Raw genomic sequence first — 112,632 nt, forward strand, 5'->3', positions numbered from 1 at the left:
TTCGATATGTCAGCACCACCGACACCGGCCCGAATATCTCAGTGCGGGCAAGATGGGCCTTGTTGTCCAACCCGCCCACGAGGGCAGGATTCAGGAACCAGCCTTTTTCCATGTTCGGCCGCCCTCCGCCGGCAATGATCTCCGCCCCCTGCTCGACGGCCTTTGCCAAACCTGCTTCGATGCGGTCACGCTGGGCCGACGTGATCACGGGACCGACGATGGTTTCAGGATCACGCGGGTCTCCGACCTTGATCTGCGGATAGGCCTTGCGGCTGATCTCGACGAATTCCTCGTAACGCGATTCTTCGACAAGGATGCGCGTGGGTGAACCGCAGCCTTGGCCAGCATTGCGCGCATAACGTGCATGCAAGGAAAAGACGTACTTGTTGAAGTCCACCCCGGGAAGCATGATCGCAGCCGACTTTCCGCCGAGCTCCAGCACTACGCTGCGCAATCCGGTCGCTGCCTGTTGCATCACTTGGCGCCCGACATTGACCGAGCCCGTGAAGCTCACCTTGTCGACGCCGGGGTGCTCGGTCAGAGCGCGGCCCACGTCGGCGCCACCGGCAAGGATATTGACTGCCCCAGGAGGGAAGCCTGCGCGACGCACCAGGTCCCCCAGCAGCAACACCGTAAGAGGTGCCAGCGGCGAGGACAGAAGAACCGTCGTGCAACCGACCGCGAGGGCTGCACCGATCTTGTTGGCAGCGATCAGAATCGGATAGTTGAATGCGGTAATCGCGGCAACAACACCCACGGGCCGGTAGGCCACCGTGCTCACGGCGGTCATGGTCGAGTTGAAACCTAGTTGTCGGGTGTGGTCACGGGTGCCGACCTCGGCGAACCAGCGCAGGACTGTGGCTGCTGTATCGATTTGGTTGGTCTTGAGGTTGACCGGCGTGCCGACCTCGGCAATCAGGGTGTTCATCAGCCGGTCACGGCTTTCCTCGATGAGATCCGCCAGCTTGAGTAGTGCTGTCTTGCGAATTGCTGCGCTTTTCCAGGCGCCGCTATCGAATGCGGCCCTCGCGCTGGCCACGGCCTCGTCCACCTGCTGCACGGAAGCACCGGCAAATTCAGCCACAAGTTCTTCAGTGGTGGGGCAGACGACCTTGAGAAGATCGCCGTGGCCGGCTTGATCAACGTTATTGATGAGTAATCCGGTATGAATGTGACTTGGGAGGTGGTATTGCTTCTCAGACATGTTTGCTTTTCTCCATAGGACTAAACTTGGTCTCAACGAATTGGATGAACGGGCTGAAAGGTCAGCTTGTGAGGTTGACTGTTTGCTGCGCGTTCGCCGGTCGAAAAATCGAACCACCGGGAATCGCGTTCGCCTTCTGTACGAGGAGCTCTCCTGCTTTGTGAGTGGGCTGAGCTACCAATCCGACATGAAGGTTGTATCCTCACGGTTGACAGGCAGTTTGGGACTCACGCCTGCTGCACGTCAATTGCTGTTTTAAGAACTCGGCGTGCTTGTTTTCAGAACGATTCAGCAGCGATACGCAAGGCTGCGCAAACACGAATGCCCGCCATGAAACATGGCGGGCCTCACTTCACTTGGGATCGGATCGGCGCGAAATCAGTCGCGCCGGTGGACCAATGTCACGTGGCTTGCAATGTTGGTCATTTAGAGCGCTCCTTCGACGGTCGTGTTGCCGTCGCCGACGACCGCGAGCCGCGTTCCCCGAAAGCCTTAGCCGTCGCGCGAGAGCGCCGTCGCCTGACCCATGAGGCGCTGAGGTACTTCCGTGACCGCCAGCGTTTGCAGCGAAGTCATGACTAGCGAGATCACTAGCCCGCCCGCCACCAGCGCGGCGAACAGCAACGGGCGGGGGTTTCGCCGCGTTGAAGTAGGCGTAGGCGAAGTAGCACAGACTCGTGCCCTCGGTCGCCCCGAGCACCAGAAGCCGGATACCCGCCTATCAACGACGCGGTTTCAGCCCATGGCGCGGCTGGCGGCCTATGCCCCCCGCCGGCGTGGGGCGGAAATACATGGGCATCGGCCCGGCGCCGGCGACCCGGCACGTGCTGGAGAAGGCGGGGTTGCGGCCGCAGGACCTGGACGTGGTGGAGCCCAACGATGCCTTTGCCGCGCAGGCGTGCGCCGTAACGCGCGAACTTGGCCTGGATCCGGCCAAGGTTAATCCCAACGGCTCCGGCATTTCCCTCGGCCACCCGATCGGCGCGACCGGCGCGCTGATCACGGTCAAGGCGCTGCACGAGCTGCAGCCAGTCCGCGGCCGTTACGTCCTGGTCACCATGTGTATCGGCGGCGGCCAGGGCATCGCCGTCATCTTCGAGCGCACGGGGACCTGAGCCCCCGGCCGTCAGGCCACCACCTTGCGGGAGCGCAGGCCCGCAATCTCGGCGTTGTCGAGGCCCGCTTCGCGCAGCACCGCATCGGTGTCCTGGCCTATGGCAGGCGCCGTGTTGCGGAGTGTCGGGGCGGTGCGGCTGAACTTGACAGGGAACGCCACCACCCGGCGTGGCTTGCCGCTGCCGTCCGGCGCTGCCTGCCAAAACATCTGCCGGTGGCGGATCTGCGGGTCTTCGAACGTCTCCATCGGGCCATGCACCGGCGCCGCCGGCACGTCCGCGGCGGCGAACAGCGCCAGCCATTCGGCGGCCGTGCGCTTCGCTATCGCCGCCTCCACTTCGGGCAGCAGTTCGGCGGCTTGAATGCGGCGGCCGTCGAGGGTGCGCAGGCGTTCGTCAGCCAGCCAGTCCGGCCGTTCCAGCACCTTGCAGAAAGAGGCCCAGAAATGGTCCTCAGCGACGGCGAGGCTGATGCGCTTGCCATCGGCCGTTTCGAAAATGCGGCTGACGGCGTTGAGGCGGCTCGGCGGCGCCTCGCCGTTCCACAGCACGTTGCCCAGGCGCACGCCGGCCCAAGCGGCCACGCAGTCAGTGATGGCCACGTCCAGGTATTGGCCCTTGCCGCTTTGCTGGCGCTCGAACAACGCGCCCAGGATGGAGTAGGCGGCGAACATGCCCGAGGACAGGTCGCCCACCGGCAGGGTGCCCTTGACCGCCGGGTGCTTAAGGTCGCCCGGCATCGAGAAACCGCCACCCACACCCATGTAGGCGACGTCGTGGCCGGGCCAGTCCCGGTAAGGGCCGTCCTGGCCGTAGCCTGAAATGGAGCAGTAAACCAGGCGCGGAAAGCGTTGCAGCAAGGCCTCGTGGCCCAACCCCAGCCTGGCCATCACGCCCGGTCGGAAGCCCTCGATCACCACGTCGGCCTGCTCCACCAGCCGCAGCGCCAGCTCACTGCCTTCCGCCTGCTTCAGATCCAGCGAGATGCCGCGCTTGTTGCGGTTGGCCATCTCGAATTGGTCGGGCAAGATCTCGCGCGCGTAGTCGCCGCGCCCGGGTTGTTCGACCTTGTTGATGTCGGCGCCCATGTCGGCCAACAGCATGGTGGCGTAGGGGCCGGGCAGAAGCCAGCTAAAATCGACGATCCGGATGTCCTTCAACGCATTCATCTCTTCTCCTCTTGGGTGGTCGGGCGATGGAATTGGGGCCAGCGGCCCATACCCTCGCTACTTAGTCGACCCCGGTCGGCTATCGCAGCACGGCTTGGCGCGCAGTTTTGAAAGAAAAACCTTTTTTATTCGTAGGACATTGACGGGTCAATACATATCAGTGTGCTGTTGTCGATCACGAACCGGAAGCGAACGTCGCCCGCCGCCAAGCGGCGGTAGTCCTCATTGATGCGGTCGGCGTCGATCACTTCCACCTCCGCGCGGATGCCGTGTTGGGCGCAGAAGTCGAGCATCGCCTGGGTCTCGCGCAGGCCACCGCCTCGCGTGCCGGCGATCGAGCGCCGGTTGTGCAGGAGCGCCGCGGCGGAGATGTTCAGCGGCTTCTCCGGAATCGCCAGGCTCACGAGGGTGCCATCCAGCGCCAGCAGCCCCAGATACGCGTCGAGGTCCACATTCACCGGCACCGTGGAGATAATGACATGGAAGGAGTTGGCGAGCTCCCTGAAGGTGTCGGGGTCGGTGGCAACGCGATAGTCGTCCGAGCCCAGGTGCAGTGCGTCGTCGCGCTTGGCGGGCGACAGGTCGAGCACGGTCGTGTGCGCGCCGAATGCCCGGGACATCTGGACGCCGACGTGCCCGAGAGCACCGAAGCCGATGATGGCCACCCGCTTGCCCGGCCCCACGTTCCAGTGGCGCAGCGGTGAATACAAGGTGATGCCTGCGCAAAGCAGGTGTGCGGCGCTATCGAGCCAGATGGCGTCCGGGATGCGAACCACGAAAGCCTCGTCGGCCACGATCTTCTCGCTGTAACCGCCGTAAGTCGGCTCGCCGTCGTAGCCGGTCGAGTTGTAGGTCAGCACGCGCCGGCCGTCGCAGTACTGCTCCAGGCCGGCGCGGCAGTTGTTGAACACGCGGCAGGCATCGACCATGGTGCCGACGCCGACGCGGTCGCCCACAGCGAACCGGGTGACGTCAGCGCCGACCGAAGAGATCACCCCGGCGATCTCGTGCCCCGGCACCAGCGGGTGGATGGTCTTGCTGCCGCGCGTGCTATACGCGTGATCGAGGTCCGAATGGCAGATGCCGGCGTACGCGATGTCGATCAGTACATCGCGCGGAGCGGGGTCGCGCCGCTGGATCTTCGTTGCCTGGAACGGCCCGTGGGGGCCGCAGGTGCAGCGCGCGTGGACGGTGATCACGCGACGTGCCAGCCCTTGGCCCGGAGGGCGTCGAGCAATTGGCTGACTTCCTCCAGATCCTGCATGGTTCGGAAGACGATTCTCACGGATTGCTTCACGCGCGTCTCACTCAGGTTGGACATTGGCTTCCTTGGCAAGCCGTAGGTACTTGGCGACCTCGGCATCCATATAGGCCTTGAGTTCGTCCGGCCCCATGGTCAACGTTAGCACTCCCTGGTTGTTGAGCTGCTGAGCGACCTTGGGCTGCTTCTGTACCTGCGCGATGGCCGCGCTGATGCGGTTCACCAGCTCGCGCGGCATGCCCGCGGGCCCGACGAAGGCGATCCAGGACGAGAAGTCGAACCCGGGCAGCGTCTCGGAGATGGCGGGCCAGTCCGGGGTGGCCGGGTTGCGCTTAAGCGACGAAACGGCCAGTGCGCGCAACTGCCCGCCTTTAACCTGCGCCATTGCGTTGCCCTGATCGATCAGCGTCGCATCCAGCACGCCGCCGATCACATCCGTAATCGTGGCCGGCGTTCCCTTGTACGGCACAGTCAACAGCTGGATGCCGGCCAGCTTGTTCATGGAGGCGATCTGCAGCTGCACGATGGAGGTCGATGAGCCGACGCCGACGTTGCCGGGGCGCTGCTTCGCGTAGGCGATGAACTCCGCGAAGCTATGGATGGGCGAACTGGCTTTCACCATCAGGACGTGGTTGGTCACGGTCGCGGCGGCGATAGGCGTGAGGTCGCGCCGCGGGTCGTACGGCATGTTCTTCACAAAGGCCACGTTCGCGGCGAGCGGCGAGAGCGAGGCGCACATGAGCGTGAGACCGTCCGGAGCCGCGCGCACTACTTCCTTGGTGGCGATGGCGCCGTTCGCGCCGGCCTTGTTGTCGATCACGACGGACTGGCCGAGCACTTGGCTCATGGCAGGCGAGATCACGCGGGTGATGAAGTCATTCGACGAGCCGGCGGATACCGGAACCAGCATTCGGATGGACCTTCCCGATGCGCCCTGCGCGAGGACGCAGGTGGTTGGGAACACCAAAGCGGTGCCGAGCGCCTTCAGAAAGTTTCGGGTCTTCATGGATGTCGTCTCCTGCTTGTAAATAGAGGGTTGAGGTCGGTCAGCCGATCACTGACTTGTATTCGAGAAACGCTTCGACGCCAATGCGGCCCCACTCGCGGCCGACACCGGACAGTTTGAAGCCGCCGTGCGTGCCCCGCTTGTTGAGCGGCGCGCCATTGATGCGGACGCGGCCCACGCGCAGCTTCGCCGCGATGGCGCGCGCCCGGTTAGCGTCGCCGCACCAGATTCCGGCCGCGAGGCCATACACCGAATCGTTGGCGATGCGGATGGCGTCCGCCTCCTTGTCGAAGGGGATGATCACCACGACCGGGCCGAAGATTTCCTCGCGCGCGATGCGGCTGGAGTTGTCGCCGGAGAAGATCGTCGGCAGCACGTAGTAACCGCAGGCGAGCCTTTCAGGTGCTTCGCCCCCCGGCGAGCATGCGAACGCTTTCCTCAAGCCCGGAGCGCACCGAGCCGGTCAGCGACACCATATCCACCATTGGGTGCGACGCGATCGCCTCGCCCACTTCCGGCCCGGTACCGCAGACCAGGTTGAAGACGCCAGCCGGCAGCTCGGCGTCGGCGCACATCTCCGCGAACATGAAGGCTGTGAGCGGTGCGACCTCGGAGGGCTTCAGCACGACCGTGCATCCGGCTGCGATCGCCGCTCCGGCCTTGGAAATGACGGACCGCAGCGGGGCATTCCACGCGGTGATGGCGCCGACAACACCCGAGGGCTCGCGGCGCACCTTCGTGTTGCCGAACTGCTCGAACCAGCGGAGCACACCCAGGTCGCGCAGCTGGCTGGGCACGCCAAGTGCAGCGAAGATTGTCCTCACCGTTTGAATGGTCATCAGCACCTGCGACTCGCTGTCCGAGCGCGGCAAGCGCCACGGCAACCTTGGCGAAACCCGCCCGCCCCGCTTCGGCGTTGAAGCGCCGCACGTCCGGCAGCACGATGGCGTTGACCATGTCCTTCTCCTTCTCGTAGCATGCGCCGATCGCGTGCCTTCATCAGGACTTTATTTCCCCGGCGCGAGTCGGCAGCGCGATGACGGCGGTGCCGGGCATCACGTTCTGCTCGCGCTGGTTGTGCGCCCAGGTGGTCAGGCGCACCACGTGCTGGCCGTCGGCATCGATTTCCTTGGCCTCCACGCGCCCCCCTAGCCGGACCACGTCGGACAGGTACACGTGCGCGCGGTACTGGCCGGTGAGCGACTTCAGGGAGCCGGCGTCGCCCATCCAGTTGGTGAGCGAATGAATCTGCCAGCAGGTGCGCTGGATGCCCACGTCGTAGGCGATCTGCGCACCCTGAAGCTTGGCCGCGTAATCGTTGTAGTGCACCGAGTACACGGGCTCCAGCGCATGGGTTTTGGGGTCGCGGAACGCCCATTTCGGATGCTTGTGGTAGCGCTTGAGCGCCACCGAGTGCGCGGAGATGCGCGGGATCGGCGCCGCCCCGGCCGCAATGAAGGCGATGAAGTCCGACAACCCGATCGGACCCTTGGTGATAACGTCGATCTCGTCGCCCACCTGGACATCTTCCCAGTAGCGGGGCGTCGCGCCGCGCGGCTTCTCGGCCAGGATCTGTTCCTCGATGGCGGCGAGCTCCTCGTCCTTCCACGGATGGGGCAGTTCGATGGTGCGGGTGGCGGCGCGCTTCTGCATTTCGGTGCGCTCGAAGCGCATGCGCGAGCAGATGAAGGTGGCCACCAGCTCGCTGTCCTGGTTGCGGTACTCCTGGCGCAGGTAGTCCTTGATGCGCCGGCCGCCGAAGTTGCTGTCGGCGATGGGGCCGTCGAAGCCGTCGAAGACCACCTTGGCGTCAATCTTGTCGCCCACGCGGATGGGCTGGTTGAAGCTCATCTTGGTCTCGCAGTGGAAACCACCCAGTCCGGGCCAGCCCACCTGCACCGAGCCCAGGCAGGCAAAGATGAAGCTGGGCGGCGCAATCTGCGTGCCGAACGCCGACTTCGCGCCGTAGGCCCCATCCATCCACAGTGGGTTGTCATCGCCGATGCCTTCGCAGAAGCGCAGGATCGCCAGGCGCGTGGCGTATTCGTTGTTGAGGCAGGATTCCGTGCGCAGCTCGGTGCCGATGAGATCGCGCATGTTCGCGAGCATCTCGTCGGTGAACTTGCCCAGTGCGAGCTCCTTGGTGATCCCTGAGGAATCGGTGGTCGTTTCGCTCATAACTGAGAACTCGTGGTCATTTATGCGATAAATAAACTGTAAGTCGATGGACTCCCAATGTCCATGCGTGTTTCTCGCAGCCCGTCTGCGGGAATCTAGGTGTTAAGTTGCAATAGGTTGTTGCCGCCGAGACGGGAAGCTGGAGGCTTGTAGCCCAAGGCAGAGTGGGGCCTGCGGGCGTTGTAGTAGGCCGGGAACGCAGGCAACCAGTCGGTGCGCTCGGCGCTGGGCCCCGAGAGAAATCTCGTCTGCAAAGCGGGTGAAAGTCGCCGCGAAATCTTCGTTCGTTGAAGTAACCGGTGTGCGAGTAACTGCGAGGCAGTGTAGGAAGCACCTCCGCAACCCGCCCATGACTATTTTCGGGAGCCGTGTCCATGTTTTTCGAACGCCCGTAGCGTCAGATGGTAGCGTCAGATGGTAGCATCAGGGTTCGAGAGCCTCAGAACGGCCAAAACGGCAGGAGACAACTATGCCAATCGATCTAGTTCCGTTGCGAACCTTTGTTGCAGTGGCGGAAGAGCAGCACCTCACACGCGCGGCCGATCGGCTCCACATGAGCCTGTCGGCGGCAAGCGGCCATGTACGCGCAGTCGAAGAGACTCTCGACGTCCAGCTATTCGTGCGTGCCAACCGCAGCCTTCAACTGACCCGCGCCGGTGAGCTACTGTTACGCGAGGCAGAGACACTGCTCAACCAAGCGGCGCTATTCACGTCATTCGCCCGCGAGCTTCGCGGGAAGATGGAGGGCAACCTCGTTTTGGGCTGTAACACCGAGCCAGGCACCCGCATTGGCGAGGTGATCAAAGCGCTTCGCGACAAGCACCCCCTCGTCAGCGTGGACTTGCACGCCCGGCCTTCATCAGGAACGCGCCAAGGCCTCAAGAGCGGTGAGCTCGATATTGGCGTCTTGTTGGGTCGCCCCATTGATGCGGGGTTCACCTACTATGAACTGATGACAGTGCCGTTCCGGGTGGCGGGACCTGCGGCCTGGAAGGCACAGATCGAAAGCGCGGACTGGGCCGCACTGGCAAGCCTGCCCTGGATAACGCCGATGGGAAACTCGGCTTATGCGGCTATGTTGGCGGGTCTGTTCGAGGAGAAAGGCCTTAAGCTCAACACAGTTGTTCGGTTCGATAATGCAGCGCATGCGCGCGCCATGCTGCAAACGGGCATCGGGATGATGCTTATGCGGGACGATCAAGCGGTTCACGGGGAGCGAGACGGCTACCTCGCGCTGTCCCCGATCACGCGAGCCGAATTCTCCCTGTCGATCGCGCATTTGTCCCGCCGGAAGGATGACCCTTTGATCTGCGCGTTTATCGAGGCGGCGAGAGTTGCGTGGCCTGAGATGAAACTGAGCGCGAGTCACGTGCACCCTTAACGGCCCGCGTCCAGCCCGACAGAACTGGCGCAATCATCGACCTTGGTGGAAAAGACCACTGGACATCAGACGAACCGTCGTCGACGAAGCGCTGAAAGGCCCCGCCGGATATCACTTCGGCGCCGCAAGGTGGTCATGGAATACCCATAATTTGATACATCTTGAGCTTCATGGCATCTGACGAATTCTGTTCATCTGCTTTTGAGCGCAGTTCCTAAAAATTTTCCGTCGGCAAATTGTGAACCACTGACAGAGCCCCTGCACGCCCCCCAAATGGCGCCAAAAGTGCACACTCGGACGGTGCGGGGAATTCCGAACCCTTCCGCGTCGGCGATGAACTGCTCGCAGAGCGGATGGTTCCAGCCTATATCGCTGATACCTACCGGACCATCGAAACCGCGATAACGCGTGTCACCAGGAACGAGTCGCCTCTAGTTGCGTTGGAAGTACGGAAGCACCTCTTCATAGCTCCATCGCGGGTTGCCAGCTTCGACCCAGCCGTCGTAGTCCTCGCACTGGTCGCGGGTATAGGCGAGTCCGTTAATCGAGGACGAGCCGCCCAATACTCGCCCCGGTGGTAACGGAATGCGCGGCCCGTTGGTTCATGACATGGGCTCAGTGGAAAACTGCCATGCGTACTTCGCATTGAAGATCACCCGGATGAAACCCGCCGGTATGTGCAAGTAGGGATGCAGATCAGGTGGGCCCGCCTCCAGAAGGCAGGCCGTGACCTGAGTGTCTTCGCTCAGCCGATTAGCTAAGATCACGCCGGCCGCGCCGCCACCCGCCAAGTCGGGCCACGCGGCTGTGGCTTGACGGCGCGCTATGGAATCGTCCGTGGGATTGAGGTTCTCACCCGCGACTCGATCGCATCTTGGACAATTTCTTCGGCATCGTCCTTCAGTACGAATCCGTCCTTCACGTTTCTCGCCGTCACCTCACGCACTGCGCGAACTTAGTCATCGTGAGTGACATACAGTGAAGCAATCTTGGCATCGCCGAAGGCCTCATGCGACCCGTAGAGACTGCAGAACGACTCCCCATAGTTCGCGCCAGTGTTGGTGGCGATTGGCGCGTCGACAGCCGCTAGACGCACGTCGCCAAACGCGTGTCCGTTCACATCTCGCGGGATCGTCGCCGTATTCCCTGTGACGGTCATCTCGATCGACTGTACGATCGACGGATGCTTGTCGCTACTGATCCAATTGACAAGATAGTCGAATCCAGCATTCAGAACGTACTTGTTGTCTACGTGACTTAGCGCAGGCCGGTTGCACGCGAAGGCGAGGGGCCGCAAGCCGTTCCGAGACGCCAGCTGCTGCCTGGACATGGTGAACCAGTAGTCCACGTGCGAAGCGCCAGCAATCTCCCATGCGCGGAAAACGGCCTAATCTGGCTGGTGTGGGACCAGGTTCAGAAACACCTCGTGCTCCTTATTGATGCGTAGCACCTTGGTTCGCAAGTCAGTGCGAAGCGTACCGTCGCGGCCCACGACTAGCATGAAGCCGTCGTAGACCTTGTGCAGAGGATGGATCGAGCTGTAGTACGAGGCGAGCAGTCTCGCCGACTGTGAGTAGCCGACGCCCAGCGCGTCCAGCCTGCGAAAAGATGTCATTTGCCAGTGAGTCGTCGGTGATCGTGCCGCCGGCGGTCACGTGCAGCGCCCCATATCGCTTGGGACGCCATGCGGTAAGGCCATAAGGTTCTTGATTCATGCCCATTCGCTGCACCGACACACCAACCCAAGCGTAGCCCTCGTGAATCAAGTGCCCGCGCGAAACTTCTCAGATTGCGTCAAGGTTGTAGCCAGCGGTCACATTGAGCCATTCCACGACAACGACGCTGTTGAACTTGGCGGCATCGAGGGGTCGTCTAACGATTATCCGTGTCTTGTAGGAATGTCCGGCAGACAAGACAACTGCGTCTGAAGACAGCGAAGGAGCCTGGTACCGCGAAGGACGGAAATAAGCTTCATGCATGTCTCCTATTTACTTGTTAGTTCGTTTGGGGGGGGACGGCAGCGTCCGCGCCGTCAACTCAGGATGCTCAGGAGCTCGGAAACGTCCGGCACCGATTCCAACTTTCGCACGGTGGCGGTGAGGCGGTCTGCTGCATCGATACGCAACGGCTTGACGGCGAACGTCGCGCAATCGGCGGCTTTGGCTGCGACCTCCGCGTCGGTCATCATGTTCTTCGGGTGGCCTTTTGGGTGGTCCACCCTCGCCTCGACGGTCTGGCCGTCGCGGAACCGCACGGTCACCGCGGCTGGCGTCACGGAGCGACTCCAGTCGCGTTCGATCTCCGCGTGCACATAAGGCTGCACCCGTGAGGCAAGATCGAGGATCTCCGTGCGCGTCAGGCCTTCGTCGGAGAAGTGGCCCATGCCCGGCGCACCGTCGATCCATGCGGCGGCCACGGTGTAGGGGATGCTGAACTGCGCCTCGACGATCGTGCGCGGTGTCTTGCGCACGGCCTCGGGAATGCAGACCGCCTGGTACGCGGGTGCGGTGACACCGACGCTGATCGACTCGATGTCGCTTGCGGGACGTTGCGTCTTGGCGCGTAACTCCAGCACCGCTTCGATCGCGGCGTGCGTCATGCGGCAGCACGGGTAGGGCTTGTAGCTCAGGTTCAGGAGTTCGAAGCGCTGGCCGAGATCCTTGCGCACGACGTTGGCGTCGGCTCGGCCCTGCATGTACACGCGGAAGAAGCCGTCGACACCTTCGAACACATTCTGCGCGCCGCGAATTCCGCGCTTGGCCAACTGTACCGCGACCACCGCCGCCTGCGCGGCAAGTCCGGGCTGCAGCCGCTTCATCAGCGAAGCGTCGCGCGTGACCTGGTGATTGCCCGCGACCGAACTGTAGACGATGCCGAACGCATTGAGCATCTCCTCTTCGTTCAGCCCGAGGGCGCGTCCAGCGGCCGCCGTCGCACCAAAGTAGCCGAGCAGCGAGGAGTAGATGAAGCCGCTTTCGATGATGTCGACCTTGATGGCCACGCCCAGGCGGCAGGTCACTTCCAGGCCGGCTGCCACGGCAGCGATCAGATCGGCGCCCGACAGCTTGCCGCGCAATTGTCCTGCCGCAATCGCGGCGGGAACCGCCGAAACGCCTGCATGAAGGATGGCGCCGTCATGCGTATCGTCGAAGTCGCGCGCATGGGACATGCCGCCATTAACCCACGCCGCGTGATGGGCAGGGAATTTTCCGCCGAACACGAACATGTCCGCCTGGGGCGCGCCGCCCCATTCCCTGACGAGACCCGAGACTTCGGCGATCGCCTTGGCGGACGATCCCGCCAGCGCGCAAGACAACGTATCGAGGATGTTGACCTTGACGGCCTTGACGACTGCGTCGTCCAGCCGAGAAACGTCGATGTTCGCCGCAAAACGCGCCAGATCGACCACGAGATCCGGCATCGCTGCCGGTTGTACGTTACTTTGGGACACTGACATCATGTTTTCTCCTGTAGATGGTTCATTGTATAAAAACGATTGCTCACTGAAGGCGTCACCACGCCTCATCCATAACCTGTTTCAGCTCGGACATGTCGCGCACGGGGCGCGGATTGCCGCGAAGAAACCAATCACCCATTGCGTTGGCGGCGATCTCGGGTAGTGTGTCGCGCGCTACGCCGACATCGCGCAGCCGTCCATGAACACCGAGCTGGGCGAACAACGACTCCACCGCATCGATCACCGTCGCGACGAGCGCATCGCCCTCGCATCGAGGCAAGCCCAACGATGTTGCCACCTTCTGCAAGCCGGGCGCATTTGCGCCTGCATTGAAGCGCAGCACATGCGGCAGCACGATGGCATTCAAGATTCCGTTGTCGAGGTGGTGGCGCGCGCCGATGGCGTGCCCCAGCACTGTCGTGATCCCGGCGCCGGTGTAGTCCGAGCCCTGGCCGCACAACACTGCGGCGAGCATCAGCTCGGCGCGCAGGCCCGGATCGTCGCCAAGCGCCGGATTGGGCAGATGCTGCACGAGCAGTCGCAACGCATGCATCAGCAGGGCATCCGAGAGCGGATCTCCCGAGCGCGACGTCAACCCTTCGATGCACATCGCGAACGTGTTCAGGCTCGAACTGACGATCAGATCGCGAGGCGACGACTGGATGAGCACCGGATGGATGAAGATTGCATGAGCCCGCGTCTTCGGATCGAAAAGCGCGAGGCGCTCCCCGGTAGTGGGATCGAAGACCGCGGCACCGGCCTTGACCATGGCCGTCGTCGGCGTCGTCGGCACGATCAATTGCGGAAGCTTCGGCGCCATCAGCTTTGGACTGTGAAGCTTGCCGCTTGCGTCGCGCGACGTGCATAGGCTCCGAGCATCGCCGTTCTCGGCGGCCAGGATGCTCGCCGCACGGGCGGTCACGATGGACGAACCACCGCCCAAGGCCACCACGGCGTCGCCTTGAAGGCGCTTCAGCTCTTGCGCGCCGGCCTCCACGGAAGCCAGCGGACTGTGCGCGACAACCCCCGTGAACACGCCGGCACACCGGTCGCCCATCCCTGACCATACCGCCTCGAGCAGCGGGCCCTCAGCCCATCGGCCGCAGAAGACCACCGCGCGGCGGCTGTTCAGTCGGTCGAGTTCACGGCCGAGAAACTCCAGGCTGTCGGAACCGCTGAAGAGACGCAACGGCGGCGTGATGTGTTGGAACGAAGCCATGTCCATGCTTCCTGCGCCGCTCATGCTCCGCTCCTGGCACGTTCCAGCAGGCACTCCGCACGTGCTTGCGCACTCAGGGTGGCTTTGTCGACCTTGCCGGTTTGGTTGGTCGGCAGCGGCTCCTTCTGGATTCGCCAACGGCTGGGCACCGCGAAGGATGCCACCTTCGCGCGCAACTGCTCTTCCAATTGCTGCTCAGTGAGTTCGCCCTCGGCGACGACGATCGCCATCACCTCTTCGCCGAGATCGGGGTGCGGAATACCGAACACCACCGCTTCTGCAACGCCAGGAATCGCCACCAGCGCGCGTTCGATCGCAACCGGCGCAATGTTCTCGCCGCCGCGGATGATCATGTCTTTGCAGCGTCCGGTGATCCAGAGGTTGCCCTTGTCGTCGAGCCGCCCCAGGTCGCCGGTGTGGAGCCACCCTTCCTTGTCGATCAGCGATTCCTCCATCCCGAAGTAACCCGACATCTGCGTGGGAGCGCGCAGCAGGACCTCGCCGTCGGGCAAGCCGGGATGGGTCTGGAACCGCACTTCGACGCAAGGCATCGGTTTGCCCGTCGAGCCCAGTTTCTCAATGTCCTCCGAACCGCCCGACGCGGTCGCCTGGCCTCCGTTTTCCGTGAGCCCATAGCCCGTCGGAATCCTCGGGCTGACGCTGGGCAATTCCGTGCGCATGCGCTGCATCAGTTCCACGTGCACCGGTGCTCCGCCGATGCTGATGGACTTCAAGCTGCTCAAGTCCCTGCGCGACACGTCCGGATGATCGAGCAGCCGCGACACCATGGTCGGTACCGCATTCCATCGCTTGACCTTGTTACGCTCGATCGACTCGAGCACCTCGGCGGGGTCGTACCTGCCGCGCGACAGGACCAGCGTGTCGCCGACGACGACGGCCCGCAGCAAGGTCTGCATCCCCCCCACGTGGAACAGGGGACCCGTGATCAGGGTGACGTCATGAGCCGCTTCGTCGACCTGGTGCGGAAGCTTGCGCGTGACGTGCAGCGTCATGTGCAGGCGAGCCAGCACGGCCCGATGCGACAGCACGACCGCTTTCGGTTGGCCCGACGTGCCCGAGGTGAAGATGATGAGGGCGGTCTCTCCCTCGTCTCGTGATCCTTCCGTCCCGGCAGAGGCATCGCTGTCCTGCCGGCGCACGGTGTCGATGCCCCAGGGACCGACGCGCCACTCCGCAGGCACTTTGGCGGCCGTACGCTCGTCGGCGAGAGTGAGGGCCGGTTTCAACGCTGCCAGGCCGTTCGCGACTTCAACTTCGCTCCACCAGGCGTTGGCGAGCACGGGTACGGCGCCGGCGCGCAGGCAGGCCCAGAAATTCACCGCCCATTCCGGGCTGTTCCAGCCCAAAAGGAAGACGCGCTCGCCCCGCTGCACGCCCAGGTCAGCGAGTTCGCGGGCCTTGTTGGCCACGGCCCGATGCAGGTCCTCGAAGGTGACCACGCGCTCGCCCTGCACGATGTGCGGCCGTGTTCCCCAACGGGCGGCGAACGCGAGCACTTCTTCGACCCGGCGCGGCCGCTCCGTATACATCCGGAACGGCACGCCGCCAATTTCTTCCACTGCGATCTCATCGCCCCATATTGCCGTTGCCGTTGCTGATGACATGCATGCTCCTATCGGTTAGTAGTGGAATGCCGGCGTTCCGGCTCCTTCCACATCGAGGCGTTGGCTAAACTCGAACATCGAGCGAGCCAACAGCCATTTAGGTTCTCAAGAGAACGAACCACTACTTTAGACGATCCCTTCCTTCTTCATGGCCGCGAGGTCGGCGGAGGTGATCCCCTGGGAGGCGTAGAACGCCTCGTTGTCACAGCCCATCGCGCGGCCTGGGTGGCGGATCTTGTGATCACGGCCGGGGAATCTCGGCACGATCCCCTGCATCGTGACCTCGCCAAGCTCGGCGTCGGGCAGCGTCACGAGTTGGTCGCGCGCCTTGTAGTGCGGGTCGTTCATGATCTCGGCCGCACTATATACCGGAGCGTGGACTGCATCGGCGGCTGTCAGAGCCGTCGTCACCTGCTCGTAGTCGTGTGCGGCGCCCCAGATGGCCATGTGCTCGTTGCAGCGCATCAGGAACTTCGAGATCGACCCCATGTCCTCGCCGTGCAGAAGGCCTGTATCCAGGATATCGACCAACTCTTGCGCGCCGGCACCGACCAGGATATTGCGGATCGTGGGGCCGACGGCGCTGACGACGAACCATTTGTCGTCGCGCGTTCGGTAGACGTTGCGCAGCGCGCCGTGGTCACCCAGATAGTTACCAGGCCGCGTCTGTACGACGCCGGTCTGCTGATAAGTAGGGATCTGCGTCGGGACGATGCGGAAGAGCCCTTCCATAAGCGCGACGTCCACCACTTCCACGCCCTTGACGGCGCAGTTGTTGCCGTAGAGGCTCGCCAGGGTGCCAATCACGGCCCACAGCGAAGCCACCCCGTCGGCCAGGGTGGACGAGGGAAACGTCGGCGGTCCGTCAGGGTAGCCGTTCATGTACGCAAAGCCGCTCATCGCTTCGGCCACCGTGCCGTAACCGGGCCGAGGGCTGTAGGGGCCCGTCTGCCCGAAACCGCTGATGCGCACCATGGTCAGGTCGAGCCCTGCCTTCTCCAGGTCCGCCGGGCCCAGTCCCCACTTCTCCAGCGTGCCTGGGCGGAAGTTCTCGACCAGCACGTCATAGTCCTTGGCGATCTGCAGCAGGATCTCGCGACCACGGGGCGTGGAAAGGTTCAGCGTAATGTGCTTCTTGCCACGTTCCACCACCTTCCACCACATTGAGTGCGCGCCCTTCTTCGGCAGCATGGTGCGGATCGGGCTGCCTTTTGGGTGCTCGACCTGCAGCACGTCGGCGCCAAGGTCGGCCAGGATCGCGCAGCAGTTGGCGGCGGCGTACTGGTGCGATATGTCCAGCACGCGCAGGCCGGAAAGGATGGGCTTGCGTGATTTCTCATTGCTCATGTCGATTTACTCCTTTGATGTACCGTTTTACTTGCCGTTCATTGACTGTTTTTACTGTTCAACTACGCTGGCCGCTTCCAGACGCCCGTGTACCCGAGGGATGATGAGCGGCTACGCCAGAGCCGTCTCTATTCCATGTGGATGTTCGCTGCCTTCACGATGGGGGCGAGAGTGGCTGTCTCCTTTCTGAGCATCTCGGCGAACTGCTCGGGCGTGGAAATCAGCGGAATGAGGCCGCGCGTCTCGAAGGATTCCTTCGTGCCCGGCGCGCGCAGAATCTTTATCATTTCGGTATTGAGCTTGTCGATGATGGACCTGGGGGTACCGGCTGGGGCGAACAGGCCGAGCCAGCCCCGTTCCTGGTATTGGGGCAAGCCCGATTCGGCGAAGGTCGGCACATCCGGCAGCGAGTGCCAACGCTGCTCCGAAGTGATCGCGAGCGCCTTCAAATTGCCTGCCTTGACCTGGCCTTCGGAGGAATTCACCGAGTTAAAGTTAGCCTGGATCCGGCCGCCCAACAGCTCGGTCATGGCCGGCCCGCCGCCCTTATACGGGATGTGCAGCATGTTCAACCCGGTCATCGCCCTGAACACCTCTCCAGCGATGTGGGAGCCTGCGCCCACACCGGACGAGCCGAAATTCAGTTGGCCGGGCCGGGCCTTGACGTACGCGATGAACTCTTGTAACGAGTTCACCGGCAGGGACGGATTGACGAGCAACACGTACGGCGTATAAGCGAAGCTGCCTACCGGAATGAAGTCCTTGGTCGTGTCGTATGGCAGCTTGGTGGCGATCAAGGGCAAGACAACGTGTGCGTTCGATGCAAATAGCAAGGTATAACCGTCGGGCGGCGCCTTGGCGACGACCGCCGTGCCAATAACCGTGTTGGCCCCGCCGCGGTTATCGACCGTCACCGGCTGGCCCCACGCTTTCCTCAGCTTCTCGGCGAGGATGCGCGCGCCATTGTCAATGGCTCCGCCCGGAGCGACCGGAACGACGATCCGGATCGGCCTGCTCGGATACTGCTGTGCACCAGCCAACCCCGCGATACACGCGAGCACGCCAGCGGCCAATGTCCGAAGTACGATGCGACGTTGATGCATGATATCTCCTATAACGTTTAACGAAACGAGCACGTCTTTAAACCGGCCCCAGAACAGTTGGCCCTCGCGATGTCACCGCGGGGCTGCGACTTAACAATGCGAGATGACTCGGCAGCCTCAGACGCCGATGCAGCGAACTTCTACAGTTCATTGCCCGAAGGAAGCGGTGGCGGGTGCTTTGGATGAACGCTCTTGGTGAGCGCGCTCCAAGCACACATCGGCATACAACGCGAACGCGCGGGCCGTCATTGAACTGAGTTTCCAGCACCAGGTTCGTCAAGGGCGCCGAAGCGTTGTGCGCGATCCGGCCGCCAACGCGTTCTCCCTGAAGCGCAAATTGCGCCCTCGCGCCATGCACCGCATTGCAGATCCCGAACTTATGCATCAGGCGATGTAGGCGACCGCGGACGGAAATGCTGCGGCCATATCATCCTGACCACCTCGCTGCTCCGTCCGTAGGCGTAGCAGGTGTCCAGCTTGCGCGGCACGCCGTTCGCATCAACGGCTCCTAGTAGCTTGACATTCACGCCGCGGATCCCCTGCAATGCCGTGGTTGCCAACGGAATCAGCATTTCCATCAGATGCGTACAGCTGGCGGAGCCGCGCAGGCGCTCCTTCACCTTGACCGACCAGCCGGAAGCGATACGCTCGCCCACCATCACGGACAATGTCGATTCGGCCTCCTTGCAGACGCTGTATGGCGTCTCGTCCGACGCCGCCTCGACGCTGCGCACCACGAACTGGTCGTCGACCGTCAGCCGAACCCACATGTCGTGTCGCGGATATCCCGCCGGCACCGGTTCGGGCAAACCAAAACAGGGGGAGGCAAAAGGCTTCCGGTCTACCAAGTGTGCTTCGACGTCGTACAGGCCGTCGTCTCGCGCGAACGCCTTCATGTCGATGACGCGGTGGTGGATCTCGCGGCGGCTGCCGGCAGTGGATAGGGGCATTCGGGTCTCCAAAAAAATTGAACAGAATCCAGGCTACGCTGGCCGCTTCCAGCCTTCGTTGACCTTGGTCGGGTGACGATAAATATGCGCACGCGGGGCCAACGGGTAATCGACGTCCGGTATCTGGGCGCGCACGGCTTGCCACTGCTTGATCAGCGCGTCTTCACGCGCGTAGTCGAACGGGTCGCCCAACTGCTCCTCCAGCTCGCCGGAGGACTCCGCGCGATTGGCGAGCAGCCATTCGACTGATTGCTGCAGTGCGCTGTGGGGATCCACAACGTCGGCGTAACCGAGCTCGCGCCGAATCTTGCCGGTGTCGCGGAACTGGCTGCCGCGCACGCGCCGCCACAGTACCTGGGAGGGCACCGCCAGCTCCCACGGCATGTCGACGAACTCGAATTCGTGGCCCATGATGCCGGCGATCGCCTCGATGCGCTGGCGCATGGTGTAGAGCGGATCGTCGGCTACGAGGTACTTTTGTCCCGCCGAGTTGTCCGGCTGGTCGATCGCGAGCAGCACGGCGTGGGCGGCGTTTTCGGCGAAGGCCCGCGCCTCGAGCTTGATGCCGCCGTCGGCGATGATGAAGTGCCGCCGCTTGTCCAGCACGCGGCGCACGATGCTCCAGTCGTGAGCGCCGGGCTGGCGTGGGCCGTACAGGATGGGATAGCCGATCTGGGTCGCGTTGAAGTGTCCCTCGCGATGCGCGCGGAACAACGCTTCCTCCGCCTGTGCCATCTGATAACCCAGCTTGTTGCGTTCCGGGGTTTCTTCCTGCAGGCCCCTGACCTCGTCCAGGTTGGCGGCCGGCCCGAGCGGGCCCCAGCGCGGATCGTCGCGTGCAGCCAGCGGGCCGCCGCCCATCGCCACCACCCGGCCCGTGCGCCCTTTCAACACCTCCACGGCCAGCTTCAGCCGTCCGTAGCTGGCCACCACCAGGTCCCAGCGGCGATCGCCCAGCGCCGCCTCGAAGGTTTCGCGGAAATGCACGTCGGCGTGGATGTGCTCGATTTCCGTCTTGAACTCGACCTCGTGCAAGCCGCTGTGCAGGATGGTGACAGCGTAGCCGCGATCGATCAGACCGTTCACGACGTAAGGACCGGTCGGGCCCGTTCCTCCGATGACCAATGCAGTTTTCATATGTGTCGCCTCAGATCTTGGCCGGACGTTCGGCCGCGCCGCGAGTCGGCAGCGCGATGACGGCGGTGCCGGGCATCACGTTCTGCTCGCGCTGGTTGTGCGCCCAGGTGGTCAGGCGCACCACGTGCTGGCCGTCGGCATCGATTTCCTTGGCCTCCACGCGCCCCCCTAGCCGGACCACGTCGGACAGGTACACGTGCGCGCGGTACTGGCCGGTGAGCGACTTCAGGGAGCCGGCGTCGCCCATCCAGTTGGTGAGCGAATGAATCTGCCAGCAGGTGCGCTGGATGCCCACGTCGTAGGCGATCTGCGCACCCTGAAGCTTGGCCGCGTAATCGTTGTAGTGCACCGAGTACACGGGCTCCAGCGCATGGGTTTTGGGGTCGCGGAACGCCCATTTCGGATGCTTGTGGTAGCGCTTGAGCGCCACCGAGTGCGCGGAGATGCGCGGGATCGGCGCCGCCCCGGCCGCAATGAAGGCGATGAAGTCCGACAACCCGATCGGACCCTTGGTGATAACGTCGATCTCGTCGCCCACCTGGACATCTTCCCAGTAGCGGGGCGTCGCGCCGCGCGGCTTCTCGGCCAGGATCTGTTCCTCGATGGCGGCGAGCTCCTCGTCCTTCCACGGATGGGGCAGTTCGATGGTGCGGGTGGCGGCGCGCTTCTGCATTTCGGTGCGCTCGAAGCGCATGCGCGAGCAGATGAAGGTGGCCACCAGCTCGCTGTCCTGGTTGCGGTACTCCTGGCGCAGGTAGTCCTTGATGCGCCGGCCGCCGAAGTTGCTGTCGGCGATGGGGCCGTCGAAGCCGTCGAAGACCACCTTGGCGTCAATCTTGTCGCCCACGCGGATGGGCTGGTTGAAGCTCATCTTGGTCTCGCAGTGGAAACCACCCAGTCCGGGCCAGCCCACCTGCACCGAGCCCAGGCAGGCAAAGATGAAGCTGGGCGGCGCAATCTGCGTGCCGAACGCCGACTTCGCGCCGTAGGCCCCATCCATCCACAGTGGGTTGTCATCGCCGATGCCTTCGCAGAAGCGCAGGATCGCCAGGCGCGTGGCGTATTCGTTGTTGAGGCAGGATTCCGTGCGCAGCTCGGTGCCGATGAGATCGCGCATGTTCGCGAGCATCTCGTCGGTGAACTTGCCCAGTGCGAGCTCCTTGGTGATCCCTGAGGTTGCGGCAATTTCAGTCATGATTGGTTTCCCTGAGTGAATGGAAAAGCGAGCGTCGTGTGATCGTAGATGCGATGGCGAGGCACTCACGCCTTGCGCTCGCATCTCGCACACCTTGGAGAAGGAAGTCCATTGTTGTCTCCGTTCAATGATGAGTTAACGTTCGTATATACGTACAATAGGTCTTATATGGGAACAACTTGATTTTAGGCGGGGAAATGGCGTATGTCAATGGGTTTGGATGTAATAAGTCAATACGCACATGGAGTTTCACGCGATGAACGACCATCTCAGCAAAATGAAGTGCGGCTAGTTGGCCGACAAGGCCCGCGACATGATCCGCGCCGCTATCTTCGAAGGCTATATCAAGCCGGAAGAGCGGCTAACCATCGAACACATCGCCGCCAAAATGGGAATCAGCCGCACCCTGTGTGCGAGGCGCTCAAGCCTCTGGAATCCGACCGCATCGTCAAGCTGCTACCCAACCGCGGTGCCATCGTGCAGAGCTTCACCCGTCCCGAACTAGCAGACCGCTGCACCGTCCGCGCGACCCTCGAAGGCCTGGCTGGCGAAATAGCCTGCCGCAACGCGGGCAAGCGGCTCGACGCGGTGCTGGCCGCCGATCATTGGCGCGGCACCATCCGTCAGCGAGTCGAAGCCGAGTTCCACGCCCAGATCAATCGAGGCCATCCAGCAGGAAGACGCAGCCGAAGTCCGGCGCCGGCTCGAGGTGCACATCCTCGAATCGCGTGATTTTTTGATTCTGAATTCGACTACTTAGTTGACGTCCATCTCTGTGTTTGCCGACTTCACCACCGGCGCAAGGGTCGCTGTCTCCCTCCTGAGCTGCTCCCGGCGAACTGCTCGGACGTGGAAGCCAATGGCATCCGTCCCTGTGCCTCGAAGGATTTCGGGATGTCCGCCGAGAGCAGAACCTTAGCGACATTTCCCCCTCTGGCACGCGCGCAGATCGTGCAACTGGCTTGCCTGGAACCGATCGCTAAGGGACTGCATATCACCGAACAGGCGAGCCAAGCGGTGGCTGATGGCATCGTACCGCGCCTTTCCGCCCGCACTGTGCGACGCATTTGACATTCTCTGGCGGTGGTCGGGTGGTCGGAGGGTGCTGAAGGTCAGCCCCTCGCGGTTGTGCTTATGTCAATCACGAACGGTCAGTGCACTGCGTTCACTCCATCTGGATATTGGCATCCTTTATGAGCTGACGCCAGCGCACGACCTCGGAACGAATAAGGTTGCGAAAGTCCTCCGGCGTGCCGGGTCGCGGAGTGGCGCCCTCCCGAGCGAGGAGCTCCCTCACATCCGGCAACGCGAGTACCGCTTTCAATTCCTCATTAAGCCGGTTGACCACTGTGACCGGGAGCCGCGCGGGGCCGAGCAATCCCCACCAAACCTCGAGTTGGAACCCGGGCAGGCCCGCTTCGGCCACCGTCGGCAGCTCCGGCGCAAGCGGCGAACGCTGCGCGCCGGTAATAGCCAGAGCGCGCATTTTGCCGCCGTGGATATGCGGGGTCACCGAAGCCAAGCTGGGCATCAGCATCTGCACGTTTCCGCCCATCAGGTCCGTGAACGCAGGGCCCATGCCTTTATACGGTACGTGCAAGAGCTGCACTTTGGCGACCGAGGCAAAAAGTTCGACGCCGATGTGATTCAAGCCACCGACGCCGGCGGAGCCGTAGCTGATGCCCAGCGGCTTCGCACGCGCAAGATCAATGAGCTCGCGCAGCGTCGTCACCTTGAGGCCGTTGGACACGACGACCACGAACGGCCCCGCACCGATCTCACCGATGGGCTGCAGGTCCTTCAAGAGATCGTACGGAAGCTTCTTGCCGCTCGCCGCGTTGGTGGTGATCGAAGATGATCCCAATAGGAGCGTGTAGCCGTCAGGCTGCGACTTGGCCACGGCGTCGGTGCCGATGGTGCCGCCCGCGCCAGGCTTGTTATCAACGATGACTGGCTGGCCGAGCCTCGAGGCGAGCTTGCTCGCCAGCACGCGCGCAATGTTGTCGTTGCTCCCGCCGGGGGCGATTGGCACGATCAACTTGATCGGGCGCTCGGGCCACGCGGCATGCGCGCTGCCTTGCACAGCCAGCAGCACGGCGGCACCGGTGGTGAGAAGGACTCGGCGTGTCACGCCGCTGATGAAGTTCGAGATCGACATGGTGTCTCCGTTGACCGGCCGGAGCCGGCAAGTTAAAAAGCAAAAAGGCTCAACCCTCCGTTGCGAGGTCAGGTCACTATGCGCAGGAGCTCGGAAATATCGGGAAGCGACTCGAGCTTGCCGACCGTGGATATGAGGCGGGGAACCGTGTCCGCGGGCATTGGTTTGGCTGCGTAGGTCGCGCAATCGGCCATCTTCGCCGCGAATTCCGCCTCCGTCATCATGTTTTTCGGATGGCCTTTCGGATAGTCTACTCGCGTCTCAACCGTCTGGCCGTCACGGAACCGGACCATCACCTTGGCTGGCGTCACAAAACGACTCCACTCGCGATCGATCTCCTCATCGACGTAAGGCTTTACTCGCGAGGCCAGAGCGAGAATGTCGGAACGCTGCAGAGCTTCGTCGGTAAAGTGGCTCATGCCCGGCGCGCCGTCGATCCAGGTTACGGCCAGCGCGTAATGAATGCTGAACTGCGCCTCGACGATCGTTTTCGGCGCAACGCGGACGTGCTCGGGGACGCAAATCATCTGGTACCCTGGCCCGGTGATGCCGACGCTGATCGACTCGATGTCGCTTGCGGGGCGTTGCGTCTTGGCGCGTAACTCCAGTAGCGCGTCAATTGAGGAGTGTGCATCACGGTTGCATGGATAGGGCTTGTAGCTCAGGTTCAGGAGTTCGAAGCGCTGGCCGAGATCCTTGCGCACGACGTTGGCGTCGGCTCGGCCCTGCATGTACACGCGGAAGAAGCCGTCGACACCTTCGAACACATTCTGCGCGCCGCGAATTCCGCGCTTGGCCAACTGTACCGCGACCACCGCCGCCTGCGCGGCAAGTCCGGGCTGCAGCCGCTTCATCAGCGAAGCGTCGCGCGTGACCTGGTGATTGCCCGCGACCGAACTGTAGACGATGCCGAACGCATTGAGCATCTCCTCTTCGTTCAGCCCGAGGGCGCGTCCAGCGGCCGCCGTCGCACCAAAGTAGCCGAGCAGCGAGGAGTAGATGAAGCCGCTTTCGATGATGTCGACCTTGATGGCCACGCCCAGGCGGCAGGTCACTTCCAGGCCGGCTGCCACGGCAGCGATCAGATCGGCGCCCGACAGCTTGCCGCGCAATTGTCCTGCCGCAATCGCGGCGGGAACCGCCGAAACGCCTGCATGAAGGATGGCGCCGTCATGCGTATCGTCGAAGTCGCGCGCATGGGATATGCCGCTATTAACCCACGCCGCGTGATGGGCAGGGAATTTTCCACCGAACACGAACATGTCCGCCTGGGGCGCCCCGCCCCATTCCCTGACGAGACCCGAGACTTCGGCGATCGCCTTGGCGGACGATCCCGCCAGTGCACAAGTCAGAATATCGAGGATGTTGACCTTGACGGCCTTGACGACTGCGTCGTCCAGCCGAGAAACGTCGATGTTCGCCGCAAAACGCGCCAGATCGACCACGAGATCCGGCATCGCTGCCGGTTGTACGTTACTTTGGGACACTGACATCATGTTTTCTCCTGTAGATGGTTCATTGTATAAAAACGATTGCTCACTGAAGGCGTCACCACGCCTCATCCATAACCTGTTTCAGCTCGGACATGTCGCGCACGGGGCGCGGATTGCCGCGAAGAAACCAATCACCCATTGCGTTGGCGGCGATCTCGGGTAGTGTGTCGCGCGCTACGCCGACATCGCGCAGCCGTCCATGAACACCGAGCTGGGCGAACAACGACTCCACCGCATCGATCACCGTCGCGACGAGCGCATCGCCCTCGCATCGAGGCAAGCCCAACGATGTTGCCACCTTCTGCAAGCCGGGCGCATTTGCGCCTGCATTGAAGCGCAGCACATGCGGCAGCACGATGGCATTCAAGATTCCGTTGTCGAGGTGGTGGCGCGCGCCGATGGCGTGCCCCAGCACTGTCGTGATCCCGGCGCCGGTGTAGTCCGAGCCCTGGCCGCACAACACTGCGGCGAGCATCAGCTCGGCGCGCAGGCCCGGATCGTCGCCAAGCGCCGGATTGGGCAGATGCTGCACGAGCAGTCGCAACGCATGCATCAGCAGGGCATCCGAGAGCGGATCTCCCGAGCGCGACGTCAACCCTTCGATGCACATCGCGAACGTGTTCAGGCTCGAACTGACGATCAGATCGCGAGGCGACGACTGGATGAGCACCGGATGGATGAAGATTGCATGAGCCCGCGTCTTCGGATCGAAAAGCGCGAGGCGCTCCCCGGTAGTGGGATCGAAGACCGCGGCACCGGCCTTGACCATGGCCGTCGTCGGCGTCGTCGGCACGATCAATTGCGGAAGCTTCGGCGCCATCAGCTTTGGACTGTGAAGCTTGCCGCTTGCGTCGCGCGACGTGCATAGGCTCCGAGCATCGCCGTTCTCGGCGGCCAGGATGCTCGCCGCACGGGCGGTCACGATGGACGAACCACCGCCCAAGGCCACCACGGCGTCGCCTTGAAGGCGCTTCAGCTCTTGCGCGCCGGCCTCCACGGAAGCCAGCGGACTGTGCGCGACAACCCCCGTGAACACGCCGGCACACCGGTCGCCCATCCCTGACCATACCGCCTCGAGCAGCGGGCCCTCAGCCCATCGGCCGCAGAAGACCACCGCGCGGCGGCTGTTCAGTCGGTCGAGTTCACGGCCGAGAAACTCCAGGCTGTCGGAACCGCTGAAGAGACGCAACGGCGGCGTGATGTGTTGGAACGAAGCCATGTCCATGCTTCCTGCGCCGCTCATGCTCCGCTCCTGGCACGTTCCAGCAGGCACTCCGCACGTGCTTGCGCACTCAGGGTGGCTTTGTCGACCTTGCCGGTTTGGTTGGTCGGCAGCGGCTCCTTCTGGATTCGCCAACGGCTGGGCACCGCGAAGGATGCCACCTTCGCGCGCAACTGCTCTTCCAATTGCTGCTCAGTGAGTTCGCCCTCGGCGACGACGATCGCCATCACCTCTTCGCCGAGATCGGGGTGCGGAATACCGAACACCACCGCTTCTGCAACGCCAGGAATCGCCACCAGCGCGCGTTCGATCGCAACCGGCGCAATGTTCTCGCCGCCGCGGATGATCATGTCTTTGCAGCGTCCGGTGATCCAGAGGTTGCCCTTGTCGTCGAGCCGCCCCAGGTCGCCGGTGTGGAGCCACCCTTCCTTGTCGATCAGCGATTCCTCCATCCCGAAGTAACCCGACATCTGCGTGGGAGCGCGCAGCAGGACCTCGCCGTCGGGCAAGCCGGGATGGGTCTGGAACCGCACTTCGACGCAAGGCATCGGTTTGCCCGTCGAGCCCAGTTTCTCAATGTCCTCCGAACCGCCCGACGCGGTCGCCTGGCCTCCGTTTTCCGTGAGCCCATAGCCCGTCGGAATCCTCGGGCTGACGCTGGGCAATTCCGTGCGCATGCGCTGCATCAGTTCCACGTGCACCGGTGCTCCGCCGATGCTGATGGACTTCAAGCTGCTCAAGTCCCTGCGCGACACGTCCGGATGATCGAGCAGCCGCGACACCATGGTCGGTACCGCATTCCATCGCTTGACCTTGTTACGCTCGATCGACTCGAGCACCTCGGCGGGGTCGTACCTGCCGCGCGACAGGACCAGCGTGTCGCCGACGACGACGGCCCGCAGCAAGGTCTGCATCCCCCCCACGTGGAACAGGGGACCCGTGATCAGGGTGACGTCATGAGCCGCTTCGTCGACCTGGTGCGGAAGCTTGCGCGTGACGTGCAGCGTCATGTGCAGGCGAGCCAGCACGGCCCGATGCGACAGCACGACCGCTTTCGGTTGGCCCGACGTGCCCGAGGTGAAGATGATGAGGGCGGTCTCTCCCTCGTCTCGTGATCCTTCCGTCCCGGCAGAGGCATCGCTGTCCTGCCGGCGCACGGTGTCGATGCCCCAGGGACCGACGCGCCACTCCGCAGGCACTTTGGCGGCCGTACGCTCGTCGGCGAGAGTGAGGGCCGGTTTCAACGCTGCCAGGCCGTTCGCGACTTCAACTTCGCTCCACCAGGCGTTGGCGAGCACGGGTACGGCGCCGGCGCGCAGGCAGGCCCAGAAATTCACCGCCCATTCCGGGCTGTTCCAGCCCAAAAGGAAGACGCGCTCGCCCCGCTGCACGCCCAGGTCAGCGAGTTCGCGGGCCTTGTTGGCCACGGCCCGATGCAGGTCCTCGAAGGTGACCACGCGCTCGCCCTGCACGATGTGCGGCCGTGTTCCCCAACGGGCGGCGAACGCGAGCACTTCTTCGACCCGGCGCGGCCGCTCCGTATACATCCGGAACGGCACGCCGCCAATTTCTTCCACTGCGATCTCATCGCCCCATATTGCCGTTGCCGTTGCTGATGACATGCATGCTCCTATCGGTTAGTAGTGGAATGCCGGCGTTCCGGCTCCTTCCACATCGAGGCGTTGGCTAAACTCGAACATCGAGCGAGCCAACAGCCATTTAGGTTCTCAAGAGAACGAACCACTACTTTAGACGATCCCTTCCTTCTTCATGGCCGCGAGGTCGGCGGAGGTGATCCCCTGGGAGGCGTAGAACGCCTCGTTGTCACAGCCCATCGCGCGGCCTGGGTGGCGGATCTTGTGATCACGGCCGGGGAATCTCGGCACGATCCCCTGCATCGTGACCTCGCCAAGCTCGGCGTCGGGCAGCGTCACGAGTTGGTCGCGCGCCTTGTAGTGCGGGTCGTTCATGATCTCGGCCGCACTATATACCGGAGCGTGGACTGCATCGGCGGCTGTCAGAGCCGTCGTCACCTGCTCGTAGTCGTGTGCGGCGCCCCAGATGGCCATGTGCTCGTTGCAGCGCATCAGGAACTTCGAGATCGACCCCATGTCCTCGCCGTGCAGAAGGCCTGTATCCAGGATATCGACCAACTCTTGCGCGCCGGCACCGACCAGGATATTGCGGATCGTGGGGCCGACGGCGCTGACGACGAACCATTTGTCGTCGCGCGTTCGGTAGACGTTGCGCAGCGCGCCGTGGTCACCCAGATAGTTACCAGGCCGCGTCTGTACGACGCCGGTCTGCTGATAAGTAGGGATCTGCGTCGGGACGATGCGGAAGAGCCCTTCCATAAGCGCGACGTCCACCACTTCCACGCCCTTGACGGCGCAGTTGTTGCCGTAGAGGCTCGCCAGGGTGCCAATCACGGCCCACAGCGAAGCCACCCCGTCGGCCAGGGTGGACGAGGGAAACGTCGGCGGTCCGTCAGGGTAGCCGTTCATGTACGCAAAGCCGCTCATCGCTTCGGCCACCGTGCCGTAACCGGGCCGAGGGCTGTAGGGGCCCGTCTGCCCGAAACCGCTGATGCGCACCATGGTCAGGTCGAGCCCTGCCTTCTCCAGGTCCGCCGGGCCCAGTCCCCACTTCTCCAGCGTGCCTGGGCGGAAGTTCTCGACCAGCACGTCATAGTCCTTGGCGATCTGCAGCAGGATCTCGCGACCACGGGGCGTGGAAAGGTTCAGCGTAATGTGCTTCTTGCCACGTTCCACCACCTTCCACCACATTGAGTGCGCGCCCTTCTTCGGCAGCATGGTGCGGATCGGGCTGCCTTTTGGGTGCTCGACCTGCAGCACGTCGGCGCCAAGGTCGGCCAGGATCGCGCAGCAGTTGGCGGCGGCGTACTGGTGCGATATGTCCAGCACGCGCAGGCCGGAAAGGATGGGCTTGCGTGATTTCTCATTGCTCATGTCGATTTACTCCTTTGATGTACCGTTTTACTTGCCGTTCATTGACTGTTTTTACTGTTCAACTACGCTGGCCGCTTCCAGCCTTCGTTGACCTTGGTCGGGTGGCGATAAATATGCGCACGCGGGGCCAACGGGTAATCGACGTCCGGTATCTGGGCGCGCACGGCTTGCCACTGCTTGATCAGCGCGTCTTCACGCGCGTAGTCGAACGGGTCGCCCAACTGCTCCTCCAGCTCGCCGGAGGACTCCGCGCGGTTGGCGAGCAGCCATTCGACAGATTGCTGCAGTGCGCTGTAGGGATCCACAACGTCGGCGTAACCGAGCTCGCGCCGAATCTTGCCGGTGTCGCGGAACTGGCTGCCGCGCACGCGCCGCCACAGTACCTGGGAGGGCACCGCCAGCTCCCACGGCATGTCGACGAACTCGAATTCGTGGCCCATGATGCCGGCGATCGCCTCGATGCGCTGGCGCATGGTGTAGAGCGGATCGTCGGCTACGAGGTACTTTTGTCCCGCCGAGTTGTCCGGCTGGTCGATCGCGAGCAGCACGGCGTGGGCGGCGTTTTCGGCGAAGGCCCGCGCCTCGAGCTTGATGCCGCCGTCGGCGATGATGAAGTGCCGCCGCTTGTCCAGCACGCGGCGCACGATGCTCCAGTCGTGAGCGCCGGGCTGGCGTGGGCCGTACAGGATGGGATAGCCGATCTGGGTCGCGTTGAAGTGTCCCTCGCGATGCGCGCGGAACAACGCTTCCTCCGCCTGTGCCATCTGATAACCCAGCTTGTTGCGTTCCGGGGTTTCTTCCTGCAGGCCCCTGACCTCGTCCAGGTTGGCGGCCGGCCCGAGCGGGCCCCAGCGCGGATCGTCGCGTGCAGCCAGCGGGCCGCCGCCCATCGCCACCACCCGGCCCGTGCGCCCTTTCAACACCTCCACGGCCAGCTTCAGCCGTCCGTAGCTGGCCACCACCAGGTCCCAGCGGCGATCGCCCAGCGCCGCCTCGAAGGTTTCGCGGAAATGCACGTCGGCGTGGATGTGCTCGATTTCCGTCTTGAACTCGACCTCGTGCAAGCCGCTGTGCAGGATGGTGACAGCGTAGCCGCGATCGATCAGACCGTTCACGACGTAAGGACCGGTCGGGCCCGTTCCTCCGATGACCAATGCAGTTTTCATATGTGTCGCCTCAGATCTTGGCCGGACGTTCGGCCGCGCCGCGAGTCGGCAGCGCGATGACGGCGGTGCCGGGCATCACGTTCTGCTCGCGCTGGTTGTGCGCCCAGGTGGTCAGGCGCACCACGTGCTGGCCGTCGGCATCGATTTCCTTGGCCTCCACGCGCCCCCCTAGCCGGACCACGTCGGACAGGTACACGTGCGCGCGGTACTGGCCGGTGAGCGACTTCAGGGAGCCGGCGTCGCCCATCCAGTTGGTGAGCGAATGAATCTGCCAGCAGGTGCGCTGGATGCCCACGTCGTAGGCGATCTGCGCACCCTGAAGCTTGGCCGCGTAATCGTTGTAGTGCACCGAGTACACGGGCTCCAGCGCATGGGTTTTGGGGTCGCGGAACGCCCATTTCGGATGCTTGTGGTAGCGCTTGAGCGCCACCGAGTGCGCGGAGATGCGCGGGATCGGCGCCGCCCCGGCCGCAATGAAGGCGATGAAGTCCGACAACCCGATCGGACCCTTGGTGATAACGTCGATCTCGTCGCCCACCTGGACATCTTCCCAGTAGCGGGGCGTCGCGCCGCGCGGCTTCTCGGCCAGGATCTGTTCCTCGATGGCGGCGAGCTCCTCGTCCTTCCACGGATGGGGCAGTTCGATGGTGCGGGTGGCGGCGCGCTTCTGCATTTCGGTGCGCTCGAAGCGCATGCGCGAGCAGATGAAGGTGGCCACCAGCTCGCTGTCCTGGTTGCGGTACTCCTGGCGCAGGTAGTCCTTGATGCGCCGGCCGCCGAAGTTGCTGTCGGCGATGGGGCCGTCGAAGCCGTCGAAGACCACCTTGGCGTCAATCTTGTCGCCCACGCGGATGGGCTGGTTGAAGCTCATCTTGGTCTCGCAGTGGAAACCACCCAGTCCGGGCCAGCCCACCTGCACCGAGCCCAGGCAGGCAAAGATGAAGCTGGGCGGCGCAATCTGCGTGCCGAACGCCGACTTCGCGCCGTAGGCCCCATCCATCCACAGTGGGTTGTCATCGCCGATGCCTTCGCAGAAGCGCAGGATCGCCAGGCGCGTGGCGTATTCGTTGTTGAGGCAGGATTCCGTGCGCAGCTCGGTGCCGATGAGATCGCGCATGTTCGCGAGCATCTCGTCGGTGAACTTGCCCAGTGCGAGCTCCTTGGTGATCCCTGAGGTTGCGGCAATTTCAGTCATGATTGGTCTCCCTGAGTGAATGGAAAAGCGAGCGTCGTGTGATCGTAGATGCGATGGCGAGGCACTCACGCCTTGCGCTCGCATCTCGCACACCTTGGAGAAGGAAGTCCATTGTTGTCTCCGTTCAATGATGAGTTAACGTTCGTATATACGTACAATAGGTCTTATATGGGAACAACTTGATTTTAGGCGGGGAAATGGCGTATGTCAATGGGTTTATACGTGCCCCTTCCTGTCTACCCTTGCGTGGCTACTGGCCTATTCGTCGGAGGACTTGCTGGACAGCCACGGGGTCGCGACAACGACCACCAATGTGTGCGGTTATTCTTCAGCTTCTGTCCAATCTATTGGGGTGTCGGGCATAGAACCTCCGTTGTGCAAAGAAGTGACTAAAGGTTCGAGGACTCTTCCGATTTGTCCGCCTTGTAACCGTCGAATATCACGTCCACTTTGCGCCGAGTTCGGCGACTATTTCCGCCCAAGTCGCGCCGGCGTCGATGACGCGAGCGGCTGCGCGCTTTCCTTGTAAAGGTCGTATACAACGAGATCGCGGCCCGCCGCCTTGCGCATGTTGAGCGCCATTCCGGTGCCCATGGTGCCGAGACCGATGAAGCTTACTTTCATGTTAGTTCCCTTAGTTACGTGCTGGTTGATGTATGCATTGGCCTCGTCGGCTTGGGTATCAGGCACATCACGGTCTGGCTCAAACCTGCCGTCGACGAGGATGTCTTGTCCGTCGAGCGCACCCGTAGGAGCGGGCATGTGGCCGCAGATGGAAGCGGCGTTGGCGATGCACCGAGCTTTGCGACTACCTTGTAGGACTCGCACAAGATGGGTGTTCTTCGTGGGCGTCAAGAGATCTGGCGGCGCACAAAGTGGCTGCCGCCGCGCTTCAGGTCGTACACGATTGGCACGCCATTCGGGACCTCGACCGCGGCGATTTCATCTTCGCTGATGCACTCCAGTGCCATCAACAGCGCCCGGATCGAGCTTCCATTCCGACATGCGTGGGTTGTCGGGGCTCTCGTTGATAAAAGGCTCCGCGCCTGCGGACGGGCTCACGTTGATTCCTGTCGTTCCGCTCATGTTGATGGCTCGGTGAAAAAGTCCTTTCGCACCGGACATCCCCATCAGAACGGTGAATTTCGTGCCGCCACCGGCTTGGGCAAAGAGCGTCACATTGCCAAGATCACCGCCAAATGCCGAGATGTTCTTCTTCGCCCAGGTCAATGCGGCGATAAGATCGAGCCGGCGTGAAGACATTCAGAACGCAGCAACTCTCGCTGAACGGCTCGGTCTGCCCACCATGCCAGCACCGGCGCGTCAGCGATGGTTTCCCAGTATCCGGGCCTCTGCCGCGCCGCCGAGTGTTGTGACGTACCGTACCGCAAGCTCGCCCGCCAAGCTGCGGCTGCCGATCTCGTCGAAGATCACCTGCTTGGCACGTTCCTTCACCTCACCAGGAATTCTGTCGATCGAGGGGACGTTGCAAAATGGTCGGTGTGGTGTTCAAGCGCTTCGATCGCAGGACCGCGAGAGGTGGGCTCCGCACACCCGCACGAAGACGGACCGGGTACAGGAGTGCGTGCCTTTGAGATTTTCCTGCGCCGCCCACAGAAGAAAAATTCCGTCTGAAGGCGGCTGCCCAAGGTTTCGTGCTTCCTGGCGAACCCCTCGACTCAGGTCAGATATCAGAAGTTGTAGCGGATGCCAAGGTCGAAGCCGTTCGAAGACTGGTTGGCTCCGGTAGTCGCGCCGCCGAGCGCCTGCCTGGAACCGCCGCTGTTATTCACGCGAGCAAACGTCGTGTACACCGCGGTGCTCTTCGACAGATTGTGGACATAACCGACAGCGAGCTTTTTCGCCTCCGGATCGCCGGTAGCGTTGCTGCGGGTCATGGAATAGGAAGCCTTGATTTCGCCGGCACCGACCGGCACCCGCGCGCCTACGAGCAAGCCTTTCTGTGCAAGAGTTCCTTCGGAATCGTTGTTGTAGACGACGGAGGCCTTGACCGGCCCGAAGTCGTAGACAACAGCTGCGGCCCGGTACACCGCGTCTCCCGCGGCGAAGTGCGTACGTCCCCAGTGAACAATGGCGCCGACCGGTCCGCTATCGTAGTTCAAGCGGATGCCATTGCCCGTGCCGTCGCGAGAGGTAGCCTTTCCACTCGGGTTTTCGCCGAGCCATTGCTGGATGTTCGCGGAGAGACCGCCGAAAAACTTGGGTGTGATGTAGGCGACGTCGTTGGACAGGCGGACCGCGCCGTCTTTGGAAGTGATGCCGGCTGAGTAGTTGATGCCGATACCCACGCCGACTGCGAAGGGGTCGAACTTCGCAGTGTAGGCATCGTACATAGGTGACCACTCGCGGCCCATATGGACCTCGCCCCATGCACCCGCAAGCCCCACTATCGAACGTCGGTTGAACGTCAAGCCCCCAGCAGGAGTGAGGCCAGTAGGCTGGTTGTTCGTGTTTGTGGCCTGACCGCTGCCGGTGTCGGCCAAGAAACCGGACTCGAGCCAAAACATCGCGGACATGCCGCCACCCAGATCCTCGGTCCCTCGAAAGATGAGCTTGCTGGTGCTGTTGCCGCCGCTCCCCAACTGCGAGAGGCTGGTCAAGGAGCCTGTTCCGCGGGTCAGCGTGGAATCAACGGTGCCGGCCAGCGTCACCGATGACTGTGCGTGGGCGGCTGTGGACAAGGCGAGAACCGAAAGGCAAATTAGTAATTTTTTCATAGGAATAGACCTAGTCTCCGTAAATTTTATGATTGGGCTGAAAGGTCAGCTTTTCGGGTTGCATGTCTGCTGCGCATGCACCCGTCGAAAAATGCCAGCGTCCGTGATCGCGTTCGCCTTCTGTACAAAGAGCTCGCCTACTTTGTGAATGAGTGAACTCCTGAATCAGCATGAAGGTAGTGTCCTCATACTGCGGTGTAATTTAGGTATCAACTCTCAGGCGGTGTACCCACCTGGGCCCGAACCGAGGATTATTAGTCGGCTGTGTTTTGTCTCGCTCATGGATTAGGCCGGTCAAGGGCGGCTGTCAAGCGGGGTTTTGCGTACGTTTCTTGCGCGCCTCGCGACCACCGCGCGCGTTTCGCGCAGTCAGTTCGAGGTGCTGTCGATCGCGATGCGATCGCGCGCTGCGCCATCCTCCGCCGAAGCTCGGGATGAACATCGACCATGGCGCCGCAGCGCACGCGCAGACGCCAAGCAGCGCCTTGGTCACCGCGCATCTCGTGAATTGAATCATTCGTGGTCTCCTTGTCTGTGCTCTTGTGACGCGCGATCGCAGGCCTCCTGGCACCTCGATTTTGATCACGTCTGCGTCCAGCATCACGAGGTGATATGAACCGAGCGGACCCGCAACGACGTTCGTGAGATCGAGCACGCGTACTTTGTCTAACAATAAGGCCATAGAAGTTCTAAGCGATCAGCGAGGCAATTTGCGTTGAAATGGACCATAGTCTTGCTAGACTTTGGCGGTCGAGGCATTGATGAGCCTCTCGATGCGTTCCAGGCACGCATCATTTCGTCGAGTGTAGCTAGATCAGCGGCTGACAAAAATGCCCCGCCAGGACAAATAGTCGAGACAGAATGTCTCGAATCGAAGGAGCTGAGATGGAGAAGTTTGGAGGGATTGCCGAGTTCGTCGCGACTGTTGAAGCGGCAAGTTTTGCGCAGGCAGCACAACGGCTTGGCATGACGCCATCCGGGGTCGGCAAGGCCGTCAGCCGTCTGGAAAGTCGATTAGGGCTACGCCTGCTGAGACGCAGCACGCGCCGCCTGATAGTTGCCGAAGAGGGGGGCAGAGTGCTACGAGAAGTTTCGGCAGTTCCTGTTCGACCTGGAGGAGATGGAGACGATAGGTGAGCCGAACAAACCCTTGCAGGGCAGATTACGGCTACATCTGCCTCCGGCGCTCGCGCGCGTGCTCATCATGCCTGCTCTGCCATCCTTCTATAAAAGTCATCCCGGCATGACTTTACACATCACCTTGCGAAACGACTTAATTGATCTGATGGAAGAAGGCGTAGACCTCACGGTGCGGGTTGGAAGTGTCAACGGTGCCAACATCATCTCGCGTCACGTAGGTGTCACGCGTTTCATTACGGGCTGCTCACCCGATTATGCACATTCCTCGGGTACTCCTATGCAGCCTGAGGAATTACTGCAGCATAATTGTCTGTGCTTCTTTTCGCGCCAGACAGGTCGGACTCGCAAATGGGTATTTACGCAGGACGGAGGCCCGCTCGAATTGGCGGTGACAGGAAACTTGACTCTCAATAATACAGATGCGTTGATCGAGGCCGCGATTGGCGGTATCGGTATTGTGCAGGTGCCTTACTATGCTGCAGAATCGGCGCTGCGCAATGGCAAGCTCATTAGCATTCTTGAGCCCTTCACGGTTGCGGAGCAAGAAGTGAGTGCAATTTATTCCGTAGCCCAGCGCTCCTCGCTCAAAATTAAGGCTTTCGTCGATTTTCTTCGTGACGTTTTAAAGCCAAATCAGCGTTCGCGCACTGAGTGACTCTGATGCGTTGGTGGCGATGGCTCCGAATCCCAACGCCGAGCTGCGCGCTGGGAAGGTGCGGTCGCGCCTGCGCATGGCCGGGACTCCAGTAACCATCCCCCGGCAAAGCCGAGGGTTTTCAAAATTGTGAGCCGCTCAAAGCGGCTGTGAAGCCCAAGGCATTTCGCGCCGAGCTGTTTTGTAACCACTTTTCTTGCACACACCATCATGTTGAATCACGCACGTTCGAACTCACACTCATCGTAAGATCGACCGCCCAGCGCTGGATCGTTCTCACATGAAACACGCCTTCGGCAAAAACCAAACCGCGGTAACCGTCAAACTCATACTGCCTCCCCGGCAAATCCGGGGGCTCCCAACTGAGGTGCGGGGCGCAGCCCGCGAGCCCGATCGCGGAAGGCCGGCACGCGATAGTCCCAGAAAACAACAGCGCTTATACCGCCGCCAATCGTGGTTGGCAGGCCTAACGGACCTTCTTGTTGGAACCAGAACTAAAATTTGAAGAAAGCGGGGCCGGCGTCCAAGTCCGCGCCCAGCGGACCGCGTGAGCGGACCTGAGGGCAACTTGATCAATATCTTTGCGATCGAGGACCTGTTCGGCGCGTTGCGGTTCGGCGGCAATGAAAGCAACGTCCCAAGCGCGCCCCTGCGCGCCTTCCGCGGTCTCGCCGGCGCCGGCAACAGTGATCAGTTCGACCTGCAGGCCCAGACGGCGGACGAGTTCCTAGGCTAGGTCCGGCACGATGCCTCGCAAAGCACTACCCGCTGAATCCTTGTTCGCGAGGAGGAAGTTGCCGAGGTTGCCGGCAATGCGTAAATTCCCGGTAGCTGCGAGTTGTGCTTTGATGATCGGGTCCATTTTTCACACTGCCTCGACCAGCTCCGGCACAGCGGTGAACAGATCCGCCACCAACCCGTAGTCGGCCACCGAGAAGATCGGCGCTTCCTCGTCCTTGTTGATCGCCACGATCACCTTGGAGTCCTTCATGCCGGCCAGGTGCTGGATGGCGCCGGAGATGCCGGCGGCGATGTACAGCTGGGGCGCGACGATCTTGCCGGTCTGGCCGACCTGCCAGTCGTTGGGCGCATACCCGGCATCGACCGCGGCGCGGCTAGCGCCCAGCGCTGCGCCCAGCTTGTCGGCCAGGGGCGTCAGCACTTCGTTGAACTTCTCGGAGCTGCCCAGAGCCCGGCCGCCAGACACGATGATCTTGGCAGCGGTGAGCTCGGGCCGGTCGCTCTTGGCGATCTCGCTGCCCATAAAGATGGACTTGCCGCTGTCAGCCACGCCGCCCGCGGTTTCCACCGCGGCCGAGCCACCGGTGGCCGCTGCAGGGTCGAAGCCCGTGGTGCGGACCGTGATGACCTTAGTCGCGTCCTGACTCTGGACCGTGGCAATGGCGTTGCCGGCGTAGATGGCGCGCTCGAAGGTGTCGGGGCTGTCGACCTTGCTGATGTCGCTGATCTGGGCTACGTCCAGCTTGGCCGCCACGCGCGGAGCGATGTTCTTGCCGCTGGCCGTGGCCGGGAACAGGATGTGGCTGTAGTTCGCTGCGATAGCCAGCACCTGGGCCGCCATGTTCTCGGCCAGGCCGTGGGCGAAGTGCTCGCCTTCCACGTGGATGATCTTGGCCACGCCGGCGATCTGCGCGGCGGCCTTGGCCGCTTCGGCGGCGTTGTGGCCGGCCACCAGCACATGCACGTCGCCGCCGCACTGGGCGGCCGCGGTCACAGTGTTGAGAGTTGCGCCCCTGATGGACGCGTTGTCGTGTTCGGCAATTACCAGGGATGTCATCAGATTACCTTCGCTTCATTCTTGAGTTTGGCCACCAGGGTTGCGACGTCGGGCACCTTGATGCCGGCGCTGCGCTTGGACGGCTCCATCACTTTCAGCGTCTTGATGCGCGGCTTGACGTCAACGCCCAGGTCCTCGGGCTTGAAGGTGTCCAGCTGCTTTTTCTTGGCCTTCATGATATTGGGCAGGGTCACGTAGCGCGGCTCATTCAGGCGCAGGTCGGTGGTGATGATGGCGGGCAGACTGATGGAGAGGGTCTCCTGGCCGCTGTCCACTTCGCGGGTGACGCTGGCTTTGCCCCCGACGCCTGCGTCGGATCCAGCTTGCACTTCCACCTTGGAGGCGAAGGTGGCTTGCGGCAGATCAGCGAGCGCGGCCAGCATCTGGCCGGTCTGGTTGCAGTCGTCGTCGATGGCCTGCTTGCCCAGGATCACGAGGCCGGGTTGCTCCTTGTCCATCAGGGCTTTGAGCAGCTTGGCCACGGCCAGGGGCTGCAGCTCTTCGCTGGTTTCCACCAGGATGGCGCGGTCCGCGCCGATGGCCATGGCGGTGCGCAGGGCCTCGGTGCACTGCGCGGGGCCGCAGGAGACGGCGATGATTTCGGTGGCGACGCCTTTTTCCTTGAGGCGCACGGCTTCTTCCACCGCGATCTCGTCAAAGGGGTTCATGGACATCTTCACGTTGGCAACGTCAACGCCGGTGTTGTCCGACTTGACCCGGACCTTCACGTTGTAATCGACTACGCGTTTGACCGCGACAAGTATTTTCATGACCATGCCTTTCCTGTGCTGCTGAAAAAAGTCTTCGATCTGGTAAGGATGCGGATCGCCTACCAGGCCGCCTCAAGGACTTCCATCAGCGATTCTTCACCCGCGATGGGCCGCGGATTGGTCTGCACAAACCAGTCGCCGAGTGCGGCCTGGGCCAGGCCCCGCAGAGCCTCGTGGGGAACGCCAACATCACGCAACCGGCTGGGCACAGGAACGGATGCAACGAGATCCCTGACGGCCTGGATGGCCGCCTCGACACGGTCACCGGCACCATGACTGCCAAGCGCATCCGCCACATTGTCCAGACGCTCGTGCGTGACAGACGCATTGAATCGCATCGTGTGCGGCAACAGGATGCCGTTGGCCATTCCGTTCTCGATGTGATGCCTTGCTCCAATAGCATGTCCGAGGACGGAGCAGATGCCCCCCGACGCGTGGTCGGTCCCCTGCCCGCAAACGATGGCAGCCAGCATCAGGTTGCAACGAACATCGCCGTTCGACTCCTGCTCCATCAGCGCCGGCAGATTGCGGGCCAACAAGCGGAGCGAATACATCAGGATTCCATCGGCCAGTGGGTTGCTGGATGTTTCGATACCCTCGACCGCCATCCCCAGGGTGTTCAGGCTGGCGGTCAGTGAGAGCTGACGGGGCGCCGAAAGAGCGAAATGCGGATGAATAAAGATGGCTTGGGCGCGAGTCTTCGGATCAAACATTGTCAGGCGCCCTTGCACCGCATCGAGGATCCCGCTGCCTGACTTGATCATTGCGGTCGTGGGGGTCGTCGGAATGACCAACTGAGGCAGCTTCGGCGCCATCAGCTTCGGGCTGATGAACTTGCCGTCATCTCCGCGGTACGCGCACAGTTTGCGAACGTCGCCTCCTTCGGCACGAAGAATGCTCGCTGCTCGCGCAGTGACAATGGCCGAACCCCCACCGATGGCAATCACTGCATCGGCCCTGGATTCGTGCAGCACGTTGGCCCCATCCTGGACGGACTCGACGGGGCTGTGGGGCCGCACCTTGTCGAACACTGCGACGCAACGGTCTCCCAGGACCTCACGCACGGCGCCAAGCAACTCGGGGCTCCTGGCAACGGTGGAGCCGCAAAAGACGACGGCTCTCTGGCTTTTCAGCCTGTCCAGCTCTTGTGGGAGCGAATTAAGGCTGTCGCTTCCACAGAAGAGACGGAGCCCGGCAGCGATGTGTTTGAAGTCCTTCATGGAATTCCCTGGTTGTAAACGTGTGAAAGGCCAAGCGGCAAGGAAGCGAAAAGATTCGCCCTAGCCGCGGTTCTCGTGCGTGGCGCGCAGCAGCGACTCGCGGTGGTCTGGATGGGCGATCTCGATCAGGCGCCGGGCCCGTTCGCGCAAGGGGCAGCCGCGGAGATGGGCCGCGCCGTACTCGGTGACGATGACATCCATATCACTGCGCGGGGTCGTCACCGGACGTCCGTCGAGCGAAGCGACGATGCGCGAGTGTTTGCCGTCCGGCGTTGTGGACGCGATGGCCATGATGGACCGGCCGCCCGGCGATGCCATGCCGGCGCGCACGTAGTCGACCTGGCCGGTGACTGCGCCGAGGTAGCGACCTCCTGCTACCTCGGCGTTGACCTGCCCGGACAAGTCGATCTCGATCGCCGAATTGATCGTATGGAATTGCGAGATGGTGGCCGTCACCGCCAGGCTGTGCGTGTAGTCAGCACTGCGCATGTCGATCAGGCCGGACGCAGCCGCGAAGTCCCGCAGGCGCCGCGTGCCGTACAAACATCCCGTTACCGTGCGCCCGGCGTCGCGCCCCTTGTGGGCGTTGGTGACAACGCCGCGCTCCACAAGTTCGACCAGTGAGTCGGAGATGGCGCCGGAATGCACTCCAAGCTCGCGATGTTCACCGAGCGCCTGGGCAACAGCCGCCGGCAGCGAGCCCAGGCCAAACTGCACCGTGGCGCGATTGGGGATGAGCGCCGTCACGTGCCGCGCCACCTCGCGCTCCACTGCCGAGGGGTCCAGCTCCGGACTCTCGATGATGCGGTCGTCGCCCTCCACCAGGAGGTCGATATCGGCGCTTTCCACCCGGGCATCGCCGCCAAGGGCCGGGAGTGAAGGATTGAGAACGCCGATGACGAAGCGGGCTTGGCTGATCATGGCCCCGGTGAAATCGGAGATCACACCCAGCGTGAACCCGCCGTCCGGCAGGGGCTTGACCTGAACCAGCACGACATCGACGCGAATTGTCCCGCTGCGCAGCAGGCCCGGAATCGAACTCATGTGGCAGGGAATAATGTCCGCCAGCGCGGAGACACGCCTGCTGGTGCCCGCGCCGTTGATGGCGCGAAACGAGAAATGGTCCGCGATCTCGGCACGAAGCGTTTCCGACTGCGACTGGCCGAAAAACAATCCCGGAGCGTCAAGTTCCGCGCGCTGGGCCACCAGCAACTCGGTCAGGGCCAGTGGCTCACCCGGACCTTGGGGCCAGCCGATCACCTCGCGGGGACGCAGGTAGTCCGCGAAGCGCAGTTGGGAAAGTGGAATGGTCTTTGGCATCGAAGCTCGCAATGTCAACGCCCCGGCCAGACAGGCGCGCGACGTTCGTTGAAAGCAGCCCTGCCCTCCTTGACATCCTCAGTCAGCGATATCGCAAGGATCTGGCCTTCAGCAAAGGAGAATGCCTCGTCCAGCGACATCGATGCCGTGGCCTTCAAGGCACTTTTTCCGCGCCGGATCGCAACCGGTGAGGCGTAAGTGATGCTCTTGACCAAGGCGTCGACACGGGCGTCGAGCTGATCGGCGGGCACCACATGCGTCAGCAGGCCGTACTCGCGGGCGGTATGAGCATCCACCGGCTCGCCCGTCAGGCACATTTCCACCAACGCCCGGCGCGGCATCACTTGCTGCAAGAGCGGGAGAATCTGCATCGGGAAGAGGCCGAGCTTGACCTCCGACAAAGCGAACTTCGCCGTGTCGACGCCGATCGCGATATCGCACACTGCCAGCAGGCCGACCCCCCCCGCCATGCAATGCCCGTTGATGCGTCCGATGATGGGCAGGCGGCAGCTGACAGCCGCCCTGCTCATGTTGACCGGTACCGTCGTCGGTTCCGCCGGGTTGAACGTGAAAACGCCGGTTTCCGGCTTGAGGTCGCCTCCAGCGCAGAAGGCCTTGTCTCCCGCCCCTGTCAGGACGATGACCCGGATGTCCTGGTCCGCCTCGGCGGAGGCGAACGCCTGGATCAGGCCGTTGAAGACGTTGGCATTCAGGGCATTGCGGCGCTCCGGCCGGTTGATCGTGATCCATAGCGCGGAACCCTTGCGTTCCGTCACGAGGTCCGTGGAAGTCTGTTGCTGCATGTTCAATCCGATGTGAAGAAGGTTAAAAATCCCGGCATACCGGGTCAATCCGCCGAAGTACGGGCTACGCCTTTTTCCAGAAGCGCCTTGATCTGGTCGGCGCCGTATTCAAGTTCCTCAAGGACTTCCAACGTATGCTCCCCCCGCATCGGCGCATGCCGCCGCACGGTCGCACGCTCACCGTTGACACGTATGGGCAAAGCGATTGCGTTCAGCTGGCCGAATGTGGGATGTTCATAGTCAAACAGCATGCCGGACTCCCTGGTATGCGGGTGCGCGGAGAGTTCACCCAGCTTGTGCAGCGGTGAGCAGGGAATTCCCGCCGCTTCGAGGTGCTCTATCCAGTAATCACGCTTTTGCCTGAGGAGCGCGGCCTGCACGATGGAGACGCACTCGTGCCGGTTGCTGACACGCTTGCCGCTGGTCACGAACCTGGGGTCATCGGCGTATTCCTCTAGCCCCGCCATCCCGCAGAAGCTGCGCCACATCTTGTCGTTCGCCACGCCCAGGATGATGGGCCGGTCCGCGGTCTGGAAGGCTTCGTAGGGGCAGAGGGACTCATGGCCTACCCCTTGTCGTTCAGTTTCCGTGCCCCGCTCCCAGTAGTTCTGGAGCATGGTCGCGAGAAATGCCGTGCCCGTGTCGAACAGGGAAACCTCGATGGACGCGCCCTTGCCGGTCTTGTGCCGGGCGTGCAATGCAGCCAGGATACCGGACAGCGCATGCATGCCGGTGCCCTGGTCGATCGGCGAGAAGGGGGTACGCACGGGGCCCCCGCCTTCCTCGCCGGTCACACTCATCATCCCGCAGAACGCCTGCAGGATCATGTCGTAACCCTTGCCCTTGCGCATCGGTCCGACCGTGCCATAACCCGAGATGCTGCAGTGGATGACGCGCGGGTCGATCGCCTGCACACTCTTCGCATCGAGGCCAAGCCGGGCGGCGGCGCCCGGACCGAAACTGGTGATCACGACGTCGGCGCGGCGGATCAGCTGGGTCACGATTTCCTTGGATGCCGGCGATTTCAGGTCGAGTGCGATGTCCCGCTTGTTGCGGTTCCAGGCCAGGTAGGAAGTGGCCGTGGAGCGCTCGCCATCGGGAGTCTGCATGAACGGCGGCCAGCCGCGCATGTCATCGCCGTGGTCGACGGATTCGACTTTCAACACATCCGCGCCCAGATCCGCTAGGTATTGGGTGCACAGCGGACCCGCCAGTACCCGCGAAAAATCGAGGACACGCAAGCCTTCCAGTAGTGGTTCATTCATGGTTTGTCGCCTATTATTTCTTCTCGATCTTGGCTTCGCTCACGATTTCGGCCCACCTCTTGGCCTCCGCTTCAACGAAGCTCTTGAGTTGCCCGGGGTTCATGGGCATGGGGGCTGAACGGATCGAAGTCAGATAACCGACGGTCGCGGGATCCTCGGAGAATTCATGAACCAGCGTGCTGAGCTTATTGACGACGTCCGGCGGCGTGTTCTTGCGCACGACCACACCGACCCAGGCGCCGAATTCAAAACCAGGAAGGCTTTCTCCAACAGTGGGCAGGGTTGGCATGCTTGGGAGGCGCCTGGCGCTTGTGACCGCGAGCCCCTTCAGTCGCCCGTCCCTGATGAACGGGCCCACGGTGTTGGCATCAATGAACGCGAAGTCGAATTGCCCGGCGATGAGGTCTACGACGACCTGCGGGGAGCCTTTATAAGGCACGTGGTCCGCGGGGATGCCGAAGCGGGCCTTGAACAGCTCCGACGCACCGCGCATCGAGTTATTGCCGGTAGCGAAGAACATGCGCTTCGGGCGCCTCTTGGCCTCAGCCACAAACTCCGGCACGTTACTCGCGGGGAAATCGGGCCTCACCGTCAAGACCATGGGAATGATCATGACGCCGCCGATCATTTCAAAGTCGTTGATCGGGTCGAAGGGCAACTCCTTGTAGAGGTTTGCATTGGCACCGTGCACCGAGTTTCCGGTGATGAGTACCGAGTACCCATCCGCAGGAGCGCGCAGGAACTGTTGCGTTCCAAGGTTCCCGTCAGCCCCGGCTTTGTTCTCGACGACCACGCTGGCGTTCATTTTAACCCGCATGAACTCTGCAAGCTTCCGCGCAACGTTGTCCGTCGTCGTTCCGGCCGGGAATGGAACGAGAAGCGTGATTGGACGTGCGGGATACGTTTGTCCGTTGACTTGTGCAGTGGCTGCGAGGACAAGGCTGAAGATGGCAACGAGTAATGCTTTTTTCACGGAAGATCTCATTGTTCAGAAGATGATTCGGATGGCTTTCTTGCCTAGTCGCTTTCATGCGACATGATCGGTGCGGAATTGCATTGCCGCGATTCATGACACCGACGAGAGCAGTGTAGGCATCGGCACCTCAGACTGTCCATGGTTGTTTTTGGGACTCGGAGTACGCGTTTTGCGAACGCAGCCCACTCAAAAGGCTCTTCGCAGCGTCGCAAGCCTCGCGCTGATCAGAAGTCCGACCATGTACCAGGCTCGCGGTGCAATTCGGAATCGGATTTTGCGAACCTCGTACGCCAAATATCCACATGGACCTGCCAGGAATTCCCGCTTAAAGTTGCCGTGATCATCGTAATAAGGACACAACATGACTATGAGCACCCCAGGAGTCGCCAGGCCAGAGGCCATCGACGACGTCCCCGATACCGCGCGCCGCGAGTCAGCTGACGCTGTAGCCAATGTCAGCCGCTGGGGGTGACCCGCTTTGGTGGACAGTTTAGCGTTTGAATTCCATAGGCAATCTCCTCATCAATGTTGCGCAGGGTTATCCACGGGGCCGCGGCCAGCCCCTTCTGAGGCTGGAGGCGGCGGCGCGGTGGGTAACCTGTGTTGCGAGAGACGATGTTTCCTTTCAAACTCGTTTGGCGAAAGATAACCAATGCTCGAATGCAATCTACTGGTGTTGTACCACCCTTCGATGAATTCAAAGACAGCAGTTTGCGCTTCCTCTCTCGTTTGAAAGCGATGGCGCGCCAACAGTTCACATTCCAGCGTGGCGAAGAAACTTTAGCACATGGCGTTGTCGAAGCAGTCGCCAACCGTGCCCATCGACGGACGCACACCCATCTTGCTGCAGCGTTGACCGAATGCCAGCGAAGTGTACTGGCAGCCTTGGTCAGAATGGTGAATGACCATGCGCGGCCGTCGTTGCAGCAAAGCCATGTCCAGGGCAGCCAACATCAGCTCGGTGCGCAGATAGGCTGCCATGCTCCAACCCACGATGCGCCGGCTGAACACATCGAGCACCACGGCCAGATACAGGAAGCCGGCAACGGTCGGAATATAGGTCGTGTCCGCCACCCACAGCCGGTTCGGTTGGTCCGAATGGAAATGGCGTTGCACCAAATCCGGCGCCGGACGAACGCGCTCCTGACGCTGCGTGGTGATAATCCAACGACGGCGGCTGACGCCGCGCAGACCTGCTTCCTGCATCAGGCGAGCCACCCGCTTGCCGCCGACATGGATGCCTTGCCTCGCCAATTCAGCCTGGATGCGCGGCATGCCGTAGGTGCCTTTCGAATACGCGTGGATTTGCCGTATCCGCGCCAGCAATGTGGTGTCGGAACGGCTGCGTATCGAAGGCGACCGCTCCAGCCATGCATAGTAACCACTGGCGGAGACCTCCAGCAGCCGACACATCGTATGAATCGGATACATGGCCTGATTCGCCTTCACGAATGCGTACCCTTGTCGGGCAGCGTTTCGGTCTCCCGCGCAAACCAGGCCGCGGCTTTTGCCAGTATCTCCCGCTCCATCTTGAGCTGGCGATTCTCGCGTTTCAACCGAGAGAATTCCTCGCGTTCGGCGCTGGTCAGTCCATCTTGCCGTTCGCCGGCATCGCGGTCGGCTTGCGCCACCCAGTTGTATATCGTCTGCGCAGTCGGCTCAAATTCCTTGGCGAGCTCTTCCGGGCTGCGCCCGGCATGCACCAGGTCAATCATTTTTCGGCGGATTTCCGCCGCGTAGGGAGTTCTAAATCTATGCATGATGAACACCTCCGTCATTACAGGATAGGTGTCCACGAAAGCGGGTCAAGTCCACGCGAGGAACTTCACTTCCGCCGCATCGACATGCGCGGTTGGCGGCGAAGCGACGGCCACTTCGAAGTAGAGGGCCGAGTCACTGACCGCAAACCGGTCGAGTTCGTACCGTGGAATGGCGATCGTGTCTTTCCAGCAAACGAACCCTTGCACGACATGGGCGTTCGCATCGTCTTCGACGTCGAGATGACAGTGCATGCAATCGAGACATTCACCGAGTCGGCCCCTTACGGCTTATGCCCAGAAGGCGGCCGGGCCCTCCAATCTCTCGTCGGCGTGCGAATGACAAGCGGATGGCACAAGGAAGTACGCAACAGGCTCTCGGGTGCACGTAGCTGCATTCACCTTATGGAGCTTCTCGCGCCGTTGGCGACCACAGCGTTTCAATCTCTCAGTTTCCTTGGCAAAGCGCGTGTTGAACGAGTCGACGCGACGGGGCGGCCATTGAAGATCGACAGTTGTTACGCCTACGGCGTGGAGCGCGAGCTTGTGATGCGCTTCTGGCCTGCATTTCGCCGGCCGCCGCGTAGCGAGGGCTGAGGCACGAGCGCCCCGCTACGCGTTCATCACGGCGATTGAACGTACGTTCAAGTAGCACTCAAGCGCCTCGGATCCGCCTTCCGACCCGTAGCCAGAATCCTTCACCCCCCCGAACGGCATCTCTGCGGATGGCTGAGCCGACATGTTGATCCAGAGCATACCAACCTCCACTCGCCGCGCGATCTCGTCAGCGTTCTTCAGCGAGCGAGTGAACGCGTACCCAGCCAGACCGAAATTCAAGCGATTGGCCTCGCGGATTGCTTCTTCGGTGGTACGAAAGCTGCGAACCGCTGCGATCGGTCCAAAGGGCTCATCGTTAAAAATGCGCGCGGACAGGGATACGCCGGTCAGGACGGTCGGCTGCCAGAAATATCCCTCTTCGCCGATGCGGCCACCGCCGTGAAGCAACCTGGCGCCTTTTTCCACGGCATCGCGCGTGAATTCCGCCATTGCGATGATGCGGCGCGCATTAGCCAGGGGCCCCATTTGACTCTCCTGCGCCAGGCCGTTTCCCACCTTGAGCGATTCCGCATGCGCGGTGAGCGCCTTCGTGAACTCGGCCTCGACACTCTCGTGCACGAGGAAGCGCGTGGGAGAGATGCATACCTGGCCCGCGTTGCGGAACTTCGCCGCACCGGTGGTACTCACTGCGAGGGCAATGTCAGCGTCTTCGCAGACGATCACCGGCGCGTGCCCTCCGAGCTCCATTGACACGCGCTTCATGTGCTGGCCGGCGAGCGCGGCCAGTTGCTTGCCGACGGGCGTGGAGCCGGTGAAGGTGATTTTGCGAATCGCGGGATGGGCAATAAGGTGGCTGGAAACCTCCGCCGGATTGCCGTAAACCAGGTTCAGCACACCGGGCGCCAGTCCAGCATCCTGGAATGCGCGGACCAGCGCGGCGGGTGAGGCCGGCGTTTCCTCGGGGGCCTTCACGATCATCGAGCAGCCGGCACTCAGCGCAGCCGCTACCTTACGCACCACCTGATTGATCGGAAAGTTCCACGGCGTGAATGCCGCTACCGGCCCTACGGGGTCTTTGACGACCATCTGGCGAATGGCGGGGTTCGTCCGCGAAGGCACGAGGCGCCCGTAGACACGGAGGCCCTCTTCCGCGAACCATTCGATGATGTCCGCTGCAGCCAGTGTCTCGGCTCTCGCCTCGGCCAGTGGCTTGCCCTGCTCCTGTGTGAGCAGTGGGGCGATGACTCCTGCGCGCTCGCGAACCAGCGCCGCCGCCTTGCGCATCACTTTGCTGCGCTCTGCGGGCGTCGTGTCGCGCCAGGTCTCGAAGCCTTTAAGGGCTGACTCGGCCGCGCGATCGAGGTCCGCCAGACCGGCGTGGGCTACTCGGCCAATTTCGGCACCGGTTGCCGGATTCAGGACGGCGAGGTTGCGCCCATCCGCCGCGTCGCGCCATTCGCCATGAATGAAGAGTTGAGTACAGGGGTAAGTCATCAGTGCGTGATGTTCAGTGCCACGAGGAAGCGCGACACCATGTTATAGGCTGCAACCGTCGCCACGACCTCTACCACGCCGCGCGCGTCGAAACGCCGGCGCACGCGTTCCATGAGCGCCTCGGGCACGTCCACGTCGCGCGTCATTGCGTCGGTGAGCTCAAGGACCAGCCGCTCGTCGTCGTTGTAGATTTCCCGGCCTTGCGGCCATCCGCGCACAGCTTCGATCTTGCCGTCGGACACGCCAGCCTTGCGCGCGTGCGGCGCGTGGGCGTCGAATTCGAAAGAAGCGCGGTTGAGAACGGCCACGCGCAGGATCACCAACTCGCGCAAGTTGGCCGGGATCGTCGTACGGTTGCGCACCGCGGTAAGCATCTTCTCCCAGCCGGAGGCGATGGAGGGGCTGTTCAGCAGGACCTGGTAGAGCACCGCAATCTCGCCGCCGCGCTCCGCGCGGATCGAGGCCTCGAGCTCGGCGAGCTCGGGCTGCGTGCCGAGTTCCACCAGCGGAACGCGGATCGATGTTGTCATGGATATTTCCTTCTCTTGGGTTCAGCGGGCCAGCACGAGGCGGCCCTGCACCTTGCCGGCGCGCAGGCGCGCGAGCGCGTCGTTGACGGCGGCGAATTCGAGGGTCTCCACCGGCAGCGGCTGGATCTTTCCGGCCTTCACCAGCGCGATCAGTTCCTTGAGCTCCTTGAGGTTGCCGACATAGGAGCCGCGAATCGTGATGGCGCGCTGCACCAACGGCGGAAGCGATATCGTCAGGTCGCCGCCAAACAGCCCCACCGCGACGTAGGCGCCACCCTTCTTCAGCGCGGCGATGGCGAATTCGGCCGTTGCCTTCGCGCCCACGAAGTCCACGGCTGCGGCTACACCGCCAGCCTGAGCCAGCAGGCCGGCAGCCCCCTCGTCGCGCGGGTCAATCGCCAGCGTCGCTCCGCTGCGCAGCGCCAGTTCACGCTTGGCGGGATCGATTTCGGCCACGGCGATCTTGCAGAAGCCCAGCCCCTGAGCGACCTGCAAGCCGCTCATGCCCACGCCGCCGAAACCCATCAGCAGCAACAGGTCTTTTTCCCCATCAATGTGGAGCTTTCGCAGCGCGCTGTAAGCCGTGATGCCGGAACATGCGTACGTGGCGGCGATGGTCGGGTCAATCCCCGTGACGTCAACCAGGTACTTCGGATGCGGCACGAGGCACTTGTCGGCATAGCCGCCCGGGCGGAACACGCCGATGGAAGCAGGTTTGGCGCAGAGGTTTTCCTCGTCGCGCCGGCACGCTTCGCACTGGCCGCATCCGAGCCAGGGATAGACAAGATACGTCTTGCCAATGTCCGCGTCGGCGATGGGCGCGTCCGGGCCCTTCGCCGCTAGGCGGCCGAGCACCTCGTGACCCATCACGACGGGCGGCTTGATCCCCCTGTCCTCCAGATTGAACCGCTTGCCGCCGCCAAGGTCGTAGTAGCCATCCTGGATGTGCAGGTCAGTGTGGCAGACGCCGCAACGCGTAACCTCGACCACCACTTCGGTACCCCTGGGCTGAGGATCGGTACTCTCCACTGCCACGAGAGGCTCGCAAAAACAATTCACCGCATAAGCGCGCATTTTTCCTCTTTCAATAAAATCAGTCGGCGTAGTTGAGCCGGTAGCCGTCGCCCCAGCGGCTGATGCGGCCGACGGACGGTGACGGGAAATGAGCCGTGCAACACAGCGTGGCTGTATCGCAGTAGCGCTCCAGGAAGCCGCGACGCGTCAAGGCCGCCAGCTGGGGGTCCTTGTCTCGCGCAAAATTCAGTTCCGGGTAGCGCATCTGCAGTGGCACGTGGATCAGGTCACCCGTCATGACGAGTTCGTCCTGCTTCTTGCCGAAGCAGAAGGACACATGGCCGACGGTGTGGCCGGGCGTTGGCAGCAGCCGCACGTGATCGCCCAACGCGTAGTCGTCCCCGACCAGCTCCGCACGGCCCTTGCGGATCACGGGCAGCACGCTGTCCTGGTACGCCGCGTTGGGTGACGTCGCGTCCAGTGCCTGCGTGGACGCGATCTCCCGCTGGCTGAAGACATAGCGCGCCTTCGGAAACGTGGGCACCCATTCGCCGTTGACGTTCTGTGTATTCCAGCCGACGTGGTCACCGTGCAAGTGCGTGCACATCACGTAGTCGATGTCCTCCAGGCGCAACCCGGCCGCTGCCAGCGCACGCATGTACGTGTCGTCGGTCTTCATGTGCCATTCGGGCCGGGAGCGCGATTTGTGGTTTCCCAGGCAGGTATCGACCAGGATGTTGTGATGAGGTGTTCGCACGACGTAGGCCTGGTAGCACAGCTTGAACACATCGTTCTCGTCCAGCGAGTGCGGCTGCAGCCAGTGCCGGTTCTCGTCCAGCAGCTCAGGGGTGAGCGCAGACAGCATCTCGCGGGCGGGCAGGAAAGGCGCATCAAGCTCAACGATACGGTGAACCGTCATGTCGCCTACGGAGAAGTTCAGGGGCATGGTGAGCTCCAATGTTCAGAATTCGACAAGCTGCTTGCCGAGGTTCTCGCCGCGCATCATCCGCACGTAAGCATGCGGAACGTTCTCGAAGCCCTTCGCGACGTCCTCGCGGAACTTCAGCGAGCCGGCCTTGTGCCAGACGGCCAGGCGGCGCAGTGCCTCGTCGCGCCGGTGCCACCAGTCGTAGACCACGAAGCCTTGCAAGGTCGCGCGAGTGGCGATGAGTTTGGAGCTGGCGCGCAGGCCGACGTCTTCGCCGGCAAGCTTGTTGGCCACGGCTATCTTGCCAACGACGGCCACCCTGGCGTGCAGTCCGAGATTCGCCAGCACGGCGTCGTGCACCGCGCCGCCTGTGCCGTCGAAGAAGACATTGACACCTTGCGGGCAGCTTCGTGCCACGGCTGCGGCCAGGTCGGTTTCAGCGCGGTAGTTGATCACCTCGTCAAAGCCGATCGCCCGGCACCAGTCGAGCTTGGCGTCCGAGCCCGCGATGCCGACTACGCGCGCGCCGGCCAGCTTTGCAATCTGTCCGGCGATCTGGCCCACTGCACCCGCGGCGGCCGAAACCACCACGGCATCGCCTGGCTGAGGCCGTGCCAGTTCAAGCATGGCGAAGTACGCGGTCAGGCCAGGCATGCCGAGCCACGACAATCCCGATTGCATGGGCGCGATGGCGGTATCGACCTTATTCAACCTGGCAGGCCCGGGAAGATCCGGCGTCAGCACGGCATATTCCTGCCAGCCCACTTCAAGCCCTTCGGCGACGTCGCCGGCACGCCAGCCGGCGTGATTGGACTCAAGTACCTCGCCGACGCCCCCGCCCTGCATGAGGTCGCCTACTTTCATGGCACCCGCGTTCAGGCGGCCACGCATGTAAGGATCGACCGACAGCCAGCGCGTGCGCACCAGGATCTGCCCGGGGCCTGGCTTTGGAACGTCGCACTCCCCGATCACCCAGGTGTTTGCGTCGGCTTCGTGCTTCGGGTACGTGGCTAGAAGCCAACGGCGGTTCTTCATTTCGCGAGGTCCTTTATGTTGATGAGAGGGAGGTTAGACGCCCGCAGTTCAAACGTCAACCATTTGGCGCCTCGATCTTCAACTGCCCGTCATCAGCAATCCCGCACACGAGCTTTCATTAGGAAACGTGCACACCGGCATCGCAAAATCGCGTTGGCTAACGATTGACACATGGCATACATTCCTTCGAAACCATCGAGGAAATCAACTATGTTCAATCTCACCGGAGAGCAGCGCGCCATCGTCGACGGCGTCGCCGCGGTCTGCCGCCGTTTTGACGACGAGTACTGGGCGCAATGCGAAGAGCATGAGCGCTTCCCGACAGAATTCCATCGCGCCATGGCTGACGACGGCTGGCTCGGCGTGACAATACCAGAGGAATATGGCGGCGCCGGTCTCGCCATCAAGGAAGCTGCGCTTGTTATGCACACTGTTGCCGCCAACGGCGGCGGCATGGCCGCCTGTTCCTCAGTTCACCTGAACATGTTCGGCCCGCACCCGGTGCTGGTCCACGGCACCAAGGCGCAGAAGGACGAGTGGATTCCGCGCCTGCTGGCCGGCAAGGACCAGGTCTGCTTCGGCGTGACGGAGCCCGACGCAGGCCTGGACACGACCAGCATCAAGACCTTCGCGAAGAAGGTGGAAGGCGGCTACAGCGTCACCGGCCGCAAGATGTGGATCTCCACGGCCCAGGTCGCCCACAAGATTCTCCTGCTCGCGCGCACGTCACCCAAGCCCGAAAAAGGCAAGGGCAAGTCCACGGAGGGCATGACCCTCTTCTACACGGACCTTGACCGCACGAAGATCGAAGTGCGGCGCATCCCCAAGCACGGCCGGGCAGCGGTCGACTCCAACGCGCTCTTCATCGACGACTACTTCATTCCCGAAGCGCACCGCATCGGCGAAGAAGGCAAGGGCTTCCACTACCTGCTCGACGGCCTCAATCCCGAACGCGTGCTGGTCGCTGCGGAGGCCATCGGCATTGGGCAGGACGCGCTCAAACGCGCTGCCCGCTACGCCCGCGAGCGTGTCGTATTCGGCCGCCCCATTGGCAAGAACCAGGGCATCCAGCACCCCCTGGCGGAAAGCTGGATCGAACTCGAGGCCGCGCTTCTGATGGTGGAGCGCGCCGCCGACCTGTACGACGCCGGCCTGCCCTGCGGAGCCGAAGCAAACAGCGCCAAGCTGCTCGGCTCCCGCGCCGGCTACCAGGCGTGCCAGCGAGCTGTCCTGACGATGGGCGGCATGGGGTATGCAAAGGAGTTTGTCGTCGAGCGCCTGCTGCGCGAGGTGTTGGTCTGCCGCATCGGCCCCATCACCGACCAGATGATCCTCAACTTCATCGGCGAGAAGGTCCTGGACCTGCCGAAATCATATTAAGAGAAATCCATATGTACATCCGTTCCATGCTCTACGTCCCCGGGGACAACGACAAGAAGCTCGGCAAGGTCGATGCCTGCGGCGCTGATGCCGTAGTGCTCGATCTGGAGGACTCCGTCGCTCCCAACAACCGGCCCGCGGCCCGCAGGAGCGTGCGGGAGTTCCTGGATCAAAGGCCGATTGGCGAGCGCAGCGTGCAGCTGTGGGTGCGCATCAACGCGTTCGACGACTCGGCGCTGGTGGATCTCGCCGCCGTGATGGGCGGCGGCCCGGATGGCATCGTTTTGCCCAAGATCGACGGGCCCGAGGACGTGGAGCGCCTCAGCCACATCCTGGACGCTCTGGAAGTGCGCGACTGCGTTACGTCCGGGCAGACAAAGATTTGCGCGGTGGCGACTGAGACCCCTGCCGCCGTGTTGCGCCTCGCTGAATTCGCCAAGGCAAAGTTGCCGCGCCTTGTCGCGCTGAACTGGGGAGCTGAAGACCTGAGCGCCGTCATTGGGGCATCCACCAACGTGGACAGCACCGGCCAATGGGCACTCACCTACCGCTGGACCCGTTCGGCGGTATTGCTGGCGGCGAAGGCCGCGGGCGTGCAGGCTATTGAGACCGTTCACATCGACTACCGCGACACGGAAGGTCTTCGTGCCACTTCCCGCGCGGCAGCGCAGGAAGGCTTTACCGGGCGCGCCGCCATCCATCCTGACCAGGTCGCGCCCATCAATGAATCGTTCGCGCCTTCTGCTGAAGAAGTTGAAATGGCGCGCCAGATCGTCGCGGCTTTCAACAAGGCCGAGGGCGTTGGCACCGTGGGCATCGACGGCAAGATGTTCGACATCCCGCACCTCAAGCGCGCACGTCGCACGCTCCACCTGCATGGCCTCTACGCGCGATGATTTGACAGGATTGCACGGATCCCTGCCGCCAAAAGCAGCCAAAGCCGCGCACAGCGGTAACATGGAGCATTCCGACACCAAGGCGCGGAACAAGGAGACAAGGCATGCTAATCGATCTCGTGCAATTGCGGACATTCGTGGCGGTGGCGGAAGAGCAGCACCTGACCCGCGCGGCAGAAAGGCTCCACATCAGCCAGTCAGCGGCGAGCGCACATGTGCGCGCCGTCGAATCAAGCCTGGACACCCAGCTCTTCATTCGCACCAATCGCAGCCTGGAACTGACCAAACCGGGCCAGATCCTTCTGTCCCAGGCCAAGCGGCTGTTGAGCGAGGCAGCTCAGTTCAGCTCTTCCGCGCGGGAAATGCGCGGGAAGATAGAAGGTTCGCTCATCGTGGGCACCAGCCCAGAGCCGGACAGCCGGATAGGCGAGATCATCGCGCAGTTGCGTACGGCGCACCCTCTCGTCACGATTGACCTTCGCGCCCGGCCATCCGAGGGCGCGTGGCAAGGCCTTCGCAGTGGCGAACTCGATATCTGTGTGATGCTGGGCGGCCCGGTGGACGCCAGCTACACTTTTTATGAGCTGACCAAGGTGTATTTCCACGTGGCGGGGCCTGCGGCCTGGCGCGAGCGTCTGGAGAAAGCCGACTGGGCCGATCTGGCGCAAATGCCCTGGATTGCGGCGAAAAGCATCAGTTCCGCCTATTCCAGCATGCTCGCGAACCTGTTTGAGCGGCGAGGGCTGACACTCAATGCTGCGGTTTACTTCGACAATGCGGCCATGGGGCGTGCGATGCTTCAGGCAGGCGTGGGGCTGATGTTGCTCCGTGAGGAGCACCTGGAGCGGGGCCTGCGCGATGGCACGCTGGCCGCCTCTCCTCTCGCAAGAGTCGAATATGCGCTGTCGATCGCACACCAGACGAGTCGCAAGGAAGATCCGCTCATCAAGGCATTTGTTGATGCGGCCAGCATGGTCTGGCCGGACATGAGGATGACCAAACCGTCCGGCGCAAGGCCCATCCGCTGAGCGCGATGGCGGCGCCTCAATTGGACCCTTCGGGTAGACGCACCTATCACATGAGCGAATGAAAGGCGGCGTTCAGCGCCGCTTGAGCGCCTTACGCCCCTTGGCCTCCGCCGCCGCTAGTTCCTTCGCCGTCAGGAAGTACGCCGGATTGCAGGCAAGCCGTTCGATGGCCAGGTCGATGAAGGTGCCTGCACGCACGGGCTGCGAGGTCCGGCGCCGTAATACACATACACCCCCAGGTGGTCGTGTCACATGCGCCGTGGCGGTGACGTCGGTCAACAGGCCGATCACGTGGCCAGCGAACACGGCTTCTATCTCCAGCTGCTCGTCGTTGGTGCAACACGCACCCGGCATCTCGCGCAGCACCAAGTCGTCGCCTACCTTAAGGTACCAGGTCAGCACCTTGCCGTTGGCCGGGTGGCGAAAGACGCTCCAGCGATGTGCTCCCAATGCGTCCAGGCTGTCCGGCGCGCCATGCTTTGCGATGTACTCCGGCGAGGCGCAGATGATGAGTTGCAGCGTGAACGGTCGACGCGCGATGACGCCCTCCTTCACCGAGCGGCCGATGCGAAAACCCACGTCCACGCGGTCCTCCACCCAGTTGCCGATGCGGTCGTCGAGCTGCACTCGTCCAGCACCGGCCACAGCACGGGGATGAAGGTGGAGCACGGTCCGACGACACGCAGCGGCCCGACGATCACATCCTTGGCTCTGCGGGCTGTCTGCAGGGCCCGCAGCAGGCCGGCCAGCGGGGCGGGGCTGGGCTGCTCTTACGCGGTAGCGATTGGCGAATTCTGTGGCCCAGCGTCGGACCGCTGGTCTGAAGGAAGCCTAATGGGCCATCAAGTTGCTGCCCGGCGTCAACCCAAGGCAGCTGTCTACAAAAAAACTTCCGGCGTACCGTCGCAGATCGAGGCATTTCAGGCTCTGCGTAAATTTTTTAAGATCTCGCGCGGCACATCAGGGAAAAAGGCGAACAACGACGCAGGGCTCAACAAGCGGCACTGGACGAGGCACTCAATTCGGACATGGCCCTGAGTCTTTCCACCTGGCGATCTGAAACGCAAGTTGTTGATCTTTTGCTCTCATTCATCAGTCGCTTGCTGGAAAATGCTGTGTGGCGGACTGGATTAACTGATGACTTCATAGGGTCGGATCAATAGTTGAAAAAAGGACGTAGTGTTGACTCGCAAACTGGGTGCAATTGGCTTAGAGGCCTCTGGAATCGGACTCGGCTGCATGGGTCTGAGCTATGCGTACGGGCCTCTACCAAAAAAGGGCAGCGATAAACCCGAAACGGTCAGCAGTCGAGCTTGGAATAGTCAAGGCAGCCGGAGTGAAGCCCGAATAGCGCCGGTCCCGTCCCGCGCTGAACACATCACGAAATTCACCAAGACCGCCGTCAGGCGCAAGGCATTCCCATGGAGCAATACATTCCAGTAGTTTCCCTCAGGAACATCCTTTTCTCAGCGTTCGCCTTTGCGGCGATCGTCACCTCGGCACGGGCGCAGAAATATCCGACCAGGCCCGTGCGCATCATCACCGCCTCGGCACCGGGGGGTAACGCGGACATACTGACGCGCATCGTCGCGGAAGGCCTGGCCAGGAACTTGGGCCAACCTTTCATTATCGACAACCGCCCTGGCGGCGGCAGCATCATCGGAACGCTGGCCGCAGCCAAGGCGGCGCCGGACGGCTACACCCTGCTTATGGTCTCCTCTACCCATTCAGTGAACCCCAGTCTGTTCGGCAAGGACCTGCCCTACAACACACTGAAGGACTTAACCGGCGTGACCCAGGTGGGCTCCACGCCCATCATCCTGGTTGCCTATCCAGGCATGGGCGTGAGCACGGTCAAGAGCGTAGCATTGCGCTTGCGGTAGCCGGTGTCCCACTCCAGCGCGGCTGAGTCCGGATGGCGTTCGCAGGTGATCTTGAGCACGTCTGCCCCGCTCTCGGCGAGCAGGCGCGCGCACGTGGGTCCGGCCAGCACGCGCGTGAGGTCGAGCACCTTCAAGCCGGACAGCGGACGCTCTCCGCCCTTGGGCAGCGGCACAGGCGCGCTGTCACCTATCTTCTTGATGTCCACCAGCGGCTCGGCCGCCAGCGCGGGTGTGTTCGCCAGTGCACGCCACTCTTCTATTTCTACATCCGAAGGCAAGGCGCAATTCAACGAGTTGATGAAGGGCTGCGACGTGCTCAGCCAGGCGTATCGCCCTGGCGCGCTGGCCAAGCTGGGCTTCGGCCATCCATCCGGGCATCGTCTACGCCAGCCTGAATGCCTTCGGCCACACCGGCGCCTGGAAAATTCGCCGCGGCTTCAACACCGTGGTGCAGTCGGCCTCGGGCATGGCTTACACCTCCGGCCGCGGCAAGGAACCACAGTTCACGCCGGTGTCCGCGCTGGATTACATCGGCGGTTACCTCATGACCTTCGGCGTCTTGGTGGCACTGAAGCGCCGTCACGAGGAGGGCGGCAGCTATGCGGTCAACGTATCGCTGGGGCGCTGCGAGGAATGGCTGGTCTCCATGGGCATGCACGACATCGCCACCGCCGACGCCGACGCCGGCGCCGAAGAGCTGGCGGAGATCGCGCAGTGGATCATCGAGGTCCAGACCCCGCTGGGCAAGCTGAAGCGGCTGCGTCCCATCATCCGCTATTCGGAGGAGATGATGAACGAGCTCATCGCCTAGCGCGACGCCGGCCAACCCGGGGCTGCCTGGTCATCCTGACAATATGGCTATCGTATATCAGAGAGGCCATTGATCTGGCCACATCAGATTTCCGGCGATAAACAATGGGCGCGGACCGTCTCCTGGACTGTTTGCGCTTACGCGCGAAGGCTGCGGGCCGACCGCACCTTCCCAGCGCGCAGCTCGGCGTTGGGATTCGGAGCCATCGCCACCAACGCATCAGAGTCACTCAGTGCGCGAACGCTGATTTGGCTTTAAAACGTCACGAAGAAAATCGACGAAAGCCTTAATTTTGAGCGAGGAGCGCTGGGCTACGGAATAAATTGCACTCACTTCTTGCTCCGCAACCGTGAAGGGCTCAAGAATGCTAATGAGCTTGCCATTGCGCAGCGCCGATTCTGCAGCATAGTAAGGCACCTGCACAATACCGATACCGCCAATCGCGGCCTCGATCAACGCATCTGTATTATTGAGAGTCAAGTTTCCTGTCACCGCCAATTCGAGCGGGCCTCCGTCCTGCGTAAATACCCATTTGCGAGTCCGACCTGTCTGGCGCGAAAAGAAGCACAGACAATTATGCTGCAGTAATTCCTCAGGCTGCATAGGAGTACCCGAGGAATGTGCATAATCGGGTGAGCAGCCCGTAATGAAACGCGTGACACCTACGTGACGCGAGATGATGTTGGCACCGTTGACACTTCCAACCCGCACCGTGAGGTCTACGCCTTCTTCCATCAGATCAATTAAGTCGTTTCGCAAGGTGATGTGTAAAGTCATGCCGGGATGACTTTTATAGAAGGATGGCAGAGCAGGCATGATGAGCACGCGCGCGAGCGCCGGAGGCAGATGTAGCCGTAATCTGCCCTGCAAGGGTTTGTTCGGCTCACCTATCGTCTCCATCTCCTCCAGGTCGAACAGGAACTGCCGAAACTTCTCGTAGCACTCTGCCCCCCTCTTCGGCAACTATCAGGCGGCGCGTGCTGCGTCTCAGCAGGCGTAGCCCTAATCGACTTTCCAGACGGCTGACGGCCTTGCCGACCCCGGATGGCGTCATGCCAAGCCGTTGTGCTGCCTGCGCAAAACTTGCCGCTTCAACAGTCGCGACCAACCCAGCGACACCCGTTCCGGCCAGTCCAACTAACGGACAAGACTATCGCGACCGCTACGAGCAACTCACCGGCAAATCGTTGCGTAGTTGCCCGCACTGCGGCCGTGGCCACATGGTGTGCATTGAAACTTTTTTGCCTGGAGCGCTGCCACGTGCCCCGCCGAAACTGGAGCATGCATGATGGCGGGATGCGCTGTTCACTTTGCTGCCTGTTTAACCCGAACCCGCTTGGCCAGACGAAGGCCTGAGCCAAGTCACCTCGCACCCATTGCATTGCCAACCCCTGGATGCACAGCCGAACAGCTTGCTGAGCCGGATACTGTAGGCTGCTTCCTGGCAAAACTACTCACCGAGCATCGATCGAATACGCTTTTAGCGCCGCATCCGCCGTGTCATGCCGCTACCACCTTGATTCAATCCCCATAGCAACGGCCGGAGAAGCGGCTCAGTCCAACAGGTCTTTAGCCTACCGGCCGCGGAAACAGCTTTCCAGCCACTTGCCAACCTCGGTGCGCCGCGTCCGCCAGCCTAAAAACCCTCTGCGATCTGCCGTGCCTCTTATGATTGCCGAGTCGGCATAATCCGTATGATTTCCTCAGGCTGGTAATCACGCCGGCCAAGGAGAAATCACATGAAGGCGACAAATTCAATCGAAGCCGGCATTTCCGAGGGCCTGCCGGTCCGTCACATTGAAGCATTCCTCGAACATCTGCGGACTGCGCGCTACGCCGAACGGACACTGGCCAAGAAGCGATGGATCTTGACCGCCTTCGCGCGGTGGATGAAGAACCAGAACATCGCCGTGACCCACCTTGATGAATCCGTTATTGCCGACTTCGTGAAGCGCTTAACTGACGTACCAGCGGACCGTGTTCAGTTCGAGCTTGCAGTGCTGCGGCTGCTACTTGTCTATCTACGGGGCGAAGCCATAGTGCGTTTGCCGGCACTGGACAACGAATCAGCTATTGACCACATCAACCGCTGTTACGTGGACTACCTGCGGCAGGATCGTGGCCTTGCGGAGAAATCGGTGCTCGTCTACGCACCGTTCGTTCGTGCTTTCCTCGACAGCCAGAATGGCGGTGACGGCTGTGTATTGTCTGACGCGTTCGACGCCATGACGATCCGAAACCATCTTCTTGCCCGCAGCAATGGCCGGTCGGGCGAGTACACGCGGCTCATGGCGGTGGCGCTCCGCTCGTTTTTCCACTTCCTCTTTCTGCGTGGATATACGTCGCGCGACTTGTCTGACTCGGTGCCCACGGTCAGAACGTGGCGGCAGTCATCCTTGCCAGCGTTCCTTACGCCAGAACAGGAAGAAACCATCCTCGCATCTACGGACCGGTCGACGCCGTGCGGGCGCCGTGACTATGCAATCTTGATGCTGTTGGCGCGACTCGGCTTGCGTGCGAACGAAATCTCGTCACTCGAACTTGGTGACATCCGCTGGCGTTCGGGGGAACTCGTTGTCCATGGCAAGGGCCGAGTGGTCGAGCATCTACCGCTGCCATCCGACGTTGGCGAGGCGCTGGAGACCTACCTTCACGAGGATCGTGGCGCAAGCGCATCCCGTCGCGTTTTTTTGCGAATGTGGGCGCCGCGCATTGGCTTTACGGGGCCGTCGGCGATTACTTGTATAGTCCGCTTGGCCTTCGCCCGTGCGGGGTTCCGTCCCGCATGCCGGGGTGCCGCACATCTGTTCCGTCACGGTTTGGCGACGACGATGATTCGTCACGGCGCATCCATGGCGGAGATCGCTGAAGTCTTGCGCCATCGCTCACAAGACAGCACTGCGGTTTACGCGAAGGTCGCTTTCGAGGACCTGCGTGGCGTGGCAAGGGCCTGGCCAACGACGGGAGGTGTGTGATGGGCGCGATTCGCGACTCTCTGGTTCAGTACGTGGCAGTTCGTCGTGCCCTTGGCGCGAAGTTCCATGAACATGCGTCGGCACTTCATCACTTTGTTGATCTTCTCGAACGCGAGGGAGCCGAGTTCATCACCACTGGTCTGGCCCTGCGCTGGGCGATGGAACCCAGACTTGTTCAACGTGCTACATGGGGACGGCGCCTCTCACAAGTGAGAGGATTCGCCAGATGGCTCAACGCCGCCGATATCCGGAATGAGATTCCGCCCAAGCTGCTCCTAGATGCCCGTCGGCGACGCAATTCTCCGCACATCTATACCGAGCAGGAAATTGACCTTCTCATGGCCCAAGCCGCCCGGTTGCGTTCGCGTACAGGAATGCGGGCGTTGACGTATTCGACGCTGATCGGGCTGCTGGTGGCGACTGGCCTCAGGCCAGGCGAAGCCATTGGTCTTGACCGGTCTGACGTCGATCTCGTGAACGGGATACTATCGATCCGGGAATCGAAGTTCGGCAAATCGCGCTTTATTCCGATTGAAGAATCGACCCGCGCGGCGCTTGAGCGTTATGCACAAGACCGCGACCGGCTCTGTTCACAAAGATTGAGTGAGGCATTCCTCATCAGCGAACGCGGCATGAGGTTGATTGCTTGCTCCGCCCGTCGCATGTTTGCAAGAATGTCCCGCGCCACCGGCCTGCGGGCAGCGACGGAGCACGGGCGCGATGGTCGCGGACCGCGCCTTCAGGACTTCAGGCATAGCTTTGCGACGGGGAGGCTTGTCGAATGGTATCGAGCCGGGCTGGACGTGACGCGGGAATTGCCGAAGCTTTCCACCTACCTCGGGCACGCCGATGTCGGCCTCACCTATTGATACATCGAAGCTGTCCCCGAGCTTCTCCAGCATGCGGCCAAATACCTTGGCAAGGATCGGCGCGGAGAACTGCCATGAACGCCGCCGGATTTCCATCACTCGTCCAGCACTTCTTTACGCAGCGCTTGCTCGAGCAGCAAGGTCTCAGTGCGCACACGGTGGCGAGCTACCGCGACACGTTCCGGTTGCTGCTGGGTTTCGCCACCCAGCAATTTGGGCGCGCGCCCTCAACATTGCGGATCGAAGAGCTCGACGCGTCCTTCATGGAGAAATTCCTTCGACACCTTGAACAGAGCAGAGGCAACTCCGTGCGGACAAGAAACACCCGCCTGGCCGCAGTGCACGCCTTCTTTCGGTTCGTCGCGCTCAGCGAGCCGGCGCTGGGTCTTCAGTGTCAGCGCATTCTCGCCATTCCAGCGAAACGCTGTGAGCATGGTCCGGTCGAGTTTCTCACCGAGGAAGAGGCCGCAGCCCTCGTGGCGGCCCCTGATGCACAAACATGGATCGGCAACCGGGATCGAACACTGCTTCTTGTCGCGGTTCAAACAGGGCTGCGCAACAGCGAACTGACTTCACTCAGGCGCCAGGACGTTGCGCTCGGCACCGGCGCTCACGTCCGTTGTCTCGGCAAAGGCAGGAAAATGCGATGTACGCCACTGCGGCCGGACGTCATCGCGATCCTGAAGGAATGGCTACTGCGCCACCCCGGTGAACCTGACGATCCCGTCTTCCCCAGTTCGCGCGGCGGTCGTCTCAGTGCTGATGCACTTCAGCGGCTCGTTTCGCATCATGTCGCGACTGCATGTCAGACCTGCCCATCGATCAAGGAAAAATCCGTGACGCCCCACACGCTGAGGCACGCGGCAGCCATGAGTCTGTTGCAGCGCGGAGTTGACCTGAGCGTGATCGCACTTTGGCCCGGTCACGAATCGTCGGAGACGACCCAAATATACTTGCATGCCGACATGCAGCTCAAGGAACGCGCACTGGCGCACGCCAATGCGAGCGGCCTCGCACCATCGCGATATAAGCCCCCCGACCCTTTGCTCGCCTTCCTCGATGGCCTATGATAATGCCGCCAAATCGGAAGACCAGAAACAGGGATCCTCCCGACAGTAGTGTCCGCATCCCTTGGGACGCGGCATTATCCGGGAGTCGGCATTACGGCAGCGAAGGCGATATCCGCGGCCACGTCCTCAAACAAAAGATCAGCGGTGGAACGCGCAGCGACCTCGGCCGCAAATGCCGCGACACCTTCTCCAGCTTGAAGAAAACCTGCCGAAAGTTGGGCATTTCGTTCTGGAGTTATTTGATCGACCGGATCTCATGCAGCGACCAGATTCCGGCCCTGCATCACATTATCGAACAGCGCATCGCCGCAGCATAACCGCCGGGCGGACGGTGCTCGCCACCGATTATTGAGGTGTTACCGATCCCCATCCCAACTCGCGCCGGATCTGTTCAATGCCGGGCGGTGGCTCAGTTTTGAATCGACGATGCTTTAGCCAATCTCTGACTTGCTCTTTACTTGGTTGATTGATCGCTTCCATCACACCATCCATGTTTTGCGGAAAAACTCCCTGGCCATCGTTCTTTTGATTCAAAGACAGCTGGGTAGTCCTACTTCGTTAAAAAAATCAGAGCTTCTTCCTGCCAGGAAGTTGTTCGGGGGACGTTGCTCGCGCGGAGACGGACGGGGTACATGAGTGCGTGCCTTTGAGGCTTTCCTGCGCCGCCCACAGAAGAAAAATTCCGTCTGAAGGCGGCTGCCCAAGGTTTCGTGCTTCCTGGCGAACCCCTCGACTCAGGTCAGATATCAGAAGTTGTAGCGGATGCCAAGGTCGAAGCCGTTCGAAGACTGGTTGGCTCCGGTAGTCGCGCCGCCGAGCGCCTGCCTGGAACCGCCGCTGTTATTCACGCGAGCAAACGTCGTGTACACCGCGGTGCTCTTCGACAGATTGTGGACATAACCGACAGCGAGCTTTTTCGCCTCCGGATCGCCGGTAGCGTTGCTGCGGGTCATGGAATAGGAAGCCTTGATTTCGCCGGCACCGACCGGCACCCGCGCGCCTACGAGCAAGCCTTTCTGTGCAAGAGTTCCTTCGGAATCGTTGTTGTAGACGACGGAGGCCTTGACCGGCCCGAAGTCGTAGACAACAGCTGCGGCCCGGTACACCGCGTCTCCCGCGGCGAAGTGCGTACGTCCCCAGTGAACAATGGCGCCGACCGGTCCGCTATCGTAGTTCAAGCGGATGCCATTGCCCGTGCCGTCGCGAGAGGTAGCCTTTCCACTCGGGTTTTCGCCGAGCCATTGCTGGATGTTCGCGGAGAGACCGCCGAAAAACTTGGGTGTGATGTAGGCGACGTCGTTGGACAGGCGGACCGCGCCGTCTTTGGAAGTGATGCCGGCTGAGTAGTTGATGCCGATACCCACGCCGACTGCGAAGGGGTCGAACTTCGCAGTGTAGGCATCGTACATAGGTGACCACTCGCGGCCCATATGGACCTCGCCCCATGCACCCGCAAGCCCCACTATCGAACGTCGGTTGAACGTCAAGCCCCCAGCAGGAGTGAGGCCAGTAGGCTGGTTGTTCGTGTTTGTGGCCTGACCGCTGCCGGTGTCGGCCAAGAAACCGGACTCGAGCCAAAACATCGCGGACATGCCGCCACCCAGATCCTCGGTCCCTCGAAAGATGAGCTTGCTGGTGCTGTTGCCGCCGCTCCCCAACTGCGAGAGGCTGGTCAAGGAGCCTGTTCCGCGGGTCAGCGTGGAATCAACGGTGCCGGCCAGCGTCACCGATGACTGTGCGTGGGCGGCTGTGGACAAGGCGAGAACCGAAAGGCAAATTAGTAATTTTTTCATAGGAATAGACCTAGTCTCCGTAAATTTTATGATTGGGCTGAAAGGTCAGCTTTTCGGGTTGCATGTCTGCTGCGCATGCACCCGTCGAAAAATGCCAGCGTCCGTGATCGCGTTCGCCTTCTGTACAAAGAGCTCGCCTACTTTGTGAATGAGTGAACTCCTGAATCAGCATGAAGGTAGTGTCCTCATACTGCGGTGTAATTTAGGTATCAACTCTCAGGCGGTGTACCCGCCTAGGGCCGAACCAGGGATGATTAGTCGGCAGTGTTTTGTCTCGCTCATGGTTTTGTTCCTATATACGAACTACTGTTCGCTTATAGGATTATATTAGGTTGGTCAAAGGCGACTGTCAAGCGGGATTTTGCGCACCTCTCTTTCGCGCCTCGCGACCACCGCGCGCGTTTCGCGCGGTCAGTTCGAGGTGCTGTCGATCGCGCGCTGCGCCATCCTTCGCCGAAGCTCGGGATGACTATCGACCATGGCGTCGCGGCGCACGCGCAGACGCCAAGCAGCGCCTTGGTCACCGCGCATCTCGTGAATTGAATCATTCGTCGCTTCCTTGTCTGTGCTCTCCTGACGCGCGATCGCAGGCCTTTTCGATCTATGGCCATCGGTACGTACGACATGCAGTCCGATAGACCACTCTCATCCGAATCATGGCCAGAACATGGCCGGGAAAGTCCTGGTCATGCAACGCGGGCGAGGCTCAAGCTCCAGCAGCAGCGTGCTGGCGGAGGCCATCCGTGCCGGGACGGGGCCGATCGCCATCGTGCTCTGCGAGACAGACGCGATCATTGTTCTTGGCGCATTGGTGGCGGCGGATCTGTATGGAAAACGATGCCCGATCGTTGTGGTTTCGCAGACACTGTTCGACGGCATACAGAGCGGAGACCGTCTGCACATCGACTCCGATCGGCATTGATGATGTCGAACGACTAACACTGAAATAGCTTTATATAAAAGTCCGCACCATGCTGAGTTTCATTCGCACGATTCAAACGATTGACGCCCATACCGGCGGCGAGCCCTTGCGCATCCTGGTTTCTGGAATACCGCCAGTTCCCGGAAACACGATTCTTGAGAAGCGAGCCTGGCTCAAGCGCAATCGCGACGATTTGCGCCAGTTCCTGATGAACGAACCGCGCGGCCATGCCGATATGTATGGTGCCTATCTGCTACCACCGACGACCCCCAATGCTGACTTCGGCGTCATTTTCATTCACAACGAAGGTTATAGCGACATGTGCGGCTACGGCATTATCGCGTTGGGTAAAGTGCTGGTGGAAATGGGCTATGTCGAACGCACAGCGCCGACGACGCGGATCGGCTTCGACTCGCCTGTGGGCTTCATTGAGGCGCAGGTGGAATGGGACGGCACGCGCGCCGGGAAGGTAAGCTTCAAAAACGTGCCTTCGTTTATCTATATGCGCGACGTCGAGGTCGAAACGCCTTCGTTCGGCAAGATCACTGGCGATATCGTGTTCGGTGGCGCGTTCTACTACTACATCAATGCCGACCAGGCCAAGTTGACGATCAAGCCGGAATTGGTTCGCTCGCTGATCCAGTTGGGCGCGGAAACCAAGGCAGCGGTCAAAGCCAAGGTGCGCATCCAGCATCCACTGGAGCCGGGTCTTGACGAGCTGTACGGCACGATCATTGACGGCGCTCCCAACCGCGAGGGGGTGGAGCAATCCAACGTATGTATCTTTGCCGACCGTGAAGTGGACCGCTCACCGACCGGCACCGGCACGTCCGGCCGTGCGGCTCAGTTGTTCTTGAGAGGCAGGCTCGGCCTGAATCAGCCATTCATTAACGGCAGCATCGTGGGCAGCAGCTTCGAGGTTCGGGTCACGAATACCCTGAAGGTCAGTTCGCTGGATGCGGCCCTTACCGAAGTGACCGGCACCGCCCATATCATGGGCAATAACCAGTGGGTATTGGAAGATTCCGATCCTTTCCCTACCGGCTTCTTTTTACGTTAAAGGCGTCGTATGCACATTTTCAACCCGATTCAAACGGCGGCGACCCTGCCCTACTCCAAGCTTGTGCCGGCGGTCGCCCAAGCGGCGCGCGAGCTGGCGGGCAAGCAAATCAAGGCTCCCGAGCGGCAGGTGGTCACCATCGACAGCACCAGCGTGTTACTCAGCATGCCGGCGATTGCCAACGACATCAGCGTCACCAAACTGATTACCGTGCATGCCAACAATGCACAGCATCGCCTGCCTGCGATTCAAGGCGAGGTCATCGTCTTTGACACGTCAACGGGCCGGAGACTGGCAATGCTGGACGGTCCGACGGTGACAGCGCGCCGCACCGCGGCGATGACCTTGCTCGGCATCGAGACCTTGGTGCCGAAAAAGCCGTTGTCGGTCTTGATTATTGGCACAGGCGCGCAAGCGGCCGCGCATGCCGACGCGCTGGTCGAGTATTTTGGCGTATCGGAATTCTGGATCGCCGGGCTCGACATGGCTCCCACGCAGACGTTCTGCGATGCGCTGCGGGCGCGCCACGCCCACGTCGTGGCCAAGCCGGTTGACGCAGGCTCGCTTCAGACGGCGCATCCCGTAACGGACGTGGTAATTGCATTGACCACGTCGACCACCCCTGTCATCCGCGTCTCGCTCGCGCCGCACACCTTAGCGATCGGCATCGGTGCATTCAAGCCCGACATGGCCGAATTCCCAGCCGAACTCCTGCACAGCCGCCGGATCGTCGTCGACGACCTGGAAGGCGCACAACACGAGGTGGGCGACTTGATCCAGGCCAACATCGATTGGACGCGCGTGGCCGAATTATCCGAAGTCCTTTCCGGTAGCGTTGCTCGATCGGGGGCGGCCCCCGTTTTCAAGACGGTAGGACAAGCCGCGTGGGATCTGGCCGCGGCACGTGTGGCGATTGCATCACAAGCGTAACGTCACTGTACTAAAAATATCATCCGGCGAAAATTGAAGTCACTCCCGCGATTCTGTGCACGTTGTAATTATGGCTATCAGGTAAGAGAAATGTAGGAGTTATGGTCACTAATGCAACGTGATTCAATTGTAAGAGCCAAGCGATCCGCCTGAGGAAGGTCTGACCGCGGGATGACGTGGTTAAGCAGGCGCAGTGCCGTAGCTGATCGTCATCGGTTCTGGAGGGAATTATCGATCAACAAGCATCTTTGTCTTCAGCACAATTCTACGATTTCAACATGGGGCGACTCATGTGCTCTTCCGCCATAGCCCCCTGCCCTAAGATTGCTGCAAATCTTTGTCCTGATCTATTATCCGCAGATTTCCAGAGGAATAGGGACATGGACCAACAATCCGAAGATTTGCTTGATCAACTTCAAACAATGCAACGGGGTGGAACCAACAGGGCGGGTCTTCATTTGAAGCTAAGATTTTAAAGATTACTTGGTGGTTCCGGGGTATTCCCCTTGCTATATTTTTAGCCTTGGCCGTGTTCGCTTTTTCGCTTCGTTATTTGGGACCGCTAAAACCGATCTGGTCGGACTACCGCCGCTGGCCCCGGCCTTCGCCAATGCCATTACGCGGCTGACCGGCAAGCCGTTGCGCCAGCTGCCGTTCAACCTGACGTAAACCGGCACCATGGAGGATCTCGATACCCTGGTCTTGCGCACAGCGCTGAGTTGGCAAACGGCGGGTCTGCCCGTAGTGCTCGTCATCGTTGCTCGAACCGGGGGCTCCTCACCGCGACCACCCGGCTCGCTCATGGCCATCAACGGCCGTGGCGAGGCCGTTGGCTCGGTATCAGGTGGTTGCATTGAAGACGACCTCATCCACAGTATCCGGAAACGCGGGGCAGAGGCAGTCTGCTCAAGCGATCTGCCCACCGTGCTGCGCTACGGCATCTCAGCCGATGAGACGCACCGCTTCGGTCTGCCTTGCGGGGGCACAGTAGAACTGGTGCTAGAGCGAGAGTGCGTGAAACCTACGCGACGCGAAATGATGTTGGCACCGTCAACTCTGCCAATCCGCACCGTGAGGTCTACGCCTTCTTCCATTAGATCAATTAGGTCGTTTCGCAAAGTGATGCGTAGAGTCATGCCGGGATGCTTTCGATAGAAGATTGGCAGAGCAGGCATGATCAGCGCGCGCGAGCGCCGGATGCAGATGTAGCCGTAACGTGCCCTGTAAGGGCTTGTTCGGCTCCCCTATCGTCTCCATCTCCTCCAGCTCGATCCTGAACTGCCGAAACTTCTGATAGCACTCTGCCCCCTCCTCAGTAACTATCAGGCGGCGGGTGCTGCGCCTTAGTAGACGTAGCCCTAATCGACTTTCCAAACGGCTAACGGCCTTGCCGACCCCGGATGGCGTCATGCCAAGCCGTAGCGCTGCCTGCGAACGCTTCCGGCTTCAACAGTCGCGACGAACTCGGCAATCCCTCCAAACTTATCCATCTCACGCTCCTTCTATTCGAGACATTCTATCTCCATTGACTGTCCTGACGGGGCATTTTTGTCAGCCGCTGATCTACCTATAATCAACTACATGATGCGTGCATGGAACGCACCGAGAGACGCATCAATACCTCGAACACCAAAGTCTACCAAGACTATGGTTCATTTCAACGCAAATTGCTTCGCTGATCGCTTAGAACTTCTATGGCCTTATTGTTAGACAAAGTACGCGTGCTTGATCTCACGAACGTCATGGCGGAGCCGCTTGCCAATCAAGACATCGACCACGCGCGGCAACACGAGTTACCTCCTGGTGCCCGGGTATGAGATCGCAGGGTTCGTCTCGGCCGTCGGAGCGGAGGTCACCAGGTTCACTGTCGGCGAACACGCAGGAGTCGGGAACATGGTCGACTCCTGCCGGGAGTGCGCCCGTTGCCGCGCCGGGCTTGAGCAGTACTGTATCGGCGGACGCGTGCTGGCCGACAACTCCATCAGCCGCGATGGGCAGCCGACGTACGGCGGCTGCAGCCAGAAGGCCTGAGGGAGAGGCGTAGGAGATGCGCGATTTCTGCGCCGCGCACGGCATCGGCGCGGAGGTCGAGGTGATTGACGCGGACCGCATCGACGAGGCTTATCGTCGTCTGCTCGCAGGCAAGGTCCGACTCCGGTTCGTGATCGACAACAACACACTAACGAAAGTCAAACATGTCCAACTTTCTGAGCTACGAACAAGACGGCCCTGTCGTCACGCTGACGATGTACCAACCGGAACAGCGCAACCCGCTGGCCGGCAACACCGCGGTGCTGGCGTTTCTAGCCGCGCAGGGGAAATAGACCACTATGCTCCATCGCGAGAAGCTTGTCCCGATAGTGGTGGCGCTGCCGATGTTCCTGCAGAACGTCTACACCCCAATCATGGGGTTATCGTGCTTTTGGTGCAAATTGACACGCAGCGCGACAAAAAACTGCTGTGCGACAAGGAGTTACAGATCACCGCAACCTGAAATTCTGTGCAAGCCGTAAGTTGTTGAATCGTCGATTAATTTCTCGGTTAGCCGCACCAATTTGCAACAAAAGTACGATAACCCCGTCCAGGCAGGTACATCGCCTGCGAGGCGATTCCTAAACTGGGGGGTTGCAAGCCCAAACTACATCGCAGTATGAGGACACTACCTTCATGCTGGTTCAAGAGCTCACCAATTCACAAAGTAGGCGAGCTCCTCGTACAGAAAGCGAACGCGATCACGGACGCTGGCATTTTTCGACGGGTGCATGCGCAGCAGACATGCGACCCAAAAAGCTGACCTTTCAGCCCGATCATAAAATTCTCGGAGACTAGGTTTATTCCTATGAAAAAATCACTAATTTGCCTTTCGGTACTCGGCTTTTCCGCGGCCGCGCACGCACAGTCATCAGTGTCGGTGTCTGGCACCGCCGATGCCACGCTATCCCGAGGAACAGGTTCGCTGGCCAGCCTCTCGCAGTTGGGTAGCGGCGGCGACAGCACCAGTAAGCTCGCTTTTCGGGGAACCGAGGATCTGGGCGGCGGCATGTCCGCACTGTTCTGGCTCGAGGCCGGCTTTTCGATCGACAGCGGCATCGGTCAGGCCACAACCACGAATAACCAGACCAGCGGCAACACTACCCCTGGGGGCCTGACTTTCAACCGACGTTCGATCGTGGGGCTTAAGGGAGCGTGGGGCGAGGCCCATATGGGACGCGATTGGTCGCCAATGTACGATGTCTTCACTTCAAGATATGATCCTTTCGTGGTCGGCGTGGGTATCGCCCTCAGCTATTCAGGCGGCATTACCCAAAAAAACGGCGCGGTGCGTGTGTCCAACGACATCACCTACATCACACCCCAGGTTTTGGGCGGTTTAAGCGCGAACATCCAGCACTGGCTGGGCGAAAACACGGGTGGAACGGCGACCTCTCGCGACGGCACGGGCGATGGCATCCGCTTCGACTACGATCAAGGACCGATCAGCGCCCGTGCTCACTGGGGACGTACGCACTACAACGCTGCGGGGAACGCAGAGTACCGGGGCGTGGCTGCTTCTTACGATTTCGGGCCGGCCAAGCTCTCTGCCAACTACATCAACGACGGCCAGGGACCTCTTACAATCAAAGGCGGGCTTGTGGGCGTGCGGGTGCCGGTCGCTAGCGTCGATGAAGTCAGGGCTTCGTATTCCTACAACCGAAGCAACGCCACTGGCACTCCGGAAGCGAAGAAGCTCGCTATCGGTTATGTTCACAATTTGTCGAAGCGCACCGCGCTGTACACGACCCTTGCGCACCAAACCAACAGCGGCGGTTCCAACCAGGCGCTCAACGGTGCAACGACGGCAGCCAATCATTCATCGAGTGGCATCGATATCGGCATCCGCCACAACTTCTGATATCTGCCTGAGTCGAGGCCAGGAAGCACGATCTGCTGCTGCGCGAGGCGGGGTACTCGATTGACGAGATTTCCGACTTCAGGCGCAGCGGCGTCATTTGAGAGAAACGAAAGGAACAACCATGTATTTCGGCCCTCCACCCAAAGTCATCGAAACAGAGATCTTCGCGGCAATCCCCGCGAAATTCCGCCCTGGCGCCTCGGAACCCAAGACGCGTCGCAACTTCCTGGAAGGTCCGTCCTTCGACCGCGACGGCAATCTCTATTGCGTCGACATGCGCATGGGCCGCATCTACCGCATCTCGCCTCGCGCCGAATGGGAAATTGCAGTCGAGTACGACGGCGAGCCCAATGGGCTCAAGATCCACCGCGACGGTCGCATCTTCATCGCGGATCGTCGCCACGGCATCCTTTTGCTCGACACCAAGGCCGGCAAAGTGGAGCCGATTCTGGAAGGCCCCTCCAGGCAGCGCTTCAAGGGGGTGAACGACCTCATCTTCGCGAACAACGGCGACCTCTATTTCACCGATCAGGGCGCGACGGGCCTGAGCGACCCGACCGGCTGCGTCTATCGCTACACGACCGCCGGAAAGCTCGATTGCCTGGTCAACAACATACCGAGCCCGAACGGGCTGGTCTTCAACCGGCGAGAAAACGAGCTCTTCGTCGCCGTCACGCGCGCGAGCTCGGTTTGGCGAATCCCGCTGGACGAGTCCGGCATCGTCTCAAAAGTCGGGCTGTTCGTGCAGCTCTTCAGCCCGGGTCCCGACGGGCTCGCGCTCGACGAAGAGGGTAACGTGGTCGTGACCCATCCCGGCCTGGGCTTGGTATGGGTTTTCAGCAAGCGCGGCGAGCCCCTCTACCAAGTGAAGTCGTGCGCGGGCGAAATGACGACCAACATCGCGTATGGCGGCGAGGACCGCAAGACGCTTTACATCGTCGACTCAGCGAAAGCCAACATCCTGGCCGCGCGCATGCCGGTTGCCGGCAAGCAGATGTACTCCCATACATGAAGTCGACAGTCTTGGCAGGCCGTGATGGCGGCCCGCATCAACCGCTCACGGAGAATCCATGAATAGAATGATAGAGAAACCCACCGTCAACGCAGCGCGTGCCTTGGTGGACGCATTGCTGAGGGAGGGCATCGAGCATGTCTTCGGTATCCCCGGAACGCAGAACTTGGCGATCCTTGACGAGTTGCGTCAGATCCCGGAGGTTCGACGATGAGCTTCGTGAAGGGCCTCACCGAGCGTGCCGCCGCAAGCGGCGTGCGCAAGTCGTGGGTCGACGTCCCGAAGTCGCGCGCGCAGTGAGAGGCCGAACTCTATGCAAAAGTGGACCACGAAGCCGAGCCAATCCAGTCGCAGCTCGTGGGTTACATGATCCGCAAGGTGCTGCCGGAGAACGGAATCTGCGTGGTGGACGCGGGCAATGGCGCCAAGCACGTGAGGCAGTACTTCAAGAGCTACGAACCGCGCACGTTCATGTGCATGGATGACTGGGGGGCTGTCGGCGGCTCGTTTCCGATCGCGCTGGGGGCCAAGCTGGCGCGGCCCGACCTCCCCGTTCTCTGCGCGTCCGGCGACGGCGGCGCCATGTGCAATATCGGTGAGCTCGAAACGGCCGTGCGCGAAAACATCCCCGTGGTCTACGTGATTTTCAACGACCAGGGGCTCGGCAATGAGCGCGCGTTCCAGAACGAACGCTACGGCGGGCGCTTCTATGCGGCCGATTACAACAACCCGGACTTCGGCGCGCTCGCGAGGGTATTCGGCGCGCACGGCGAACAAGTCACGCGACCGGGCGATCTCGAGGGCGCGATCAGGCGGGCGTTTGCGAGCGACAGTGGAAACCGGCGATTTCCTACTGCCGTTACGCTGATGATTTTGTGGTGATCGTAAAAGGAATCAAGGCGCACGCGGAAGCAATGCAGGAAGCATGCCGAGGATTCCTTGAAGGTCAACTCAAACTGACGTCGAACATGGAGAAGACCCATGTGACGCATGTCAACGATGGCTTCGTATTCCTTGGCCATCGCATCATCCGTAAGCGAGGTCCGCGCGGCCGCATGCGGCCTGTCAGCACAATTCCGTGGGAGAAGTACCGACGCTTTGCCGAGAAACTGGTCAAGCAACCGTCAGGCGATTACGGTGCAAATCGGATAGACGTCGTGGAAAGCCTAAATCGGCAACTTGCGGGATGGGCGAACTTTTATCAGCACCCCGAATTTACGGCCACCATGTTTAGCAAGCTGGATCGCACTGTCTTCTGGAAATTTGGGCATTGGCTTGCGCGCAAATATCGACGGGGATTCCCGTCATTGATGCGTGACCATGTCTGTGAACCAGAACCGGGGCAAGCAAAAACATGGGTAGTAGAAGGCCGAAATAGTCGTGGCTGGTAGGCGTGCGCAACGCCAGTCTCGTAAAAAAATACGTTGCGATTACACCCCCACTGAGATCGGAAATTATTCCGCAGCTTTGTTGAGCTGTAGGGGTAATAGCAAGCACTTATGAGCGTGAGGCCACAACTGTGCTGTGACGAAGGCATGGCCACCATCGATACCGGCAAATGGCACACCGTCCAATTTCGGGTCGTCATCACGCCTTGGTGCGCCACTTCATTTGAACCATCCGTGACCTGCAACATCAGCAATGTTCGAGCCGTCCCTGAATACCCGGATCCAGTCGAGGCTGAGGATCGAAGGCGCGCTGCCCTCGAGCGGGGCGAGCTCCTGCTGTGCTACCAGCCGCAGGTGGGCCTGAAAACCGGCGCAATTGTCGGCGCCGAGGCGCTCATCCACTGGTAGCACCCGCAGTTTGGCTTGGTCCTGCCGGCCGAGTTCATCACACTGACAGAACAAACCGGCCTGATCATCCCGATTGGCGCCTGGGTGTTGCGCACCACCTGCGCCCAGAATCAGGCGTGGCGGACAGCGAGTTTGGGCAAGCTGCGAGTCGCCGCCAACGTGTCGGCCATCCAGTTCGCGCAGCCCGATATCGTGCAGACGGTGGCCGCCGAGCTCGACGCGATGGACGCCTTGCATTTGCAGTTCATGCGTCTCTGGCAATCGTATGCCGGCAATCCAGCCAAGTCGAGACGGGTGCGAACCAGAAACTGGGTCTGCAGTACGTGCGATGTAAGCGAAAGGCCGCCCACATTCCCAGGCCAAACCCGCTTGCCGAAAGACCCTGTTGCACACGGCGTGCAAGCATCCGCAGTTGCGAGGTGCAGGCGTAGGCATTCGGAACCACCGCGAACGTCATCGTCCTCGCAGTTCATCACCCTCGTCTGCCCGAAGGCGCAAGAACGAGAAGACTGAGATCAGGGTCATAACGCCGATTGTCAGGAATACCGGCGAAAAATCCCTTGCCTGAAGTTGTGAGGAACTACCACCATGCAACGAGCTTATCAGCGCCAGGAGTGAAGCTCCCATGACCACGCCGAGACTGATGGATAACTGTTGCGCCATGGTCGAAGTGGCGGTCGCGTGACTCATGCGTTCGCGCGGAATCTCTGAAAATCCCAGAGTGCTTAATGCGACCATCGCCAAGGAGTTGCACAAGCCTCCACATAGCATTGCCCCGAACATGAGCACGTGTGGCGTACTCGGTGAAAACAGGCCGTAGGCAGCATAGAAAGCGCTGCTGAGCATAGTGGAATAAATGAGAAGGGGGCGAAATCCGACGGCCCGAATCAAACGCGCGACAATTGTTCGTGTACTCAGCGAGCCGATCGCAGTTGCCATCGTCAGTAACCCTGATTGAAGCGGTGAAAGTCCGAACCCTAGTTGGAACATCAAGGGAAGCAGAAGAGGGGCCGCGCCGATCGCCACGCGTAGCGGCATGCCACCGAGCACCGTGGTTCGAAACGTCAGATATCGCAGGATGCGGAGGTCGATGAGTGGCTCCTTGCAAACACTTACGTGCCGCAGGTAGCCCCACATGCTCGCGAAGCCTGTGCAAAGAAGCCCTAGGCTAACGGCCCAGGAAAAGAGGGCGTTACCTATCGATTGCAGGCCGCCGAGAAGACCCGTCAGGCCGACAGCCAGCAACGCAAAACCGATCAGATCTAGAGCTTGCTTGTCCGCACTCGCTATTATTTCGTCCTTTTCGATGAACCACATTGCCAAGGCGATTCCGAGCAGACCAATTGGAATATTGATCAGGAAGATCCAACGCCATGACACAACTGTGACAATCGCACCGCCTACGAGCGGGCCAGTCATACGGCCAAAAGCGCTGGGCACTGTGAACCAAATCATCGCGTTGATCATCTGAGATGCAGGGACACTTCGCAGAAGGATAAGGCGCCCAACAGGCATCATCATCGCCCCGCCCATCCCTTGAAGCAGCCGGTAGGCCACCAACTCAGGCAGCGAGTGTGCCGCCCCGCACAACGCAGACCCCGCCGTAAAAAGAAGGATCGCCCAGCAAAACATACGCCGCGCCCCCCAACGCTCCGTCAACCAACCGCTTACGGGGAGAAAGACCGCCAGACTGAGCAAGTACGCAGTGATTGCGAGGTTAAGATCAAGCACCGGTACGCTCAGGGCGGTTGCGATCGACGGTAGCGCGGTCGCCATGACTGAAGTGTCCAGATTCTGCAGAAAAAGGGGCCACGCGATAACAAGCGGCAGGATTCGCGAATTCGCAGAATAGGAAGACATGATTTTATCTCGATCAAGTTAACTTCGGTTGACACTGCAAATGCAGGATTCGCAATTGATTCAGCGCGGATTTTGAAAATTGTTGTTCGTCGTGTTGACGAAATGCAAAATTGACGGCAGCAGAGGGCCGCTTGACATCGGCATCGCACCCAGTCGCCCGCCAAGCTAAAGGCACGCTCATACGTCAAATTTCTTCACCTACTCTGGCTTGGAGCGACTTTACTCAAATGCGCAGGGACTCAACTCCACGGTCTGGAACAGACGGGATTCGTCTCGTCCTCACGATCGAGAATCCTCAAGCATGACGGCCATGCGGGCACGATAGGCCGCGCGAATGTGCTCGCGACTGGCCTGCTCAGCGGCGACTGGGTCGCGCTTTTCGATGGCAGTTACCAAGGCGTCATGCTCCTGGAGCGCAGTGGCCGAACGTCCCTCAACACCTAAGGTGGTCTGGCCGAGCAAGGCCATTGATTCACGTAGCGCATTGAGAGTCTTCGATAAATATCGGTTGTGCGCGGCGCGGTAAAGGCATTCATGGAACAGCCGGTTGTTGTGGGCCAGCCTGGCAGGATCATTGGCGATCGTTTTGTCCTTCTCGAAGATATCGCGCAGCATGCCAATCTCGACCTCGGATGCGTTGCGCGCCGCCAAGCTAACGGCCGTGCCTTCCAGCACTTCACGCATTTGGTAGAGGTCCGACACCATCGCATGGTCCAACTCCGCGATGATCATGCCCCGGCGCGGCTCTTGTACCGCTAGGCCTTCTGACTGAAGGCGATTCAAGGCTTCCCGCACAGGCGTGCGACTGATGCCCAGCCATTCCGATTGGCTCATTTGTCCACAGCCCCGTTTGCGCCGAACACCTACGTAGGGGCCTAGGTGTTGCGTACTGCGGACCTACTTGCTTTCAGCGGTAATACCCTTGGCGCGGATGATTTTGCCATAATTCTCATAGTCGGACCGCAGTAGCGCCTCAGTGGCAGCCACCGAGTTGGGATAGGCCTCGAGGCCCTGTTTGGCGAGGATGCGCCCAGTGTCGGCGGAGCTCTGCACCTTTCTGATGTCGGCGTTGATCTTCTCGATGATGTGTTTGGGCGTGCCGGCCGGCGCCAGCACGCCGAACCAGTCCTCCGCGGTGAAGCCCGGTAGTCCGGCCTCGGCAAATGTGGGCACATTGGGGACCAACGGGTGGCGCTTGTTGCCCGAGATGGCGATGCCCTTCAGCTCGCCGGCCTGCACGTGCCCGGCCAGGTTCGCCAAGTTGTTGAAACTCACCTGCAGCTGCCCCCCTATCAAATCGGTCGTAGATTGGGCGCCGCTCTTGTAGGGTATAACCGTCAACCGGATGCCGGTAGCGTCCATAAACAACTCATTCACCAAATACTGTACCGTGCCTAAGCCGTTCGCAGTCGAATTGACCTTACCCGGGTTCGCCTTCGCATAGGCGATGAATTCCTTTACGGTGTTAGGCGGGAAGGCAGGGCTCGCCGCCAGCATATAGTCGCTCCGCGTCAGCGTGGAAACGGCGGCGAAGTCCTTCATGGTGTCGTAGGGCAGCTTTGCCTGCAACCATGGGTTGATGACGTGGGTTTTGGCGATTGTCAGCAGCGTGTAGCCGTCAGCCGGCGCGCGGGCCACGACTTGAGAGCCGATGATAGTGTTGCCCCCGGGGCGGTTTTCCACGATCACGGGCTGCCCCCAGATCTCGCTCAACTTCTGCGCGATGATGCGCGTCGCTACGCTGGTGCTGCCGCCAGCCCCGTAGGGCACGATAATGCGCACTGGCTTGGTTGGATAGGGAGCGGGGGTCTGAGCACCCGCAGTCGCGGCCACTGCCGTTAGAGTGGCCACGCACACGAATTGCGCTGCCTTGCGTGGAAAATGAAACATTGAAATCTCCTTATGATTATGAAACGGGGATTTCTATCCCGGTTCTCTAAATTGCGCGAACAAGCTCATGATGCTGAGCCCGACATCGATTTGTCAGGTTAATTACCGACATGCCCTCCCTCAGGCATGTCCCCCACAGCCCACTTTTCTTACCTGCCAGGCTTATTCGGGTCCGGACTTGATCGACGATATCAACCTTCGTCCAAGACGGGCATGCTGGCGTCAATAACGGGCCGCAATCCTGCCGATTTCCGTTTATGCATGGCCGCGCGGAATGCAAAAAACATTTGTCCCACTATCAACAATGAGCTCATTGCGATGAAAGCCGCACTGATTGGCCGCTCCACGAACACTGCCATGTCGCCACGTGACAGCAGCATGGCACGGCGGAAGTTTTCCTCGATCATGGGCCCGAGGACAAAGCCGAGCAGAATCGGTGCCACGGAAAAATCCAGCGCGACGAAAAGGGCTCCGATCAGGCCGAACACCAGGACCTCGCCGATCTCGAACAGGCTGTTATTGGTACTGTAAACACCCACCGCAATGAAAAACAGGGCAGACGGATACAGATAACGGTAGGGAACCCTCAACAATTTGACCCACACCCCAATCAGCGGCACGTTGAGCACAATTAGCAACACATTGCCGATCCAGAAGCTGGCGATCAAGCCCCAGAACAGGTCGGGATGCTCGGTGATCAGTTGCGGTCCGGGCTGTATGCCCTGGATCAGCAGCGCCCCCAGGATCAGGGACATGACAGCGTCGCCGGGAATACCCAGACTCATGGTTGGAATGAAATCGACCTGGGTTTTCGAGTGCGACGCCGCTTCCGGGGCGGCAACGCCTTCGATCGCGCCTTTTCCGAAACGCTCAGGCGTCTTGGAAATTTTCCGTTCGAACGCATAAGCAATGAACGTCGTGATGGTCGGACCCGTTCCGGGCATGGCGCCAAACAAAGTGCCAATCAGCGTGCCGCGCAGCATCGGAAAGAACGATTGTTTGAGTTCCGCCTTGCTAGGGCGCATGTCGCGCAAGCGCACCTTGGAGCCGCTGCCGACGGCATGCATGCGGTTCACGCTGCGCAAGAATTCGGTCACACCGAACAGGCCCAACGCCAATGCCACCAGTTCTACCTTGTCGGATAGTTCGACCAGGCCAAAGGTAAAGCGCGCCGTTCCGCTGTTGACGTCGGTGCCGACGATGCCCAGGATCAGGCCGATGATCGTCATCGCCACGCCCTTCAACGGTGAGCCCTTGGACATGGTGCCGCCGCATATCAGCCCGAGCAGCATGATCGCGAACAGTTCTGTCGGGCCGAACTTGAAGGCAATGCCGACCAGCAGCGGCGACGCGAAAATCATCACGAGAATGCCGAACGAGGCCGCGAAGAACGAGGAGATCATCGTGATACCGAGCGCCGTTCCACCTTTGCCCTGCTTGGTCAGGGGGTAACCATCCAGGCAGGTCACCGCATGCGGTGGATGGCAGGGCAGGTTGAGCAGGATGGCCCCGATTGCACCGCCGTATTGTGAGCCGTAAAATATCCCGGCCAGCATCAGGATCGCCGGAATCGGGCCCATCGTATACGTGAGCGGCAACAGCATCGAGATCGCCGACAGCGCGCCCATGCCCGGCAATACCCCGATCAGGTTACCGATCAGGACGCCGACAAAGGACCACATCAAATTGTGCGGCTGAAGCGCCACCCCAAAGCCATGCCACAAATCCATAATTGCTTGCAATATCATGACTCAACCCCACTGAAACAAAGGAAACTGCAACTGCAGGGCCCACCAAAACACGATGACGCAGACCGCCACCATGGCCAGCGATAGAATCAATGCGCTCTTGAGGGTGTTTTGCCGGTCGCCCATCGCGGAAATGAAGGTGATGGCAAAGGTCGCCGGCAATAGCCCGCCATATTTGCCAAGCACGACGAACGCGACGATGGACAGGGTGATGCAGATCCAGCCGCGCCATTCGGGCGCCAGGTGTTTTTCTTCGCCAGGCTGCCTGGCGGCTTTCGCCGTTAGCGCGATGGCCGCGCCGATCAGCGCCAGCAGTCCTCCGAGGGCGACCGGAAAAAAGCCGGGCCCCATCTGCCTCAGGGTACCGACGTTATACGCCCTGCCCTGCAATATAACTCCCAGGCCGAGCAAAACCATCAGCCCTCCGCCATAGTAATCCTTGGTGTATTTGTTGATAAACCTGCGCATTGTCATCCTCATATTTCTAGTGAATATTATTTTATAAATAAGTAAAAAAACTCGGCGAACCGGACTTGTGCCTTTCCAAATTTTGAAAACGTAATTAATTAGTACGTTAGATCAGCGTCGCGCCTTCTTTTGAAATCGAACGCGACGTCTCATATCCTGATATGAGACTCGGCATAGCCGAAACCGTCTTTATTGCCATGTCACTTTTGCCTAGAGGGTGTTATGAGCCTATGCTAATCGATTGAAGTCGAAGTAATTCCAACGGCCGTTCCCCGTGCGGTGAAACCTGCTCAACGCCTCGTGCGTGGCACGCACGTACCCGTCCATTCGCACGTAGTTGCTGCTGCGTAGGAAGGCAGTGGCGCCGCTGACGTCGATCGCGATAGCGGGCCGCTTGCCGGTCTGCGTTTCGCAACTGGCACCACACGCATCGCCGCAGAGCCGCCGGTGGCAACCTTGTATTGTGTACTGCACACAGGTGCGGAGCCAGTGAACTCCATCTCCCCGGCCTTCGACCCGGAAAGCCCTGTGCTGCGTAGGATTTCCTGCCGGGATTGGAGAATGGTGGGCGATTTCTTCATGATCTTTTCTGAATAATAATGGTCTGGTGGAAAAAAACCATTGACGCTTTCGGCGCGGGTCAAGTAGCCGGATCCCGCGCGTACAAAGCTATCGCTTCATCTCCATTTTCTCGACTTTGACGTTGTTTTTCTTAATTATGCCCGCCCATTTCTTGATTTCCGAATCGATGAAGGCATCGAATTCCTCGGGCGTGCTTGTGTCGACGTCCACGCCCATCCTCCGCAGCTTAGCCTTCACCTCGGGGCTGCTCAGCACCTTGATGATTTCGATGTTTAGCTTGGTGATGATGGGCTTGGGAACGCCTACCGGGGCAACCACTCCGGTCCAGATGGTGGCTTGGTAGCCGGCCACTGTCTCGGCCAAGGTGGGAATGTCGGGGGCTACCGCAGAGCGCTTGCTGCTGGTTATTCCCATCGCAATAAGCGCGCCGGACTTGATCATGGCGCTCGCCGAGGGCAGGCTGGGATACGAAAGCTGCACCTGTCCGGACATGGTGTCGCTTACGCCTTGCTGCGAGCCCTTGTAAGGAATCTGCATAGTCGTGATTCCGGCTAGCGCATTGAGCAGTTCGCCGGCCAAGTGAGCCGGCGAACCCTTTCCGCTCGAGGCAAAGTTGATTTGGCCCGGCTCCGCCTTGGCTTTCGCAATGAGCTCCTTGAGGGTGCGCACGCCCAGGCCCGGATAAGCGACCAAGACCATAGGCGTGGAGCCAACCTTGGTAATGCCCACGAAGTCCTTCTGCGTGTCGTAGGGCAGATCTTTGCCGAACAGAGTGGGGTTCACTGAATGCGAGGAGGAGATCATCAGTATGGTATAGCCGTCCGGCGCTGCTTTGCCCACGAACTGCGTGCCTATGATGCTGCTGCCACCGGGGCGGTTGTCGATAATGAAAGGTTGGCCCAAGTTCCTGGACAAGCCTTCCGCGACAATGCGCGCCAGTATGTCCGCGTTACCCCCCGGTGCCGAGGCGGTAACGATGCGCACGGGCCGGGACGGGTAGTTTACAGCCTGGGCCGAAGTGGCGATCGCTGCCATAGCGATTGCCGAGAAAAGGATGTTACGGCGAGAAATTGCGGGCATGTTGTCCCTCCTGGGTGCGTTATGCTTGACGACGGTCTTGCTGAGTGAAATATGGTAACTTGATCAGCGCCAGTCAAAAACGCCCCGCCAGGATATTGAGTCGAGACGGAATTTCTCGAATCGAAGTAGTCCTGCGTCCCACGCGCCGTGACCTGCGGCGGCTGCATCGCTTTCTTTTGAAGTCGCCCCGGTCCCGCGCAAGCCACCGCTACGCCTCTCCCGATGCTCCTCCCCCGATGCTCCTCACCCGGTTCACGTGAATGCGGTCAAATTCACGGCGCAGCCAGGCGCTCGTCGCTGCCCGCCTATAACTGGTCCTGAAAAACTCTTCTTCCGGATATGCGCCGGAGCACGTCCTGCGGTGCGTCACGCATGCAGCGCAGGTTGCGGATGTGCTGCGTGCCTCCTCGCCACTCGCGCAGCGATGCTGCAAGTAGGCGTGGGAGGCAGGCGCCACAGTGAGGGTACACGACCTATGGGTAATCGGTGGCGGTAGTCGTCGTTGAGGCTGGCCAGCATGCTAAGGGGCCGCATGTGGCAATCAGCAATCTCGATTCGCGCGACTGCGTCTTGTGGCAATCGGAACGTAGCAGCGCCAAGCTGGATGGTCGCTCCGCGACGAACTCGGCAATCCGTCCAAACCTTTCCAACTCAGCTCCTGCGAGTCGAGACATTCTGTCTCGACTACTTGTCCTGGCGACGCGTTGACGCCTTGGTGGAGCTTACCGATAATCAGCAACGCTTCGACGTCAAAATCCAGCCTCTGCCCCATCGAGAGTTCATTCATATTGTGATTGATGGGCATTCGATTCACAAAGCCAAGCTCGTCATAGCCTAGGTCGATAACCAAAACGGAAATCCGGGCCCATTTTTACCTGCCGGCCTCCTCACCTCAATCGAGATTTTCGCCGCGGCGGCACCTCGCAGGAGAAGGTGTTGCACTTGGCCTTTGATAACGTCAGGCGAATAGGATGTTGAAAAAGGCATGAACACCTTCCGATTCTATCGATGATCAGAGGAAGGCATTTTTCACAGCTTGTTAGTATAAGGATTGATATGATTGAAGTAATTATCCTGGCCGTTGCTCTAAGCATGGATGCTTTTGCAGTTTCAATTGGGCTAGGAGCAAAAAGAAACGCTCAAGGATTGGCGCTCACTGCGGGGGTATTCTTCGGAACCTTCGGGGCCATAATGCCCTTAATTGGGTACTTTTGCGGCAAGGGCCTGATAGGTGTGGTGGACGCCTATACTCACTGGATTGCCTTCGTATTAATGGCGCTGATTGGTGGCAAAATGATTTACGCCGGTATTCAGGAAGATGTTGAAGAAGATATCATGACCGTCACCAGGAAAATGATGCTGATCTTGGCAATTGCCACCAGCGTTGATTCACTAGCCGCCGGATTCAGTTTGACCTTATTGGATGTCAATCCGTATATTTCTTGCCTCATGATAGGAACCATGACATTTTGCTTCAGCGTCGCCGGTGTTTTCATTGGCAGGAAGAGCGGCACATGGGTTGAAAGCAAAGCGGAAATATTCGGAGGGACAGTCTTAATACTGCTGGGTGTGAAGATTATTCTATAGGTGTACGGCCTTAGTGACTCCGGATGGCGTCATGCCAAACTGACGTGTTGCCTGGACAAATCTTGCGCCTTCGATAGTCGCGACGAACTCGCCAGATCCGCCAAACTTTCCATCTCGCGCCCTTCGAGTCGAGACATTTTGTCTCGACTCTGTATCCTAGCGGGGCGTAGACGCCTTGTTCGAACGTACCGATAATCATTAACGCTTCAACGTCAGGCCTCACTCATCTAAAGTTCACTGCAGCGGTTGATCGCATGCAACAGATATTCAATTTACTGAGAGACAAGATGATCCGGTTTCTTTCAACGCGCTGGGGGACCTCGGCGATCAGCAGGGCAGATTCAGTCGGATTGCCTAGCTCGAATCGCCGTCGGTTTTTGGTAACGTGGACTTCAGGCGCGATACTTGCGTTGAATCTGCCCATCGCCGACGCAGCCATTCCCCCTAGCCCCTTCGTGTACACGCCCCCGCCGGCATGGATGCCCTACCGGGAGGGCATCGCTGAAGTTAACGGCGCCAGGCTCTACTACCGCGATTCCGGTGGAGATGGCATCCCGGTTATTCTGATGCACCCGGCGACCGGGAGCGTCCTCATGTGGAGCTACCAACAGTCGGCCCTGGTCAAAGCAGGCTATCGCGTCATTGCCTATTCACGGCGCGGCTACAACGGCTCGTCCCCCGCCGTCCCGGGTGACGGCGGCGTTCCGTCCCGAGACCTCGCGGCAATGGCGGACTTCTTGCAGATCGGCCGTTTCGCCATCGTGTCGTCGGCCGCCGGGACCGCGATCGCGCTTGATTTTGCGATGGATCATTCGGATCGGCTTTACGCGCTGGTTGTTGCTGCCGGTTCTTACATCGATACTGACGAGCCCGAATACCAGAAGATCAACCAACATTCGCGGGTCTCGGGCTTCAACAATATGCCCTCATCTTTCCGCGAGCTAAGCCCCTCTTATCGAGCCGCCAATATCGAGGGAACGAAGGCTTGGGAGGAACTTGAGCACGCAGCGCTCACCGGCAACAGCAAAGGTACCAAAAGCGCCAACAAGCTTAACTGGTCGACCCTCGCACGGGTTAAGGCGCCAACATTATTCATCTCTGGCGGCGCGGATCTGGCGGCGCCGCCGACAATGATGCGGGTCTTCGCTCAACACGTCGCAAACGCGGATATGGTTGTGATGCCAGACGTCGGCCACTCGGTTTATTGGGAGCAGCCGGATATCTTTAACACGCTCGTTTTGGATTTTCTGAGCAAACACGCCCACAAATAGCTCGCGCCCAGATCCTTGGAGATTCGCCTCGGTCCACACCAACTAGTGTCATGAGTTAGAAATTCGTTGCATTATCGTGTTGCGTAGTAATCTGGGTTGCAGCGAATACAAACAATGAGGCAGCGATGAGAGGACGATCCAAAGCTCCACTGATATTGAATGATTCGGAACGCGAGCAACTCAATGCTATGACGATGCGGCGCAAGACGGCGCAAGCGTTGGCCTTGCGAGCGCGCATCGTGTTGGCCTGCGCAGATGGCGCCGGCAACAAGACCGTATCGGCGAGACAGCGTGTGACGTCGCATACGGTTTCGAAATGGTGCTCGCGATTCGTCGAGCACCGCCTGGACGGGTTGCTCGATGCACTGCGTCCGGGCACCCCCAGAACGATCGATGATGCACGGGTGGATGCGGTCATCGCCAAGACGCTCGAGTCCGTGCCGACCGGGGCAACGAACTGGAGCACGCGCACCATGGCTCGCGAGATGGACCTGTCGCAGACAGCCGTGACGCGGATCTGGCGTGCCTTCGGATTGCAGCCACATCGGCAGGAAACCTTCAAACTCTCCACCGATCCATTGTTTGTCGAGAAAGTACGCGATATCGTTGGGCTGTACCTCGACCCGCCGCTCAAGGCGATGGTGTTGTGCGTGGACGACAAGAGCCAGATTCAGGCGCTGGACCGAACGCAGCCCATGCTGCCATTGGCGCCCGGCATCCCCGAGCGACGCACTCACGATAACATGCGCCACGGCACGACGGCGCTGGACATCGCCACCGGCGAAGTTATCGGGGAGTTGCATCGACGTCATCGCAGCAGTGAATTCCTGCAGTTCCTGCGCACCATCGAAGCCGGCGTGCCGCCCCAACTGGAGGTGCATCTGGTGATGGACAACTATGGCACGCACAAGACGTCTTCGATCAAGGCTTGGTTTGCCCGCCATCCGCGCTTCCATGTTCACTTCACCCCGACCTCGGCCTCCTGGCTCAATCAAGTTGAACGATGGTTCGCCGCGCTTACCGAGAAATACATCCGTCGCGGCACCCACCGATCCACTCGGCAGCTTGAACAGGCCATTCGTCAGTACCTCGACATCCATGACGCTAACCCCAAACCTTTCACGTGGACGAAATCGGCCGACGACATCCTCGCCAGCATCGAACGATTTTGTCTACGAATTTCTAACTCAGGACACTAGAGTTCGGTGGCGTTTGAGAGTGCTTCAGCTACCCTGCGGCCCAAAGATGGGACGGCGCTCGACCAGCTGCATGCAGTTTGAGCTCGCGAGCGCGAAGCCGTGTACTGGCCTTCGCAAGAACGTCACCTCCGCTGGCTGAATGGGCCGCTTGGACAGGAAGCATGACATGGATCTACTTACCTGGCTCTTGCGAGCTGTCCACGTCATGCCGGCAGTTCGCTGTATTTGCCTCGCGGCGCCACACGACAGAGCTCTTAACCCATGGGATTGGAGGCGCGGCCACCGCCGAACCCGGCGCGCTCGCAGGAGGGGTCGCGGCGGGAGCGAGCTTGCCCAGATTGACTTAATTCTGGGCTTCGCGCAGCGAATTTCCGCCACCGAAATCGCGGTGAGCGTCGGCAGCAGCTTCTTGCTGGCAAAAATATCGGTCTGCTTCCACGCCAACTGATCCGACCACTGCTCCATGCACCGGCCCCGAGCAGGATCAGCAAAACTACCACCAGGACGATGAATTGCTTCCGGCTCATATTTTCTGTGTGCCTGAAAGGATCCGAAGTCCCGTTTGCGCCGACTGACGGCCGGCGCCAGGCCGGTGATCGTCACCAGCAGCGGCACGGCGCCGATATTGATGACATTGATCCAGAATTCGAGGGCGTCGCTGTCGCGGCGCAACTCCTGCCGGACCAGCTTCAATTCGCGCCGCGTGTCGGCGGAGGCGTTGCGGAAGCGGTCGATTTCCGTCTGCTGCTGGGGTGTCAAAAGGTTGGTGGAAGTGGTTCCTGTTCGGAAACGCCCGGCCGCTGCAGCGCCTGCGAAGTCTTCTACAGCGTCGCTTCGAGCGCCTGGATTTTGCCCAGGCAGGCCTGCTGCGCGCGCGCCTGCAGCTCAGAATAATGGTCAATGGACGCGCCGCCACCGCCCGGCTGCGCAGCGAAATCAAGGCCGGGTCTCCGGCGGACTGCGCCACTCCGGCCAAGAGGAAAAAGATCACAAGGAATACATCGGCCACGGGCGAGGCGAACTAGCCCGCCAACTCGCGCTTGATGAGCATCCAGACCACCACCCAGCCACGCATCGCCACCCCGCGCATCGGGCCTTCTCCAGCTGTTCTTTCCGGCCGTCATCCGCGGGGGCGCGCCTTCATTGCGAGGCGCCTGTGGCTCTGCCGTGTCCGATCAAGTGAGGGAACGGAACACTTGGTCCAGTCTTCCAATCTCGGTGCGATTATTCCAACTTCATGCCAGCCGCCTTGACTATCGGCGTCCAGCGCTTCATGTCCCTGACCAGCACCTTGGCGAACTCCTCCGGCGTCAAACTGGCGGGGTCGATGCCGAGCTTGGCGAACAAATCCTTGATCTCCTTGTCATTGACGATGGTTCCGATCGCGGCGTTCAGCTTCATCACCACGTCACGCGGCATTTTCGCTGGTCCGAAGAAACCATACCATAACCCCGCGTCAAAACCGGGCAGGCCTTGCTCGACGATGGTGGGGATGTCGGGAGCGGATTGCGAACGCTTATCGCCGGTCATCCCGATCGCGATCATCTTGCCTGAGCGCACATACGGCAGCATCGTCCCGGGCGGCGAAATGCTCAGCATGACTTCGTGGGTAAGCAGCGCCTGCATCGCCGGTGTTGCTCCCTTGTACGCGATGTGTTGGAACTGGAGGCCGATGACCTGACCCAGCAATGCCCCCGCCAAGTGACCTGAGGAGCCGGCACCCGCAGTACTGAAAGTAATGTCATTTGCAGGCCGTTTCTTAGCGTATTGGATCAGTTCCTTCAGATTTTTGAATGGAGCACCTACATGCGTGACCAGCAGCAGCGGCGCGGACCCCACCATGGCTATCGGCGTGAAGTCCTTAATTGGGTCGTAGGGAACGTGGTTGTAGATGGCTGGGTTGTAGACGTGCTGTGTAGGCAACAAGATGATGGTGTAACCGTCCGGCGGTTGCTTCGCCACGTAACTGGCTCCCAAGATGGTGTTAGCGCCAGGCTTATTCTCGACGATCACCGGCTGGCCCAGCTTCGCGCTCAGCCGCGCCGCCACCGCTCGGCAGATGACATCATTGCCGCCACCCGGCGAGTAAGGGGAGATAATGCGTATTGTCTTGGTGGGGAAGGCCTCAGCCCACGCATTACCAGTGCCTCCCGCTAGGCACAAGGCCAAGGCGACAAAAAGCCCCGCCGCTCGTTTCCATCCTGATTGCATGCAAGTCATATGTATCTTCCTTGACTGATTAAAATTCCTATTCGGCGTCAGCATAGTGTCCGGCACCCGTTTGAGTTGCAACATAAGGTCTCCTTCTAGCCAAGCTTCGGCTATCTGTATTTCTAGGGCAGAGTTAAATCATTATCTGGTCCTAGTTACGCAGTACCCGACAGCTGCGCTGCGGTTTGCGGCGGAAGAATTCCCGCGAACCCTCATCGCCGATGTGAGGGTGGGGTTGATCTCTTTCAGAACGGGATAGTTCAGTCCAAGTTTGGTCATGGTTCCCGGACGGAAATTTTCAATTACGACGTCCGCCATGCGCACCAGTTGACGGAATATCTCCTTGCCGCTCGCATCCTTGCCTATTCTAAGCAGATTGTCGACCGACAAAAATGCCCCGCCAGGACAGATATTCGAGATAGAATGTCTCGAATAGAGGAGCTGAGATGGATAAATTTGGAGGTATAGCCGAGTTCGTCGCGACTGTTGAAGCCGGAAGCTTTGCGCAGGCGGCACTTCGGCTTGGCATGACGCCGTCCGGGGTCGGCAAGGCTGTCAGCCGTCTGGAAAGTCGATTAGGACTGCGCCTAATGAGACGCAGCACGCGCCGCCTGGTAGTTACCGATGAGGGGGCGGAGTGCTACCAGAAGTTTCGCCAGTTCCTGATCGAGCTGCAGGAGATGGAGACGATAGGGGAGCCGAACAAATCCTTGCACGGTACCTTACGACTACACCTGCCTCCGACGCTCGGTCGCGTGCTCATCATGCCTGCTTTGCCATCCTTCTACAAAAGTCACCCGGGTATAACTTTACGCATCACCTTGCGAAACGACCTAATTGATCTGATGGAAGAAGGCGTGGACCTCACGGTGCGGGTTGGAAGTGTCGACGGTGCCAACATCATCTTGCGTCGCGTAGGTGTCGCCCGCTTCATTACGGGCTGCTCGCCCGAATACGCGCAGTCGTCAGGTACGCCCGGGCAACCTGATGAATTATTGCAGCATAATTGCCTGTGCTTCTTTTCGCGCCAGACGGGTCGGCCTCGCAAATGGAAGTTTACGGCGGACGAAGGCCCGCTCGAATTGGCAGTGACCGGGAGCTTGATTCTCAATAATACCGATGCGTTGATCGAGGCCGCGATTGCTGGTCTCGGGATCGTGCAGGTACCTTACTATGCCGCAGAAGCGGCGCTGCGCGAGGGAAAGCTCATTAGTATTCTTGAGCCCTTCACGGTTCTGGAGCAAGACGTAAGTGCCATTTATTCGGTATCCCAACGCTCCTCGCTCAAAGTGAAGGCTTTCGTCGATTTTCTTCGTGACGTTCTAAAGCAAAAGCTGCGTTCGCGCCACAAGTGACCTAGCATCAGGCTGTGCGCTGGGATTGGCCGTCGCGCCTGAAGCCTTCGCTACAGAGGGCACAGCGCGAATCCGCAAGGATTACGATGGGCTGGGGCGTGTTTGGCGGCAGTAAAATGTTGTACCCGCGCTGCGCGTTCCCATGTGGCGCGGCGGCTAGGCCTGTGATGAATGACCTGTTCTTGCCCGGAAAGCAATTCGTTCAGCATGCGTCCGGTACCTTGTAGGGAATGTGCTGAAGGTTCGCGTCCGCTAGCAGTTTGTCGGACTCAGCCATTTGAGCCGAATTGGCGGCGTCCGCTTAATGAGACGCCGCGATCGCAGTTTTTGCGAGCGCAGCGCACAGCGCGTCCTAACCTGTATTTTGCATGTGCGACACGAAGTCGCTTGTAGAAGTTGTTCCTACTTCAGCAGGAAGGAACCATCCATGTCACTGGATGAATCTACGGTTCTGAATCAAGAGCGAACCGGACAAAGTAACGAAGCATCGCGAGGTGTGAGTGTGATCACGTAATTTGATGGTCCGATGTTCACGTTTTGCGATGGCCATCGTGGCACTGAATTTCAAATAAAATGGCGCCGGTGGCGCCGTTTTATCGTTGATGGGTCCAATGATCAGAATGGCGGATCGTCGGTCGTCGCACGGTGAGTCCGTTGAACGATGTTGTGTTGAGAACGGTCATCGTAGTAGCGCCGAATCTGGTCTCCGTATCGGGTTTCAAAGTCCAACGTGAACACCTGCAGGAAGTTGAGAATTTCGACGGCTGCCTCGTCGGAGAGCTGCCGCAGTGGAATGCATTCGTAACAAGGATCTTCGCACATAAGTTTCCAGGGTGAATGATCAGCGCCCCGCCGCAACGCGGCGTTGTGTGGGCTGGGTGGGTTGTGCAAAGACATCCATATACAGCTTCTCGTAGAGCACCGGCAGGTCGCGTTGCGCAGCTGCAGCGAGTAATTCGGTAGCCAGCGTGGTCAGGATGCGGTAATTGCCGGCGGCGTGATCGCACAGGGTATGGCGCAGTTGAGGCGTCATCAGGCTGGCGTTGCCTGCACCGGCTGTCAAGTGATCGAGGCAGGCAAGCAGCTCATCGCGGCTGGCGAACTCGGTGGCAAGCCGGGTACGGATGCGGCTGCCAAGAGGAATGAGTTCCTCTCGGCGCAGTTTCTCAATCAGCCTTGCATCGCCCGCGATGACGATACACAGCAGCGGCTGGGAATCGAAGCGGGCACTGGCCAGCAGGCGCAACTCGGAGAGCACTTGCGGCGTCATTTCCTGGGCTTCGTCAATCAGCAAGACCGGCCGGCAGCGACTCGATTCCAGATGGCTGAGCCAGCGCTCGCGCAAGGCCTTGAAACCGCCCCAGCGATTGCTTGGCCGCAACGGCACCGCAAAGATGTCGCCGAGTTCGCGATAGAAATCGGCCAAGTTGCTCTGCGGGTGGTTGATGGCGCCGACGGTGATGTCGGGTAGTTTTTTAAGGCGTTCGGCAAGCAGGCGCAAGACGATGCTCTTGCCGCTGCCAGGATCGCCGTGGATCATGGCGAAGCCGCCCTCGCGGATTTGCGCATGCTCGATGCGCCAGCAGAAGTTCTCGATCTTGGTCGGTACGTAAATTGCCTCGGTCGGCAGCTCCGGCGAGAAGGGATTCCATTTGAGCCCGTAGAGGGCGAGTAATTTCTGATTCATGCATCGCTCTCGTCGTTGGTGGGCAGATAGGCTGGCGGTACGCCCGTGGCGGCGTAGTCGGCCAGCAGTTCGGTCATCAAGGCGGGCAGGCCCTTGGCTGGCAGCGGCGACAAATCGGCCGTCACCGGGGCCAGGCGCCGGCGCTGACCGCTGGCATTGGCTGACTTGTCGAGCGGCTTGACCGGGCACAGGATGGCGCCGGTGCGCGGATCGACCAGATCGACCCGGGACAGGTCCCAGCGGGCATAGCGCAAGTGGACGCGTTCGAAGTGGCGATAACGGGACGGTATCTCGAAACGCCCGCCACCCAGGCTGACGGTGCCGTCTGAGCGTCGCTGGCGACGTATCACCTCAATGCGGAAGGCGGCAGCGAGGACAGCGCTCGTCGGGCACCAGCCTTCAAGTGGTAATGCTTAGGGAGGGGTTTGGTTGGTGTTGGGCCAATCGAGGTGCCCGCAGCGCAGGGCGCTGTAGGGGCCACGGGCACATCCTGATGAACGGCGCTCATTTGATCGAGAGGATCAACTGCATGTCACGGGGAAGTTTTGCCTGAACTGCTGCAGGAGTCTGCTTTTGGTCATTCCGGGCGGAATATTCGATGGTCTTCGCTCGGGCTGCGCTATGGGCTTCTTCAACAATAAGACATTGAGCGCCTAACGGAATGGACGAATCTGCACCGAGAAGGTGCGTAAGATATACGGCCCCTTCCGGGCGGTCGTAAGAAAACTCCCCCACAGGGGAGTGTCAGTTTTTTTGTGTGCGGGGCCTCGGAGACTTTTCCATGGCGCCGCTCGCCGCCCAATGCGCAGGGCAAGAGCGTGCGGCGCGGTGGTAAAGTCGGTGCTTATTCTATCCGATCATTCGCGTGAATCGATCGTCAAATAAGATGGCGAATTGGTTCATCGCCGTTTTCCAGTTATTCGCTGCGCGGCCCCAGTCGTCGGTGATGTTGCGAAGCGCCAGCCAGATCAATTTGGTTGCCGCCTCGTCGGTCGGGAAATGGCCGCGAGTCTTGAGGATTTTTCGTAGCCTCGCATTCACGCTCTCGATTGCGTTGGTAGTGTAGATCACGCGCCGCACCTCTGGCGGAAAGGCGAAGAACGGGATCACATGGGTCCAGGCGCGCCGCCAACTGGCAACAACGGTCGGGAACCTCTGTCCCCACGGCCCCGACTCAAAGGCGCTCAACTCCTCCTCTGCCGCGTCCGCGCTCGGTGCCGTGTAGATGGGCTTAATTGCCGCCGCAAGGGCCTTACGGTCCTTCCAGCTGGCATAGTCCAGACTGTTGCGGATCAGGTGAACGATGCAGGTCTGCAGCGTCGTCGCCGGATACACCGCGCCTAGCGCTTCGGGCATGCCCTTCAGGCCATCGGTGACGGCAATCAGGATGTCGCCCAGGCCACGCGTCTTGAGGTCGGTGAACACCTTCATCCAGAACTTCGCCCCCTCCGTGTTCTCGATCCACAGCCCCAGGATGTCGCGCGTGCCGTCCGGCAGCACGCCCAGCGCCAGGTAGATCGCCTTGTTGCGCACCCGCGTATCTTGACGCGCAACGCGTCAAAGAACACCACCGGATACATCGGTTCGAGCGGCCGCGTCTGCCATGCCGTGACCTCGGCCATGACCGCATCGGTAACTTTGCTGATCAGGTCGGGACTGACATCGACCGCGTACATTTTCTGTAAATGCGCCTGCACTTCGCGCACCGTCAGGCCGCGCGCGTACAAGGCGATGATCTTGTCGTCGAAGCCGGTGAAGCGCCGCTCATGCTTGCCCACGATCTGCGGCTCGAAAGCGCCGTGCCGGTCGCGCGGCACCTCAATGCGCAACGGTCCTTCGTCGGTCAGGACTGTCTTGCCGCTACTGCCATTGCGGTGGTTCGCCGATCCGGCCGGTTTGTCGGCACCCGGCGCATAGCCAAGGTGATGCGTCATTTCAGCGCCCAGCGCTCGTTCGATGATGGCCTTTTTGAATTTCCTCATCACGGCATCGACCGACTCGGCCGTCATCGGGCCGGTAACGAACTGGTCAAGCAATTCCGATGGGATCTCGGGCAATGTGGCGTCAACTGCGCCGTCGTTCTTTTTCTTGCGTGGCATTCATGGTCCTTTTAATTGCTGACATGATATGCCCTATACACAAAATTTATGACACTCTCCCCCACAGAGCACGCATACAGCTTCGTATGTTGCTTTGCGGCCTGCATGATCCGTCTTTCGTATCGTTGACGGGTCGTGTCGACGGAGTCGAAGGCAATAACCTGTTCCTCCATTGCCTTACGAAGCGCCTGGCGCTCAATCCTGCGGCAGTCGAAGATACTCAGCTGCCGATCTGCAATTCCGTTCAACTCGGACTCAAGCAGCTTTTCGTGGTCATTTAAAGAGAGCTCCGTCTGGCCATAATGACAGCCGTGACCAGTGAAAAGGAAAAATGTATAGTCTGCTCGTTCGCTACGCATGCGAGCGATGGCTTCATTCACGAGTTTCTTTGATGGATTGAAAAGCTTCGTTATTGGCGTGACGTTCCAGATGTAGCGGAATCCGGGATGTTACTCATTTACGCAGGAATCCTTACGGTCGCCCGCGTTGACACGTGATGGCGGCGCCTTGATGTGGATCATTGATGACACAGGTTTTCCGAAGAAAGGGAGTCATTCGGTTGGCGTGGCGCGGCAATACTGCGGACAAGTGGGCAAGACCGACAATTGCCGCGTCGCGGTCATTCTGTCATTGGGAACACAGGCAGGTAGTCTGCCTTTGAGCTACCGTTTGTATCTGCCGCGTGACTGGACTGATGATCCCAAACGTTGCGGGGCAGCGGGCGTACCTTCGACGATCGCATTTGCCACCAAAAACGAGATTGCCCGCGCACAAATTGAAGCCGCATTGACAGCAGGAATTCCACGCTGCACCGTGCTGGGGGACGCAGCCTATGGCGACGACACCGGCTTGCGCGATTGGTTGAGTGAGCAGAACCTCATCTATGCGCTCGGGGCGCGTAGCGGCACGGCCGTTTGGTGGGGTGACTATCAACCGGTAGCAGCGCCGATCGCTGGTAAACGTGGCAAAACCAAAACACGTCTCACGCGCGATGAGAATCATCAACCCATTTCTGTGTTGGAATTGGCCTTGGCACTCAAACCGCAGTGCTTTCGCACCGTCACTTGGCGCCAAGGCGTCTCTGAGCCACTGCGCTCGCGTTTTGCCAGAGTACGGGTACGCGCGGCGCACCGCGATCTCCCGCGCGCGGAGGAATGGCTCATCATCGGATGGCCTAAAGGCGAAGCTGAGCTGAGCCGACCCGATATTGGATGTCAACGCACCCGAAGAACATGGCATTCGAGGATTTGGTGGAGTCCATCAAAGCACGTTGGCGTATCGAACGCGATTACCAGGAGCTCAAACAAGAATTTGGCCTTGGTCACTATGAAGGACGCAACTGGCGTGGATTTCATCATCATGCAAGCCTGTGTATTGCCACGTATGGATTTTTGATGCGTGAACGTTTGTCAGGAGCAAAAAAAAAGGCGATCGATTCAAGGAATCTACTCTACCCGAAGACTTCCGCGCACGCGGGACGAGGGCCGAGGCAGCGTCACATGCCGAACTCGATCGCCACATTACGCTTTCGCCTCGCGCACGCCATCTCCCAAGGCTTACGACAATGCCCATGTTGTGGGCGAAAGCCAAGCAAAGTTATGAGATTTTAATAACACAGTAGAACTAGGTTGTAGACTGCCGTGAGCCACCGCCGTTACCGGCGGAACCGTAATTGAGCACTCCCGGGTGTGCTTTGGCATAGGCGATAAGTTCCTGCACGTATTAACAAGCAGGGACTCACCACGACGAATTGGTGGCTGAGACCCAAGGTGCCCACCGGCGAAAAATCCTTCAAGGGGTCGTAAGTCAACTTCATCAATAGCGCAACCGTGATGTTCGCGCTTGTCGCCAGTATCATGGTGTAACCTTCCAGGGCTGCGCGCGACACAGTGGCAGCCGCCACTGCAGGACCTTCCGCGTGCATGCTTGTATCTTCGGAAAATGCTGCGACCAGGTCAGCCGCCTCCCTGATATACGATGGTCATCCTGTCAGGATGACCAGGCGTCCCCGTGTTGGCCAAAGTCGGGCCATGCGATGAGCTCGTTCATCATCTGCTCCGAATAGCGGATGATGGGACGCAGCCGCTTCAGCTTACCCAGCGGGGTCTGGACCTCGATCATCCACTGCGCGATCTCCGCCAGCTCTTCGGCGCCGGTGTCGACTGTGGTAATGTCGTGCAGGCCGATGGAAACGAGCCACTCCTCGCAGCGGCCCAGCGATACGTTGACCGCGTAGCTGCCGCCTTCATCGTGGCGGCGCTTGAGGGCCACCAGCACGCCGAAGGTCATGAGATAACCGCTGATGTAATCCAGCGCGGACACCGGCATGAACTGGGGTTCCTTGCCGCGGCCGGAAGTGTGAGCCATGCCCGAAGCCGCCTGCACCACAGTGTCGAAGCCGCGGCGCGTGCTCCAGGTGCCGGTGTAGCCGAAGGCGTTCAGGCTGGCGTAGACGATGCCGGGGCGGATGGCCTTCACCTGGTCGGGCCCGAAGCCCAGCTTGGCCAGCGCGTCGGGGCGATACGCCTGGCTGAACACGTCGCAGCGCTTCATGAGTTCGATGAGCGTTGTCTTGCCCTCGGCTGTGGCAATATCCAGCGTTACGTTGCGCTTGCCGTAACCGGTGTCCAACTCTAGGGCGGCGGAGTCCGGATGGCCTTCGCAGGTGATCTTGAGCACGTCTGCCCCGCTCTCGGCAAGCAGGCGCGCGCAGGTGGGACCTGCCAGCACGCGCGTGAGGTCGAGCACCCTGAGACCGGACAGCGGACGCGCTCCGCCGTTAGGCAGCAGCACCGGCGCGCTGTCGCCTATCTTCTGGATGTCCACCAGCGGCTCGGCCGCCAGCGAGGGTGTGTTCGGCAGGGCACGCCACTCCTCGGGCGTGCGAACCGCGGGAGCTAGGCCGCCCGCCTTGTCCACTGCGTCCTCCAACGCGAACGCATCCCACATGGCCGCGGCCTCGGCCACCTTCGCCTTATCGGCGGGTACCCCCAGCACCTTGAGCAGGGCTTCCTGATGCGGCGGATGGTTGCAGTGGAAGTAGCTCCAGCGGTCGTTTGCGGTGCGGTAAAAGCCGGTCATCGTCTTGTCCCTTGCCGGGACGTTGCCGTCTATGCTCACGTACTTGCTGCTGCGCAGTGAGGCGGTGGCGCCGGTGACGTCGATCGCGATAGCGGGCCGCTTGCCCGTCTGAGCTTCGCGAATGTCAGCCATGGCAATTGCCAGCGCACCCAGCGCCGCAGAGCCGCCGGTGGCAACCTTGTACTGTGTACGGTACACAGGGTCGGAGCCGGTGAACTCCACCTCCCCCGCCTTCGACTCGGGAAGTCCTGCGCTGCGCAGGATTTCCTGCAGGGACTGAGGAATGGTGGGCGATGCGGTCATATCTTTTTCCTTGATGGTAGTGGACTGGTGGGTGGAAAGGTTTGCCGCTTGATTACGCGCTTTCATTGCCGAGCAGTTGGACTGAAAGATGGTAACTTAATCCGCACCAGACAAAAACGCCCCGCCAGGATATGTAGTCGAGACAGAATTTCTCGAATATATCCGGGGAAGACTATCGCGCCATGCCACTGGCGACGCAGCAACCCAACGAGATGTCCGCGGAAGCTGCGTCTGCGCGCTGTTGGAAACTCCTCCCAATTACGTTCCGCAGGGATTTCATCATCCATTTTGCCACTGTCATTGTGCGCTTGCGCACGCTATTGGACGCGGGCCCACTAGTCAAACGGCAAGTTTAATGCAGAGCGTATTGTTATGCAGAGCCCCTTGTTCAGGAGCCCTGATTTGGCGCTATTTCCGGGATTGTTCTCTCCGCATAATAGGGCGAGCTTTGAGCGAGGCAATCAGTTGATCCGTTGCCTTAAAGCGACCCGAGCGCAGCTTCGGCGCGATGACAGATTCAAGCGCTTCCAACTTCACAGACGGATCGGCGCGCGTGTACATATCCGTCGTCTGCATATTGGCGTGTCCGAGCCAGAGGGAAACCTTTCGGAGATCTTTGGTCGCCTGCAGGATCGTTAACGCGCAGGTATGGCGCCTATGCGACGCGTCACATAGTCGGCACAGCTTCGCTTTGGCGCGTCTGGTTTCGTGGTACCACGACGGAGCTGACGTACAGCGCTTGTTGCCCCAGTTGGCGACGTACCTCGGGCATGTCCATATCGCAGGCACGTAGCACTATTTGACCATGCCTCCAGAGTTGCTTTGGGAGGCGAGTTTGCGTTTTGAACATTTTGCCTTGGGAGGTGATGGCCATGTCTAATACGAATCTTCTTCGATCTTGGGTCCGGCGTTTCCTTCTTGAATACCTGATTGACGAATGAAACCTCGCCAGGAATACCCAACAGGGCTATCGCGATACGTTGCGTCAGCTCATTCCCTTCATATCCAATCAGCTGCACAAGCCGGTTGACCGGCTCGCGGTGGTCGATGTGTCAGCTCAGCTAGTCCGTGATTTTTTATCGCATGTTGAAACTGTGCGTGGCTGTAGTATTTCGACCCGCAATCAACGACTCGCTTGCGTTCATGCACTGGCGCGATTCATCGGTGAGCACAGCCCGGACCATATCGATTGGTGCACGCAAGTGCGCCGTGTTCCCTTCAAAAAAACCACAAGAACGACTGTGTCATATTTGGACATACAGGAAATCGACGCGTTGTTGGCCTGTCCAGAACGCTGCACAAATCAAGGCCGTCGTGACTATGCGCTACTACTGTTTCTCTACAATTCTGGTGCACGGGCTGACGAGGCAGCCCACCTGAAAATCAACGATGTCGATTTCTATTCCAACAGTGTCAGTATCATCGGCAAAGGACGTAAGCAACGCCAGTACCCTCTATGGCCTGCTACGATTACAGAACTTGCAACTCTGGTTGCCCAGCGTGCGCAGCACGAACCCGTGTTCATTAACCGCTGCGGACACCCAATAACACGTTTCGGTATCCATACACTCGTGGAACGTTATGCTGAGAAGGTCAAAGCCAAAATATCATCTTTAGCTGCCAAACGCGTTAATCCGCACAGCATTCGACATTCGACCGCAACTCATTTGCTGCGCGCCGGCGTAGATATCAACACAGTACGCGCATGGCTCGGCCACGTCAGCCTTGATACGACCAATATCTATGCGGAAATCGATCTAGAAGGAAAGGCCCACGCATTGGCGAAGTGGGAGATAACCTGTGAAAAGTCGCCTAAAAGGCGATGGGCTAATGACCCTGATCTGATGGCGTTTCTACATTCCTTGTAGCAGAAATTTATGTGGCGTTCAACATCCCCACGCCAGACGAGAAGCGCGCTGGACGCCACATTTCATCCAACGCCACATTTTTCATCAGATGTGGCCGGCCACATCTGATGAATCGAAAGACGCATGCACGGTTCTCAGGGGGCTGGACGCGAGTAACCGCTTCCAGCTACCCGACAGTTTTCGGTGGGCGCCAACACATTGAATCCTCAATGTCGTTAAAGAGATGCGCATTACGCGCATGTGGCAGGCCCTGCGATCAGCTCGACCAGCGGTGCAATCGACTCCATTTTTTCGAGTCCTCGTAGCGTTTCGACGATCCGCTCGGCGCGCGCGCTTTCGACACACGGCGCGACGACGTGTCGAAATTTGTCTTCGACCTCTTCGCGCGAGAGTGGATTTTCAGGACTGCCGCGGCGGTCGAGGAGCAATTTCTCGAACGTGCGTCCGTCCCGCACTGTTACTTTCACCCGCGCCGCGTGGCGGAATGCGGGTCCCATTTTTTCGATCTCTGGATCCACATAGGCGCTGGCGCGCTCGATGAAGCCAAGAAGTCGCGGATCGCGCAAGCGGTTTTCCTGGTACTGCGTGGTAAATGCGGCCCCATCCACCGCAATCACCGCCAGGCCGTAGTAGAGATTCATTTGCGCGGCGGTCACGCCCTGCGCCTTGTATTCCCACGCGCAGTGTACGTGTGTCATGGAAGACAGACCCGCTTCCACACGTGAGATATCTTCGGCCGACAGCCCGTTCTCGCGCATGATCGCCGAGAGGCCGTCCAGCGCGGTGTGAATGCTGGTGACGCTCGCGTGTGGTTTATAGCCGACCTGAAGCGTCTCCCATGTGGTGCCAAGGCCTTGCGTCAGCCGCACAGGATTCGGCTTGTCCGAATGCGTACTGAGATATCCGCCATATGCGGCTTCGAGCACGTCAAGGATCCCAGTAAACCCATCCGCGGCGAGTCGCGCGGAATAGACGCCACTCTGCGCCGCCCGGCCGCTGTGAAGGCGCTTGACCATTGCCCCCTCCTGCGCAGCCATCAGGCCGCCCGCTTGGGAGCCGACGATGCCGAGCGCGTGCTGAAACGCGTCGGCATCGAGATTCAGCATGCGCGCCGCGGTCGCTGCGGCGACGAAAGCGCCGGACACGCCCTGCGGGTGAAACCCCCGGAAGAAGAGGCTCATCGTCGCCGCCGCGCCGACGCGGTGGCCAATCTCGTAACCTGCGATCATGGCTGTTATCACCTCGCGCCCGGATGCGCCGCCTTTTTCTTCCGCGAGCGCGAGCGCAACCGGTGTCGCAATCGAGCCCGCGTGAACGATCGATTCCTTGTGGATGTCATCGAGCTCAAACGCATGACCCGAAGTCCCGTTAACCAGGGCCGCGAGCGACGCCGAGCTCTTGCGGCCCATGCCGATAAACGATGCCGAGCCTTGCGAACGCTCCGCATCGGCAAGCGCAGCGACTTTGCGAGTCCACGGCAATGTCGCGCCGTAAAGGCAGCAACCAAGGCTGTCGAGAGCGGACAGTTTGATGCGCTCGACGGCTTCGGGCGGGATGTCCTCGTAACGCAGCGCCGCGCCAAAGCGGGCGAGGTCGCGTGTGGCGTTTTCCAGTAAGGGCGGTTTGGTGGTGCTCATGTGTTGATTCCAGTCAGCCGTGCGGTGAGTCGTTCAGTCAATGCTTGAGGGCGTCGCGCAGACGTTTCAGACTTCCGCCCTTCATCACCGATCCGGGAAGAGGATGGCCGACGATCTCTTCAACCAGCTGCGCGCAACCGATTAGTTTTTCGACGTCCAACCCGGTCTCGATTCCCATCTCCTCGCACATGAACGCGAGGTCCTCGGTGCAGACGTTGCCTGCCGCCCCCTTGTGGTTGGCAAACGGGCAGCCGCCCAGGCCCGCGACGGACGCGTCAAACATGGTAACCCCCATTTCGAGCCCAGCTGCCGCGTTCGCGATGCCCATGCCGCGTGTGTTGTGCAAATGCAGATTGAGCCGCATATCGGGATACTTCTCGCGAACGGCCCCGACGGTACGCTTGATTGAGAGGGGCGTGGCCCATGCCATCGTGTCCGAAAGTGAGATCTCCTTCAGCACCAATGCGTTCTCGTCCGCAATTTCGAAGATGCGCCGAATGATGTCGAGCAATGTCGGAATGGGCACCTCGCCCTGGAAGTTGCACCCAAACGCGCTGGCGACTGAAGCGCGATTCACTGGAATGCCGTGCTCCTTGTACCGGCGGACCACGCTGCGCGCATACTCGAATTCCTGGGCCATGTTCCGGTTGTTGTTACGCATGGAAAATGCTTCGGAGGCATAGATTCCGATCTTGGCTTCGAGCGTGAGCTTGCCGTTGGAGGCCGCGCGTGCCCGGTCGAAACCCTGTTCGTTGAGCCACAATGCGCGATACTCGACGCCGGGCTTCGGGCGAAAGCCACGGACGATCTCGTCGGCGTCGGCCATGCCAGGCACCTTCTTAGGGTTCACGAACGACGCGATCGTCATGTGCTTGAGGCCCGTCTCGGACAGCGCTTCGATAAATTCGATCTTGCGCGCAGTCGGTATGGCGCCGGATTCGATCTGGAAACCTTCGCGAGGGCCTTCTTCATGAATGCTGATTGATTTCGGCAAGTCGGACATATAAAAAATTCTCCAGTTGGTATTCGTTTGAAACGGGTCTACTGAAGACTCCAATAGAGCGCCTTGGTGTTCATGTAGATTCGCATTCCCTGCAAACCTTTTTCACTACCGACGCCGCTTTCCTTATAGCCACCGAAAGGGGTGCTGATCGACAGCTGCTTGTAGGTATTGATCCATACCGTACCAGCTTGAAGCGCGCGCGCAACACGCCAAGCGCGCCTGTAGTCCGACGTCCAGATCCCCGCGGCAAGGCCAAAATCGCTGTCGTTCGCCTGCGCGATCAAATCCGCTTCGTTCTTGAAAGGCAGCACGACGGCCACCGGTCCGAATATCTCTTCCCGGCAAATGCGCGCGTCATTTGTGACGCCGCTGAGTATCGTGGCCGGGTAATACGCGCCCTTGGCGAGATCGCCGCCCTGAGGCCGCACCCCTCCCGACAGCACTTGGGCACCTTCGTCCCGTCCGAGCTGGACGTATGCCTCCACCCGCTCACGATGAGAGAGACTCGCGAGCGGACCCATGTCCGTGTTGGCATTTTCGGGCGCTCCGAGGCGGTAATCGTCCGCGTAACGACACAGGCCTTCGACGAACGTTTTGAAAATGCTTTCTTCGACAAAAATGCGGGAACCCGCAATGCAGGACTGGCCGCCACCGGAAAAAATCCCGTCCCCGGCGCCCACGATGGCTCTGTCGATATCCGCATCCGCGAAAACTATATTCGGCGACTTCCCGCCGAGTTCGAGTGCAACCCGCTTGAGCGTCCTACCGCAAGCTTCCGCGATCCTCTTGCCGGTGGAGGTGCCGCCCGTAAAGCTCACCATATCGACGCCCTTGTGTTCCACTAGCATCCTTCCCACATCACTGGCGCCCGTCACGACATTGACGACGCCAGGCGGAAAGCCTGCTTCGACGGCCAGCCTTGCATACTCAAGTGCCATCAGCGGTGTCACTTCAGACGGCTTGAGGATGACTGAATTCCCCGCCGCGAGAATCGGCGCGAGCTTCTGTGCCTCCAGCGTAACCGGTGAGTTCCAAGGTGTAATTGCGGCAACGACGCCAACGGGTTCGCGATATACCATCGTGCTGTATTCCCCCCTTGGCGGGGTCACTTCCGATTCAAACGTCTCGCATGCAGCCCCGTAATAGCGGAACGTGCCGGCGGCACTTTTCACCTGCGCCCGGCACTCCTTGAGCGTCTTGCCGTTGTCACGCATCTGCAACTGCGCCAGCCGTTCCAGATCCGCCGTCATGAGTTCACTCATGCGGTAGAGAAGCGTTGCGCGTTCGTGCGGCTTCAAGCCGCCCCACGCCGGCACCGCTAGCGCCCTGCGTGCGGCAGCCACTGCGGCATTGATGTCCGCCACGTTGGCACCCGCTACGTGAGCCAACACACTTCCGTCGGCGGGATTGGTGGAAGCGAAAGCGCTGCCGCTACCCGTCACCCACTGGTTGTCGATAAGGAAAGGCTGTATTTGCATAATGTCGGTTCTATTCGTTGGATGGGAGTTAGTGCTTGACACGTTTTATGGCCTGTACACCACCGGCGCCAGTGTGTTCTTGTCGATCATCACATCCACGATCGCCGGCTTTCCGCTCGCAAACGCCCGCCTGATCGCGCCCTCGAGATCACCCGGTCGCGTGACTTGTTCGCCGTGCGCGCCGAATACCCTCGCGAGCGCGCCGAAGTCCGGGTTGTTGTAATCGACCGCATAGAAGCGCCCGCCGTAGCGTTCGTTCTGGAACGCGCGCTCATTGCCGAGCCCCTGGTCGTTGAAAATCACGTAGACCACGGCGATGTTTTCGCGAACAGCCGTTTCGAGCTCACCTATATTGCACATGGCACCGCCGTCGCCGGACGCGCAGAGAACGGGGAGGTCGGGCCGCGCCAGCTTGGCCCCCAGCGCGATCGGAAACGAGCCGCCGACAGCCCCCCAGTCATCCATGCACATGAACGTGCGCGGTTCGTAGCTCTTGAAGTACTGCCGCACGTGCTTGGCGCCATTGCCCGCGTCCACCACGCAGATGCCGTTCTCCGGCAGCACCTTGCGGATCATGTAACCCACGAGCTGCGACTGGATGGGCTCGGCTTCGTGGTCCACTTTTGCATAGAGCTCGGCCTCCCACTGCGCGCGCGACTTCGGAACGTCGACCCACGACTTGCGCACGCCGCTTGCGGCGGCACGCTCGGTGAGGCCCTTCACGAAGCTCATCGTCGATCCGGTCACGCCGAGCGTCACCGGAAAGACAATGCCGATCTGGCCCGGCGCCGCGCTGTGATGAACGAGCTTCGCCTGCTCGCTAAAGATGCCGTACTTGAACGTGGTCGAGAACACATCCATGTGGGCGCCGATCGCGATGATGAGGTCGGCTTTCGGCACAATACGATTCGCGCTGCCGGAGCCGTTGCGCCCGAGCGCACCAAGCGCGAGCGCGTGCGTGGAAGGAAACGCGTCGGGCGTATATTGCAGCGCCGCCACCGGAATTCCCGTGCAGTCGGCCAGCTCCGCGACCGCCGCCGTGGCGCTTTCGTTGATCACGCCGCCGCCGACCACGAATACCGGACACTGCGCCTTGGCAATGAGCTCCATCACATCGTCGAGCTGCGCCGGGTTGCATGCCGGCAGCTGCTGGTTGCGATAGCTCGTGGGCTCGATCGGCTCAGGCGTGACAAGCTCGTGCAGGATCTCGCTGGACGCGTCGATGTGCGTCGGGCCTCGCGGTTCGGTCATTGCGACGCGGAAGGCCTTGCGCACGAATTCCTGCACTTTTTCCGGGGTCGGGATCGTCTGGGCCCACTTCGTGATAGGACGCATGAAGGTCGTCTGATCGATGTCCTGCATCGAATCCCGATCGCGCATGAACCCTTCCTGATGACCGCAGATACTGATGACGGGAACGTAGGCCTTGTAAGCAGCGGCGATGCCGGTGGCAAGGTTCGTGATTCCGGGACCTTCGGTCGCGGTCACCACGGCAGGCGCGCCCTTTGTGCGCGCATAGCCGTAGGCCATGAACGCTGCGGCCTGCTCGTGCCGCGTGAGTATGAAGCGAACCTCCGGGATCTGACGCAACTCGTCAAGGATCGCCAAGTTCTGCGTTCCGGGGATACCGAAGACATGCTCGATGCCCTCCCTCAGCAATGCGTCCACCAGGGCACGCGCTGCGTTGACGGTCGGTTTCTCTATCGTTCTATTCATGGATTCTCCGTGAGCGGTTGATGCGGGCCGCCATCACGGCCTGCCAAGACTGTCGACTTCATGTATGGGAGTACATCTGCTTGCCGGCAACCGGCATGCGCGCGGTCAGGATGTTGGCTTTCGCTGAGTCGACGATGTAAAGCGTCTTGCGGTCCTCGCCGCCATACGCGATGTTGGTCGTCATTTCGCCCGCGCACGACTTCACTTGGTAGAGGGGCTCGCCGCGCTTGCTGAAAACCCATACCAAGCCCAGGCCGGGATGGGTCACGACCACGTTACCCTCTTCGTCGAGCGCGAGCCCGTCGGGACCCGGGCTGAAGAGCTGCACGAACAGCCCGACTTTTGAGACAATGCCGGACTCGTCCAGCGGGATTCGCCAAACCGAGCTCGTGCGCGTGACGGCGACGAAGAGCTCGTTTTCTCGCCGGTTGAAGACCAGCCCGTTCGGGCTCGGTATGTTGTTGACCAGGCAATCGAGCTTTCCGGCGGTCGTGTAGCGATAGACGCAGCCGGTCGGGTCGCTCAGGCCCGTCGCGCCCTGATCGGTGAAATAGAGGTCGCCGTTGTTCGCGAAGATGAGGTCGTTCACCCCCTTGAAGCGCTGCCTGGAGGGGCCTTCCAGAATCGGCTCCACTTTGCCGGCCTTGGTGTCGAGCAAAAGGATGCCGTGGCGACGATCCGCGATGAAGATGCGACCGTCGCGGTGGATCTTGAGCCCATTGGGCTCGCCGTCGTACTCGACTGCAATTTCCCATTCGGCGCGAGGCGAGATGCGGTAGATGCGGCCCATGCGCATGTCGACGCAATAGAGATTGCCGTCGCGGTCGAAGGACGGACCTTCCAGGAAGTTGCGACGCGTCTTGGGTTCCGAGGCGCCAGGGCGGAATTTCGCGGGGATTGCCGCGAAGATCTCTGTTTCGATGATTTGGGGGGGAGGGCCGAAATACATGGTTGTTCCTTTCATTTCTCTCAAATGACGCCGCTGCGCCTGAAGTCGGAAATCTCGTCAATCGAGTACCCCGCCTCGCGCAGCAGCAGATCGGTGTCTTGTCCAAGCACTGGCGGCGGACTGGCAACGTCGGGCTGCTCATCGCCCAGGCGAAAGCCCAGACGCGATATCTCGATGTCTCGGCCAACGCCAGGCACGTTATTGAATTTCTTGAGAAGCTGCCGACTTTCGATTTGCGGGTGTCGAATGACATCGGGCAGATTAAGGATGGGGCCAGCCGGCACCCCCGCGTCGTTGAACAGACGTTCCCACTCGTCCGCGCTCTTCGCCTTCAGTGCGTCTTCGAGCAACGCGCGCACATCCTCGCGATGCGCAGCCCGCGCATGGGGCTCGGCCAGGCGCGGATCGGTTTTGAACTCTGGGTGGCCAATGACATCGCACAGCGTCTTCCACTGCTTCTGCTCATTGATAACGATGTTGAGCGGACTACTGCCGGTCTTGAACGTGCCAGACGGGACAGACGTGTGACTGTCATTGCCCATGGGCATCGGGACTTTGCCCCCATTCAGATAGTTTGAAACCGGCCACGATGCCATCGTTGCGAGTGCGGTGTCGAGCATGGAGACGTCGATAGTCTCCCCCTTGCCGGTTTTTTCCCGACGATAAAGTGCGGCGCAAACGGCGAACGCGGCGGTAACGGCCGCCATGGTGTCGCAGACGATGTAGCCGGCCCGAGTGGGGGCGCTGTTCTCGTCTCCAGTGAGACTCATGAGTCCGCAGAAGCCCTGGATGATCTGATCGTAACTCGGACGCTGCGCAAGGGGCCCGTCCTGACCGAATCCGGATACGGCGCAGTAGATGATCGCTGGGTTGATCTCTTTCAGAACCGGATAGTCCAGGCCAAGCTTCTTCATGGTGCCGGGACGGAAATTCTCGAGCACGACGTCCGCCTTGCGCACAAGCTGCTTGAAGATCTCTTTTCCGCGGGCCTCCTTGAGATTCAGGGTCAACGACTTCTTGCCTCCGTTGACCGCGAGAAACGATGCCCCCATCCGCTTTTTCCCAAGCTCATGGTCCGCCCCCAACTTTCGCGAGAGGTCGCCCACGCCTGGCACTTCGATCTTGATCACGTCCGCGCCGAGCATCACGAGGTGATATGTAGCAAGCGGACCCGCGACGACATTCGTGAGATCGAGCACGCGTACTTTGTCTAACAATAAGGCCATAGAAGTTTTAAGCGATCAGTGAAACAATTTGCGTTGAAATAGACCACGGTCTTGGTAGACTTTGGCGTTCGAGGCCTTGATGAGCCTCTTGGTGCGTCTATTGTAAGTAGATTAGAGACTGAAAAAAATGCCCCGTCAGGACAGACAATAGAGACAGAATGTCTCGAATCTAAGAAGCTGAGATGGAAAAGTCTGGAGGAATGCCGAGTTCGTCGCGACTGTCGAAGCCGCAAGCTTTACTCAGGCAGCACAACGGCTTGGCATGACGCCATTCGGGGTCGGCAAGGCCGTCAGCCGTCTGGTGGAAAGTCGATTAGGGCTACGCCTGCTGAGACGCAGCACGCGCCGTCTGATAGTTACCGAAGAGGGGTAGAGTGCTACCAGAAGCTTCAGCAGTTCCTGTTCGACCTGGAGGAGATGGAGACGATATGGGAGAGGCCTTTTTTGCGCCACGGTCCTTTCCTACCCCGGATGGATGGCGCGCCATGCTTGCACCCTGACAACATTCCCCGGTCCCCGGAAATAATCCGGATTCCCGGATTGGGATAGCCAGACACGTTGACTCGCCAATTTGAACGCCTTGCAGCAACCCGGCTTCGAGCAGTACGTCTGGTGATGGATGTTGCGTGCATCGACCTGGAAAAACGCTTGGCAGCATGGATATTTGCGTCGATTTGCAGGCTTCATTGATTGGTCCTCCCGGAACCGATCATGGACCACAGCCAGTGCAATTCGAACCGCAAGAAATGACGCAAAAAAATGGAAGAAAAACAACGAAAGAAAAAGCGAAGAAGAGGCCAATGCCGTTCAGATAAGGACTTTTTTGAGATATCGGACAGCGTAACGCACTGGTTTTGACTTCACGACCCGGTCGCATTTGCGATCGGGTCGTTTTGCATTGGGCAGAGCAAGCAAACGCTGGCGCAGGCGTTTGAGTAGATCGGGTAATTTGCCGTAGGAGCGAACGACAGCGGCCCAGTGCAATTCATACTGAATGGTATGGAAGGCGCGCACGAAGCTGATGTCGGTGGGATCGCAGTTCGCCTCTGAGGCGGTTTTGGCCATTTCCAGGCGAATCAGATTGTAGGCCGTCAGCGCTCCCCAGATTTCCTGCTCTACCCCCTTGACGGTCTTGCTGCGCAAGGTCAGCGCCATGCCCATCATGGATTGCTTCAGTTCGCGATAGCTGGTTTCAATGTGCCAGCGTCGGCTATAGCAGGCGGCGATATCGGCGGCTTTGAATTGTTTCTGGTCGGTCAGCGATGTCAGCAATATTTTCTGACGCCCCAAGGGATCGATGACGGCGATGGCGCGGGCGCACCAGAATTCGGGGAGCGTTGGCGACTTCTTGCGGGCCTGGGGCGATACCCGCATTTGAACGATGCCGTCATCGAGCGTACCGTCGATCAGCGTCCATTTCGTATTGCTCTTGGCTGGAATCAGAAAGTGCCGGTTGTGGCCGCTGGCGGTCAAACCGTGCAGGATTTCCGCGGCGAGGAATCCCTTGTCAAACACGGTCAATGAATGGTCCGGAATGCTCGGCAACAGCGTCTTGGCATACAACATTTCGTTCATGTCGTATTGGCCAAACGCAGCATCGGCAATGATATGGGTCGGTAACGCGGTCACCGTCACACCGCGCACTTGCGGATAGCTGGCAATCTTCCCGCTGGCATAAACCTGCGCGCCAAAGTGTTCACGGTTTTCGGTGCTGTCAGCCGTCCTTAACGTCGTGCCATCCATCGCCAGCAGGCTTAAACCATTGAACAAATAGTGTTCACTGTTCTGCCGACTCCAAGCTTGCGCCGATGTGCGGAACAACCACTTCAGCGGTTCCTCGCCAAGCCGCTGCCGCGCCTGCGCCACCGCGCTCTTGCTGACGAAAGGCGCCTCCTCGTCGGGCAAGGCAAGGTCGAGCGAGTCGACCACTTCACTGATCGATTGGTGACGATACAAGGCCAACCCGATGACCAGCCATACCACCTGCTCCGCCGGCAAACGCCGATGTCGTATGCTGGCGCGCCCCGTATGCGCAACCGCCTGTTCAACCCACTCGTACGGCAGATGCGCACCCAGCCGACTCCAGTCGCATGGTTCCTGCGCTTCAAGTAAAAAGGTGATGTGGTCGGCTAGCATGGCGCCGAAAGGTTAACAGCAACTCTGCCGGTTTACAACCACTTGCCACAAATGAAAATGCCGTTCAGTTCTCTTAACTGAACGGCATTACGAAGAAGAGGCAGGTTTCAGATAGGGAAATCCGATGAAACCGCAAGTGCGGACTTCGCCGACAAGGCGGCATGGAAAAGTCACATGGATACGCTGTGCATCAACACGCCCCGTTATCGCAGAATCGCGACGGAGGGCGCCTTGCTCGGCAGCCTGAGCGATTTGCATATTGCAAAGAATATGGCGATCATCAGCGATGACGCCGGCCAGTTCAATGTCCTCACGCACGGTCTTTGCTGGGTCCATGCGGAAAGGCTCATTCATAAGATGCTGCCGCTCAACGATCAGCACCGTGTCGACATCGCACGGGTCCGCGCGCAGGTCTGGGAATTGTACGCCGACCTCAAATCCTACAAGCTGGCGCCAGCAGAGACACTCAAGGAGGGGCTGAAAAAACGCTTCGATGAAATCTTCACCCAGAAGACCAGCTACACCTCACTCAATCTGCTTCTGCGGCGACTGCACAAGAATAAATCCGAACTTCTGCTGATGTTGGAGCGGCCGGAAATACCGCTTCATACCAACGGCAGCGAAGGCGATATCCGCGGCCACGTCCTCAAACAAAAGATCAGCGGTGGAACGCGCAGCGATCTCGGCCGCAAATGCCGCGACACCTTCTCCAGCTTGAAGAAAACCTGCCGAAAGTTGGGCATTTCGTTCTGGAGTTATTTGATCGACCGGATATCATGCAGCGACCAGATTCCGTCCCTGCATCACATCATCGAACAGCGCATCGCCTCAGCATAACCGCCGGGCGGACGGTGCTCGCCACCGGTTATTGAGGTGTTACATTTTTTGATAGTACTCGATAGCCCCCGAATAACCTCAAATCACTCCCAAAAATTCCTGCATCAAGCAATGATCGCTCAACGATAGTTCTGCTCAGCGCATTGTTGATAATCACGCTCCTCTCCAGAGAAAGCAGCTTGAAACCTTCACTTGGTATGGCGCAAACGAGTGACCACAGTGGCTGGCCAAACAGGCGAACAACCGTCACCACGATGTCATCCATTCGGTAGCATGCGACCAGGTGCTGCGAGATCGTCGCCTTAGGTAGAAACGAAAAATTCTCACACAGGTAATGTTCGAGTCCACTGGACTCAAAGGTCTTTCGATCGAACGAGTGCATAGCGGCGCGATAGCGGGGATAAGCATCGACAGAATTTGGCCCTGTGCCCAGTTGATGGCCCCGGCGTAATTTGGGATATCGATCACAAGGAGGATTTGAGAGACAACTGTGGATTCCGTAGAAAGTTCTGAATGGCAGCTTTGGCCGAGCTGCTTCCGACGTGGGTACAAAGCTATGAGTCAACTTTCAGATTGGTAAGCAGTCATTTGATTCGCGTGATCTTCGTCATGCTCAATGACATATCCGAGGGCTTGTCGCGCATTTCACTCAAGGCCAGCAATCCGGCTTCAATTTCCTCGAACCTAGGCGACAAAACCCGGATTCGTCTCTGATTTTGGCTACTCGTCGACACGCCGCAATGCATTGTCAATGTCATTGCGAAACTGGACGAGCTTATTCATCGCATGGTTGGGAGGGGTGAACGCACACCACAGCATGGCGGTGAGCTGCAGCGCCGTTGTTTCAATATCCGGCTTGTTTTTATTCACCATATAGTCCCACAGCACATGTTCCATCGAACCATACACCATGTCGCGCAGCAGCGGCAAAGGCATGTCCGGGCGCACTTCTCCGCTACGCTGCGCATTCGACAACACTTTCATTAGCGGTGCTGTGTAGCGCCGCTTCAATTCCGCGATCAAGCCGGCGAACTCTGCATCGACAGTGCGCCCCTCGCTTAACACCAGCTTGCACATGCCGATGCCTTCCTGCATCAAGGTGATCAGGTGCTTGCGTACAACGTAGTGCAACTGCGCCCGCGTTCCGGCTATCTGCGCAACTTCAAGCTCCAGCACCGTCGAAATTTCATCGTACCAAGCCTTGATGACCTGCATGCACAAGTCGCGTTTGCTGCCGAAATAAGAGAAAATTGTTGCTTCCGAAATGCCGAGCTGTCGCGCGATTTCCAGCGTCGTGGTCTTTTCGTAGCCATGTTCGGAAAATACGTCACGGGCGACCGTCAATATTTCCTTCACGCGCTTTTCGGAGCGCGCGCCCAGGACTTCGCGCTTGCGCGTAATCGATACTGATTTATTCATAGCTTGCAGAACCTTGGAATAGACTTGCTTGCTGCTGCACGGCGATTCCGTCAGCGGCTAGCGCCGGGCCAGCCAGCGGCACCTCGTCCAGCAATTTTACCAGACCCGTCTCCAGCGAATATTCTGCGCCCACCAGCAGGTGGGCGTGGGCGACAAAATTTTCCAAAATCTCCGATCCATGTCGCAGTTGCTGGACTGATGCGCGGATATTCGCCCTAACCGCCATGTTCAGCAGCATTCGGTCCTCCAGGTCAGTGCCGCTTTCCAGCAGGGCTTCCACCGCCGGGCGCACCCGGTCCACGATCGAGCGCAGGCGCGACGATATTGCCAGCCACGCGAACGACGAACAAGTCGCCCAGCCCCTTGTCGAACACGATCCCGACCGGCACCCGAGAATCGGAGCAGCCGAGAATGATCGCGAACGGTTCCTGCTCGCCCGGTAAGCCGAATGCCAGCAGATGACTGGGCGGCGCCTCGCGGGTCAGCACATTCGAGACGAACCGGACGTTGCCCAGTTGCAGCCGCTCAAGCGCGGCTTGCGGAGAATCATGAATATTCAATCCCCGGTGATTATCGTATCGATTAAGGTGGGCGCGGAATTGGCCGCGTCGCTTCTTTAATAGGCCAGACACAGCTTGGCCGCGAGTGCATTGCCGGCGCGGCTGACCGACTTGCGGCCGAGGTGGTGCGAAATGAACTGCCCCGCCTCAACCACCGCATTCAGATCGATGCCGGTATCGATTCCCAGTCCCTGCATCAGAAACAGCACGTCTTCGGTGGCGACATTGCCGGTCGCGCCCTTGGCGTACGGACAGCCGCCCAGCCCCGCCACCGACGAATGGAAGATCGAGAGGCCCACTTCCAGCGACGCATAGATATTGCCGATGCCTTGGCCATACGTGTCGTGGAAGTGGCCCGACAAGCGCTCGATCGGGAATTCCCGGATCACACGCGGCAGCACGGCATGAATTTTTTTCGGCGTGGCCACGCCTATCGTATCGGCGATATCAATTTCATCGCAGCCGAGATCGCGCAGGCGCTGCACCACGTCGGCCACTGCGTCCGCGTCCGCCTCGCCCTGATACGGACAGCCGAAGGAACAGCTGATGCTGCCGCGCAGGCGCACGCCATGCTGTTTTGCGGCCAGCGCGACATCGCGAAAACGCTCGATCGATTCGGCAATCGAGCAGTTGATGTTCTTTTGCGAAAAGGCTTCCGACGCCGAACCGAAAATCACGACTTCATCGGCCCTGGCCGCCATCGCCGCTTCAAAGCCCTTCATGTTCGGCGTCAGCGCCGAATAGATCACGCCCGGGTTGCGCACGATGCCGGCCATCACCTCGGTCGAGGTTGCCATTTGCGGCACCCATTTCGGCGAGACGAACGAAGCCGCTTCGATGTTGGCAAAACCCGCCAGTGTCAGCCGGTCGATCAACGCGATCTTGATGTCGGCAGGGATGGTTTCCTTTTCGTTTTGCAAACCGTCACGCGGTCCGACTTCGACGATCTTGACGCGCTTGGGCAGAGAGTTCAGGTTCATTTCGATCTTCCGTTATCCATTGATTAAAATTTCACTAAACCTTGAATGAAAGCAGTTGCGTGCCTTCCTCGACCTGGTCACCCATCGCATACAACAGTTCCTCCACCATGCCGTCACGCGGCGCGGCGATCGTGTGTTCCATTTTCATCGCTTCCATGATCAGCAGCGGCGCGCCTTTTTGCACCGTATCGCCCTTCTTGACCAGGATCGCGACGATCTTGCCCGGCATCGGCGCGGTCAGCCGGCCGGCTTCGGCTTCGACTTGCCCCGCATGCGCGAGCGGATCGTTGTACGGCAACACGGAGTGCTTGCCGGCAGCAAATACATGCACGGTATCGCGGTCCATGACGACGGCGCCGCGCACCAGCCTGCCTTCGACCCGGATCGCATAGTCATTGCCCTGCTGCGTCACCAACGTCACCTGCGACGTCGTGTTGGCGTGCCCAAGTGTCCAGCCATTTTGCTGGTAGGCCAGTGTCACCGGCACGTTCTGCCCGAGGTCGACAAATTCGAGCGTGCGTTGCAACGCGGCAT

General features: G+C 60.3%; 106 protein-coding genes and 15 pseudogenes (2 of these 121 running past the window's edge). 40 read left to right on the forward strand and 81 right to left on the reverse strand.

The features are described 5' to 3' along the window. Positions 1-1,204, reverse strand: the 5' portion of a protein-coding gene (locus AC3CHX_RS14620) for an aldehyde dehydrogenase family protein (protein ID WP_488628794.1). The gene continues 254 nt to the left of window position 1, outside the view; 1,204 of the gene's 1,458 nt are visible here — the first part of the coding sequence; the start codon lies at positions 1,202-1,204; its stop codon lies beyond the left edge, outside the window. 736 nt (positions 1,205-1,940) lie between these two features. Here AC3CHX_RS14620 and AC3CHX_RS14625 point away from each other — a divergent pair. Continuing rightward, positions 1,941-2,319: pseudogene (locus tag AC3CHX_RS14625) on the forward strand (acetyl-CoA C-acyltransferase); the annotation flags it as partial. An 11-nt stretch (positions 2,320-2,330) separates the two neighbouring features. Here the strand turns inward: AC3CHX_RS14625 and AC3CHX_RS14630 are convergent. The 8 genes and pseudogenes from AC3CHX_RS14630 to AC3CHX_RS14665 all read right to left on the reverse strand — a co-directional run. Beyond that, positions 2,331-3,488 carry a CaiB/BaiF CoA transferase family protein gene (locus tag AC3CHX_RS14630; RefSeq protein WP_488628795.1) on the reverse strand — a complete coding sequence of 386 codons (1,158 nt, stop codon included), beginning with the start codon at positions 3,486-3,488 and terminating at the stop codon, positions 2,331-2,333. Between the two features lie 125 nt (positions 3,489-3,613). Beyond that, positions 3,614-4,687 carry an NAD(P)-dependent alcohol dehydrogenase gene (locus AC3CHX_RS14635; RefSeq protein ID WP_488628796.1) on the reverse strand — a complete coding sequence of 358 codons (1,074 nt, stop codon included), beginning with the start codon at positions 4,685-4,687 and terminating at the stop codon, positions 3,614-3,616. Continuing rightward, positions 4,684-4,809 carry a hypothetical protein gene (locus AC3CHX_RS14640; RefSeq protein ID WP_488628797.1) on the reverse strand — a complete coding sequence of 42 codons (126 nt, stop codon included), beginning with the start codon at positions 4,807-4,809 and terminating at the stop codon, positions 4,684-4,686. The genes AC3CHX_RS14635 and AC3CHX_RS14640 overlap by 4 nt, the downstream gene beginning before the upstream one ends. Continuing rightward, positions 4,793-5,755: a Bug family tripartite tricarboxylate transporter substrate binding protein gene (locus AC3CHX_RS14645; protein ID WP_488628798.1), complete on the reverse strand. Its 963-nt coding sequence runs from the start codon at positions 5,753-5,755 to the stop codon at positions 4,793-4,795. Before AC3CHX_RS14645 ends, AC3CHX_RS14640 begins: the two co-directional genes overlap by 17 nt. 40 nt (positions 5,756-5,795) lie before the next feature. Then, entirely contained in the window at positions 5,796-6,131 is a 336-nt protein-coding gene (locus AC3CHX_RS14650; protein WP_488628799.1) for an aldehyde dehydrogenase family protein, read from the reverse strand. A gap of 28 nt (positions 6,132-6,159) precedes the next feature. Beyond that, positions 6,160-6,594 (reverse strand): annotated as a pseudogene (locus AC3CHX_RS14655) (aldehyde dehydrogenase family protein); the annotation flags it as partial. 160 nt (positions 6,595-6,754) lie between these two features. Beyond that, entirely contained in the window at positions 6,755-7,933 is a 1,179-nt protein-coding gene (locus tag AC3CHX_RS14660; protein ID WP_488628800.1) for an FAS1-like dehydratase domain-containing protein, read from the reverse strand. A gap of 95 nt (positions 7,934-8,028) precedes the next feature. Then, positions 8,029-8,160, reverse strand: a pseudogene (locus tag AC3CHX_RS14665) (integrase core domain-containing protein); the annotation flags it as partial. 242 nt (positions 8,161-8,402) lie between these two features. Here AC3CHX_RS14665 and AC3CHX_RS14670 point away from each other — a divergent pair. Continuing rightward, the gene (locus tag AC3CHX_RS14670; RefSeq protein ID WP_488628801.1) at positions 8,403-9,314 is read left to right on the forward strand and encodes a LysR family transcriptional regulator; all 912 of its coding nucleotides are present in this window, start codon (positions 8,403-8,405) and stop codon (positions 9,312-9,314) included. 431 nt (positions 9,315-9,745) lie between these two features. On the opposite strand, the gene AC3CHX_RS14675 is transcribed toward AC3CHX_RS14670, so the two are convergent. The 11 genes and pseudogenes from AC3CHX_RS14675 to AC3CHX_RS14725 all read right to left on the reverse strand — a co-directional run bounded on the left by AC3CHX_RS14675 (position 9,746) and on the right by AC3CHX_RS14725 (position 22,064). Further along, positions 9,746-9,901: a GMC family oxidoreductase N-terminal domain-containing protein gene (locus AC3CHX_RS14675; RefSeq protein WP_488644829.1), complete on the reverse strand. Its 156-nt coding sequence runs from the start codon at positions 9,899-9,901 to the stop codon at positions 9,746-9,748. 368 nt (positions 9,902-10,269) lie between these two features. Beyond that, positions 10,270-11,293, reverse strand: a pseudogene (locus AC3CHX_RS14680) (alpha/beta hydrolase domain-containing protein). A gap of 53 nt (positions 11,294-11,346) precedes the next feature. After that, on the reverse strand, positions 11,347-12,774 hold the full coding sequence (locus AC3CHX_RS14685; RefSeq protein ID WP_488628802.1) for an MmgE/PrpD family protein: 1,428 nt from the start codon (positions 12,772-12,774) through the stop codon (positions 11,347-11,349). A gap of 52 nt (positions 12,775-12,826) precedes the next feature. After that, positions 12,827-14,014: an iron-containing alcohol dehydrogenase family protein gene (locus tag AC3CHX_RS14690; protein ID WP_488628803.1), complete on the reverse strand. Its 1,188-nt coding sequence runs from the start codon at positions 14,012-14,014 to the stop codon at positions 12,827-12,829. Then, positions 14,011-15,615 (reverse strand): class I adenylate-forming enzyme family protein, encoded by a 1,605-nt coding sequence (locus tag AC3CHX_RS14695; protein ID WP_488628804.1) that lies wholly within the window; start codon positions 15,613-15,615, stop codon positions 14,011-14,013. Before AC3CHX_RS14695 ends, AC3CHX_RS14690 begins: the two co-directional genes overlap by 4 nt. Positions 15,616-15,741: 126 nt before the next feature. Further along, entirely contained in the window at positions 15,742-16,962 is a 1,221-nt protein-coding gene (locus AC3CHX_RS14700; protein ID WP_488628805.1) for a CaiB/BaiF CoA transferase family protein, read from the reverse strand. Positions 16,963-17,090: 128 nt separating this feature from the next. After that, entirely contained in the window at positions 17,091-18,065 is a 975-nt protein-coding gene (locus AC3CHX_RS14705; protein WP_488628806.1) for a Bug family tripartite tricarboxylate transporter substrate binding protein, read from the reverse strand. Positions 18,066-18,442: 377 nt separating this feature from the next. Then, positions 18,443-19,015, reverse strand: a complete 573-nt coding sequence (locus AC3CHX_RS14710; RefSeq protein ID WP_488628807.1) for a DUF2889 domain-containing protein — start codon at positions 19,013-19,015, stop codon at positions 18,443-18,445. A gap of 33 nt (positions 19,016-19,048) precedes the next feature. After that, positions 19,049-20,152, reverse strand: coding sequence for a Rossmann-fold NAD(P)-binding domain-containing protein (locus AC3CHX_RS14715; RefSeq protein ID WP_488628808.1), 1,104 nt, complete (start codon positions 20,150-20,152; stop codon positions 19,049-19,051). 10 nt (positions 20,153-20,162) lie between these two features. Further along, a complete protein-coding gene (locus AC3CHX_RS14720) occupies positions 20,163-21,347 on the reverse strand; it encodes an FAS1-like dehydratase domain-containing protein (RefSeq protein WP_488628809.1) in 1,185 nt (394 codons plus the stop codon). A gap of 501 nt (positions 21,348-21,848) precedes the next feature. After that, entirely contained in the window at positions 21,849-22,064 is a 216-nt protein-coding gene (locus AC3CHX_RS14725; protein ID WP_488628810.1) for a hypothetical protein, read from the reverse strand. Between the two features lie 177 nt (positions 22,065-22,241). Between AC3CHX_RS14725 and AC3CHX_RS14730 the strand changes: the two genes are divergently transcribed. Next, a complete protein-coding gene (locus tag AC3CHX_RS14730; protein WP_488628811.1) occupies positions 22,242-22,418 on the forward strand; it encodes a hypothetical protein in 177 nt (58 codons plus the stop codon). A 94-nt stretch (positions 22,419-22,512) separates the two neighbouring features. Here AC3CHX_RS14730 and AC3CHX_RS14735 read toward each other — a convergent pair whose 3' ends face one another. The 12 genes and pseudogenes from AC3CHX_RS14735 to AC3CHX_RS14790 form a co-directional block, all read right to left on the reverse strand. Beyond that, complete coding sequence (locus AC3CHX_RS14735) at positions 22,513-23,505, reverse strand: Bug family tripartite tricarboxylate transporter substrate binding protein (RefSeq protein WP_488628812.1); 993 nt, start codon at positions 23,503-23,505, stop codon at positions 22,513-22,515. Between the two features lie 68 nt (positions 23,506-23,573). After that, positions 23,574-25,001, reverse strand: a complete 1,428-nt coding sequence (locus tag AC3CHX_RS14740; protein ID WP_488628813.1) for an MmgE/PrpD family protein — start codon at positions 24,999-25,001, stop codon at positions 23,574-23,576. 52 nt (positions 25,002-25,053) lie between these two features. After that, entirely contained in the window at positions 25,054-26,241 is a 1,188-nt protein-coding gene (locus AC3CHX_RS14745) for an iron-containing alcohol dehydrogenase family protein (RefSeq protein WP_488628803.1), read from the reverse strand. Then, positions 26,238-27,842 (reverse strand): class I adenylate-forming enzyme family protein, encoded by a 1,605-nt coding sequence (locus AC3CHX_RS14750; RefSeq protein ID WP_488628804.1) that lies wholly within the window; start codon positions 27,840-27,842, stop codon positions 26,238-26,240. The genes AC3CHX_RS14745 and AC3CHX_RS14750 overlap by 4 nt, the downstream gene beginning before the upstream one ends. A gap of 126 nt (positions 27,843-27,968) precedes the next feature. Then, complete coding sequence (locus tag AC3CHX_RS14755; RefSeq protein WP_488628805.1) at positions 27,969-29,189, reverse strand: CaiB/BaiF CoA transferase family protein; 1,221 nt, start codon at positions 29,187-29,189, stop codon at positions 27,969-27,971. Positions 29,190-29,251: 62 nt separating this feature from the next. Then, on the reverse strand, positions 29,252-30,355 hold the full coding sequence (locus AC3CHX_RS14760; protein ID WP_488628814.1) for a Rossmann-fold NAD(P)-binding domain-containing protein: 1,104 nt from the start codon (positions 30,353-30,355) through the stop codon (positions 29,252-29,254). 10 nt (positions 30,356-30,365) lie between these two features. Then, on the reverse strand, positions 30,366-31,550 hold the full coding sequence (locus tag AC3CHX_RS14765) for an FAS1-like dehydratase domain-containing protein (RefSeq protein ID WP_488628809.1): 1,185 nt from the start codon (positions 31,548-31,550) through the stop codon (positions 30,366-30,368). A gap of 468 nt (positions 31,551-32,018) precedes the next feature. Further along, a complete protein-coding gene (locus AC3CHX_RS14770) occupies positions 32,019-32,312 on the reverse strand; it encodes an NAD(P)-binding domain-containing protein (protein WP_488628815.1) in 294 nt (97 codons plus the stop codon). A 180-nt stretch (positions 32,313-32,492) separates the two neighbouring features. After that, entirely contained in the window at positions 32,493-32,813 is a 321-nt protein-coding gene (locus AC3CHX_RS14775; protein WP_488628816.1) for a carboxylesterase family protein, read from the reverse strand. Between the two features lie 428 nt (positions 32,814-33,241). Beyond that, complete coding sequence (locus tag AC3CHX_RS14780; RefSeq protein WP_488628817.1) at positions 33,242-34,288, reverse strand: porin; 1,047 nt, start codon at positions 34,286-34,288, stop codon at positions 33,242-33,244. Between the two features lie 307 nt (positions 34,289-34,595). Continuing rightward, entirely contained in the window at positions 34,596-34,805 is a 210-nt protein-coding gene (locus tag AC3CHX_RS14785; protein WP_488644970.1) for a hypothetical protein, read from the reverse strand. 21 nt (positions 34,806-34,826) lie between these two features. Next, positions 34,827-34,970: pseudogene (locus tag AC3CHX_RS14790) on the reverse strand (CoA transferase); the annotation flags it as partial. A 203-nt stretch (positions 34,971-35,173) separates the two neighbouring features. Here AC3CHX_RS14790 and AC3CHX_RS14795 point away from each other — a divergent pair. The 3 genes from AC3CHX_RS14795 to AC3CHX_RS14805 all read left to right on the forward strand — a co-directional run bounded on the left by AC3CHX_RS14795 (position 35,174) and on the right by AC3CHX_RS14805 (position 36,819). Further along, positions 35,174-35,425 carry a helix-turn-helix domain-containing protein gene (locus AC3CHX_RS14795; protein WP_488628818.1) on the forward strand — a complete coding sequence of 84 codons (252 nt, stop codon included), beginning with the start codon at positions 35,174-35,176 and terminating at the stop codon, positions 35,423-35,425. Then, the gene (locus AC3CHX_RS14800; protein ID WP_488628819.1) at positions 35,409-36,083 is read left to right on the forward strand and encodes a substrate binding domain-containing protein; all 675 of its coding nucleotides are present in this window, start codon (positions 35,409-35,411) and stop codon (positions 36,081-36,083) included. Before AC3CHX_RS14795 ends, AC3CHX_RS14800 begins: the two co-directional genes overlap by 17 nt. A 568-nt stretch (positions 36,084-36,651) precedes the next feature. Continuing rightward, complete coding sequence (locus tag AC3CHX_RS14805; protein ID WP_488628820.1) at positions 36,652-36,819, forward strand: hypothetical protein; 168 nt, start codon at positions 36,652-36,654, stop codon at positions 36,817-36,819. Positions 36,820-36,948: 129 nt separating this feature from the next. Here the strand turns inward: AC3CHX_RS14805 and AC3CHX_RS14810 are convergent, their stop codons facing one another. The 8 genes and pseudogenes from AC3CHX_RS14810 to AC3CHX_RS14845 form a co-directional block, all read right to left on the reverse strand. Beyond that, the gene (locus AC3CHX_RS14810; protein ID WP_488628821.1) at positions 36,949-37,881 is read right to left on the reverse strand and encodes an electron transfer flavoprotein subunit alpha/FixB family protein; all 933 of its coding nucleotides are present in this window, start codon (positions 37,879-37,881) and stop codon (positions 36,949-36,951) included. Next, on the reverse strand, positions 37,881-38,651 hold the full coding sequence (locus AC3CHX_RS14815; protein ID WP_488628822.1) for an electron transfer flavoprotein subunit beta/FixA family protein: 771 nt from the start codon (positions 38,649-38,651) through the stop codon (positions 37,881-37,883). The genes AC3CHX_RS14810 and AC3CHX_RS14815 overlap by 1 nt, the downstream gene beginning before the upstream one ends. A 59-nt stretch (positions 38,652-38,710) precedes the next feature. Next, a complete protein-coding gene (locus tag AC3CHX_RS14820) occupies positions 38,711-39,871 on the reverse strand; it encodes an iron-containing alcohol dehydrogenase family protein (RefSeq protein ID WP_488628823.1) in 1,161 nt (386 codons plus the stop codon). A 60-nt stretch (positions 39,872-39,931) separates the two neighbouring features. Further along, positions 39,932-41,191, reverse strand: coding sequence for an acetyl-CoA hydrolase/transferase family protein (locus AC3CHX_RS14825; RefSeq protein ID WP_488628824.1), 1,260 nt, complete (start codon positions 41,189-41,191; stop codon positions 39,932-39,934). A gap of 14 nt (positions 41,192-41,205) precedes the next feature. Further along, positions 41,206-41,994 (reverse strand): enoyl-CoA hydratase-related protein, encoded by a 789-nt coding sequence (locus tag AC3CHX_RS14830; protein WP_488628825.1) that lies wholly within the window; start codon positions 41,992-41,994, stop codon positions 41,206-41,208. A gap of 44 nt (positions 41,995-42,038) precedes the next feature. Further along, positions 42,039-43,259, reverse strand: a complete 1,221-nt coding sequence (locus tag AC3CHX_RS14835) for a CaiB/BaiF CoA transferase family protein (protein WP_488628826.1) — start codon at positions 43,257-43,259, stop codon at positions 42,039-42,041. Between the two features lie 13 nt (positions 43,260-43,272). Further along, positions 43,273-44,232 (reverse strand): Bug family tripartite tricarboxylate transporter substrate binding protein, encoded by a 960-nt coding sequence (locus tag AC3CHX_RS14840; RefSeq protein WP_488628827.1) that lies wholly within the window; start codon positions 44,230-44,232, stop codon positions 43,273-43,275. A 525-nt stretch (positions 44,233-44,757) separates the two neighbouring features. Then, a pseudogene (locus tag AC3CHX_RS14845) lies at positions 44,758-45,995 on the reverse strand (IS3 family transposase). On the opposite strand from AC3CHX_RS14845, the gene AC3CHX_RS14850 reads away from it, so the two are divergent. Then, a complete protein-coding gene (locus AC3CHX_RS14850; protein WP_488628828.1) occupies positions 45,990-46,589 on the forward strand; it encodes a DUF2889 domain-containing protein in 600 nt (199 codons plus the stop codon). The pseudogene AC3CHX_RS14845 and the gene AC3CHX_RS14850 sit on opposite strands and share 6 nt — an antisense overlap. 15 nt (positions 46,590-46,604) lie before the next feature. Here AC3CHX_RS14850 and AC3CHX_RS14855 read toward each other — a convergent pair whose 3' ends face one another. From AC3CHX_RS14855 to AC3CHX_RS14875, 5 genes are read right to left on the reverse strand one after another with little or no spacing between them, the layout of a single operon-like run. Further along, on the reverse strand, positions 46,605-48,044 hold the full coding sequence (locus AC3CHX_RS14855; RefSeq protein WP_488628829.1) for an NAD-dependent succinate-semialdehyde dehydrogenase: 1,440 nt from the start codon (positions 48,042-48,044) through the stop codon (positions 46,605-46,607). Further along, entirely contained in the window at positions 48,044-48,574 is a 531-nt protein-coding gene (locus AC3CHX_RS14860) for a carboxymuconolactone decarboxylase family protein (RefSeq protein WP_488628830.1), read from the reverse strand. Before AC3CHX_RS14860 ends, AC3CHX_RS14855 begins: the two co-directional genes overlap by 1 nt. A 21-nt stretch (positions 48,575-48,595) precedes the next feature. After that, positions 48,596-49,648 carry an alcohol dehydrogenase gene (locus AC3CHX_RS14865; protein ID WP_488628831.1) on the reverse strand — a complete coding sequence of 351 codons (1,053 nt, stop codon included), beginning with the start codon at positions 49,646-49,648 and terminating at the stop codon, positions 48,596-48,598. Between the two features lie 19 nt (positions 49,649-49,667). Then, positions 49,668-50,534, reverse strand: a complete 867-nt coding sequence (locus AC3CHX_RS14870; RefSeq protein WP_488628832.1) for an MBL fold metallo-hydrolase — start codon at positions 50,532-50,534, stop codon at positions 49,668-49,670. A gap of 15 nt (positions 50,535-50,549) precedes the next feature. Next, positions 50,550-51,551, reverse strand: a complete 1,002-nt coding sequence (locus AC3CHX_RS14875) for an NADP-dependent oxidoreductase (protein ID WP_488628833.1) — start codon at positions 51,549-51,551, stop codon at positions 50,550-50,552. A gap of 210 nt (positions 51,552-51,761) precedes the next feature. Here AC3CHX_RS14875 and AC3CHX_RS14880 point away from each other — a divergent pair, with 210 nt between their 5' ends. The 3 genes from AC3CHX_RS14880 (at position 51,762) to AC3CHX_RS14890 (ending at position 54,855) form a co-directional block, all read left to right on the forward strand. Then, entirely contained in the window at positions 51,762-52,931 is a 1,170-nt protein-coding gene (locus tag AC3CHX_RS14880) for an acyl-CoA dehydrogenase family protein (RefSeq protein WP_488628834.1), read from the forward strand. Between the two features lie 11 nt (positions 52,932-52,942). Then, positions 52,943-53,827 (forward strand): HpcH/HpaI aldolase/citrate lyase family protein, encoded by an 885-nt coding sequence (locus AC3CHX_RS14885; RefSeq protein ID WP_488628835.1) that lies wholly within the window; start codon positions 52,943-52,945, stop codon positions 53,825-53,827. Between the two features lie 104 nt (positions 53,828-53,931). Then, the gene (locus AC3CHX_RS14890; RefSeq protein ID WP_488628836.1) at positions 53,932-54,855 is read left to right on the forward strand and encodes a LysR family transcriptional regulator; all 924 of its coding nucleotides are present in this window, start codon (positions 53,932-53,934) and stop codon (positions 54,853-54,855) included. 72 nt (positions 54,856-54,927) lie between these two features. On the opposite strand, the gene AC3CHX_RS14895 is transcribed toward AC3CHX_RS14890, so the two are convergent. Continuing rightward, positions 54,928-55,482, reverse strand: coding sequence for a LysR substrate-binding domain-containing protein (locus tag AC3CHX_RS14895; RefSeq protein ID WP_488628837.1), 555 nt, complete (start codon positions 55,480-55,482; stop codon positions 54,928-54,930). A gap of 552 nt (positions 55,483-56,034) precedes the next feature. Between AC3CHX_RS14895 and AC3CHX_RS14900 the strand changes: the two are divergent. Beyond that, positions 56,035-56,139, forward strand: a pseudogene (locus AC3CHX_RS14900) (aldo/keto reductase); the annotation flags it as partial. Positions 56,140-56,276: 137 nt separating this feature from the next. Beyond that, positions 56,277-56,738 carry a tripartite tricarboxylate transporter substrate-binding protein gene (locus AC3CHX_RS14905; RefSeq protein WP_488628838.1) on the forward strand — a complete coding sequence of 154 codons (462 nt, stop codon included), beginning with the start codon at positions 56,277-56,279 and terminating at the stop codon, positions 56,736-56,738. Here AC3CHX_RS14905 and AC3CHX_RS14910 read toward each other — a convergent pair. Beyond that, positions 56,684-57,088 (reverse strand): CoA transferase, encoded by a 405-nt coding sequence (locus AC3CHX_RS14910; protein ID WP_488628839.1) that lies wholly within the window; start codon positions 57,086-57,088, stop codon positions 56,684-56,686. The genes AC3CHX_RS14905 and AC3CHX_RS14910 overlap by 55 nt on opposite strands. Positions 57,089-57,102: 14 nt before the next feature. Here AC3CHX_RS14910 and AC3CHX_RS14915 point away from each other — a divergent pair, with 14 nt between their 5' ends. Beyond that, positions 57,103-57,549: a CoA transferase gene (locus AC3CHX_RS14915; RefSeq protein ID WP_488644830.1), complete on the forward strand. Its 447-nt coding sequence runs from the start codon at positions 57,103-57,105 to the stop codon at positions 57,547-57,549. A 225-nt stretch (positions 57,550-57,774) separates the two neighbouring features. Here AC3CHX_RS14915 and AC3CHX_RS14920 read toward each other — a convergent pair whose 3' ends face one another. Both AC3CHX_RS14920 and AC3CHX_RS14925 read right to left on the reverse strand, forming a co-directional pair. Continuing rightward, the gene (locus AC3CHX_RS14920; protein ID WP_488628819.1) at positions 57,775-58,449 is read right to left on the reverse strand and encodes a substrate binding domain-containing protein; all 675 of its coding nucleotides are present in this window, start codon (positions 58,447-58,449) and stop codon (positions 57,775-57,777) included. Continuing rightward, positions 58,433-58,603 carry a LysR family transcriptional regulator gene (locus AC3CHX_RS14925; protein WP_488628840.1) on the reverse strand — a complete coding sequence of 57 codons (171 nt, stop codon included), beginning with the start codon at positions 58,601-58,603 and terminating at the stop codon, positions 58,433-58,435. The genes AC3CHX_RS14920 and AC3CHX_RS14925 overlap by 17 nt, the downstream gene beginning before the upstream one ends. Positions 58,604-58,607: 4 nt before the next feature. Between AC3CHX_RS14925 and AC3CHX_RS14930 the strand changes: the two are divergent. From AC3CHX_RS14930 to AC3CHX_RS14950, 5 genes and pseudogenes are all read left to right on the forward strand, one after another. Further along, positions 58,608-58,838: pseudogene (locus tag AC3CHX_RS14930) on the forward strand (IS91 family transposase); the annotation flags it as partial. Positions 58,839-59,288: 450 nt separating this feature from the next. Further along, complete coding sequence (locus AC3CHX_RS14935) at positions 59,289-60,524, forward strand: tyrosine-type recombinase/integrase (RefSeq protein WP_488628841.1); 1,236 nt, start codon at positions 59,289-59,291, stop codon at positions 60,522-60,524. Continuing rightward, complete coding sequence (locus AC3CHX_RS14940) at positions 60,524-61,393, forward strand: tyrosine-type recombinase/integrase (protein ID WP_488628842.1); 870 nt, start codon at positions 60,524-60,526, stop codon at positions 61,391-61,393. Before AC3CHX_RS14935 ends, AC3CHX_RS14940 begins: the two co-directional genes overlap by 1 nt. Positions 61,394-61,467: 74 nt before the next feature. Then, positions 61,468-62,463 (forward strand): tyrosine-type recombinase/integrase, encoded by a 996-nt coding sequence (locus AC3CHX_RS14945; RefSeq protein WP_488628843.1) that lies wholly within the window; start codon positions 61,468-61,470, stop codon positions 62,461-62,463. After that, a complete protein-coding gene (locus AC3CHX_RS14950; protein WP_488628844.1) occupies positions 62,460-62,780 on the forward strand; it encodes a hypothetical protein in 321 nt (106 codons plus the stop codon). The genes AC3CHX_RS14945 and AC3CHX_RS14950 overlap by 4 nt, the downstream gene beginning before the upstream one ends. 429 nt (positions 62,781-63,209) lie before the next feature. Here the strand turns inward: AC3CHX_RS14950 and AC3CHX_RS14955 are convergent, their stop codons facing one another. Beyond that, on the reverse strand, positions 63,210-64,256 hold the full coding sequence (locus AC3CHX_RS14955; protein ID WP_488628817.1) for a porin: 1,047 nt from the start codon (positions 64,254-64,256) through the stop codon (positions 63,210-63,212). Between the two features lie 634 nt (positions 64,257-64,890). On the opposite strand from AC3CHX_RS14955, the gene AC3CHX_RS14960 reads away from it, so the two are divergent. The 4 genes and pseudogenes from AC3CHX_RS14960 to AC3CHX_RS14975 form a co-directional block, all read left to right on the forward strand. Next, a complete protein-coding gene (locus tag AC3CHX_RS14960) occupies positions 64,891-65,178 on the forward strand; it encodes an aconitase X swivel domain-containing protein (RefSeq protein WP_488644831.1) in 288 nt (95 codons plus the stop codon). 49 nt (positions 65,179-65,227) lie between these two features. Then, positions 65,228-66,238, forward strand: a complete 1,011-nt coding sequence (gene lhpH / locus AC3CHX_RS14965) for a trans-3-hydroxy-L-proline dehydratase (protein WP_488628845.1) — start codon at positions 65,228-65,230, stop codon at positions 66,236-66,238. Positions 66,239-66,247: 9 nt separating this feature from the next. Next, positions 66,248-67,168 (forward strand): delta(1)-pyrroline-2-carboxylate reductase family protein, encoded by a 921-nt coding sequence (locus tag AC3CHX_RS14970; protein ID WP_488628846.1) that lies wholly within the window; start codon positions 66,248-66,250, stop codon positions 67,166-67,168. Between the two features lie 678 nt (positions 67,169-67,846). After that, positions 67,847-68,044, forward strand: a pseudogene (locus AC3CHX_RS14975) (XdhC family protein); the annotation flags it as partial. 56 nt (positions 68,045-68,100) lie between these two features. Here AC3CHX_RS14975 and AC3CHX_RS14980 read toward each other — a convergent pair. Continuing rightward, positions 68,101-68,343 carry a hypothetical protein gene (locus AC3CHX_RS14980; protein WP_488644832.1) on the reverse strand — a complete coding sequence of 81 codons (243 nt, stop codon included), beginning with the start codon at positions 68,341-68,343 and terminating at the stop codon, positions 68,101-68,103. Continuing rightward, a pseudogene (locus tag AC3CHX_RS14985) lies at positions 68,267-68,590 on the reverse strand (LysR family transcriptional regulator); the annotation flags it as partial. The pseudogene AC3CHX_RS14985 and the gene AC3CHX_RS14980, both read right to left, overlap by 77 nt. Before the next feature lie 303 nt (positions 68,591-68,893). Between AC3CHX_RS14985 and AC3CHX_RS14990 the strand changes: the two are divergent. From AC3CHX_RS14990 to AC3CHX_RS15030, 9 genes and pseudogenes are all read left to right on the forward strand, one after another. Beyond that, complete coding sequence (locus AC3CHX_RS14990) at positions 68,894-69,199, forward strand: alcohol dehydrogenase catalytic domain-containing protein (protein ID WP_488628847.1); 306 nt, start codon at positions 68,894-68,896, stop codon at positions 69,197-69,199. Between the two features lie 164 nt (positions 69,200-69,363). Continuing rightward, a pseudogene (locus AC3CHX_RS14995) lies at positions 69,364-69,480 on the forward strand (enoyl-CoA hydratase); the annotation flags it as partial. Positions 69,481-70,007: 527 nt separating this feature from the next. Continuing rightward, positions 70,008-71,060, forward strand: coding sequence for a porin (locus AC3CHX_RS15000; RefSeq protein ID WP_488628848.1), 1,053 nt, complete (start codon positions 70,008-70,010; stop codon positions 71,058-71,060). 121 nt (positions 71,061-71,181) lie between these two features. Beyond that, a complete protein-coding gene (locus AC3CHX_RS15005) occupies positions 71,182-72,072 on the forward strand; it encodes an SMP-30/gluconolactonase/LRE family protein (protein WP_488628849.1) in 891 nt (296 codons plus the stop codon). Between the two features lie 58 nt (positions 72,073-72,130). Continuing rightward, positions 72,131-72,286, forward strand: a complete 156-nt coding sequence (locus AC3CHX_RS15010; protein WP_488628850.1) for a thiamine pyrophosphate-binding protein — start codon at positions 72,131-72,133, stop codon at positions 72,284-72,286. A 107-nt stretch (positions 72,287-72,393) separates the two neighbouring features. Continuing rightward, on the forward strand, positions 72,394-72,954 hold the full coding sequence (locus AC3CHX_RS15015; protein WP_488628851.1) for a thiamine pyrophosphate-dependent enzyme: 561 nt from the start codon (positions 72,394-72,396) through the stop codon (positions 72,952-72,954). Then, on the forward strand, positions 72,951-73,463 hold the full coding sequence (locus AC3CHX_RS15020; RefSeq protein WP_488628852.1) for a group II intron maturase-specific domain-containing protein: 513 nt from the start codon (positions 72,951-72,953) through the stop codon (positions 73,461-73,463). The genes AC3CHX_RS15015 and AC3CHX_RS15020 overlap by 4 nt, the downstream gene beginning before the upstream one ends. A 144-nt stretch (positions 73,464-73,607) precedes the next feature. After that, complete coding sequence (locus AC3CHX_RS15025) at positions 73,608-73,868, forward strand: hypothetical protein (protein ID WP_488628853.1); 261 nt, start codon at positions 73,608-73,610, stop codon at positions 73,866-73,868. A gap of 15 nt (positions 73,869-73,883) precedes the next feature. Continuing rightward, complete coding sequence (locus AC3CHX_RS15030) at positions 73,884-74,381, forward strand: EAL domain-containing protein (protein ID WP_488628854.1); 498 nt, start codon at positions 73,884-73,886, stop codon at positions 74,379-74,381. Here the strand turns inward: AC3CHX_RS15030 and AC3CHX_RS15035 are convergent. The 6 genes from AC3CHX_RS15035 to AC3CHX_RS15060 form a co-directional block, all read right to left on the reverse strand. Next, the gene (locus AC3CHX_RS15035; protein WP_488628855.1) at positions 74,322-75,728 is read right to left on the reverse strand and encodes an MDR family MFS transporter; all 1,407 of its coding nucleotides are present in this window, start codon (positions 75,726-75,728) and stop codon (positions 74,322-74,324) included. The genes AC3CHX_RS15030 and AC3CHX_RS15035 overlap by 60 nt on opposite strands. Before the next feature lie 279 nt (positions 75,729-76,007). Then, the gene (locus tag AC3CHX_RS15040) at positions 76,008-76,562 is read right to left on the reverse strand and encodes a GntR family transcriptional regulator (protein WP_488628856.1); all 555 of its coding nucleotides are present in this window, start codon (positions 76,560-76,562) and stop codon (positions 76,008-76,010) included. 63 nt (positions 76,563-76,625) lie between these two features. Further along, positions 76,626-77,618 (reverse strand): Bug family tripartite tricarboxylate transporter substrate binding protein, encoded by a 993-nt coding sequence (locus AC3CHX_RS15045; RefSeq protein ID WP_488628857.1) that lies wholly within the window; start codon positions 77,616-77,618, stop codon positions 76,626-76,628. Between the two features lie 191 nt (positions 77,619-77,809). Beyond that, a complete protein-coding gene (locus AC3CHX_RS15050) occupies positions 77,810-79,366 on the reverse strand; it encodes a tripartite tricarboxylate transporter permease (RefSeq protein ID WP_488628858.1) in 1,557 nt (518 codons plus the stop codon). Between the two features lie 3 nt (positions 79,367-79,369). Then, entirely contained in the window at positions 79,370-79,840 is a 471-nt protein-coding gene (locus AC3CHX_RS15055) for a tripartite tricarboxylate transporter TctB family protein (protein ID WP_488628859.1), read from the reverse strand. Positions 79,841-80,503: 663 nt separating this feature from the next. Beyond that, positions 80,504-81,496 (reverse strand): tripartite tricarboxylate transporter substrate binding protein, encoded by a 993-nt coding sequence (locus AC3CHX_RS15060; protein WP_488628860.1) that lies wholly within the window; start codon positions 81,494-81,496, stop codon positions 80,504-80,506. Between the two features lie 1,056 nt (positions 81,497-82,552). On the opposite strand from AC3CHX_RS15060, the gene AC3CHX_RS15065 reads away from it, so the two are divergent. From AC3CHX_RS15065 to AC3CHX_RS15075, 3 genes are all read left to right on the forward strand, one after another. After that, positions 82,553-83,083: a manganese efflux pump MntP gene (locus tag AC3CHX_RS15065; RefSeq protein WP_488628861.1), complete on the forward strand. Its 531-nt coding sequence runs from the start codon at positions 82,553-82,555 to the stop codon at positions 83,081-83,083. Positions 83,084-83,337: 254 nt separating this feature from the next. Next, positions 83,338-84,354 carry an alpha/beta fold hydrolase gene (locus AC3CHX_RS15070; protein ID WP_488628862.1) on the forward strand — a complete coding sequence of 339 codons (1,017 nt, stop codon included), beginning with the start codon at positions 83,338-83,340 and terminating at the stop codon, positions 84,352-84,354. 125 nt (positions 84,355-84,479) lie between these two features. Continuing rightward, complete coding sequence (locus AC3CHX_RS15075; RefSeq protein ID WP_488628863.1) at positions 84,480-85,553, forward strand: IS630 family transposase; 1,074 nt, start codon at positions 84,480-84,482, stop codon at positions 85,551-85,553. A 24-nt stretch (positions 85,554-85,577) separates the two neighbouring features. Here AC3CHX_RS15075 and AC3CHX_RS15080 read toward each other — a convergent pair whose 3' ends face one another. Continuing rightward, positions 85,578-86,312, reverse strand: coding sequence for a hypothetical protein (locus AC3CHX_RS15080; RefSeq protein ID WP_488628864.1), 735 nt, complete (start codon positions 86,310-86,312; stop codon positions 85,578-85,580). Between AC3CHX_RS15080 and AC3CHX_RS15085 the strand changes: the two genes are divergently transcribed. Next, positions 86,306-86,578, forward strand: a complete 273-nt coding sequence (locus AC3CHX_RS15085) for a hypothetical protein (RefSeq protein ID WP_488628865.1) — start codon at positions 86,306-86,308, stop codon at positions 86,576-86,578. The genes AC3CHX_RS15080 and AC3CHX_RS15085 overlap by 7 nt on opposite strands. Positions 86,579-86,777: 199 nt before the next feature. Here AC3CHX_RS15085 and AC3CHX_RS15090 read toward each other — a convergent pair whose 3' ends face one another. Both AC3CHX_RS15090 and AC3CHX_RS15095 read right to left on the reverse strand, forming a co-directional pair. Beyond that, positions 86,778-87,848: a Bug family tripartite tricarboxylate transporter substrate binding protein gene (locus tag AC3CHX_RS15090; RefSeq protein ID WP_488628866.1), complete on the reverse strand. Its 1,071-nt coding sequence runs from the start codon at positions 87,846-87,848 to the stop codon at positions 86,778-86,780. A gap of 57 nt (positions 87,849-87,905) precedes the next feature. Then, on the reverse strand, positions 87,906-88,280 hold the full coding sequence (locus tag AC3CHX_RS15095; protein ID WP_488628867.1) for a CoA transferase: 375 nt from the start codon (positions 88,278-88,280) through the stop codon (positions 87,906-87,908). Here AC3CHX_RS15095 and AC3CHX_RS15100 point away from each other — a divergent pair. After that, positions 88,211-89,119: a LysR family transcriptional regulator gene (locus tag AC3CHX_RS15100; RefSeq protein WP_488628868.1), complete on the forward strand. Its 909-nt coding sequence runs from the start codon at positions 88,211-88,213 to the stop codon at positions 89,117-89,119. The two genes, AC3CHX_RS15095 and AC3CHX_RS15100, sit on opposite strands and share 70 nt — an antisense overlap. A 615-nt stretch (positions 89,120-89,734) precedes the next feature. Here the strand turns inward: AC3CHX_RS15100 and AC3CHX_RS15105 are convergent. The 5 genes and pseudogenes from AC3CHX_RS15105 to AC3CHX_RS15125 all read right to left on the reverse strand — a co-directional run bounded on the left by AC3CHX_RS15105 (position 89,735) and on the right by AC3CHX_RS15125 (position 93,285). Further along, complete coding sequence (locus AC3CHX_RS15105) at positions 89,735-89,941, reverse strand: hypothetical protein (protein WP_488628869.1); 207 nt, start codon at positions 89,939-89,941, stop codon at positions 89,735-89,737. 19 nt (positions 89,942-89,960) lie between these two features. Beyond that, positions 89,961-90,806 carry an ExeA family protein gene (locus AC3CHX_RS15110; protein WP_488628870.1) on the reverse strand — a complete coding sequence of 282 codons (846 nt, stop codon included), beginning with the start codon at positions 90,804-90,806 and terminating at the stop codon, positions 89,961-89,963. After that, positions 90,803-91,198, reverse strand: a pseudogene (locus tag AC3CHX_RS15115) (IS481 family transposase); the annotation flags it as partial. The pseudogene AC3CHX_RS15115 and the gene AC3CHX_RS15110, both read right to left, overlap by 4 nt. 457 nt (positions 91,199-91,655) lie before the next feature. Beyond that, positions 91,656-92,905 (reverse strand): annotated as a pseudogene (locus AC3CHX_RS15120) (IS256 family transposase). An 11-nt stretch (positions 92,906-92,916) separates the two neighbouring features. Beyond that, entirely contained in the window at positions 92,917-93,285 is a 369-nt protein-coding gene (locus tag AC3CHX_RS15125; RefSeq protein ID WP_488628871.1) for a hypothetical protein, read from the reverse strand. 136 nt (positions 93,286-93,421) lie between these two features. Between AC3CHX_RS15125 and AC3CHX_RS15130 the strand changes: the two are divergent. Next, positions 93,422-94,403 (forward strand): annotated as a pseudogene (locus tag AC3CHX_RS15130) (IS701 family transposase); the annotation flags it as partial. A 156-nt stretch (positions 94,404-94,559) separates the two neighbouring features. Here the strand turns inward: AC3CHX_RS15130 and AC3CHX_RS15135 are convergent. Continuing rightward, the gene (locus tag AC3CHX_RS15135; RefSeq protein ID WP_488628872.1) at positions 94,560-94,829 is read right to left on the reverse strand and encodes a hypothetical protein; all 270 of its coding nucleotides are present in this window, start codon (positions 94,827-94,829) and stop codon (positions 94,560-94,562) included. A gap of 65 nt (positions 94,830-94,894) precedes the next feature. Next, positions 94,895-96,289, reverse strand: a complete 1,395-nt coding sequence (locus AC3CHX_RS15140; RefSeq protein ID WP_488628873.1) for a CoA transferase — start codon at positions 96,287-96,289, stop codon at positions 94,895-94,897. Positions 96,290-97,269: 980 nt separating this feature from the next. Here AC3CHX_RS15140 and AC3CHX_RS15145 point away from each other — a divergent pair. After that, a complete protein-coding gene (locus tag AC3CHX_RS15145) occupies positions 97,270-98,157 on the forward strand; it encodes a tyrosine-type recombinase/integrase (protein WP_488628874.1) in 888 nt (295 codons plus the stop codon). A gap of 230 nt (positions 98,158-98,387) precedes the next feature. On the opposite strand, the gene AC3CHX_RS15150 is transcribed toward AC3CHX_RS15145, so the two are convergent. Genes AC3CHX_RS15150 through AC3CHX_RS15175 form a run of 6 tightly spaced genes read right to left on the reverse strand, consistent with a single transcriptional unit; the run spans position 98,388 to position 106,166 of the window. Then, positions 98,388-99,794 (reverse strand): MmgE/PrpD family protein, encoded by a 1,407-nt coding sequence (locus AC3CHX_RS15150; RefSeq protein ID WP_488628875.1) that lies wholly within the window; start codon positions 99,792-99,794, stop codon positions 98,388-98,390. 37 nt (positions 99,795-99,831) lie between these two features. Then, positions 99,832-100,797 carry a hydroxymethylglutaryl-CoA lyase gene (locus AC3CHX_RS15155; RefSeq protein ID WP_488628876.1) on the reverse strand — a complete coding sequence of 322 codons (966 nt, stop codon included), beginning with the start codon at positions 100,795-100,797 and terminating at the stop codon, positions 99,832-99,834. A 38-nt stretch (positions 100,798-100,835) separates the two neighbouring features. Beyond that, entirely contained in the window at positions 100,836-102,275 is a 1,440-nt protein-coding gene (locus AC3CHX_RS15160) for an aldehyde dehydrogenase (protein WP_488628877.1), read from the reverse strand. A 45-nt stretch (positions 102,276-102,320) separates the two neighbouring features. Continuing rightward, positions 102,321-103,991, reverse strand: coding sequence for a thiamine pyrophosphate-binding protein (locus AC3CHX_RS15165; RefSeq protein ID WP_488628878.1), 1,671 nt, complete (start codon positions 103,989-103,991; stop codon positions 102,321-102,323). A 58-nt stretch (positions 103,992-104,049) separates the two neighbouring features. Beyond that, a complete protein-coding gene (locus AC3CHX_RS15170; protein ID WP_488628879.1) occupies positions 104,050-104,940 on the reverse strand; it encodes an SMP-30/gluconolactonase/LRE family protein in 891 nt (296 codons plus the stop codon). Between the two features lie 20 nt (positions 104,941-104,960). After that, positions 104,961-106,166: a CaiB/BaiF CoA transferase family protein gene (locus tag AC3CHX_RS15175; RefSeq protein WP_488628880.1), complete on the reverse strand. Its 1,206-nt coding sequence runs from the start codon at positions 106,164-106,166 to the stop codon at positions 104,961-104,963. Positions 106,167-106,386: 220 nt separating this feature from the next. Between AC3CHX_RS15175 and AC3CHX_RS15180 the strand changes: the two are divergent. Further along, positions 106,387-106,539: pseudogene (locus tag AC3CHX_RS15180) on the forward strand (LysR family transcriptional regulator); the annotation flags it as partial. A 434-nt stretch (positions 106,540-106,973) separates the two neighbouring features. On the opposite strand, the gene AC3CHX_RS15185 reads toward AC3CHX_RS15180, so the two are convergent. Beyond that, a complete protein-coding gene (locus tag AC3CHX_RS15185) occupies positions 106,974-108,302 on the reverse strand; it encodes an IS4 family transposase (RefSeq protein ID WP_488628881.1) in 1,329 nt (442 codons plus the stop codon). A gap of 270 nt (positions 108,303-108,572) precedes the next feature. On the opposite strand from AC3CHX_RS15185, the gene AC3CHX_RS15190 reads away from it, so the two are divergent. Next, positions 108,573-109,139, forward strand: a complete 567-nt coding sequence (locus AC3CHX_RS15190) for an IS66 family transposase (RefSeq protein WP_488628882.1) — start codon at positions 108,573-108,575, stop codon at positions 109,137-109,139. A gap of 28 nt (positions 109,140-109,167) precedes the next feature. Here the strand turns inward: AC3CHX_RS15190 and AC3CHX_RS15195 are convergent, their stop codons facing one another. The 6 genes from AC3CHX_RS15195 to AC3CHX_RS15220 all read right to left on the reverse strand — a co-directional run. Next, on the reverse strand, positions 109,168-109,404 hold the full coding sequence (locus AC3CHX_RS15195) for a hypothetical protein (protein WP_488628883.1): 237 nt from the start codon (positions 109,402-109,404) through the stop codon (positions 109,168-109,170). 455 nt (positions 109,405-109,859) lie between these two features. Beyond that, a complete protein-coding gene (locus AC3CHX_RS15200) occupies positions 109,860-110,558 on the reverse strand; it encodes a TetR/AcrR family transcriptional regulator (protein WP_488628884.1) in 699 nt (232 codons plus the stop codon). After that, a complete protein-coding gene (locus tag AC3CHX_RS15205) occupies positions 110,551-110,796 on the reverse strand; it encodes a hypothetical protein (protein WP_488628885.1) in 246 nt (81 codons plus the stop codon). The genes AC3CHX_RS15200 and AC3CHX_RS15205 overlap by 8 nt, the downstream gene beginning before the upstream one ends. A gap of 13 nt (positions 110,797-110,809) precedes the next feature. Then, positions 110,810-111,190 (reverse strand): carbonic anhydrase, encoded by a 381-nt coding sequence (locus AC3CHX_RS15210; protein ID WP_488628886.1) that lies wholly within the window; start codon positions 111,188-111,190, stop codon positions 110,810-110,812. After that, the gene (locus AC3CHX_RS15215; protein ID WP_488628887.1) at positions 111,175-112,098 is read right to left on the reverse strand and encodes a hydroxymethylglutaryl-CoA lyase; all 924 of its coding nucleotides are present in this window, start codon (positions 112,096-112,098) and stop codon (positions 111,175-111,177) included. The genes AC3CHX_RS15210 and AC3CHX_RS15215 overlap by 16 nt, the downstream gene beginning before the upstream one ends. 34 nt (positions 112,099-112,132) lie before the next feature. Continuing rightward, positions 112,133-112,632, reverse strand: partial view of an acetyl/propionyl/methylcrotonyl-CoA carboxylase subunit alpha gene (locus AC3CHX_RS15220; RefSeq protein ID WP_488628888.1) — the 3' end only. 1,510 nt of this gene lie beyond the right edge of the window; 500 of the gene's 2,010 nt are visible here — the last part of the coding sequence; its start codon lies off the right edge, out of view; the stop codon is at positions 112,133-112,135.

Source organism: Glaciimonas sp. OK215 (genome assembly GCF_057787885.1).

Coding starts and splice junctions, on each gene's coding strand:
- AC3CHX_RS14630 (WP_488628795.1), bottom strand. CDS start 3,488: ATGAATGCGTTGAAGGACATCCGGATCGTCGATTTTAGCTGGCTTCTG.
- AC3CHX_RS14640 (WP_488628797.1), bottom strand. CDS start 4,809: ATGTCCAACCTGAGTGAGACGCGCGTGAAGCAATCCGTGAGAATCGTC.
- AC3CHX_RS14645 (WP_488628798.1), bottom strand. CDS start 5,755: ATGAAGACCCGAAACTTTCTGAAGGCGCTCGGCACCGCTTTGGTGTTC.
- AC3CHX_RS14660 (WP_488628800.1), bottom strand. CDS start 7,933: ATGAGCGAAACGACCACCGATTCCTCAGGGATCACCAAGGAGCTCGCA.
- AC3CHX_RS14670 (WP_488628801.1), top strand. CDS start 8,403: ATGCCAATCGATCTAGTTCCGTTGCGAACCTTTGTTGCAGTGGCGGAA.
- AC3CHX_RS14685 (WP_488628802.1), bottom strand. CDS start 12,774: ATGATGTCAGTGTCCCAAAGTAACGTACAACCGGCAGCGATGCCGGAT.
- AC3CHX_RS14690 (WP_488628803.1), bottom strand. CDS start 14,014: ATGAGCGGCGCAGGAAGCATGGACATGGCTTCGTTCCAACACATCACG.
- AC3CHX_RS14695 (WP_488628804.1), bottom strand. CDS start 15,615: ATGTCATCAGCAACGGCAACGGCAATATGGGGCGATGAGATCGCAGTG.
- AC3CHX_RS14700 (WP_488628805.1), bottom strand. CDS start 16,962: ATGAGCAATGAGAAATCACGCAAGCCCATCCTTTCCGGCCTGCGCGTG.
- AC3CHX_RS14705 (WP_488628806.1), bottom strand. CDS start 18,065: ATGCATCAACGTCGCATCGTACTTCGGACATTGGCCGCTGGCGTGCTC.
- AC3CHX_RS14710 (WP_488628807.1), bottom strand. CDS start 19,015: ATGCCCCTATCCACTGCCGGCAGCCGCCGCGAGATCCACCACCGCGTC.
- AC3CHX_RS14715 (WP_488628808.1), bottom strand. CDS start 20,152: ATGAAAACTGCATTGGTCATCGGAGGAACGGGCCCGACCGGTCCTTAC.
- AC3CHX_RS14720 (WP_488628809.1), bottom strand. CDS start 21,347: ATGACTGAAATTGCCGCAACCTCAGGGATCACCAAGGAGCTCGCACTG.
- AC3CHX_RS14725 (WP_488628810.1), bottom strand. CDS start 22,064: ATGTGCACCTCGAGCCGGCGCCGGACTTCGGCTGCGTCTTCCTGCTGG.
- AC3CHX_RS14730 (WP_488628811.1), top strand. CDS start 22,242: ATGTCCGCCGAGAGCAGAACCTTAGCGACATTTCCCCCTCTGGCACGC.
- AC3CHX_RS14735 (WP_488628812.1), bottom strand. CDS start 23,505: ATGTCGATCTCGAACTTCATCAGCGGCGTGACACGCCGAGTCCTTCTC.
- AC3CHX_RS14740 (WP_488628813.1), bottom strand. CDS start 25,001: ATGATGTCAGTGTCCCAAAGTAACGTACAACCGGCAGCGATGCCGGAT.
- AC3CHX_RS14745 (WP_488628803.1), bottom strand. CDS start 26,241: ATGAGCGGCGCAGGAAGCATGGACATGGCTTCGTTCCAACACATCACG.
- AC3CHX_RS14750 (WP_488628804.1), bottom strand. CDS start 27,842: ATGTCATCAGCAACGGCAACGGCAATATGGGGCGATGAGATCGCAGTG.
- AC3CHX_RS14755 (WP_488628805.1), bottom strand. CDS start 29,189: ATGAGCAATGAGAAATCACGCAAGCCCATCCTTTCCGGCCTGCGCGTG.
- AC3CHX_RS14760 (WP_488628814.1), bottom strand. CDS start 30,355: ATGAAAACTGCATTGGTCATCGGAGGAACGGGCCCGACCGGTCCTTAC.
- AC3CHX_RS14765 (WP_488628809.1), bottom strand. CDS start 31,550: ATGACTGAAATTGCCGCAACCTCAGGGATCACCAAGGAGCTCGCACTG.
- AC3CHX_RS14770 (WP_488628815.1), bottom strand. CDS start 32,312: ATGCCCGCTCCTACGGGTGCGCTCGACGGACAAGACATCCTCGTCGAC.
- AC3CHX_RS14775 (WP_488628816.1), bottom strand. CDS start 32,813: ATGTCTTCACGCCGGCTCGATCTTATCGCCGCATTGACCTGGGCGAAG.
- AC3CHX_RS14780 (WP_488628817.1), bottom strand. CDS start 34,288: ATGAAAAAATTACTAATTTGCCTTTCGGTTCTCGCCTTGTCCACAGCC.
- AC3CHX_RS14785 (WP_488644970.1), bottom strand. CDS start 34,805: ATGATTCAATTCACGAGATGCGCGGTGACCAAGGCGCTGCTTGGCGTC.
- AC3CHX_RS14795 (WP_488628818.1), top strand. CDS start 35,174: ATGGAGAAGTTTGGAGGGATTGCCGAGTTCGTCGCGACTGTTGAAGCG.
- AC3CHX_RS14800 (WP_488628819.1), top strand. CDS start 35,409: ATGGAGACGATAGGTGAGCCGAACAAACCCTTGCAGGGCAGATTACGG.
- AC3CHX_RS14810 (WP_488628821.1), bottom strand. CDS start 37,881: ATGACATCCCTGGTAATTGCCGAACACGACAACGCGTCCATCAGGGGC.
- AC3CHX_RS14815 (WP_488628822.1), bottom strand. CDS start 38,651: ATGAAAATACTTGTCGCGGTCAAACGCGTAGTCGATTACAACGTGAAG.
- AC3CHX_RS14820 (WP_488628823.1), bottom strand. CDS start 39,871: ATGAAGGACTTCAAACACATCGCTGCCGGGCTCCGTCTCTTCTGTGGA.
- AC3CHX_RS14825 (WP_488628824.1), bottom strand. CDS start 41,191: ATGCCAAAGACCATTCCACTTTCCCAACTGCGCTTCGCGGACTACCTG.
- AC3CHX_RS14830 (WP_488628825.1), bottom strand. CDS start 41,994: ATGCAGCAACAGACTTCCACGGACCTCGTGACGGAACGCAAGGGTTCC.
- AC3CHX_RS14835 (WP_488628826.1), bottom strand. CDS start 43,259: ATGAATGAACCACTACTGGAAGGCTTGCGTGTCCTCGATTTTTCGCGG.
- AC3CHX_RS14850 (WP_488628828.1), top strand. CDS start 45,990: ATGCATGATGAACACCTCCGTCATTACAGGATAGGTGTCCACGAAAGC.
- AC3CHX_RS14855 (WP_488628829.1), bottom strand. CDS start 48,044: ATGACTTACCCCTGTACTCAACTCTTCATTCATGGCGAATGGCGCGAC.
- AC3CHX_RS14860 (WP_488628830.1), bottom strand. CDS start 48,574: ATGACAACATCGATCCGCGTTCCGCTGGTGGAACTCGGCACGCAGCCC.
- AC3CHX_RS14865 (WP_488628831.1), bottom strand. CDS start 49,648: ATGCGCGCTTATGCGGTGAATTGTTTTTGCGAGCCTCTCGTGGCAGTG.
- AC3CHX_RS14870 (WP_488628832.1), bottom strand. CDS start 50,534: ATGCCCCTGAACTTCTCCGTAGGCGACATGACGGTTCACCGTATCGTT.
- AC3CHX_RS14875 (WP_488628833.1), bottom strand. CDS start 51,551: ATGAAGAACCGCCGTTGGCTTCTAGCCACGTACCCGAAGCACGAAGCC.
- AC3CHX_RS14880 (WP_488628834.1), top strand. CDS start 51,762: ATGTTCAATCTCACCGGAGAGCAGCGCGCCATCGTCGACGGCGTCGCC.
- AC3CHX_RS14885 (WP_488628835.1), top strand. CDS start 52,943: ATGTACATCCGTTCCATGCTCTACGTCCCCGGGGACAACGACAAGAAG.
- AC3CHX_RS14890 (WP_488628836.1), top strand. CDS start 53,932: ATGCTAATCGATCTCGTGCAATTGCGGACATTCGTGGCGGTGGCGGAA.
- AC3CHX_RS14905 (WP_488628838.1), top strand. CDS start 56,277: ATGGAGCAATACATTCCAGTAGTTTCCCTCAGGAACATCCTTTTCTCA.
- AC3CHX_RS14920 (WP_488628819.1), bottom strand. CDS start 58,449: ATGGAGACGATAGGTGAGCCGAACAAACCCTTGCAGGGCAGATTACGG.
- AC3CHX_RS14925 (WP_488628840.1), bottom strand. CDS start 58,603: ATGACGCCATCCGGGGTCGGCAAGGCCGTCAGCCGTCTGGAAAGTCGA.
- AC3CHX_RS14935 (WP_488628841.1), top strand. CDS start 59,289: ATGAAGGCGACAAATTCAATCGAAGCCGGCATTTCCGAGGGCCTGCCG.
- AC3CHX_RS14940 (WP_488628842.1), top strand. CDS start 60,524: ATGGGCGCGATTCGCGACTCTCTGGTTCAGTACGTGGCAGTTCGTCGT.
- AC3CHX_RS14945 (WP_488628843.1), top strand. CDS start 61,468: ATGAACGCCGCCGGATTTCCATCACTCGTCCAGCACTTCTTTACGCAG.
- AC3CHX_RS14950 (WP_488628844.1), top strand. CDS start 62,460: ATGATAATGCCGCCAAATCGGAAGACCAGAAACAGGGATCCTCCCGAC.
- AC3CHX_RS14955 (WP_488628817.1), bottom strand. CDS start 64,256: ATGAAAAAATTACTAATTTGCCTTTCGGTTCTCGCCTTGTCCACAGCC.
- lhpH (WP_488628845.1), top strand. CDS start 65,228: ATGCTGAGTTTCATTCGCACGATTCAAACGATTGACGCCCATACCGGC.
- AC3CHX_RS14970 (WP_488628846.1), top strand. CDS start 66,248: ATGCACATTTTCAACCCGATTCAAACGGCGGCGACCCTGCCCTACTCC.
- AC3CHX_RS14980 (WP_488644832.1), bottom strand. CDS start 68,343: ATGCCTGCTCTGCCAATCTTCTATCGAAAGCATCCCGGCATGACTCTA.
- AC3CHX_RS15000 (WP_488628848.1), top strand. CDS start 70,008: ATGAAAAAATCACTAATTTGCCTTTCGGTACTCGGCTTTTCCGCGGCC.
- AC3CHX_RS15005 (WP_488628849.1), top strand. CDS start 71,182: ATGTATTTCGGCCCTCCACCCAAAGTCATCGAAACAGAGATCTTCGCG.
- AC3CHX_RS15010 (WP_488628850.1), top strand. CDS start 72,131: ATGAATAGAATGATAGAGAAACCCACCGTCAACGCAGCGCGTGCCTTG.
- AC3CHX_RS15025 (WP_488628853.1), top strand. CDS start 73,608: ATGGCCACCATCGATACCGGCAAATGGCACACCGTCCAATTTCGGGTC.
- AC3CHX_RS15035 (WP_488628855.1), bottom strand. CDS start 75,728: ATGTCTTCCTATTCTGCGAATTCGCGAATCCTGCCGCTTGTTATCGCG.
- AC3CHX_RS15040 (WP_488628856.1), bottom strand. CDS start 76,562: ATGAGCCAATCGGAATGGCTGGGCATCAGTCGCACGCCTGTGCGGGAA.
- AC3CHX_RS15045 (WP_488628857.1), bottom strand. CDS start 77,618: ATGTTTCATTTTCCACGCAAGGCAGCGCAATTCGTGTGCGTGGCCACT.
- AC3CHX_RS15050 (WP_488628858.1), bottom strand. CDS start 79,366: ATGATATTGCAAGCAATTATGGATTTGTGGCATGGCTTTGGGGTGGCG.
- AC3CHX_RS15055 (WP_488628859.1), bottom strand. CDS start 79,840: ATGACAATGCGCAGGTTTATCAACAAATACACCAAGGATTACTATGGC.
- AC3CHX_RS15060 (WP_488628860.1), bottom strand. CDS start 81,496: ATGCCCGCAATTTCTCGCCGTAACATCCTTTTCTCGGCAATCGCTATG.
- AC3CHX_RS15065 (WP_488628861.1), top strand. CDS start 82,553: ATGATTGAAGTAATTATCCTGGCCGTTGCTCTAAGCATGGATGCTTTT.
- AC3CHX_RS15070 (WP_488628862.1), top strand. CDS start 83,338: ATGCAACAGATATTCAATTTACTGAGAGACAAGATGATCCGGTTTCTT.
- AC3CHX_RS15075 (WP_488628863.1), top strand. CDS start 84,480: ATGAGAGGACGATCCAAAGCTCCACTGATATTGAATGATTCGGAACGC.
- AC3CHX_RS15090 (WP_488628866.1), bottom strand. CDS start 87,848: ATGTTGCAACTCAAACGGGTGCCGGACACTATGCTGACGCCGAATAGG.
- AC3CHX_RS15100 (WP_488628868.1), top strand. CDS start 88,211: ATGGATAAATTTGGAGGTATAGCCGAGTTCGTCGCGACTGTTGAAGCC.
- AC3CHX_RS15105 (WP_488628869.1), bottom strand. CDS start 89,941: ATGTGCGAAGATCCTTGTTACGAATGCATTCCACTGCGGCAGCTCTCC.
- AC3CHX_RS15110 (WP_488628870.1), bottom strand. CDS start 90,806: ATGAATCAGAAATTACTCGCCCTCTACGGGCTCAAATGGAATCCCTTC.
- AC3CHX_RS15135 (WP_488628872.1), bottom strand. CDS start 94,829: ATGCACGCGGAAGGTCCTGCAGTGGCGGCTGCCACTGTGTCGCGCGCA.
- AC3CHX_RS15140 (WP_488628873.1), bottom strand. CDS start 96,289: ATGACCGCATCGCCCACCATTCCTCAGTCCCTGCAGGAAATCCTGCGC.
- AC3CHX_RS15150 (WP_488628875.1), bottom strand. CDS start 99,794: ATGAGCACCACCAAACCGCCCTTACTGGAAAACGCCACACGCGACCTC.
- AC3CHX_RS15155 (WP_488628876.1), bottom strand. CDS start 100,797: ATGTCCGACTTGCCGAAATCAATCAGCATTCATGAAGAAGGCCCTCGC.
- AC3CHX_RS15160 (WP_488628877.1), bottom strand. CDS start 102,275: ATGCAAATACAGCCTTTCCTTATCGACAACCAGTGGGTGACGGGTAGC.
- AC3CHX_RS15165 (WP_488628878.1), bottom strand. CDS start 103,991: ATGAATAGAACGATAGAGAAACCGACCGTCAACGCAGCGCGTGCCCTG.
- AC3CHX_RS15170 (WP_488628879.1), bottom strand. CDS start 104,940: ATGTATTTCGGCCCTCCCCCCCAAATCATCGAAACAGAGATCTTCGCG.
- AC3CHX_RS15175 (WP_488628880.1), bottom strand. CDS start 106,166: ATGGCCTTATTGTTAGACAAAGTACGCGTGCTCGATCTCACGAATGTC.
- AC3CHX_RS15185 (WP_488628881.1), bottom strand. CDS start 108,302: ATGCTAGCCGACCACATCACCTTTTTACTTGAAGCGCAGGAACCATGC.
- AC3CHX_RS15190 (WP_488628882.1), top strand. CDS start 108,573: ATGGCGATCATCAGCGATGACGCCGGCCAGTTCAATGTCCTCACGCAC.
- AC3CHX_RS15195 (WP_488628883.1), bottom strand. CDS start 109,404: ATGGATGACATCGTGGTGACGGTTGTTCGCCTGTTTGGCCAGCCACTG.
- AC3CHX_RS15200 (WP_488628884.1), bottom strand. CDS start 110,558: ATGAATAAATCAGTATCGATTACGCGCAAGCGCGAAGTCCTGGGCGCG.
- AC3CHX_RS15205 (WP_488628885.1), bottom strand. CDS start 110,796: ATGCTGCTGAACATGGCGGTTAGGGCGAATATCCGCGCATCAGTCCAG.
- AC3CHX_RS15215 (WP_488628887.1), bottom strand. CDS start 112,098: ATGAACCTGAACTCTCTGCCCAAGCGCGTCAAGATCGTCGAAGTCGGA.